Here is a 113769-nt window from a genome sequence, read left to right on the forward strand (position 1 = left end):
CACCGACCACTGCGCGCCGGCGAGCTCGATGCCGGCGCGCAGCGGTCGGTGGCGCCGGGCCGGGCCCGGGGCGGGACGGGACGGGACGGGACGGGACGGGACGGGCCCGGCCGAGGTCTTCCCTCGGAGACACGAGTCGCGCGACGGGCCCCCGGAAGAGAGACCCTAGACTCGCCGCATGATCTTCATCGTCGTCAAGTTCCAGGTCAGGCCCGAGCACACCGACTCCTGGACGTCCCACGTCGAGCCGTTCACCCGCGCGACCCGGGCCGAGCCCGGGAACCTGTGGTTCGAGTGGTCGCGCAGCGTGGAGGAGCCCGACACCTACGTGCTGGTCGAGGCGTTCCAGGACGGCGCCGGCGAGGCGCACGTGAACTCGGACCACTTCCGCGCCGCGATGGAGACCATGCGTCCGCTGGTCCAGCGGGCCCCGCAGATCGTCAGCACCACGATCGAGGGCGCCGACGGCTGGGGCCGGATGGGCGAGCTCGGCATCGAGTGAGCACCGGCGGACCATCCTGTCCCGTCTCGAACGATCTGGTCCGCGAGCGGGGTCGTGACCCGAAGCGGCGTCGTTCAGGGGACCTGTCCGGCTTGCTGCCTGGTCAGGTGGCGGACGTGACCGTGGCGCCCACGCGCCACCCGCCGGGAGGTCCGGCTCAGGAGGTCGCCGCGGGGACGAGGTGGTCGAGTCCCTGCGCGCTGCCCGTCGCGGCCTCGATCGAGCGCGGCAGCATGATGCTCTCGTAGGCGCGGACGGCGTCGTCGACGCTGGATTCGGTGACCAGGGCGTGGGCGAGGTCGGAGCCGTCGAGCATCGCGAGGTTGGCGCCCAGCCCGACCGGGGGCATCAGGTGCGCGGCGTCGCCGAGCAGCGTGACGCCGGGAACGTGCTCCCAGGTGTGCGGGGCGGGCAGGACGAACAGGGACCGGTTGACGAACCCGCTGTCGCCGTTGCGCAGGAGATAGCACAGGCTCTCGTCCCAGCCGTCGAACATCCTCAGCAGGTGCGTCCGCACGGCCCGCTGGTCGCCGAGGTCGATACCGGCGGCGAGGTGCCAGTCCTCCGGCGCGCGCAGCGCGATGTAGGCGCGGATGTGGCCGTTGCTGTTGCGCTGGGCGACCAGAGACCTGCCGGCGCCCTTCACCAGCATCGATCCGTTGCCGACCAGCCGCGCGAGGTCGGGATGGCGGGTGTCGCAGTGGTCGAATCCGGTCTCGACGAAGCTGACACCGGTGTAGCCGGGCACGGCGTCCGACAGGGCCGGGCGGACGCGCGACCAGGCGCCGTCGGCACCGACCACCAGGTCGAAGTCCTCGGCGGTGCCGTCACCGAAGAGCAGCCGGCAGGTGCCGTCCGCCAGTGGGGTGACCCCGCTGACGGCGCGGTCCCACCGCACCGCGCCCTCGGTGATCGAGTCCAGGAGCAGACCGCGCAGTTGGCCCCGGTCGATCTCCGGTCGGCCGCCGTCGGCGGAGGGCCCCTGATGGGCCAGAGGGGTGGCGGTGGCGAAGTCGAGCACGCGCCACTCGTCCCCCTCGGGGCGGGCGAGGGCGTGGAACCGGTCGAGCAGCCCCGCGGCCCGCAGGGCGGCCTGACCGGTGTCGGCGTGCAGGTCGAGGCTACCGCCCTGCGGGCGGGCGTCGGCGGCGGCCTCGCGTTCGAAAACGGTGACGGAGCAGCCGTGTTGCCGCAGGACTCGGGCGCAGGTGAGGCCGCCGAGGCCGGCGCCGACGATCGCGATGCGGGGAGCACGAGCAGTGTTCGCACGAGCGGAGTTCATGGGGTGTCCTTCGGGGGTGGGTGAGCCGTCGGAGGTCCGGCCTCCACCAAGAAAGCACACTCACCAAATAAGTGCAACGACTAAAGTTTTGCAGTTGATGCACCTTGGGGTACGGTGGGCGAGTGACCGAACCGACCGGGCGCCGCGAGCGCAAGAAGGCCCAGACCCGCCAGTCCCTGGCAGACGCCGCACTCGAACTCTTCCTGGACCGCGGCTACGACCAGGTCGGCGTCAAGGACGTCGCCGATGCCGCCGATGTCTCGGTGACCACCCTGTTCAAGCACTTCTCCGGCAAGGAGGCCCTGGTCTTCGACCAGGACGACGACCTGGAGGCGGCGCTCGTCGCCGCCGTGCGCGACCGCACCCCGGGCCGGTCGATCCCGCAGGCGCTGCGCGAGCACATCCTGCTGAATCAGACCCAGCTCGCCGTCCACGCCGCGGACCCGCGGTTCGCCGATTTCACGCGCCTGGTGGAGGAGACCCCCGCACTGCGCGACTACGCCCACCGCATGTGGACGCGCCACGAGACGGCCCTGGCGCGGGCCATCGCCGAGGCCGTCGGCGCGCCCGAGGACGACGTCAGCTGCGCCGCCCTGGCTCGTTTCGCCCTTGAGGCCCGCGGCCTCATCCTGCGGCACGCCCAGCCGCGCCGCGCCGCCGACGAGGCCTTCGCGTTGCTCGAACACGGCTGGGCGGCCTCCCACCCGGTCAGCTGACCCGTCCTCCGGACGACAGGAGGGGCTTCGAGCGGGTACTCGCCCGGTCTCAGCCGAGCCGGCGGGTTCTCGTGCTCGGCGACCGGGCCCGCCCGATCACGACGCCGCCCCGCGTCCGTCGCCCGCCCGGGGGTGGCGGCACCGCCGCATCCGCCCAGCAACAGGAAAATCCAGGTGCCCCGGCCGCCACGCGTCCCTACGCTTCCCGCCATGGACAGCACCGGGGCCGAGCGGCTCCTGAACGTCGTGGACGTCGAAGCCACCTGCTGGTCCGGCGGCCAACCGCCGGGCGCGGTCAGCGAGATCATCGAGATCGGGCTGACGGTGGTCGATCTGGCCACCGCCGAGCGCCGCGCCCGGCATCGGATCCTGGTACGTCCCGCCCGGTCCACGGTCAGCGAGTTCTGCACGGAGTTGACCGGCCTCACACAACACGAGGTGGACGGCGGGGTCGGCTTCGCCGAGGCGTGCCGGCTGCTGGCGGCCGAACACCACGCCGGGTCCCGCCCGTGGGCCAGTTGGGGCGACTACGACCGCAACCAGTTCACCCGGCAGTGCCAGGACACCCGGACGCCCTACCCTTTCGGCCGGCACCACACCAACGCCAAAGCGGCCTTCACCGAGGCGTACGGCCTGCGCAAACGCCCTGGCATGGCGCAGGCCCTGGAGATCACCGGGCAGCGGCTCGAAGGCCGTCACCACCGCGGCGAGGACGACGCCTGGAACATCGCCGCCCTCGTTCTCCACCTGTCCGAACGGGGTGTCTGGCCGGGTCCGCGCTGAGCACGCCGGGCACCCCCGCGCACGCGGAGGCCGGACAACCGGTGGTGGCGTGGACGCGCCCGCTGGGGCACGACCTGCCGGAGCCGGAGTGTGCGACCATGCCCGACGTGTCGATCGCCGTCTCGATCCCGTGCCCGACGTGCTCGGGATGCGCCCGATCCGCCTGGTCGGAGAGTCCCGCACCACCGTGGGCCGCGCTGGCCGGCACGGCGCGCGTGGAGTGGGCGGACGGCTCTCCCCCCGGCCTGCCGCTGGGAACGAGTGATCCGTTCCGCAGATCCGAGTCGCTGCCGCTGCTCGGCGAGGAGCGCGTGGTCAGGATCCGCGGGCCCTTCCGCACAGAGGGCCGAGTCCCGTTCCAGGCGCTCTTCGCACCCGCTCTCGCGGCGCTCAACGGGCTGGTCGAGCATCCGGACCTGATGCGGCACAGCGCGATGACCGCCTGCACACCCCTCGCCGTGCTCGCTCAGGGGGACGGGTACGCCTGGCTGCGCGTCAGGGTGGAGGAGGTCACGGAGCTGGTCGGGGCCGCCCACAGGTTCCCGCCCTCGACCGCCGGGTCACTGGAGGACCTGCTCCCGCCCCCTGGCATCAAGGTGACGTCCAGCCAGGCCACTTCGGGTGGCCTGCGCTACTACGACTGGTCGATCCAGAGCGACATCGGGCGCTGGGCCGTGTGCACCGACGACGAGCACGGCACCGCGATCCTGCTCCACGGGGAGTGGAGCTCCCATCAGGACGACGTCGCCCTCGGCCATCGCCCGCTCTCTCCGTCCGAGACCGCCCTGCTGCGGGCCGCCTGGCCCGACCCCGGCCGCAGCGGATGACCCACGACGCCACGGCCGTCGAACCCTCGGACAGCCCCCCCCCCCCCCCCCCCCCCCCCCCCAGATCTCCGTCCTCGGATCCGGGCCCGGTTGTTAGCCTGCGCGGATGGGACTGGACATCACCGTGGTCATGGCCGACTGGGAAGAGCTGGCCCGGATACCGGCGGGCGGGCGCCTGGAGGCGCTGACCGACGCCGTGCACCCGTACTTCTGCTGCGTGCCGTGCGAGGACGCCGACCACGCGGTGAGAGGCGGCTGGGTGTGGCCGCGGCAGTCGTCATGGTGCGCCGAGTACCGGTTCTTCGGGACCACGGGTTCCTACAGCTGGCACTTCCAGCTGGCCAACGCCTGGGATGACGTGAGGGCGTTGGCCGCGCCCGACCTGCGGGAGGCCCTCGACTGCTTCCTGGGCGGCCTGGTGTGGGAGGGTCCGGACGACGCCGCGGCGACCGGCGCGGGCGATGACCGTCCACCGGCGGGCGGCTTCCCCGACGACCCCGCGCCGTGGTGCCCACGCGTGCTCCTGCTCCGTGCGCCGGACGAGGTGCCGGCGCTCGTCCGCGCCTGGGAGGCGGCCGCACCGCGCCTGCGGGAGCTCCGCGAGCCCTTCGACACCGAGGCAGCCGGCTGGGCGGGCCGGCCCGGCAGCTTCGACGGCACCGTCGCGCTCATCCGCGAGTGGGGTGAGGTGGTCACGCGGGCCGGGGCACGGGGCTGGGGCCTGATCGGGCTCCCCTACTGATCTTGAGCCGCTGTCACTGGCGGCGGCCGCCGCGACCGCCGCGACCGCTGCGACCGCGGCGCCCGTCGGCCTGACTCCGTGCGCCCGGCAGGATCGAGCCGGCCGGCCCTGGGCGCCAACCGGCCGGCCCTGGGCGCTATCCGGCCGCTACGCCGAGGTCCAGCCGGTCGAGGAAGCTCCACAGCGTGGCGCGGCCGTCCGCGTCCACCGCGCCGCGGGTCGTCTCGACGACCGAGAGCTCGGCGGACATCGCGACCACCAGCCGGGCGGCCGAGGCGGCGTCCGGCCAGCCCATGGCGCGCAGGTCCGCCTCGGCCCGGACGGCGAAGACGGACGTCCGCGCGGTGACCTGGTCGGACACGCCCGGATCGCTGCGCGCCTCCAGCAGCATCGCCTTGACGCCGTTGTTGCGCAGGCAGAGGTCGAGGTAGGTCGCCATCCCGCCGCGCAGCCGCTCACGACCCGGCGCCAGCGGGGCCATCGCCGCGCCGACGGCGGCGGCCACCTCCTCGTGGAACCGCTCGTGCAGGGCGTTGAGGAAGGCCCCGCGATCAGGGAAGTGCACGTAGAACGTGCCCTTGGCGACGCCCGCCGCGCCCACCACGCGGTTGACGCTCATCGCGGCGAGGCCGTGCTCGCCCGCGATCCGCAGCCCTGCGGCCAGCAGGGCCTCTCGTGTGCGCTCGGCCGCGACGGCTCGGGAGGTCATGACCCCGGAGTCTATGGCCCCCCTGGCCGACGGCGGGCCGTCCCGCTAGAGTGACTGACCGGTCGGTCACTGACCGACCGGTCAGTCACTGAAATGGCTGACCGCCCGCCCGTGCCACCCGTGCCACCGATACCGCCGCCGGACCGGCCACCCCGCGGGGGCGCCGGCTCGACCGAAGGAGAGCACCATGCGTGCAGCGATCGTGAACCAGCTCGGCCGGCCCCCTCACCTCGGCGAGCGGCCGGACCCGGTCGAACGCCCCGGCCACACCCTGGTCCGGGTGACCGCGGCCGCGCTCAACCCGGTGGACCTGCACATCGCCGCCGGCAGCCACCCCGCCGGAGCGCCGACGGTCCCGTTCGTGCCAGGGGTCGAGGGCGCCGGCACCGTGGTGAGCGGCGGTTCGCTGCCCGCCGGCACCCGGGTGCGGGTCGCCGTCCCCGGCGGTCTCGTCGACGGCACCCTCGCGGAGCTGGTCTCCGTCCCGGACGGCGCCTGCCTGCCGCTACCGCCCGGACTGGACGACGACCTGGCCGCCGCCGTCGGCGTGGTCGGGGTGAGCGCACTGCTCGCCCTGCGCACGGAGGCCGGCCTGCGGCCCGGCGAGTCCGTGCTGGTCCTGGGGGCGACCGGCGGACTCGGCCAGGCCCTGGTGCACACGGCCCGCGCGCTGGGCGCCGGCCGGGTGGCCGCCGCCGGGCGCGACCCGCACCGGCTGGGGGCCCTGGGCGCCGCCGCGGACACCGTGCTGGTCCTGGACCCGGACTCGGCGGACGCCGACCCCGGCCGGCTCGCCGCCCAGGTCAGCGCGATCGGCGGACCGGTGGACGTGGTCGTCGACCTGCTGTGGGGCCCTCATGCCCGGCTCGCCCAGGCGGCGTTGCGGCCGGGCGGGCGCTGGGTCAACCTCGGCCAGACGGCGGGCGGGCGGGCCGAGCTGGACGCCGCCGTCCTGCGCCACGGGCACCTGCGGCTGCGGGGGTTCAGCGCCGCCGCACTGCCCCCGGAGCAGGTGGCCGCCGGCTACCGGGAGACGGCGGCGCTCGCCGCGAGCGGCGCCCTGCCGCTCGCCGTCACGACCCGCCCGCTGGCGGAGGTCGCCGAGGCCTGGGCCGCCCAGGCCGCCTCACCCGGCGCCAAGCTCGTGCTGCGTCCCTGAGACCGACCGGTCCGAGCTGCCGGGTGGGCGCGCCCCGGCAGCGCGGCGCCCGGACCGCCCGACCCCGGCAGCTCAAGCCAACCGGGCTAACCCGGGTGGCCCACGCACTGCGCCTCTTGGAGCATCGCTCTCATGGACGAGTACGAGATGCGTGCCGAACACGAGGGTGCGGATCCGCACGGCAGGATCCAGCACTGGCACATGGTCAGGGACCGGAGCAACCGGGCCATGTGCGGCCGGGAGATCGCGCCCGACGCCGCCTCGCAGTCCCCCGACACCTGGGGCACCCCGGCCGCACAGCCCTTCTGCCACTCCTGCGGCGCCGCCTACCTGCGGCAGGTGCCGCAGACCACCGGGCGCCCGCCGTGACAGGCCGGTCCCCGGTCCCCGCACCCCGGTGCACGCGGGCTCGGACACACACCCGCCGGCCGGGGCCGCGCCGCACACCGCGGCGCCCCCGCCGGCACCGCAGCCCCGCCGGCACCACCCGCGTCACCCGCGTCACCCGCGTCACCCGCGTCACCCGAACGAGGAGCGAGAGGTCACCCTCTCGCTCCTCGCGCGTGTTCCCCCACCGGTCAGCGGCCGCCGCCCGGGCCGGTGACGCCGGTGACGCCGCCGTCACTCCAGCAGCCGCGCTCGCGCAGCACGTCGCGCAGGACATCGATGCGGTCCGCCATGATGCCGTCGACGCCCAGGTCGAGCAGGGCCCGGATCCGTGCGGGATCGTCGACGGTCCAGACGTGCACCTGCAGGCCGAGCCGGTGCGCGGCGCGCACGAAGGCCCGGTCGACCACCGGGACACCCCGATGGCGCTCGGGCACCTGCGCGCACACCGCCGGCCACGGCGAGCCGCGCCCCGGCAGCAGCGGCCCGGCGAGCGAGCGCAGCCGCAGGCCGAGCACCTCGCGCGGGCCCAGCGAGGTGGCCAGCCGCGGTCCCGCCAGCGCGCGGACGGCGGCCAGCCGGCTGTCCGAGAAGCCGCCGACGCAGACCCGGTCCCAGGCCCCGGTGCGGCGGATCGCCTCGACCAGCGGCGCGACCGCGGGAGCCGCCTTGATGTCGATGTTGACGTGCGCCTGTGGGAAGGCGCCGAGCAGGTCCTCCAGGAGCGGGACGGGTTCGGTGCCCGCGATCCGGGCCCGGCCGACGACCTCCCAGGGCAGCTCGGCGACCGCGCCGGTGCGGTCGGTGACGCGGTCGAGGCGGGAGTCGTGGAAGGCCACCGGCACACCGTCCGAGGTGGCGTGCACGTCCGTCTCCAGGTACCGGTAGCCCAGGGCCAGCGCCGCCTCGAACGCGGCGAGCGAGTTCTCCGGCTTGCCGAGGGTGCCGCCCCGGTGCGCGAAGGCGAGCGGTCCCGGGTGGTCGAGGAAGGGGTGCATGAGGGGACTCCGGCAGGGCTGGCTGGTGGGGGCGGGCCGGATGATCCCGGGAACGCGCGTTACAGTATTACGCATCATGTCAAGCAGTAACGAGCCCCACGGTGGCGATTCACGCGGCAGCGGTTCACACGGCAGCGAGCCACGCGGCAACGAGCCACGCGGTGGCGATGAGCGGAGCGTGGACGACGCGATCCTGGACGCGGCGGCCGACCTGATCGTCCACCTCGGTCCGCGCCGCACGCAGCTGGCCGAGGTCGCCAGGCGGGCCGGCGTCAGCCGCCCCACCGTCTACCGGCGCTGGCCCGACCTGCGCGCGGTCGTGGGCGCGCTGCTGACCAGGGAGATCCTCGCGACCGTGGCGCAGCTGACCCTCGCCGGCGACGATCGCGAGTCCTTCGTGACCGCGGTCGTGGAGACCGCCGTGCGGCTGCGCGACCACCCGGTCCTCGGCACCCTGCTCCGCTCGGACCCGGACACGCTCCTGGAGTACGTCGTCGAACGGCTCGGCACCAGCCAGCAGGGCATGATCGAGGCCCTGCGCGCCGCGATCGAGCGCGGACAGGCCCACGGATCGATCCGCGCCGGCGAGCCCACCCAGCTGGCGGCGATGGTCCTGCTGATCACCCAGTCCACCGTGCAGTCCCACCGCATGGTCGCCCCGCTGCTGCCCGAACCGGCCTGGCGGCACGAACTGGCCACCGCCCTGAACGGATACCTCGGGCCCTGACGCTTCCGGGCCGCATATCCTTGCGCCTGTGACCGAGTACGAGACCTTTGACCTGGGCGATTTCACGCTTCAGCACGGTGGAACGCTGCCCGGAGCGGTGCTGGCGTACAAGACCTACGGCGAGCTGGCACCGGACGGATCGAACGCGATCGTCTTCCCGACGTGGTTCGCCGGCACGCATCTGGCCAACGAGTGGCTCATCGGCGCGGGGAGGGCGCTGGACACCGATCGCTACTTCGTCATCGTGCCCGGTCTGTTCGGCAACGGGCTCTCCAGCTCGCCGAGCAACACCGCCGTGCCGAACGACCGCGGGCGCTTCCCGAACGTGACGATGCACGACAACGTGTCCGCGCAGCACCGGCTGGTGACGGAGCGGTTCGGTATCGAGCGGCTCGTCCTGGTGACCGGCGCGTCGATGGGCGCGGGGCAGGCGTACCAGTGGGCGGTCAGCCACCCCGACATGGTCGAGCGCGTGGCCCCGATGGTCGGTTCCCCGCGCACCAGTCCGCACAACCAGGTGTTCCTGGAGGGCATCCGGGCCGCTCTGACCGCCGACTCCGCTTTCTCCGACGGTGACTACGACGACCAGCCGCGTGCCGGACTGCGGGCCTTCTCCCGGGTCTACGCGGGCTGGGGGCTGTCCCAGGCGTTCTACTGGGAGCGGCTCTACGAGCAGTTGGGATTCGCCACCCTTGAGGACTTCCTCGTCGGCTTCTGGGAGGCCAACTTCAGCGACTGGGACGCCAACGACCTGCTCGCCATGATCTGGACCTGGCAGCATGCCGATGTCGGCCTGACTCCCGGATTCGACGGCGACACCGTGGCCGCCCTCGCCTCCATCAAGGCGCGGGCGCTGGTGCTGCCCTCGGAGCGGGATCTCTACTTCCCGCCCCAGGACGAGGAGTGGAGCGTCCAGCACATGGCGGACGCCCGGCTCCGGGTCATCCCCGGCATCTGGGGGCACCTGGCGGGCGGTGGCGCCGACCCGGAGGCGGCCGTGTTCATCGACACGGCCCTACGAGAGCTGCTGGCTCAGCGCTGACCTCCTGGACCTCCTGGACCTCCTGGCCCTCCTGGCCCGCACACCTGCTGCGGTGCGAGCCGGCGCCCCGGCTACCGCTATCCTCCCTGCGGTTGATCGTCAACGGGAGGAGAGCCCCATGCGCCGCATACCCTTCGGCCTGGCGGCCGCGCTGTCGGCCGTCGCACTGACGGCGGGTTGCGCTTCGAGCAGCGCCACCGCCACGTCGCTGCCGGGCACCACCGCGGGGGTGCCCGCCACACCCCTCGCGGCCACGACTGCGACGGCGTCCGCACCCGCGTCCGCACCGCCGTCAGCGCCGCCGTCAGCCTCGCAGTCGGCTCCGGCTCCGGCCTCGCCGGCGGCAACGGCGTCGGCACCGGCGTCGGCACCGGCGTCGGCGTCGGCGTCGGCGTCGGCGTCGGCCCAGGAACTGCCGGACGGGTACGACGCCACCCGCGACGCGAGCGCCGACATCAAGGCCGCCCTCGCGGCGGCGGTGACGGAGCATCGGGAGGTCCTGGTCGACTTCGGCGCCAACTGGTGCCCGGACTGCAAAGCCCTGGACGTGATGTTCCGCTCGCCCCAGGTCCAACCGCTGCTGCAGCGGGACTACCTCGTGGTCGCCGTCGATGTGGGCCAGTTCGACCACAACATCGACCTCGCCGGCCAGTACCTCGACCTGCAGAGCAGCGGGATTCCCGCGCTGGTCGTGCTGAAGTCCGACGGCACGGTGCGCACCGCCACCTCCGACGGCTCGTTCTCCAACGCCCGCAGCATGGACCCGGAGCAGGTGAGCGCCTTCCTGACCCGCTGGGCACCCGGCGCGGGCCAGTGACCCTCCCGCGCCGGCGCGCTGCCGCGCTGGGCTCCACCACACCGGCCGTCGCCGCCCTGGCCGTCGCCGTGCTGGCCGTCGCCGCGCTCACCGGCTGCGCCACCCACCGGGCGTCCGACCCCGCCGGGCAGGCCACGGCCCAGGGGGTCACGGTCACCGTCACGCTGCTCCCGGGCTCGGGCAGCGACCGCCGGTTGCAGGCGACGTTCAGCCCGCAACGGCCCGGCTTCCACCTCTACAGCATCGACCTCCCCGCACAGGGCATCGACGGACTGGGCATCCCCACCCGGCTCTCCGTCCAGGGCGGCCTCACCGCGACCGGTACGCCGACGGCGAACCTCGCGACCCGCCTCCTGCGACCGGCCCACCTGTCGACCGAGCTGCCCGTCTATCCGGACGGCCCCGTCACGTTCGTCCTGCCCGTCCGGCGGACCGGCGCCCACCAGGCCGATGTGACGGTCAGTTACGGGGCCTGCAGCGAGAGCACCTGCCTGATGCCCGTCAGCAAGGAAGTGATCCCCCTCGGCCTCAACTGACAGCATCGACCGCACAGCCCGCACAGCTCACACCGACCGACCGCGCGGCAGGCGGTCGGTGCGGGCCGTCAGCCCAGGAACGCCGCGGTGGTCGCCACGAACCGGCCGGGGTCGTCGACCCAGGGGTAGTGGCCCGCCCCGGGCTGCACCAAGAACGTGGCGGCGGGGAGGAGCTCCGCGAACTCAGCGGTCGAGCACGGGGGGCTGTTCAGGTCGAACTCCCCGGTGAGCAGCAGGACCGGTGCCCCGTGGCGAGCGAGGGCCGCCCGCGTGCCGGCCGGTTCGAAGGCGCCCTCGGCCCCGAAGCCGGCGACCGCCGCCATGTTGACCGGCCGGCCAGCCTCGTACTGCTCGCGGGCCGCCTCGTCCCAGCGGCCGCAGAAGAAGGGGCCGATGGCCTCGAAGTCGCCGCCGGTGCCCGCGATGAGCGCCTCCAGCGCGGCGAACGCCGCCGGGAACCACGGCTCGCCGCTGCGCAGCAGAGCCAGTTCGCGCCGCTGCTGCCCGGTGATCTCGATGCCGACCGCCCGGGTGCCGGGACCGATCAGGGCGAGCTTGCCGATGCCGTCCGGATGCCGGGCCGCGTACTGCACCGCGATGTTCGCACCGGCGGAGTGGCCGAGCAGGTCCAGCCGGGGCAGCCCGAGGTGGCGGCGCAGCGCCTCGACGTCGTCGACCAGTCGATCGCACCGGTAGGAGGAGAGGTCCTCGGGGGCCGCGGACCGACCGGTGCCGCGCGGGTCCGGCATGATCAGCCGGCGGTGCGCGGAGAGGCCGCCGAGGCCGCCGAGGTAGTGGGAGTCCGTGGGCCCACCGGGGAGGCAGACGAGCGGAACGCCGCTCCCCTGGACGCGGTAGGCGAGCAGGGTTCCATCGGGCGCGGAGAATGTAGGCATGGCGTGGATCCTGCCAGCCATAACCAGGTTGTACAATCTGGTTATGGCTGGCATCGGCACAGGTGTATAACTCTGGCATGGCAGGCGAAGCGAGCACCGCGCACCAGGATCCCCCGGCACTGACCCAGGCACAGGCCGAGCGGCTGCTCGCCGGCCTGAACGAGGTCGTCCGCGCGGGCGAGGAGGCGCGGCAGCTCCGCGCCGAGATGATCAAACTGCTGGCCGGCCTCGGCTGGACCCAGGAGCGGATCGCCCGGCTCACCGACATGAGCCAGGCGGCCGTGTCCAAGCAGGTCTCCAAGGCCCGGACGGAGGACCCGCCGCCGCCCCCACCGCCGCTCTCCCTCGACCAGCCCGACACGCCCTGGCTGGAAGGACGGCTGTGGGGGCTCGCCGAGGAGATCTCCGAAGCCTGCGACGGGGACGCCCGCTGCACCCGCCACCTCAGCGCGATCGCCCGGGGCAGGCAGCGCTTCACGCCCCGGAGCGTCGACGAGCTCCGGCGCCTGGTCGAAGCGGATCTGACGCTGCGCCGGGACCTGCTGCCGAGCGGCTACCGAGCGGCGTACGACGAGATCAGCCGCCGCCTCGACACCCCCGCGAAAGCCATCGCCGGTGGGACCGGCACCGCCGACGGCCTGTCGGCCTCCGCGCGCCGCACCCTCGCCCACCAGATCCAGCGCGACCAGCTCCACCTCGACCGGACACCGTGACGGGACACCACGACCGGACACCGTGACCGAGCGTCCGCACCGGTATATCCGCTGTTCCGGGGTGGCCGGCCCGTCAGGCCCGGACCGCGCAGGGTAGGGCGGCCAGGGCGCCGCCGAGCAGGGCGGCGGGGTCGGCCGTCGCCTCCCGGGTACGCCACGCGATGTGGCCGTCCGGCCGGACCAGCAGGGCGCCGGTGCCGCCCAGGGCGGCGCGGGCGGCGATGTCGGGTCCCGGGTCGGCGTGGCGCAGCCCGTGGGCCGCGGCGGCCCGCTGCCAGCAGGCGGGTCCGAGCAGGATCCATCCACCGTCCGGCAGGTCGACCGTCGAGCGGCCGTCAGGGGCCCAGGAGTGGGGGACGCGGGTGCCGGGGCTCCCGTCGAGGTCCTCGGCACCGTGCTCGATCGGGTCCTCGGGACCGGCCAGCACGGCCGCCGAGCGGTAGCGCTCGCCCAGCCCCTGCGACTCCAGGGCCGCCCACCGTCCGGCCATCGCGGCGGCGCCGTCGGGGGTCAGGTCACGGGCGTTCGCACCGGAGGCCGCCACCGCGCGGACGGCGGCCGGGTGCCGCTCGTCGTGGTAGCTGTCGAGCAGGCGGTCGCCGGCCCGGCCGTCCAGCGCGGCGGCGAGCTTCCAGGCGAGGTTGTGGACGTCGGCGACACCGGTGCCGGCGCCGCGCGCCCCGGCCGGCGGCATCTGGTGCGCCGCGTCACCGACGAAGAAGACCCGACCGTCGCGCAGCCGGTCCAGGGTGCGTTCGCGGGCCTCCCACGGCAGCACGCTGAGCACCCGCAGGTCGGGGGCCGGCAGGCCGAGCGCCGAACGGACCAGGTCCGCGCACCGGGCGGCGGGGTAGTCCTCGGGGCGCTCCACCGCGGTGTCGTAGCGGATGTGGAGGGCCCAGCGGGAGTGGTTGTCGATCGAGGTGAGCATCCCGTGCAGGTCCGGGCGGCGGATCAGGACGATGCTGAACTCCCGTCGCTGGACGAATCGGTGGAGATCGGCCCGGAAGAGCACGTTGAGCTGGTGGCCGTGGCTCGCGCCCTGGGTGGAGGAGACGCCCAGCTGGTGGCGCAGGCCTCCCCCGGCTCCGTCCGCCGCGATCAGGTAGTCGGCGGTGGCCTCGCGGACGGCCCCGGTGCGGACCTCCTCCAGCCGCACCCGCAAGCCGGTGGCGTCCTGCTCCAGCAGGTGGCAGCGGGTGTGGAAGCGCAGTTCGCCCGGCCCCTTGCGGGCGGCCGCCAGCAGCACCGGCTCGACCACATCGAGGGTTGCCCGGACGCCGGTCGTCGGGCTCCAGCGGGCGACGGCCGCCGGTGCGAAGATGCTGGGCTGGGCGCCGGGGAGGGGCGGCGGTGACGCGCTGTCAGCTGACGATTCGTCAGAGTCCCTGCGCTGCAAGGGACCTATGGCTTCGGCGAGCGTGGCGCCGCAGTACAGGCCCTGGGCGGGCGCCAGCGCCGCGCCGGCCGCGCGGACGGCGTCGGCCACGCCGAGGTCACGGAACACCTCCATCGCCCGGGCGTTGACGCTGCGGGCCCGGGGGTGGGCGTGGGTGGAGGCGTGCGCCTCGACCAGGAGGGACGGCACGCCGAGCCGGGAGAGCGCCAGGGAGGCGGTCAGGCCGACGATGCCGCCGCCCACGACGATGACGGGGTGGTGGTCGTTCACGGGGGTGCTCCTCGGTGTGGTTGCGCTTGTTGTGCCGGTGCGCGGGAGGGCCGGTGTGGCTGCGGTCAGGACGGCCGGGCGGCGGTCAGGACTGCCGGGCGGCGGTCAGGACTGCCGGGCGGCGGCCCCGCGCAGGCGGAGCGAGGCCAGCGCGGCCAGCGCGCTGAAGGCCGCCGCCGCCAGCAGGGCCGCGTGGTAGCCGCCGAGTTGGGCGAGCGCCGGATCGCGGCGGCCCGCCCCGTGGCGGGTCGCCGCGTCGGTGAGGGACACCAGCAGCGCGAGGCCGAGTGCGCCGCCGAGCTGCCGGGACATGTTGAGCAGGCCGGAGGCCAGGCCCGCGTCCTGGGGCGGCACCCCGGCGGTGGCCGCGTTCGCGGCCGACATCAGCATCAGACCGAGGCCCAGCCCGGTCAGCACCACCGGCCCGAGCAGGTCGGCGCGGTAGTCGGCGGCGAGCGGCACCCGGCTCAGCCAGAGCAGGCCGGCGGCCCCGAGCAGGCCGCCGTAGCAGGGCAGCCGGCGGATGCCCGCGGCGAGCAGCCGGCGCGAGGCCAGGGCGGCGATCGCCAGGCAGGCGCCCATCGGCAGCATCGCCAGGCCGGCGCGCAGCGCGTCGTAGTCCAGGATCTGCTGCAGGACCTGTGAGACCAGGAAGAGCGAGGCGGTCAGGGTGGCGCCGAGCAGCAGCACGACCAGGTTGCCCGCGGGCAGGTTCGGCAGGCGGAACACCCCGAGCCGGACCAGCGGCCGGCTGCTCCGGGACTCGACGGCGACGAACAACGCGAGCAGCACGGCGGCCGCGGCCAGCGTCCCGAGGGTCATCGGTGAACCCCAACCGTCCTCCCCCGCGAGGGAGATGCCGTAGAGCAGGGCGCCGACCCCGGTGGTGACCGCGAGGGCACCGGGGATGTCCAGGCCGATCGGACCGGTGCGCGGCGGGGCCGGGCGCAGGCAGAACGAGACGGCGGCGATCAGCGCGATGCCCACGGGGACGTTGACGAACATCACCCACCGCCAGCCGGCCCGCTGGGTCAGCACGCCGCCGACCAGGACCCCGAGCGCCGCCGCCGACGAACTCGCCGCCGCCCAGAGCGAGAGCGCCCGCTGCCGGGCCCGGGCGTCGTGCTGGGTCGCCGCCATGATCACGCCGAGCGTGGACGTGGCCAGCGCGGAGCCGCCGACGCCCTGGACGGCCCGTGCGCAGAGCAGCGTCGCCCCGCTGTCCGCGAGGCCGCCGACCATGCTCGCCCCGGTGAACAGCACGAGGCCCAGCCGCAGCACGGCCCGCCGGCCGAACAGGTCGCCGGCCCGGGCCGCCAGCAGGATGAAACCGCCGAGGGTGAGCAGGTAGGCGTTGACCACCCACTGCTGACCGGTGGCGGACAGGCCCAGGTCGGCGCGGATCGCCGGCAGGGCGACGTTCACGATCGCGCCGTCCATGACGACCATGAAGGCCGCGGTGCAGCCGATCGCGACGACGACGCCGGGCGGCAGGTGCGGGCGGAGCAGCTGAGCACCGGTGACCGATACCGGGGTCGGCCTCGGCGAGGGTGGAGGCGGAGGCGGGGTTGGAGGCGGGGTTGGAGAGAATGACGGCATGGCGGACTCCCGACTTGAACACTGTTCTACTCGAACAGTGTTCAAGTTAGGTTCGCCTTCCTCGCCATGTCAAGAGCCGCGGGCCACCAGGAGAAGAAGATGCGACTGCACCGTCCGGACGTGCTCAACGGCGCGATGGCCCTGCTCGACGCCGAGGGCCTGGACGGGCTGACCATGCGGCGCTTGGCCACCGTGCTGGACGTACGCCCCAGCGCGCTGTACTGGCACTACCGCGACAAGCAGGCGCTGCTGGAGGCCATCGCCGAGCACCTCATGGCGGGCGTAGCGGAGATCGACACCGAGCAACCGGGCATCGACCAACTCGCCGAGCTGGCAAGGCGGTTGCGGGAAGCGCTGCTGTCCCACCGGGACGGCGCCCGGGTCGTCTCCGGCACCTTCGTCCGGCAGCCCGACACGCTGCGCACCGGGGAGGTCGCGATCCGGGCCGCGCTGGCCGCGGGCATCGCCCCCGAGCACGCGGCGCTGGCGTTCTTCACGCTCCAGGACTACGTGCTGGGCCACACCATCGAGGAGCAGAGCCGCGCCGACCTCATCGCCGAGCGGGGCCGCGAGGAGGCGCCGGGACCGCAGGAGACCGAGGACTTCCCCGCCATCGGCGCGGCCATCGGCCACTGGGCGGCCATCGAACCCGACGCCCGCTTCGAATACGGGCTGGGGCTCCTCCTGGACGGGCTGCGCGCCCGGCTCGACCGCGTGGCGGGCGGCGCGGGCCCGACCCGCTGAGGGCCGGCGGCGCCGGGGCACGGGGGCGCCGGAGCGCATCGCGCGGGTCCGACGGGGTACGGAAACCAGACGGGCGCGACCGCTAACGCGTCGCGCCCGTCGTAGGTGTCGTAGGTGTCGTGGGTGTCGTGGGTGTCGTGCCAGGGGATCCCGGGCCCCGGCGTCCTGCCGCGGGCTACCGGCGGCTACCGCGACGACCCTGGAATCAGCCCCGCCACCAGCTGTCCAGCGGGGTGACCGGAACGGTCCGCTTGTGCCGGGTCGCGAGGTAGACCGACTCCACCTTCGCCGCCACCTCCGGCGCGACCTCGGCACCTTCGAGGTAGTCGTCGAGCTGGGCGTAGGTCAGGCCCAGGGCCACCTCGTCGGGCAGCGCGGGCCGATCGTCCTCCAGATCGGCGGTCGGCACCTTCTCCCAGGTGCTCGGCGGCGCGCCCAACTCCTGCAGCAAGAGCGCGCCCTGACGCTTGGTCAGGCCGGTCAGCGGGGTCAGGTCGACACCGCCGTCGCCGAACTTGGTGAAGAAGCCGGTCACCGCCTCGGCCGCGTGATCGGTGCCCACCACGAGCAGGTTCAGCTGGCCGGCGATCGAGTACTGGATCACCATGCGCTCACGGGCCTTGATGTTGCCGCGCACGAAGTCCCGCAGTTTGGGCTCCTCGCCGAGCAGCTCCCGCAGGCCGAGCGCCGACTCGGCGGCGACGGCGTCCGCGCTCGGCTTGACGTTCACCGCGATCGACCGGTCGGGCCGGATGAACCCCAGCGCGATCTGCGCGTCGTGCTCGTCGGCCTGCACGCCGTAGGGCAGGCGTGCCGCGACGAACGTGGCCTCGTGCCCCTCGGCCCGCAGCTCCTCGGCGGCGAGCTGGCACAACCTACCGGTCAGCGTGCTGTCCTGGCCGCCACTGATCCCGAGCACGTAGCCCTTGGCCGGGGTCGACCGCAGGTAGTCCTTGAGGAAGTCGACCCGTTGCCGGATTTCGACCTTGGGCTCGATGACCGTCTTGACGCCGAGCTCGGCGAGGATCTGCTCCCGGAGGTTTGCCATTCACTCATTGTACTGGCCGTGATCAGCGGGCTCGGCTCGGCCCAGGGCCAGGCCCGCCAAGCCCGTCAAGCCCGCCAGGCCCGTCAGGCCCGGACACCGGCGACCAGCTCCGCCTCCTCGGCCGGGGAGAGCTCGAACGGCAGCGGCGGCTCGCCGCGCTCGCGGTCCCAGGCCAGCACGTCGGCGATGGTCACCGCCAGCGGGGTCGCGGGCAGGCCGGCGGCGCGGGCGCGTGCCGCGCTGCGCTGCTGGGTGGCCCAGAGCGACGCGGGGCGGATCAGCGGGAAGAACGGTGACACCGCGTCGGCCGGGACCGGAACGACCTCGACCCGGGTGCCCGCCACTCGCGCACAGGTGGCGATCAACTCCGCCATGGTGATCGGCTCGGCCGGGCCGACGGCGTGGAAGGCGCCGGGCCTGTCGTCCAGCAGCAGCCGCACCACCAGGCGCGCGGCGTCGCGCGAGTCGACCAGCTGGATCGGTTGCTCGGGGCTGCCCGGCAGGGCCACCCGGCCGCCGCGCGCGGCCCGGCGGACCCAGTACGTCAGCCCGTTCTGCACGTCGTGCGGCCCGGCGACCTTTCCCAGCCGCACGATCGTCGCCCGCGAGCCGTACCGGGCCACCACGTCGTCCTCGCAGGCCACCTTGCACGGCCCGTAGGTGTCCTCGTCGAGTTCCTCGGTGTCGCGCACCGGCGGCCGGCGCGGGGTGTCCTCGTCCGATCCCGGCTGCAGGCCCGTCCGGGCGTACACCGCGTGGCTGGAGATGAACAGGTACCGGCCGACCCGGTCGCCGAGCGCCGCCATCGCCTGCCCGACCTGGCGCGGGACGTACCCGCTGACGTCCACGACCGCGTCCCAACTGCCGTCGCGCAGAGCCGAGTAGTCCCCGGTGTCCCGGTCCCCGATCAGCCGGGGCACGCCGGGGAACAGCTCGGGTCCGGTCAGCCCCCGGCCGAACAGGGTCACCTCGGCACCCTGGCGCAGCGCGTCCGCCACGATCGCCCGGCCGACGAACGAGGTACCACCAAGCATCAGAAGTCGCATGGCACTTGACAGTAGCGGCGCACCCGCGCCGGCTCCACCGAGTTCCGGCACCGGCGAGGCGGGCGCGGGCAGGGCACGGCTGTGTGCGGCCGCGTGCGGCCGGGCAAGCCCTACCGACTGCTGAACGGGCCGTTCAGGGCCGCCCATTGGAGCAGGAGCACGGTCTTGGCATCGGCGATCCGCCCGTCGCGGATCATGTCCAGCGCCTCGGCGAAGGGCAGTTCCACGGTGGTGATGTCCTCGCCCTCGGCGGCCACCCCGCCGCCCGCGGCGGTGGCGGTCGCCGGGGTGTAGGGGGCGGCGAAGAAGTGCAGGCGCTCGGTGACCGAACCGGGGCTCATGTAGAGCTCGAAGACCCGCTCGACCGCGCCCACCTCGTGCCCGGTCTCCTCGGCCGCCTCCCGGCGGATGGCCTCCTCGGGGCTGTCGCCGTCCAGCAGCCCGGCCGCGGTTTCGAGGAGCATCCCGTCGGGGTGTCCGTTGACGTAGGCGGGGAGCCGGAACTGGCGGGTGAGCAGCACCGTGCGGCGGGCGGTGTCGTGGAGCAGCACGGTGGCCCCGTCGCCGCGGTCGTAGGTCTCGCGCTGCTCGCGGCTCCAGTGGCCGTCGCCGTGCTGGTAGTCGAAGGTGGTCCTGCGCAGCACGTACCAGTCGCAGGAGAGCACCTCCACGTCGCGCACCAGCACCCTTGGGTTGCCCGTCAGTTCGCGGCCGTGCCGGTCCAGGCCGGTGCGCCCGCGGCGGTCGGGGGTGTCGAGGCCGGCGGTCACCGGGCGGCCGGCACGTCGTCGAGCCCGGTGCAGACGAGCTTGTGCTGCGCGCGGGCCAGCGCGACCATCCGGTCCGCCCCCTGGGAGGGGCCGCCGATGCGCAGCACCGCGTCGCAGCGCGACAGCAGGAGTTCGGCGACGGGGTGGAAGATCTCCTCGAAGAGCGCGTCGCCCGGGGAGCTGCTGCCGGCGGTCTCCAGCAGCGGCAGGGCGAGCGCCTCGCCGGTGACCGGCAGGTGGCCGGCGCGGAACAGGGCCAGGGCGGCCTGGTTCATCGCCCGCACGTTCGCGTCGAGCTTGACGGGGTCGTCGCCCGTTCCGGACCGGTAGGGGCCGGCGACGAGGATCATCAGGGGGCGGGGGACAGCGGGCACGGTATCGCTCCTCAACAGGGCGGTGGCTGAGCGGGGTTCAGGCCAGCAGGGTGTCGACGCCCGCTTCGCGCAGGGCCTGCAGGGTCCGTGGGCCGGCCGGGTGGGTCGCGTCGTCGGCGGCGGCGGCATCGGTGACGAAGGTGTCCACCGCCCCGAGCTCGGCGACCTGGCTGAACGCGCGGACCCCGAGCTTGGTGGCGTCCGCCACCGCGACGGTGGCCGCGGCCTGGGCGAGGCCGGCCTGCTTGACCGCCGCGTCGTCCAGCGAGAACTCCGACCAGCCGTGCTCGGCGTGCACACCGCCGATGGACATCACGAAGCGGTCGAAGGCCAGGGATTCCAGCGTGCGCAGGGCCAGCGGGCCGACGAAGGAGTGCTCCCCCGGACGGGAGCGTCCCCCCACGATCAGGAGGTCGATCCCGGGCCGGTCCGCCAGGCGCGTCGCCGCCTGCAGGCTGAGCACGGCCACCGTCAGCGGCGCCCTGGCGGCCAGGTGCTCCGCGACGTGCACGGTGGTGGTCCCGGCGTCCAGCAGCACCCGCGAGCCGGGCTCCACCAGCGCGGCCACGGCCGCGCCGAGGCGGTCCTTCGTCGCGGCCTGCCAGGGCTCGCGGGCGGCGAAGCCCGAGCCCTCCTCGCGGGCGCGGGTGGCGACCGCGCCACCGTGCACCCGGCGGACCAGGCCCTGGCGCTCCAGCGCGTCCAGGTCCCGGCGCACGGTCATCTCGGAGACCCCCAGGCGCTGCGAGAGCTCCGACACGGAGATCCGGTCGGCGCCCTGCACCAGTCGCAGGGTCAGGTCCAGACGGTTGGCGACACCCATGGCACATTTCTACCAGAGGAGTGTTCGAAATGAACAATCCATGTGCGATCAGTCGCACGCGGCAGGCCGCGCCACGCCGGTCCGAGCCACCCCCAGCCGCATCAGGTGCGTCAGGTGCGCGTCAGGTGCTTCGGATGCGGGGGGCGGTCCCGGTGGGAAGCCGCTCCGTGTCGGTGCCGAAGGGCAGGAAGACAGTGCGGGTGGCGAGGTACCAGCGGCCGTCGACGGTGCGGAAGGTGTCCTCGTAGTGGCCCACGTTGGCCGGCAGGCGGGGCTCGATCATGCCGCCGACGTAGCCGTCGACCCGGTACGTCGTCAGGTACGACACCGCACGGGCGCTCGTCGCGGACTCGACCGTGACCAGGACGTTCGTCATCAGGCGGCGCGAGAGCCGGTCCGCGGGGCGCGACGCGAAGTAGGCCCGCAGAGCCTCACGGCCCTCGATGCGGCGGTCGCCGTGGGGCCAGTGCCAGCTGCCGTCGGGCGTGAACAGCTCGGCCACCGAGCCCGGCTCGCCGAGGTCGAGGCGGTGGATGAAGTCCACGATGATCCGCTCACAGGCGCGTTCCGCGAGCATCCGGTCGATCGGGGCAGTGATGTTGTCGTCCATCCCCTGTTCCTATCAGCTCGACCGCGGTGCCGAGCAGCGATTTTTCGGCGCTGCCCGGCACCGGTACGCGAGCGCGGTCAGATCAGCGAGGTCAGATCTGCGCGGTGATCTCGCCCGCCACCCGGACCCCGGAGGCCACCGCGGCGTTGAGGGTGGCGTTGTCGACGTCGGTGTGCTCGCCGGCGAAGTGGATCCGGCCCTCCTGGACCGCCTCGTAGCCGGCGAACGAGGTGTACTGGCCGGTCCGGTAGTAGTGGTAGGCGCCCAGGTGCCAGGGGTCGAGGGACCAGTGGTCCTCGTAGGCCCGGCCGTTGTAGGCGGCCGTGGTGCCGGGGAAGACCCGTTCGATCTGCGCCAGGAACGCGTTGACGTCGGCGGCCGGGGCCGGGCCGTGCGCCGCGCCCGTCAGGCCGGTGCGGGCGGCCTCGCCGCCGGGGAAGTTGACCAGCAGGGCCGGCGCGCCGGCCGCGCCGAGGTTGACCGAGCCGTCCCAGGCGGTCTGGTAGCCGAGCGGCCCGGTGTTGGAGATGCCGTTGTAGCCGAGCGCGGGCCAGGTCTTCTTCGTCAACTGGGTGACCAGCTTGGCGTTCTGGCCCATTCCCTGCTGCCCGATCGCGGTCAGCTTCAGCGCCGAGAGGCCGGCCCGGGAGAGGTCGACGTTGCGCAGCGTGCTGAACGGCAGCGCCAGCACCACGTGGTCGGCGGGGACCTGGACGGTGCTGCCGCCGTGGTCGAAGGTGCAGGTGTAGCTGCCGTCGCCGTTGCGCGCCAGGGCGATCAGCTGGTAGCCCTGCTGGACGGCACCGGCCGGCAGCTGCCCGACCATGCCGCTGACCAACTGGTCGTTGCCGCCGACCAGGTGGTACTTCTCGTCGAACCCGCTCCCGTCGTCGAAGGTGCTGGACGCCCCCAGGAAACTGATCATGTTCAGCGCGGAGGACTGCCCGGGCTCGCCACCCGACTGCAGCTGGATGGACTGGATCAGCTGGCCGAGCGCGGAGCCGGCCGGCAGGCCGATCTCGGCGAGGTAGTCCAGGCAGGAGAGCTGGTCGAGCCGCAGCGCCTCCGCGGTGTGGTTGTTGTAGCGCGGTGTGCCGATCGCCTGGTACGAGGCGCTGAAGGCGTTGAACGCCTCGGCGGTCCAGTCGCTCTGCTGCTGGTCGCTGTTGTAGAGCGCGCCGTTGATCCAGGCGGCGTAGTCGCCGGTGTCCAGCGCGCCGCCGTTCGCGTACTCGCGCTGCAGGCCCAGGCTGTTGGCCAGGCTGAGCACCGCCTTGTCGGTCGAGCTGATGAAGGACCCGCCGTGCTCGGCGACCTGGCCGCCGGCGAAGAAGCCGCGCAGCGACCAGCATCGGCCGCCCACGTGGGTGGTGTCCGCCTCGTAGACCGTGGCGGCGACCGGCTTGGCCCGGTTCCACAGCTGGTGGGCGCAGCGCAGGCCGGCCAGACCCGCTCCGACGACCACCACCCGGGGCGCGGCGGCGGTGGTTGCCGCGGCGGCCCGGGAGGGGGTGAGCAGGCCGGTGGGCACGGTGGCCGCGATCGCACCGGCGGCGCCCAGGACCTGACGGCGGCTCAGGTGGTGCGCCGCCCGCTCGGCCCGCTCGCCGGCGACCTCCGCGACGGGCATCCGGCGGCGGCGCGCCTCGCCGATGGCGGAGAAGACCGCGCGCAGCGGATCGGGCAGGCCCGCCCGGTTCCCGCCGCCGGGCGGCGTGGCGCCGGGCAGGGAGCGGTTCGAGCGCGGGCCGGTGGGTTCGCGGTGCATGTGGTGCCTCTTCTCGGGGGGACGGCTTCCCTGCGGCGGTGGGGGCCGGCAGGCGGCAGGTCGGAGAGGCTCGCGCGACGGCGTGGCGCCCGACGCGTTTTCGAGTTGCTGGGGAGTGAACCGCTAGCGCATCGCCGTTGTCAACAGCGTTGCGCAATCTTCCGCCGAACCCGCCCTCCCCCGACCGCCTCCCCGCCGCCCGACCCCCGCCGCCCGACCCCTCCCCCGGCGTTCGACCCCCGGCGACGCCCGACCAGGCCTCACGCCCCCCGAACGGCCTTGGCCCGCTGCTCGATCGCGGTGATCAGCGCCTCGACCCTGGCCTGGTAGACCTGGTCGTGGGTGACCTCGGCCAGTTCCTGGCCCAGCCGGGTGATGTTCGGGAAGCCGCGGGCGTCCACCAGCCGGTACTCGCGGCTCCATGACGACTCGTCGGCGGCCCGCACCTCCGGGTCGAAGAGCAGGTAGGCGGCCCGCTGGCCGACGTAGGCCAGCAGCGAGTCCCCGACCATCCGGTAGTGGACGGCCGCCTCCGCGCCGTCCAGCCCCGCCTCCATGACGGCGCCGAGGATGAGCTCGACGACGCGGAACTCGTTGGCGCGCCTGGTGGTCCGGCTGGCCATGATCGAGCTGACGGCGGGGTACTTGAGCGCGACCGCCAGCGAGCCGGCGGCCAGCGCCCGCAGCCGCCCCTTCCAGTCGAGCCCCTCGGGGATGCTGTCGAGCACCTCGCCCAGGGTCCGGTCGGCGACGGAGAGCAGCAGCTCGTCCTTGTCGCGGAAGTGCCGGTAGACCGCGGTCGGGTCGGCGCCCAGCTCCTCACCGAGGCGGCGGACCGTGAAGGCGTCGGCACTGCCCCGGGCGGCGATCCGCAGACTCGCCTCGATGATCGCCTCGGGCGTGAGCTGGGATCCCGTGCGCTTGCTGCGGGCGGGAGTTACAGGTGGTTTCTCCATGGTGACCTCAGTGTATCGATGTGGGGGCAATGCAGCGCAACAGTGTTGACAACAATGTTGCGCTGCCGTTCACTCCTCCTCAACAAACACGCCGAGCGGGCCAGGCCACCTGGCCCGCCGAGGGGGAGGTTCCCGTTGACGACCCAGCACAGCGCACCGCGGACCGGGCAGCGCGCCGACACCGTCTTCACGGGGGGCCGGATCTTCACGGCCACCGGGCCGGCACCGGTCGAGGCCGCGGTGGCGGTCGGCGCCGGCCGGATCATCGCGGTCGCCGACGAGGCGACGGTCCTGCTGCTGGCGGACCAGGACACCGAGGTGGTCGACCTCGCGGGCGGCCTGCTGGTCCCCGGGTTCCAGGACGCCCACGTCCACCCGGCGGTGGCCGGCGTGCAGATGCTGCGCTGCGACCTGTCCGGGGAGCGCTCGGTGGACGGCTACCTGACGGTGATCGCCGCCTACGCCGAGGCCAACCCCGACGCGCGGTGGATCTGCGGCGGCGGCTGGTCGATGGACGTCTTCCCCGGCGGCGTGCCGACCCGCGCGATGCTCGACGCGGTGGTGCCGGACCGGCCCGTGCTGCTCACCAACCGCGATGGCCACGGCGCCTGGGTCAACACCGCGGCGCTGCGACTGGCGGGCGTGGACCGCGACACCCCGGACCCCGCCGACGGCCGGATCGAACGGGAGGCGGACGGCAGCCCGCTCGGCACCCTGCAGGAGGGGGCGATGGACCTGGTCGCCGCCCATGTGCCCGTCGCGACACCGGAGGAGGCGCACGCCGGCCTGCTGGTGGCCCAGCAGCACCTGTTCTCGCTCGGGGTGACCAGCTGGCAGGACGCCATGATCGGCGCCTTCCCCGGCAATCCCGACAACTACCAGGTCTACCTGCGTGCCGCGGCGGACGGCTCCCTGCGGGCCCGGGTGGTGGGCGCGCTCTGGTGGGACCGCGAACGCGGCCTGGAGCAGCTGCCCGACCTGGAGGAGCGCCGCCGCGGCGGCCAGGTGGGCCGGTTCAACGCCACCACCGTGAAGATCATGCAGGACGGCATCGCGGAGAACTTCACCGCCAGCATGCTGGAGCCCTACCTGGACCGCTGCGGCTGCCCCACCCAGAACACCGGTCTGACCTTCGTCGGGCCGCAGTTGCTGACCGAGGCGGTCTGCGCGCTGGACCGGGCCGGCTTCCAGGTGCACTTCCACGCGCTCGGCGACCGCGCCGTGCGGCAGGCCCTGGACGCGCTGGCCGCGGCCCGGGCGGCCAACGGCGCGGGCGACAACCGCCACCACCTGGCACACCTTCAGGTGGTCCACCCCGACGACCTGGCACGCTTCGCCGAGCTGGGGGCGGCGGCCAACATCCAGGCCCTGTGGGCCGCGCACGAGCCGCAGATGGACGAGCTGACGATCCCCTTCCTCGGACCGGAACGCGCCGCCCTGCAGTACCCGTTCGGGGACCTGCAGCGGGCCGGCGCCCACCTGGCGGCCGGCAGCGACTGGTCGGTGAGCAGCCCCAACCCGCTCTGGGGCATCCACGTCGCGGTCAACCGGGCCGTGCCGGTGGACGCCCCCAACGCCTCGGCCGACCACCAGCCGCGCGAGCCCTTCTACCCGGAGCAGGCCCTGACGCTGGCCCAGGCGCTCACCGCGTACACCGCGGGCAGCGCCTGGGTGAACCACCTCGACGACGTCACCGGCACCGTCGAGATCGGCAAGTACGCGGACCTGGTGGTGCTGGACCGCGACCCGTTCGACCGCCCGGCCGAGGAGATCGGCCTCACCCGGGTGCTGCGCACCTACATCGAGGGACGCGCGGTCTTCACCGCCGCCCCTGACCAGCTCCCGCTGACCACCGCTCCCTGACCGGCACCCCCTGGCCAACTCCCCCTGACCAACTCCTCGCTGACCAACTCCTCGCTGAACACCGCCCGCTGACCAACTCCCCGCTGACCACCGCTCCCTGACCACCGCCCTCACGGAGGAACCCCCGGATGAGACCCAGTCCCCGCAGCCTGCTGGCCGCCGTCACCGCGGCCGCCGCGCTCACCACCAGCGCCTGCGCCGGCACCGCGCAGCAGACCGGCGCCGCCGCCTACAAGCTGACCAGCACCACACCCGCCGCCGCGGGCGACATCGACTCCTTCACCTGGTCGCTCTACGGGGAGCCGACCTCGATCGACTACGCCTACTCCTTCGACTTCCCGCCCAACCAGATCCTCGCCAACGTCTGCGAGAGCCTGCTGCGGTGGAACCCCGACCTCACCACCTCGCCGAGCCTGGCCACCTCGTACAGCAACCCGACGCCCACCACCTGGGTCTACCAGATCCGCCCCGGCGTGCACTTCCACGACGGCACGGTGCTCAGCGCGGACGACGTCGTCGCCTCGCTGCGCCGTAACCTCGACCCCGCGGTGGCCGGCGACTGGGCCTACCCGTTCCGCAACGTGCAGTCGATCGACAAGACCGGCGCGATGCAGGTGACCGTCACCCTCAAGACGCCCGACTCGACCTTCAACCAGTACATGGCCGCCAGCCCCGGCACGGTGGAGTCCGCCGCGACGCTGGCCAAGGACGGCAAGGACTACGGCAACCCCGCCGACGGGGTCAACTGCACCGGCCCGTTCGCCTTCTCCTCCTGGACCTCGGGCCAGTCGCTGGTCCTCAAGCGCTTCGACGACTACTGGGACCCGCAGCTCAAGGCCAAGGCCGGGCAGGTGAAGTTCGTCTTCCTCTCCGACCCGACCACCCGGGTCAACGCGTTCCGCACCGGTGAGGTGGACGGCGGCTGGATGGTCCCGGCCGGCGCGTACGACCAGTTGCGCGACACCCCGGCCGGCACGCTCTACTTCGGCCAGAACACCACCGTCGCCGACGAGGTGGTCAACAACCTGAAGGGCCCGCTCGGCGACGCCCGGGTGCGGCAGGCGCTGCTGATGGCGATCGACCGCAAGGGCATCGTCAAGGCCGGCGCCGCCGGGGTGGGCGAGGTGGCCGACTCGCTCGTGACGGCCAACAACTGGAACGGCGCGCCGCCTTCGACGGCGGCCGACGCGGCCAAGGCACTGCCCGCCTACCCCTACGACCCGGCCAAGGCCAAGGCGCTCGCCGCGCAGGCCGGGGTGAGCGGCCAGAAGGTGGTGATCGCCACCAGCCCGCTGGACTCCCAGACCACCATCATCACCCAGGCCGTCGCCCAGGCCGCCACGGCCATCGGCCTCAAGCCGGAGATCGACACCGTCTCCGCCGACAAGTACACCGCGCTCTTCACCGATCCGGCCGCCCGCCAGGGCGTCGACCTCTTCCTGACCTTCTGGTACACCTCGATCACCGACCCGCTGGACATGTACGGCTCGCTGCAGACCGGGGCGTTCAGCAACTACGGCAACTGGTCCGACCCGAAGTTCGACGCGGCCGTCGACCAGGCCGTGGGCGCCTACGACCCGGCCGCCCACGCCGCCGCCACCGAGGCCGCGCAGCAGATCGCCATGACGCAGCTGCCCTGGCTGCCGCTCTACACCGAGCCGGTCAGCGTCTTCCTCGGCAAGCGGATCACCGGCGTGCAGCCGTCCATCGCCTACCTGTACTACCCGTGGGCGGCGCAGATCGGGGCCAAGGGGTGAGCGCCTCGACCCTGTCGCGGAGCGCCCTGTCCCGGACGGCCATCGCCGCGGCGCGCAGGCTGCTGGGCATGGCGGTGACCCTGCTGGTCACCTCGTTCCTGGTCTTCTCCTCGCTCTACCTGGCGCCCGGCGACCCGGCGAGCTTCCTGGTCCGCGGGCGCAGCCCCGGCCCGCAGGAGCTCGCCGCGATCCGGCAGCAGTACGGCTTCGACGACCCGTTCCCGCTGCGCTACTGGCACTGGCTGGACGGCGTACTGCACGGCGACTTCGGCCGCTCCTACCTGTTCCACCAGAGCGTGGGCGAGGTGCTCTGGTCCCGGCTGCCCGCCACCCTGCTGCTGATCGGGGTGTCGGCGCTGATGATCGCCGTGGTGGGCGTCGGCGCCGGCATCGTCGGCGCGCTGCGGCGCGGCACCCGCACCGGCTCCGCCGTGCTGCTGCTGGTGACGGTCGGCGCCGCGGTGCCCTCCTTCGTGGCGGCGATCGTGCTGCGCTCGGTGCTCGGGGTGAACCTTGGCTGGTTCCCCACCATCGGCAACGGCACCGGCGTGCTGGACCGGCTGCACCACGTGGTGCTGCCCGCGATCGCCCTCTCGGTGACCTTCATGGCGCTGGTCACCCGGGTGACCAGCGCCGCCATGCTCGACGAGATGCGGCGCGAGCACGTGGAGGTCGCGCTCAGCCGCGGGCTGCCCCGGCGCACCGTGATCCGGCGCCACGTGCTGCGCAACGCGCTCGGCCCGATCGTCACCGTCGGCGGCCTGCTGGTCTCGGGGATGCTGGTCAGCACCGCGATCGTGGAGACCGCGTTCGGCATGTCCGGGATCGGCTCCCTGCTGATCCAGAGCGTGGACGAGCTGGACTTCCAGGTGGTCCAGGCGATCGTGCTGCTGGTGGTCGCCGCCTTCGTCGTCGTCAACGCCCTGGTGGACCTGGTCCATCCGCTGATCGACCCGCGCGTGCGCGCCGCAGGAGGAGCCCGATGAGCACGACGAGCCCAATGAGTCCGCTGGGCAGACCCGCCTCCCTGCTGGGCGGCCCGCTGCGCCGCCTGCGGCGCCTGGGCGGCGGAGTGCTGACCCGACTGAGCCTGCTGGTGCTGCTGCTCTTCGTCCTGGTCTCGCTGTTCGCGCCCTGGCTCGCCCCGCAGGACCCGACCTTCGGCGAGCTGGGCGACAGCTTCGCCGGCCCCGGAGCCGGCCACTGGCTGGGCACCGACGGGGGCGGGCACGACACCTTCTCCGCGCTGCTGGAGGGCACCCGCACCAGCCTGGTCGGTCCGCTCGCCGTGGTGCTCTGCTCCACCGTCGCCGGGATCGCGGTGGGCCTGTTCACCGCCTGGCGCGGCGGCTGGGTGGACACCGTGGTGGGCAGGGTGCTGGACATCGTCTTCGCCTTCCCCGCCCTGCTGCTGGCGATCCTCGCCGTGGCCCTGTTCGGCAAGGGGCTGACCGCGCCGGTGCTCGCCATGGGCGTCGCCTACCTGCCCTACACCGCTCGGCTGGTGCGCGGCCTCACCGCCCAGGAGAAGGTGCGGCCCTACATCGCCGCGTACCAGGTCCAGGGCCACTCGGCCGTGTTCGTCGCCCTGCGCCGGCTGCTGCCGGGCATCATGCCCACCGTCCTCGCCCAGTCGACGGTCAACTTCGGCTACGCCCTGCTCGACCTCGCCGCGCTCTCCTTCCTCGGGCTCGGCGTGCAACCGCCCACGCCCGACTGGGGCGCCATGATCAACCAGGGCCAGGCCGCCGTGCTGCAGGGGCAGCCGCTGTCCGCGATCGTGCCGGCCGTCGCGGTCGTGCTGGTCGTCGTCGCTTTCAACGTCGTCGGGGAGAGCCTCGGCGACCGGCTCGCCGGGAGGGAGTCCTGATGCCGCCGCTGGAGAACCCGTTGCTCCCGGACCCGCTGCTGCCGGACCCGCTGCTCGAAGACCCGCTGCTGGCGTACGACGCGCTGCGGATCGAACTGCCGGGGATGGCCCGCCCGGTGCTGGACGGCATCGACCTGGCCGTCGCCTCCGGCGAGGCCGTGGCCCTGGTCGGCGAATCCGGCTCGGGCAAGTCGGTGACCGCCCGCGCCGCCCTCGGCCTCTTCCCCGCCGGTGCGCGGATCGGCGGCCAGGTCCGCGTCGACGGCACCGAGCTGGTCGGTGCCCGGGCCGCGAGCCTGCGCGAAGTGCGCACCACCAAGGCCTCCATGGTCTTCCAGGACCCCCGGGCCGGGATCAATCCGGTGCGCCGCATCGGCGACTTCCTGACCGAGCAGCTGCGCCTGGTCGCCGGCCGGTCCGCCGACGAGGCCAAGGACCGCGCGCTGGAACTGCTCGCCGCCGTGGGCCTGCCCGACCCGCCCCGGCACCTGCGCCAGTACCCGCACCAGCTGTCCGGCGGCATGCTGCAGCGGGTGATGATCGCCGGCGCGCTCACCGCGGAGCCGCGCCTGCTGCTCTGCGACGAGCCCACCACGGCGCTCGACGTCACCACCCAGGCCGAGATCATGTCCATCCTGGGCCGGCTGCAGCGCGAGGGCGGCCTGGGCCTGCTGCTGATCACCCACGACCTCGACCTGGCCGCCGCCACCTGCGAGCGGATCTACGTGATGTACGCCGGGCGGATCGTGGAGAGGGCCACCAGCGCCGACCTCCTCGCCTCGCCCCGGCACCCGTACACCGCGGGCCTGCTGGGCTCCTCGCCGCCCCTGACCGGCGCGCTCACCCGACTCGAACCCATCCCCGGCACGCCGATGAGCCTGGCGCGGAGCGCGTCCGGCTGCGCCTTCTTCGACCGCTGCCGCTTCGCCCGGCCCGGACTCTGCGACCTGGCCCCGCCGCCGCTGGCCCCCGCCGGAGCATCGCTCGTCGCCTGCCACCGGGCGGCGGAGCTCGCCGACTCGCTGCGGCCGGCCGGGCCGCACGGGGCGGGCGCCGCACCCGAACACACCCTCTCGGTCCCTGAGGAGAAGCGTTGACCAGCGACCCCGGCATGCTGCTGCAGGCGAGCGGCCTGCGCAAGACCTACCCGGCCGGCGGGAAGACGGTCGTGGCGGTCGACGGCCTCTCCTTCGCGCTGCGCCCCGGCGGGGCGCTGGGCATCGTGGGCGAGTCCGGCTCCGGCAAGACCACCACCGCGCGGATGCTGGTCGGCCTGGAGCACCCCGACCAGGGGCAGATCCTGGTCCAGGGCACCCCGCTCGCCGCCCGGACCCGCGGCCGGGCGGCACGGCTGGCACGGGCCAAGGCCGTCCAGATCGTCTTCCAGGACCCCTACCTCTCGCTGGACGCCCGCCTCAGCATCGGCGCCACCCTGGACGGGGTGCTGCGGCTGCACGCCGCACCGTCCGGCGGCGATCGGGCGGCAGCGGCCGCCCAGCGGGCGGCACGGGTCCGGGAACTGCTGGCGCAGGTCGGGCTCGGCGACCGCGAGGCGGCCGCGCTGCCCCGCCAGCTCTCCGGCGGGCAGCGCCAACGCGCCGCCATCGCCCGGGCGCTGGCCGTGGAGCCCGCCGTCCTGGTGCTCGACGAGGCGGTCTCGGCGCTGGACGTCTCGGTGCAGGCCCAGGTCCTCAACCTGCTCCGCGACATCCGCCGCGACACCGGCATCGGGCTGGTCTTCGTCAGCCACGACCTGGCGGTCATCCGCTACGTCTGCGACGAGGCCCTGGTGATGTACCGCGGCCGGACGGTGGAGCAGCGCGGCGTCGCCGAGCTCCTCACCGCGCCCCGGCACCCGTACACCCGGCTGCTGCTGGCGTCCGTCCCGCACCCCGGCTGGGACCCGGCGGCCATCGGCGCGCGCCGCCGCGAGCTGGCCGAGAGCGAGCCGGCGGGGTGAGGCGGGCGGGGCGACGCGGGCGGGGCCGGCGGGGGTCCCGTGGCAGCTCCCGGGGTCACCCGCGTGCGCACTCCCGGTGGCGGGCCCGGCGGGTCGGACATTCCCTGAGCTGAGGAAGACAAGTCGATCATCATCGGCAGCCACCTCTTCCAGGACCGCCGACACAGGGAGTGTGCGATGCCCGCCGAGCCCGCCGAGCCGGACGAGCCGAATGCGCCGGACACACCGGGCGAGCCGGACGAGCTGGCCCGGCTGCGGCAGCGCCTGACCGCGCTGGAGGCCGCCTCGGCCGCACCGCCTCGGGGCCGGCACCGGCTGCGGACCTCGGGCTCGGCGGTGCTGATCGTCATCGCCTCGCTGCTGGCGCTGCTCTCGGTGATCGCGGTCTGGAGCCACTCGATCATCAGCGACACCGACCGGTACGTCGCCACCGTCGCGCCGCTGGCACGCAATCCGGACGTCCAGGCCGCGATCACCAACCGGGTCACCTCGGAGGTGCTGGCCCAGATCGACGTGAACGGCCTGGTGAACCAGCTCTCCCAGGCCGCCGTCGAGCAGGGTGCGCCGCCCGCGCTCGGCACCCTCTTCAACGGCCTGAGCGGGCCGATCAGCAGCGGACTCAGCCAGTTGGTCAGCAGCACCGTCAGCAAGGTCGTGACCAGCGACCAGTTCGCGGCCCTGTGGGACAACGCCAACCGGGCCATCCACTCCACGCTGGACAAGGCCCTGACGGGTGAGGGCGGTGGCGCTGTCTCCCTGCAGGACAACCAGGTCGCCATCGACATCGGCCCGTTCGTGGACAAGGTCAAGGACCAGCTGGTGAGCTCCGGGTTCGCCCCCGCCGCGAAGATCCCGACCGTGCACACCAACTTCGTGGTCTTCGAATCGAACGACATCGGCAAGGTCAAGGGCTACCTCCGGCTCCTGGAGATCATGGGCACCTGGCTCCCCGTCATCACCGTGCTGATCGCCGCCGCCGGGGTGTACACCGCCGTGAACCGGCGCCGCGGCCTGATCGGCGCGGCGCTCGGGGTGGCCGTCGCCATGCTCCTGCTGGGGGTCGTGCTGACGGTCTTCCGGGCGTTCTACCTGGACCACCTGCCGCCGGGAGTCTCCCAGCCCGCCGCCGGGGCGATCTACGACGCGCTGATCCGCTTCCTGCGCGCGAGCGTACGCGCCGTCGGCACGGCGGCCCTCGTCACGGCGGCCGGTGCCTTCCTGATCGGACCGTCCAGGGTCGCCGTGGTGACCCGCACCGCCTGCCGTTCGAGCATCGGCGCGCTGCGCGAGGTGGCCGCCGGCCACGGACTGCGCCTGGGACCGGTCGGCCGGTTCACGCACCGCTACAAGCGCTGGATCGGCGCGGTGATCCTGGCGGTGGCGGCCGTCGTCCTCGCGACCTGGAGCTACCCGACGGCGGCCGTGGTGCTCTGGATCGTGGTCGTGGTGCTGGCCGCGTTCGCCGTCCGGGAGTTCCTGGACGCGGAGCCGGAGGACTCCTCGCGGGAACAGGCGGCGGCACCCACCGCCCCGAGCGTGCCACCCACCGGCGGTTGAGGCATCGGGGACGGCGAGCACCGAAGTCACTCCCCCTGGCACACCCGTGGATCGAGATGCAGCCCCGCCGGAGTGTCCCTAAGGTCGAATCAGGGGTCGACGCAGGTGTCTCCTTCCCTCCCTCGACGCGTCGACGCCCACGCATCCAGGAGATGACTCCACCATGAGCACGTCATCCGAAACCCCCGTCCTCGACACGCTGGCCGCCATGACCCTCGACTCGGTCGAGCGGTGCGGGTTGCCGCCGGACACGCTGATCCTCACCAGGCTCGCCGCGCTCGCCGCGATGGACGCACCGGCGATGTCCTACCTCGCCCACATCGACCCGGCCATCAGGACCGACCTGACACCCGCCCAGGTGCAGGACGTGCTGGTCGCGATCGCCCCCATCGTGGGCACGGCCCGGGTCATGTCCGCGGCCACCCACATCACCGAGGCCCTCGGCATGGCCATCGCCGTGGCCGAATCCGGCTCCGCGGCTTGAAGCCCGCCGGACCGGGCGGCAACCGAGCGCAGGAACAGAGGTAGCAGGATGTCCGCACAGCCGAACGTTCGCGACCAGAGCACCAACACCGTGGCCGGCGGCCTGGTCGTCTTCGCCGCCGTCATGCTCCTGCTCGGCGGACTGCTGAGCGTCTTCCGCGGGATCATGGGCATCGCCAAGGACGATGTCTTCCTCAGAACCCCGAACTACGTCTTCAAGTTCGACCTGACCAGCTGGGGATGGATCCACCTGGTCCTCGGCGCGATCGCGATCGTGGTGGGTCTGGGCCTGTTCAGGCTCGCCGTGTGGGCCAGGATCCTGGGCGTCGCCGTTGCGTCGCTGCTGATCATCGCCAACTTCCTCTCCATCCCCTACTACCCGTTCTGGTCCATCACCGTCATCGCCATCTGCGCGTTCGTCATCTGGGGCCTCTGCGCGATCCGTCGCGACGACGCCCGGATGACCTGACCTGCTGACCTGCCGGACAACCGGGCCGGACGACCGGACCGGGCCGGCGGGTCCGGTGCCGCCCCCCGGCCTCAGGCCGGCAGGCCGCGGACGAACCCGGCGAGGAGCGCCGCCCCGCGCCCTACCTGCCGCGCCGCAGGGCCAGCCCGCTGGGCAGCAGGCCGGCCGCCAGGGCGAGCACCAGGCAGGCCGCGACGCTCACCCCGAGCGGTTCCCAGGGCAGTCGCAGGGCCACCGCCGTCTGCCCGGCCAGGATCCGGTGGTTGAGCAGTGCCGTGGTGCCGCCCTGGGTCAGCGCGGTGACCGCCAGCGCCAGCACCGCCGCCGTGGCCACGACGAGCACCGCCTCCAGCGCGACCATCGCCAGGACCTGGCGGCGCACCGAGCCCGCCAGTCGCAGGACGGCGAAGTCGCGGCGCCGGTCGGCGGCCGACATCACCATGGTGTTGACGATCGCGATCAGTGCGTAGAGCAGCGCCGGCCCGAGGATCGTGGTCGTCGCGATCCAGGCGTAGCGGGCACCGGGATCGGGGCCGGGCCGCTGGGCGTCGGTCAGGTCGCCGCCGAGCAGCGCCGGCGGCGCGGCGCTGAGGTAGACCGCGCCCGGGTGGGTGGCCGACAGATGGCCCGCGACGGCGCCACCGCTGAGCAGCACCTCGTCCAGGCCGAGCTGGGTGCGGTAGACGTAGGCGAGCCGCGGGGTGATCACGGTGTCGTCGGGCAGCCGCAGGTTGACCCGGTCGCCGAGGTGCCAGCCGTTGCCGCGGACCACGTCGGTGGAGGCCGCGAGGGTGTCGCCGCGCAGGTCGCCGGGCGCGCCCTGGGTGCCGGGCAGGGTCCAGGCGGTGGCGAGGTCGCCGTCGACGACCGTGGCGGCCGAGGGGGCGGAGGCGGCGGAGTCCTCCGAGCGGTCGGCGAACGAGGCGGTGTCCGCGCCCAGGCCGGTGATCACCAGTGAGGTGGTAGCGGTGGCCCGCAAGCCCGGCGCCGCGGCCGCCAGCCGCGCCGCCGCGTCCACCGGCAGCGGCCCGGCGCCCGGTCGCAGCACGTAGCGGGCCGCCGTGGCAGCTCGGCCCTGGGCGGTCATCGCGTCGGCGAAGGCCGCGGTGCTGCCCACCGCCGTGCCGGTCAGCGCGATCACCAGGAAGGCCGGGGTGGCGGTGGAGACGGTGCGGCGCACCGAGGTCAGCGCGTTCTGCCGGGCGAGCAGGGCGGCGGCGCTCACCGCCCCGCGCAGCGGCAGGGTGAAGACCCGCACCAGCACCGGGACCAGCACCGGGGCGAAGAGGCTCAGCGTGACGATCGCCATCAGGTCGGCGGCCATCACCCACTGCGAGGCCAGCTGCGGGTCGTCCGCCTGGCCGCCCGGAGTGGCCGGCAGGCTGGGGGCCACCAGGTAGAAGCCGACGGTCGCGAGCAGACCGCCGAGCTGCGTGATCGCGCAGACCCAGCGCAGCGGGGTCATCACCTTGCCGTCCACCGCCGCCTCGCGCAGCGCCTCCGCCGGTCGCACCCGGCCCGCGCGCAACGCGGCCGCGAGGGCGCCGAGCAGCGCGACCACCAGGCCGACGGCCCCCGCCAGCAGCATCGGGGCCACCGACGGGCGGGCGGTGAAGCCGGCGGGCGCGGCGCCGCGCTCGACCAGCCAGTGGGCCAGCACCGGCGCGGCGGGCAGCGCGAGCAGGCAGCCCGAGACCACGGCCGCCAGCGCGACCACCAGGGCCTCGCCCATGACCAGCAGCACCATCTGACGGGGGGTCGCGCCGACGGCGCGCAGCAGCGCGGTCTCCTGGCGGCGCTGGGCCACCGCGAAGGCGAAGGTGCCGGCGACCACGAAGACCGCGACGAAGGCGGCCATCCCGGCGGTGAAGGTCAGCACCTTGTGCAGCGAGGGCGCGCCGAGCGGGGAGTCGTCACCCATGGTGTCGTTCAGCAGCACGCCGGTGGTGGCGACCAGGGTGACGCCCAGGGTGAGCGCGAGGTAGGAGCCGGCGAAGGCGGTCCGGCGCCGCCGCAGGCTCGCGCCGGCGACCGGCAACAGGGTCAGCAGGTCACTCACGCGGCCGGCTCCGCTTCCAGCGAGGTCATCAGCTCGGCGACCCGCTGGGCGCTGGGCGCGGCGAGGTCGCCGACCACCTGGCCGTCGGCCAGGAAGAGCACGCGGTCCGCGTGCGCGGCGGCGACCGGGTCGTGGGTGACCATGACGGTGCTCTGGCCCTCCTCATCGACCAGCGAGCGCAGCAGGGCGAGCACCTCGCGGCTGCTGGAGCTGTCCAGCGCGCCGGTCGGCTCGTCGGCGAAGAGCACCTTCGGGCGGGCGATCAGCGCCCGGGCGATCGCCACCCGCTGCTGCTGGCCGCCGGAGAGCTGCGAGGGCAGGTGACCGGCCCGGTGGCCGAGCCCGACCTGGGCCAGCGCCTTGGCGACCTGGGTCCGGTCGGGCCGCTTCCCGGCCAGGCGCAGCGGCAGCCCGACGTTCTGCTCCGCGGTCAGCGAGGCGACCAGGTTGAACGCCTGGAAGACGAAGCCCAGCCGCTCCCGCCGCAGAATCGTCAGCTGGGTCTCCGTCAGTCGGCCGAGCTCCACCCCGTCCAGCACGACCCGCCCGTAGTCCGGCCGGTCGAGTCCGGCGGCGCACTGCAGCAGGGTGCTCTTCCCGGATCCCGAGGGCCCCATCACCGCGGTGAAGCTCCCGCGCGCGAAGCCGATGTCCACCCCCGCGAGGGCCCGGACCGCCTCCGGGCCGGTGCCGTAGGTGCGGTGCAGTTGTTCCAGCCGTAGAACGGCGTCATCCCCCATGATCGTCACAGGGGGTATGACTACCACACCGGATCTTCCCACGGCCATCCGTCATCAGCGTCCCGCTCCGCCCGGCCGGTCCGGCGAGCCCCGCGGCGCCCGAGCGACGGCGCGACGGCGCGACGGCGCGCGAGGCGGGAGGATGGTACCTGGGGGCGACCGACGCGGAGATGAGGTGTCCCGATGGCGACCGGTCCGGCAGCGCCGCACGACCCTGAGCACACGCGCCTGTGGCAACACTGGCAGCAGGCGGAGGAAGCGCACCTCTCCCCCACCAAGCGGTCACTGATCGTGACCTGGCTCGCCTTCGGCACCACCTTCGGCACCGCACGGCTGATCACCCACGGCATCAGGGGCGGCTGGCTCCCCTGGGGGAACATGTCCGCGGGCGGGCAGCACCTGCACCACTACAACCTCGGCATCGCGGCCCTGGCCGGGGTCGGACTGATCGCGGTCCGCGGGGACGAGAAGGCCGTCGGGCACCCGCTGGTCGCCGCGAGCTACGGCGCGGGCGCGGCGCTGATCGCCGACGAGTTCGCCCTGCTGCTCGACCTCCAGGACGTGTACTGGGCGAAGCAGGGCCGGGTGAGCGTGGACGTCGCCTTCGGCCTGCTGGCCGGGCTCGGCGCCTACCTGACCGCCGCGCCCTTCTGGCACGAGGTCATCCGGGCCGGCCGGCGGCACGCCGCCCGCCGCCTGCGCGAGGCCGCCCGGCCGCGCTGACCGCGCTGCACGCCGGGGCGGCGGGGCGGCGGGGCGGCGGGGCGGCGGCTTCAGAGCTGCCCCGGGCATAGCGCCGCAGGCGGTCGAGGTCCTCGGCGGGGTCCGCTGCGAGGTAGGGGTCCGCGGCGAGGGGGTCGGCGGCAAGGGAGCCGGGGCGGATCGGCACGGGGTGCTCGCGGACGACGCGGCCGGCCAGGGCCAGGGCGGCGTCGGCGTCGGCGTCCGGGGCCTGGACCACCACCGAGCCCAGGCGGTCGAAGCTGTGCAGCACCGCGGATCTGCGCCGCCCTGGCCGGGCGGTGAAGGTGATCTCCACGCACTGCCGCCGCACGGCCTCGTCGGTGACCTCGCTGTGGCGGGCAGGGCGGGCGGGGCGGGCCGGGCGGGGCGGGCCGGCTCAGGCCGGGGTGAAGGTCCGGCGCAGGTGGGCCGCCAGCGCCTCGGGCGTCGCCGGGCCCAGGCGCGCGCCGAGGTGGCCGTCGGGGCGGATGACGAACGCCTCGCCCTCGCGGGGCCGGTAGCCGGCCTCGAAGGCGCCGGCGGCGTCCCGGACGGCCGGCAGGAGCAAGCCGGGCGGGCCGGCGCCGTCGGCGAGCAGCACGTAGCTGTCGAGCAGGCCGTGCGCCGCCTGCCGGGCCGCGGCCGCGCAGGCGTGCAGGTGTTCGGCGCGGGCGTCGGGGCCGGCGTGGAGCAGCAGCGTGTGACGCGGACCGCGCAGCAGGTCGAACAGCCGCTGCGGGTAACCGGCCAGGTCGCGGGAGAGCCCGCCGCAGTCCGGTGCCCGGTCGCCTGGCGCCGGGCCACCGTCGGGCGCGCCCGCACCACCCGGCACGGGGTCGACCAGCGGGCTGCCGGGGTAGCCGACCAGCAGCTGGGCCTCGCGCAGCAGCATGGTCGTGAGGTCGTCGGGGTCGGCCGCCATGCCCTCCCTGGCGTGCCGCACGGTGCGCCCGACCACCTCCTCGCCCACCGGGTGGCGCTCGGCGTGGTAGCTGTCGAGCAGGTCGTCGGCACCGACGCCGCGCACCGCCAGCGCGAGCTTCCAGGCCAGGTTGAAGGCGTCCTGCACACCGGTGTTCATCCCCTGGGCGCCGGTGGGCGGGTGGATGTGGGCCGCGTCGCCCGCCACGAAGAGCCGGCCGGCGCGGTAGCGGTCGACCAGCCGGTGCGAGATCCGGAAGGTGGACGACCAGCGCAGCGCGGCGGCCCTCGTCGGCTGCGGCGCGAGCCGGTCCAGGACGGCCTGGATGTGCCGCAGCTCCGGCCCGCGGCCCTCCGCCAGGCCGTGCGTGACGCCGTCCGGCGCGCCCGCCCCACCCGAGCCGCCCGCACCGCCCGCACCGCCGTCCTGCCCCGCCGCGAGCTCCGGCGGGACCATCATCGACATCCGGTACCGGCCCCGGCCGGGCAGCGGGATGCAGACCAGCAGGTCGTCCACCGCGCCGTCCGCGTCCAGGTGCGTGGCGCGGACTCCGTAGCCTGTGGGCAGGTCCCAGTCGACCTCGACATCCCCGAGCATGTACTGCTCGGGGAAGGCGTCGCCCTCGAAGCTCAGGTGGGCCGCGCGGCGCACCCGGCTGTGCGCGCCGTCGCACCCCACCAGGTAGCGGGCGCGCACCCGCTCGGTCCCGGTGGGAGTGCTGAGCGTGGCCAGCACCCGCTCCTCGTCCGCCTCGACGTCCAGCAGCTCGGTGCCGCGCTCCACCACCGTGCCGTAGCCGGCCAGGTGCTCGGCCAGCAGCCGCTCCGTCGTGTACTGCGGCAGCGCGGCGAACGCGTAGGGCACCTCCGGCGGCAGGCTCAGCTCGATCCGCGGGCCGGGCTCGCCGTTGACGAAGAGCAGCTGGCCGCGCATCGGCACGGCCTCGTCCAGCGCCTCGCGGACCAGCCCCATCGCCTCCCACAGCTCCAGCGTGCGCGGCTGCACGCCGACCGCCTTGGCGTACGGCTGCGGAGCGGCGAGCCGGTCGATGATCCGGCAGTCGACCCCGTGGCGCCGCAGCTCGGCGGCGGCGGTCAGCCCGACCGGGCCCGCGCCCACCACCAGCACGTCGATCTCGCCCATGATCCGCCTCCCACGCCTCCGGCAGGGCCGGGCACCGCCACCACCTTCCAGGCTGCCCCCGCCCGCCGCGCCGCCGCCACCGCACCGCGGCTGCGGCGCGCGGCGCGACCCGCGGACCATGGCCCCGGAGCACCACCCCAGTCGCTGACGATGCGTCAGAACACCTCCCACCAGCGCCACCCGGGCGGACGCCCGGCCCCGGACGGCTCGGCGGCCGTCCGGGCGCAGCGTCCCCAAACTCGCGGGTCGAGGCGGCTACGCTCGGCGCATGGAGCACTCCGACGGGCGCGCGGAAGGCGCCGGACCCTTCACCACCAGAGTCACCTCGCGCCTGGCCGGCGGCGGTTCGGTGGTCTGGGAGTCGCGCCGGGCCCGCAAGCGCGGTGCGCTGAAGGTGCGTGCCGCGGGGGCCGCGCACGGCACGTCGCGCAGCGCCGACGCCGGGACCCTGGCCCGCCTGGGCAGGCTCAACCTGATCGCCTCCGGCGCGTTCACCCTCGGCGGGGCCCTGTTCGCGCTCGGCGCCGCCCTCGGCCAGCTCGGGGCGAGCGGGCCGACCGCGAGCGCCTCGATCTACTTCACCGGCGGCCTGTTCTTCACCACCGGCGGCTACGCCTCGCTGCTCCAGGCGATCAACGCCCCGCGCCGCGGCGGCGAGCCCGGTTCACTGGTCGCGGTGGGCTGGCGCTGGTGGAGCTACGAGCCGATGCGGATCGGCTGGCTGAGCACCTTCGTGCTCTTCACCGGCACGCTGGTGTTCGGGGTCAACCTGCTGGACTCCTTCCTCCAGGGGCTCACCGCCCAGCAGGTGAACCGGTTGATCTGGACCCCTGACCTGGTCGGCTGCCTGCTGTTCCTGGTCTCCGGGCACCTGGCGATCGCGGAGGTCTGCCACGGGCGGCCGCGGCTGAGCCCGCGCGGGCTCGACTGGTGGATCGTGGCGGTCAACCAGCTCGGCTCGGTGCTCTTCCTCATCGCCGCGCTGGCCGCCTTCACCCGCCCGGACACCGGCAGCCAGGTCAACGTCGACGTCGCCAACTGGGGCACCTTCGCGGGCGCGCTCTGCTTCTCGGTGGGCGGCGTCCTTCAGTCCTTCGAGCGACCCTGAGCTCCGGCCCCGAGGTCCCGAGCTCCGGCCCCGAGGTCCCGAGGGGCTGTCCGACAGGCCCCGGCCAGACCCCGGCGGCGCCACGGTGTTAGAAATGACGCATGGTCGAACAGGCCGACCGATCCCGGACGGTGTCGAAGCAGTCGCTGTTCGCGAAGAGTCCTCTCGGGAAGAGTCCGCGGAGCGTTGCCGGACAGGTATTCGCCCTGCAGGTCGTGGTCGTGCTGCTGCTCGTGCTGGGCGCGATCCTGGCGCTGGTCCTCGAATCGCAGAACGCCAGCGACACCGAGGCCCGCAACCGCTCGGTGGCGGTCGCCGAGACCTTCGCGCACTCCCCCGGCCTGGTCGACGTGCTGAACTCGCCCGATCCGTCGGCGGTGCTCCAGCCGATCACCGAGGCCGCGCGCAAGGAGGCCGGCGTCGACTTCATCGTGGTCATGAACACCCAGGGGATCCGCTACACGCACCCCATCCCGAGCCTGATCGGCAAGCACTTCGTGGGGACCATCGGCCCCTCCTTGGCCGGCCAGGTCTACACCGAGAGCGTGCACGGCCCGCTGGGCCACGAGATCCAGGCGATCGTGCCGGTCAAGGCCCCCGACGGTTCGGTGGTGGGCCTGGTGGCGGCCGGGCTCACGGTCAAGGACGTCACCACGGCCGGCGACCGGCAGCTGCCGGTGATCCTCGGCACCGGCGCCGCCGCGCTGGTGGTGGCCACCACCGGGACCGCCCTGGTGGCCAGGCGGCTGAAGCGCCAGACGCGCGGCCTGGGGCCGGTCGAGATGACCCGCATGTACGAGCACCACAACGCCGTCCTGCACGCGGTGCGCGAGGGCGTGGTGATCGTCGGGCAGGACGGGCGGCTGCTGCTGGCGAACGACGAGGCCAAGGAGTTGCTGGGGCTGCCGGCCGACGCGGAGGGTCGGCACCTGGGCGAGCTGCGGGGGCTGGACCCGGACACAGCGGAGCTGCTGCTGTCGGGCCGGACGGCCACCGACGAGGTGCACCGCTCGGGCAGCCGGCTGCTCGCGGTGAACCAGCGGCCGACGGACGGGCGCACCGGCGCGATGGGCACGGTCGCCACGATCCGCGACTCCACCGAGCTCCTGGCGCTCTCCGGCAAGGCCGAGGTGGCCGCCGGGCGCCTCGCCCTGCTCTACGAGGCCGGGGTGGGCATCGGCACCACCCTCGACGTCGTGCGCACCGCCGAGGAGCTGGCCCGGGTCGCGGTGCCCGGCTTCGCGGACTTCGTCACCGTCGACCTCGCCGACCCCGTGCTGCTGGGCGACGAACCCACCGGCACCGGGATGGACCTGCGCCGGGTCGTCGTCCACGGCATCCGCGAGGACCATCCCTTCTACCCGCCCGGCCGGCTGATCACCTTCATCCCCTCCTCCCCGCAGGCCCTCGGCTTCGACAGCGGCCGGTCGCAGGTGGTGCCCGACCTGGCGGACGCGCCCGGCTGGCAGGCGCAGGACGAGGGATGGACCAGGGGGATCCTCGACTACGGTGTCCACTCGCTCATCACCACCCCCCTGAAGGCACGGGGCATCATCCTGGGCGTCGCCAACTTCTGGCGGTCCCAGAAGCCCGAGCCCTTCGACGACGAGGACCGGTCGGTGGCCGAGGAACTGGTCGCGCGAGCGGCGGTCAGCATCGACAACGCGCGCCGCTACACCCGCGAGCACGCCATGGCGGTGACCCTGCAGCGCAGCCTGCTGCCGCGCGCGCTGCCGGAGCAGAGCGCGCTGGAGGTCGCGCACCGCTACCTGCCCGCGCAGTCCGGGGTCAGCGGCGACTGGTTCGACGTCATCCCGTTGCCCGGCAGCCGGGTCGCCCTGGTGGTGGGCGACGTGGTGGGCCACGGGCTGCACGCCGCGGCCACCATGGGCCGGCTGCGCACCGCCGTGCACAACTTCTCCGCGCTCGACGTCCCGCCGGACGAGTTGCTCGGCCACCTCGACGAGCTGGTGAACCGCATCGACCAGGAGGAGAGCGAGGGCGGCACCGGGACGGGCGTCACCGGAGCCACGTGCCTGTACGCGATCTACGACCCGGTCTCCCGGCTGTGCACCATCGCGCGGGCCGGACATCCCACGCCCGCCCTGGTGCGGCCCGACGGCAGCGTCGTCTTCCCGGAGCTGCCGATCGGGCCGCCGCTCGGCGCGGGCTCGCTGCCGTTCGAGACGGCGCAGGTGGAGCTGGCCGAGGGCACCCAGATCGTGCTGTACACCGACGGGCTGATCGAGGAGCGCACCCGGGACATCGACGTGGGCATGGAGCTGATGCGCGAGGTGCTCTCGCAGCGCGAGCGGGGGCCCGAGGAGAACTGCCGGGCCCTGCTCGCCGCCCTGCTCCCGGCCCGCCAGCAGGACGACGTGGCGCTGCTGATCGCGAGGACCCGGGTGCTCGGCGCGGACCGGGTGGCCGAGCGGGAGGTGCCCAGCGACCCGGCCGCCGTCGCCGAGGTCCGCGCGTGGGCGGTCTCGGTGCTGGACGGGTGGGGCCTGGCCGACCTGGCCTTCAGCACCGAGCTGGTGCTCAGCGAACTGGTCACCAACGCCATCCGCTACGGCTCGCCGCCGGTCCGGCTGCGGCTGCTGCGCGACCGGAGCCTGACCTGCGAGGTGGCCGACGGCAGCAGCACCTCCCCGCACCTGAAGTACGCGGCGACGACGGACGAGGGCGGGCGCGGGCTGTACCTGGTCGCCCAGCTCACCCGGCACTGGGGCACCAGGTACTCCCCGCAGGGCAAGATCATCTGGGCGGAGCAGCCGTTCCCCGGGCCGGCCTCCGCCCCGGACCCGTGAGACCCGGGCAGCCCGTGAAGCCCGGGCCGTCCCGTAAAGCCCGGGCAGCCCCGTGAAGCCCGGGCCGTCGTGCAAGACCCGCGCAGTCAGCCCGCGACGCCGGGCCCCGCACCCGGCAGGGCCGCCTCGGCGACAGCGAGGACCCAGTCACTGCTGCGCATCAGCGTCCCACTGCCCGACGGGTACTCGAAGTCGCACTCGCCGAGCAGGGTGAAGCCCAGGCGGCGGCAGAGCGCGTTGGAGGCGGCGTTCTCCACCGAGGGGAACGCGTGCAGGGTGCCGGGGGCACCGGGCCGGCGGGCCGCCTCCCGGACGACGGCGACCAGCGCGGCCCCGGCCGCGGCGGCGATGCCGCGGCCCTGGTGGGGCGGCAGGACGTTCCAGCCGGTCTCGAAGACCTGCTCGCCCTGCCAGGTGCGCTGGTGGTAGGCGATGCTGCCGACCATCTCGCCCTCCAGCAGGACGGCGAACATGCAGCCGCCCGCGGTCTCCGGCAGCGCGAGGTAGCGGCGGTGCCGGGCGAGCAGTTGCTCCTCCGGCTCCGGGCCGCCGACCCAGCGGCGCATCTGCGGGGTGTTGATCCGCCGCAGCAGGCCGAGCGCGGATTCCGACCAGGGTTCGAGGTGGACGTCCATGCCGCGCAGCATGCCAGCACCGGGCCTGACCAGGCATCTCATTTCTCCGGCGGCACCCCTCGCGGGCGCTCGGCGCGCGCCTGTCCGACCCGTGTGCCACGATCGCGCGGTGACCAGCAGACCCACCACCGCGCAGCACCTGCAGGACCTCGCGCGGCTGCGCCGCGTCCGCGACCGGATCGACCGGGAGTACGCGCAGCCACTGGACGTCGAGGCGCTCGCCCGCGGCGCGCACATGTCGGCCGGGCACCTCAGCCGCGAGTTCCGGCTCGCCTACGGCGAATCGCCCTACGGCTACCTGATGACGCGGCGCATCGAGCGGGCCATGGCGCTGCTGCGCCGCGGCGACCTCAGCGTCACCGACGTCTGCTTCGCGGTCGGCTGCTCGTCGCTGGGCACCTTCAGCACGCGCTTCACCGAACTGGTCGGCGTGCCGCCGAGCACCTACCGGCGCGACACGGCGCGCGGCACGGCGGGGCTGCCGCCGTGCGTGGCGAAGCAGGTGACCAGACCGATCAGGAATCGAGAAGCGCGGCCACCCGGGCGCGGTTAGCGTGACCGGCATGGACATCACGATTCACACCGTCTTCCTCTCGCACACCGACGCGGACGCGTCCCTGGCCTTCTACCGCGACGTCCTCGGCTTCGAGGTCCGCAACGACGTCGGCTACGGCGGGATGCGCTGGATCACCGTGGGCCCGGCCGAGCAGCCCGGCACCTGCATCGTGTTGGAGCCGCCGGCCGCCGACCCCGGCATCACCGACGAGGAGCGCCGCACCATCGTCGAGATGATGGCCAAGGGCAGCTACGCGCGGGTCATCCTGGCCACCGCCGACCTCGACAGCACCTTCGCCAAGCTGGTGGCAGCCGGCGCCGAGGTCGTCCAGGAGCCGACCCGGCAGCCGTACGGGGTGTTCGACTGCGCCTTCCGCGATCCGGCGGGCAACCTGATCCGGATCAACGAGGTGCGCTGAGCCGTCCGGCGACCGGGCCGCTCCCGCGCACCGTTCCCACGACCCGTTCCGCTGCCCCGTTCCGATGCCTCGTTCCGCTGCCCCGGCCGGGCGCACCGCGCGGCCGGGGCAGGCCTGAGCGGGCTCGATACCTTGGTGCCGACCCCGGTGCCCGATCCCGGCGCCCGCGACCCCGGTGCCCGCGACCCCGGTGCCCGCGCGGTGCCCGCCCCACAGATGGAGAGACGATGAGCCAGGCCAGGAGGACGGTCACGCGGCCGTCCGCGCCGCACCCCGCCGACAGCCACGAGCTGATCCGGGTGCACGGCGCGCGCGTGAACAACCTCAAGGACGTCAGCATCGAGATCCCGAAGCGCCGGTTGACGGTCTTCACCGGGGTCTCCGGCTCGGGCAAGAGCTCGCTGGTCTTCGGCACGGTCGCCGCCGAGTCGCAGCGGCTGATCAACGAGACCTACAGCGCCTTCGTGCAGGGCTTCATGCCCACGCTGGCACGGCCCGAGGTCGACGTGCTCGACGGACTGACCACCGCGATCGTCGTCGACCAGCAGCGCCTGGGCGGCGATCCGCGCTCCACGGTCGGCACCGCCACCGACGCCAACGCGATGCTGCGCATCCTCTTCAGCCGGCTCGGGAAGCCGCACATCGGGCCGCCCAGCGCCTACGCCTTCAACGTCCCCTCGGTCCGGGCGAGCGGCGCCATCACCGTCGAGCGCGGCGCCAAGAAGACGGTGAAGGCGACCTTCAACCGCACCGGCGGCATGTGCCCGCGCTGCGAGGGCCGGGGCACGGTCTCCGACATCGACCTCACCCAGCTCTACGACGACTCCAAGTCGCTCGCCGAGGGCGCGTTCACCATCCCCGGCTGGAAGTCGGACAGCTTCTGGACCGTGCGGGTCTACGCGGAGTCGGGCCTGCTCGACCCGAACAAGCCGATCCGCAAGTACACCAAGAAGGAGATGCACGACTTCCTCCACCGGGAGCCGACCAAGGTGAAGGTCGAAGGGGTGAACCTCACGTACGAGGGGCTGATCCCCAAGATCCAGAAGTCGATGCTCTCCAAGGACAAGGAGTCGCTGCAGCCGCACATCCGGGCGTTCGTGGAGCGGGCGGTCACCTTCACCACCTGCCCCGAGTGCGAGGGCACCCGCCTCAGCGAGGGGGCCAGGTCCTCGAAGATCAAGCGGATCAGCATCGCCGACGCCTGCGCGATGCAGATCAGCGACCTGGCCGCCTGGGTGCGCGGCCTCGACGAGCCCTCGGTGGCGCCGCTGCTCACCGCGCTGGGGCAGACCCTCGACTCGTTCGTGGAGATCGGCCTCGGCTACCTCTCGCTCGACCGGGCCTCGGGCACGCTGTCGGGCGGCGAGGCGCAGCGCGTCAAGATGATCCGCCACCTGGGCTCCTCCCTCACCGACACCACCTACGTCTTCGACGAGCCCACCACCGGCCTGCACCCCCACGACATCCAGCAGATGAACGACCTGCTGCTGCGGCTGCGGGACAAGGGCAACACGGTGCTGGTGGTGGAACACAAGCCGGAGGTGATCGCGATCGCCGACCACGTCGTCGACCTCGGCCCGGGCGCCGGCAGCGCGGGCGGCACCGTCTGCTTCGAGGGCACCGTCGAGGGGTTGCGGTCGAGCCGCACGACCACCGGCCGCCACCTCGACGACCGGGCCGCCCTCAAGGAGGCGGTGCGCACGCCCACCGGCGCGCTGGAGATCCGCGGCGCGAGCGCGAACAACCTGCGCGACGTCGACGTCGACATCCCGCTCGGGGTGCTCACCGTCATCACCGGCGTCGCCGGCTCCGGCAAGAGCTCGCTGGTGCACGGCTCGATCCACGCCGACGCGGGCGTGGTCTCGGTCGACCAGGGCGCCATCCGCGGTTCGCGGCGGAGCAACCCGGCGACCTACACCGGGCTGCTCGACGCGATCCGCAAGGCGTTCGCGAAGGCCAACGGCGTGAAGCCGGCGCTGTTCAGCGCCAACTCCGAGGGTGCCTGCCCCACCTGCAACGGCGCCGGCGTCATCTACACCGACCTGGCGATGATGGCCGCGGTCGCCAGTGTCTGCGAGGAGTGCGAGGGCAAGCGCTTCGACGCCTCGGTGCTGGTGCACCACCTCGGCGGGCGCGACATCAGCGAGGTGCTGGCGATGTCGGTGGCCGAGGCCGAGGAGTTCTTCGGCGACGGCGAGGCGCGCACACCGGCCGCGCACGCCGTGCTGCGCCGACTCGCCGACGTCGGCCTCGGCTACCTCACCCTCGGCCAGCCGCTCACCACGCTCTCCGGCGGCGAGCGGCAGCGGCTCAAGCTCGCCACGCACCTGGCCGACAAGGGCGGCGTCTACGTGCTGGACGAGCCGACCACCGGCCTGCACCTCGCCGATGTCGAGCAGTTGCTCGGTCTGCTCGACCGGATCGTCGACTCCGGCAAGTCGGTCATCGTCATCGAGCACCACCAGGCCGTCATGGCGCACGCCGACTGGATCATCGACCTGGGACCCGGCGCGGGCAACGACGGCGGCCGGATCGTCTTCGAGGGCACGCCGGCCGACCTGGTGGCCGCCCGCTCCACTCTGACCGGCGAGCACCTGGCGGCCTACACGGGCAGCTGACGGGAGGCCGGGTGGTCAGGCCCCGCCGTGGCGGCTACGGGAGCGGGGGCCACGGCGGCGGCTGAATCGCGTGACCGGGCCGCTCGCGACGAAGAGTACCGCGGCCGCGAGCACGGGCCCGAGCAGCAACCACCCGGCCCCGCCGATGCGGTCGATCAATCCGGTGAGCGACAGGACGGCGGCTCCGGCCAGCCATACGCCGCCGACCACTCCGGCCCAGCCCCCGAGGCGCGGGCGCTTGAACGCCTCCGGCTGCCAGCCGTTCAGCGTCCGCACCCCCAGCACCGCCAGGTTGAGACCCATCATCAGGCCGAACCACTCCCGCACCATGGCACCCCTCCCCCGGCGAGCGTACCGCCCGCTCATCCAGCGGTCGTCGGCACGGTAGCCCGGTCTCCCGGCGCTTGATCATCATCTAGTTGAATGCTAAATTAAATGCCGAGCCCGGGTCTCCGCCCGGACCATCGCCCGGCCGACACCTCTCCGCCGCCGACCGCAGGAGGACCCATGACCACCACCGTGACGGACAACCCGGACCGGTCGCGGTTCGAGATCACCGAGGACGGTGAGCTCGCGGGCTTCGCCGAGTACTACCGCTACGAGCGCGAACTCGCCTTCATCCACACCGAGATCGACCCCGCCTTCGCCGGTCGGGGCCTGGCCGGCACGCTGGCGCGCGCCGCCCTCGACGCCGCCCGCCAGCAGGGCGTGGACGCGCTCCCGTACTGCCCGTTCTTCCGGGGCTGGCTGGCCAAGCACCCGGACTACGTCGACCTGGTGCCCCAGGACCAGCGCACCCGGTTCGGGCTGTGAGCACCGCCCCGGCCGGGGGCGCCCCGGCCGCCGACGTCACCGCCGCGCCCATCCCCGCCCCGGGGTTCGTCCGGTCCGCCGCCGTCGTCGCCACCAGCACGGACGAGGATCACCGCGTCGACATCCGCTCCGGCCACCACCGCCTGGCCGCCGACGAGCCGGCCTCCAACGGGGGCGCCGACACCGCCACCACACCGGTGGGCCTGCTGCTCTCGGCCCTCGGCTCCTGCACCGCCATCACCCTGCGGATGTACGCGCAGCGCAAGCAGTGGCCGCTGCGGACCGTCCGGGTCCACCTCGGCTACGAGAAGGGCCCCGACCGCGCGGTGCGCATCACCCGGCGCATCGAGCTGCTCGGCGACCTGGACGAAGCGCAGCGCGCCCGCCTGCTGGACATCGCCGAGCGCACGCCGGTCACCCGCGCGGTGGCGGGCGGCACGCCGATCATCGCGGCCGGTCCGGCACTGCCGACCACACCGCCCGCGCCTCGCGCACCGAGCGCGGAGCCGACGGCAGCACCGACCGCAGCGCCTACCGCAGAGGAGTCACCAACCCATGCGTGAGCCCGATCGACAGGTTCCCACCCCGCACGGCGGACGCGAGCACGTACCGGCCGGCCCCGTGCGGGAGTTGCTGACGCCGCGCGAGACCGCGCTCGGCGGCAGCACGGTGGTGCGGCGGTTGCTGCCGAACCTGGGACGGCGGATGGTCGGCGCCTGGTGCTTCGTCGACCACTACGGCCCCGACGACATCGCCGACGAGCCCGGCATGCAGGTGCCCCCGCACCCGCACCTGGGCCTGCAGACCGTCAGCTGGCTCCACCAGGGCGAGGTCCTGCACCGCGACAGCCTCGGCAACCTGCAGACCGTACGCCCCCGCGAACTGGGCCTGATGACCTCAGGCCGCGCCATCTCCCACTCCGAGGAATCCCCGCGCGAACACGCCCGCCTGCTCCACGGCGCCCAACTCTGGGTAGCCCTCCCCGACACCCACCGCCACACCACCCCCACCTTCGAACACCACACCCACCTCCCCGAGATCACCGCCCCCGGCCTGCACGGCACCGTCATCCTCGGCACCGCCGACACCGCCACCTCACCCGGCACCACCCACACCCCCCTGGTCGGCATCGACCTCACCCTCACCGAAGGCAGCACCACCCGCCTCCCCCTCGAACCCGACTTCGAATACGCCGCCCTCACCATGTCCGGCCGCACCGAGGTCGACGGCGTCCGCCTGGAACCCGGCTCGATGCTCTACCTCGGCAGCGGCCGCCGCGAACTACCGCTGCGCGCACTGGCCGACGGCTCCCTGCTGCTGCTCGGGGGCGAGCCGTTCGAGGAGAAGATCGTCATGTGGTGGAACTTCATCGGCCGATCCAGTGAGGAGATCGTACAGGCACGATCTGACTGGATGGAAGGGTCCAGGTTCGGCGAGGTGCACGGCTACGACGGGCAGCGGCTGGCCGCGCCGACGCTGCCGTCGGTGCCCCTCAAGCCTCGGGGAAGGGCGCGCTGACCTGGCATTTTGTTCGGTGGGGCGGATGCGTCCGCCCGCTGTGTGGGTGCCGGCAGGCTCGATCGCGGCTGGCGGTGGAGGCCGCGCTCAGCTGGGTTCGGTGACGCCTATAGAGGCCCGTGAGCGCCGGAAGCGAGTCCCGTGTTTAGCTGCCTTTAGCAGCGTCTAGTAGTACTGATGCTGACCTTTTGCTGACCCCTGAGTGGGTTGAGGTCTAGACCATTTGGTCTAGACCTCACATGTAGCCGTCGTGCTCAGCTGAGGCCGACGATCAGGGAATCCCTCCCCCGAGCGCCGGCCCTGAACCTGATCCGGCCCCACTGTCGGGAACCTCTCGCGAGCGCGAGGCGGGGCATGGCTGTGCTGCCTGGCGGCTGGGGGAAAGCCCTCGCGAGCGCCAGGTCGACGCAACCCGGGAGACTGAACCCGGCGTATAGGTCGACTCGTCCGCTGCCTAGCCAGCACGAGGCCCCCTGAACTGCAAACTTGCAGTTCAGGGGGCCTCGTGCATGCCCTGGAGGCCGTAGTCGCTTGCTTGCTCCGTGTGTCTATTGCTGCCTACTTCTGGGTGGTCAGTGGAAATTTTGCGGGAGCGGGCAGTCTGTTGATCATCCTCACCGTCCGAGTCGAGTGACAGGACAAACCATGGCAGAACCTCCTTGGGCCGTGCCCGGCGTGCCGCTGCCGATAGCCTGCGATGTGTGCGCCATCCCCCGCAGCCCGTGCCGGCGGCACGACAGCTACGAAGGGCTCGGAATGCCGAACGAGAACCTTCCCGCAAGGGCCGTCTGGACCACGCGGATTTTTGCTGCGGCCCGGTCGCACGAGGCCGTCGCAAGGCTGGTGGCCAAGAACCCTGGAATTACCGGTCGAGAGCTCCTGGAGGCGCTGGCCGGCGAGGTCGCTAGCCTCAAGGCGTAGCGGCCCACGCTGGACCGCCCGCTCCCGATTCAAGACCTACCGCGATCGGAGCGTGCCGACTTGAAGCGCTAGGCCGCTGATCGGCGAGGGCGTCAACTCGGCGTAGCCGATCGCAGATATCCCGCCGGTGAGCGTGTCTGAGATGTCCCGCTTTGTCGTCACGATCAATGACGTTCGGGCCCCTATGGGCCTGCTCGCCCTCCCGAACGTGGGCGAATCCCACCCAACTGCTGACTCTGCCCTTCCCGAGCTCACGAAGTTGGCCCAGCATGGGCGGCGGAGTGAGAGCTTGTGTGGCTAGGTTGAACCGACACCTGCGGCATTGGAGCACCCATGGCCTTGAGCATTGCAGAGCAGCACCACGCAGCGGAAACCGCCGCCACCTGTACTCAGTTGCTAGAGCTGGACGTTGTCTGGACGACCGGTCTGGAGGGCGGCGTTCCGGAGGGGAAAACGGAGGCGTCCGGCGATCTCATCAACGTTGGTCTGAGTATGGCCACCGCGCTCGGGCAGATTCACGAGCGGGTGTCCTTTCTCGGCGGTTTCGCTGATCAGCTTGAGGGGCTCCTTCTGGAGCAGGGCGGTCAGATCGAGGGCTGGACCCTGGACCTGAGCCCCATGCATGTGCCTGGGCTGGTACGCGATGCGGTGAAGTACGTGGACAACCATGCGACCGAGGAGATCGCCGCTCTCCTCGCCAAGGTTGAGCGCCTGGAGGGTGGGCAGGCCGTGCAAGGCGATTTGCGGAGAAGAATGCGCGGCTACCTCTTCATCCTCGGTGCGGCCGTTTCACTGGCCCTGGGGACCCTTGCTGCGGCGGGTGGTGGCCCAGTTGGGGTCGCCCTCGGCGTGGCAGGTGTGGGAGTGGCGCAGGTGTTCTTGACGCAAGGACTCTCCGACGTACGCGCGTGACGCGTCTCGGTGCGCCTGGGTGCTGACCTGATTGCTGGTGGGCGCGTTGTGGCGCACGTTCCGCCTAAATTCCTGGACGCCGACGATGAGTCGGGCCTCTGAGTCGCCTGGTTCTCCGCGTCGCAGATTGTTCCGAATTCCACCACCCCAGGCCCCCGCTCCCCACGGAGCGGGGGCTTCGTCATACCCGGAGGGACCCATGAAGCACATCGGCCGGATCCGCCACGGCCGCTGGCAGTGCAACATTTGCCGGGCGGCCTGGGCCACGGTGGAGGGCGCCAAGAGAGCGAAGAAGCCGTGTCCGGAAATTCCGCTGCCCCACGGCCTGTACCGGCGCGAGCACATCGTCTACCCCACCTGGTCGAAGGAGGAGCCCGAAGAGGGGCGCGAGCCAGTTGACGCGCTGTGCGACGACGGTGGCTGCCCCTGTATGACGCACGCCTGCGACTGCGACGTCTGCACGGCGAAGATCGACGCGCCGGGGCTCAACGTCCTGCGTGACGACCATGAGTGCAGCGGTGGCGGCCTACTGACATACCTGGAACGCGGAGAGATAGTCAAGACTGTCCCGTGCTGAGGAGGTGGGTACGAGCCTGTACCCGGGCGAGGCAGGCGACAGGGATGAGATCCGTAGAGCCCAGTCCAGCGGGCCATTGCTCTGCTTGTCCCGCCAAGTCTCGGGTTCGAATCCCGAAGGCGGCTCCATCGTGTGCTCAGCGCCGGATCGCGAAGACCTCGACATCTGCGTTCATCGCCCGCAGCCGACGGGCCGACTGAAGGAGTGAGACCTGAGCGAACGCGAAGAGGGAGTCGACGGTGATGTCCTTCCCGTCCTTGAGGAGGATGGCGAGGACGACCTTCAGCGTGCCGAAGTCGCTCAGGAGACGGTGGTCGGGAGTACGGTCCGCAACCTGCCGGAGGAAGTCCTTGCGGATGGCTTCGTCACTGCGCAGGGTTTCGACGGCGGTCACGGCCTGGGCGAAGAGGTGGTTCAGTGGCGCGGTGCCAGCGCTGCTGCTGGCCTTCTTGACACAGATCAGCTGGTTGTCCGGGCCCAGGACATCGCAGATCTCCAGCCCGCCGCCGTTGAACTTGTCGGTGACGACGTTCTTCTTGTCGAAGAGAAGGTAGCCGTGTTGATCGGCTGCTCGCTTGTTGTACCAGTCCTCGTCGTGAGAGTCCTGCTGCTTGCTGTTCGGTGCGCCCTTTGGCCACGTCGGCAGTTGCACACTTGACGGCTTGTCGAGCAACTGCCGCAGCTCGTCCTCGAGCGTCTCAAGGAATCTGGCACCCACCTCGTACCACTTCCCATGGCCGTAGCGGAAGATTTCAAGTCCAGTGAGACGGTCGTGACGTTATGAGGTTTGTGGTGCGGGTTCCCTGCGCTTGGCGGGGTCGTTGATCCATGCCGTCTTCGGGATCTCGGGTGGTCTGGGACGGCGGCCGAAGCGTTCGGGGTGGCGCGCGTAGGCCTCGGCGAGGGTGACGGACCGCTGGTCGCGGATCTCCTCCGCCGTGCCGAAGTGGACGCTGGCGGGCGTGTGAAGTCCGATACCCGAGTGCCTGTGCTCGTGGTTGTAGTACGAGATGAAGGCGTCGAACCATTCGCGGGCATGGGCCAGGGAGTCGAACCGCTCGGGGTAGTCGGACATGTACTTGGTGGTCTTGAACTGGGCCTCGCTGTAAGGGTTGTCGTTGGAGACCTTCGGACGCGAGTGACTCCGGGTGACGCCGAGGTCGATCAGCAGCTGGGAGACCTTCTTGGAGGTCATCGAGGTGCCCCGGTCGGCGTGCACGGTCTCGGGGACGATGCCGTTGCGCGCGATGGTCTCGCGGATCAACTCCTCCGCCCGCTCGGCTGATTCGGCCAGTTCGACGGTGTGGCCGACGATGTAGCGGCTGAAGATGTCGATGATCACGTAGGCGTGGTACCAGATGCCCTTCCTGGGGCCGGCAGCTTTGGTGATGTCCCAGGTGAAGACTTGCGAGGGGCCGTCGGCGACCAGTTCGGGCACCGTTTTGGCCGGGTGGGTGGCCTGGCGGCGGCGCTCACCGGACTGCCCCCGCTCACGCAGGATCCGGTACATCGTGGAGACCGAGCAGTGGTAGCGCCCGGTGTCCAGCTCACGGGCCCAGATCTGCGCGGGCGCCAGTTCGGCGTACTCGGGGCTGTTCATCAACTCCAGTACCGCAGTGCGCTCTTCGGCTGTCAGGGCCGATGGCTGGACCTGGGGCGACCTGGGCTTGCGTGCGGGCGTCGGCTGAAGCCTGCGGTAGTGGGTGGCCCGGGAGCGGCCGGTCAGCCGGCATGCGGCCGTGGTGCCGAGCTCGTGTTCGACGGCGGTGAACGCCTCGTCCACGACGGGGTCCGCGGCGTGCTTCAGTCCGCGCTCTCGGAGATCATTTCCAAGAGCGCCGACGCTTTTCCCAGGACCTCCAACGCTGCCTTGTTCCGGGCGAGCTCCCTCTCCAGCCGTTCCACCTGCCGGCGCAGCTTCTCGTTCTCGACCTCGGTGGCGGACTTCTTCGGGCGGGCCGGGCTGGTGCGGTGGTCGACCAGGTTCTCCAGGGCCCCGGCATCGCGCGCGGCCCGCCACTCGGTGACGTGCGAGTGGTACAGGCGCTCGCGGCGCAGAACCGCACCCTTCTCGTTCTTGGGCGCGGCGTCGTACTCGGCGACGATCCGCAGCTTGTACTCGGGACTGAACGTGCGGCGCTTCGGCCTGGGAGCCGGGTCGGCAGCGGACGGATTGGTGCTGGTCATCAGGGATGGAACTCCTACTCGGGCCCTCTCAGGCTAACCCGACAAAGCGGGACGTCTCACCCAAGGCTGACAGAGAGGGTAGAAGTACCGCGTCGTTCCGACAGGGACGTCCGCGATGAGCCACTCCTTGCCGCTGGTCGCCGCGCCGGCTGGCGTCTTAAGGTCGTCGTCGCTGAACATGACGACGCGCACCTGGCTGAGCGCCTTCATGCGATCACCTTCGGCCTTGTCCGAGACGAACTGGAGGAGGACGGGGAGGTCGAGGTCGAAGACATCTTCGCTTCGGCTACCCAGGGTGATGCGGAATGCCTGCGCAGAGCCGAAGCCCTCTTGGCAGGCTTCGGGAACTCCCAAGGTCAGCCGGGGGTGGCTGGTATCAGCCAGCATGGCCTCCAGGGCGGTCCGAGCGTCCACCGCCTTGCGGCTTCGGTTGTCCAAGGTGTGCAGTCGGTCCACGAAGCGCAGTTCCGGTAGTGGGTCCGCTCGGGCGCACACCTCTTCGATCGCGCGTAAGTCGCTGAGGAACTCCTCTGGAGTGGTGGCCAGCGGCAGCTTGATGGTCGACTCCGAGCACTCGACCCGGACGTGCTTGGAGGTCCCGGAAGGCAGCGATGTCAACGCAATGCCGCTGACCGTTCCGCAGATGCGGCGGACGACCGCGCCGAATCGGTCGAGCCCGAAGCCGTCGATGCGCTCGCCACGGGCGACGGAGTACTCATCAACACGCCCTCGGCCGTCCATGATCTGATTGCGGACCTTGATGATGCCGTCCTCGTCCAGGCATCGGGTAGCGAACTCCAGCCCGAACTCGTCGTCCCGGTAATAGGGGTCGAGCATGTGCTGGCCGACGCCGTAGCTCAGGGCATACAGGCCGCGCTCGGTCCGCATCAGGACGAGGCCGGCGGCGGAGTGGTTGCGCTCCTTGACCTCCAGGCCGGTGATCCGTTCAACGGCCGGGCACCAGTCGGCCCGGTCCCGGGGGATCCCCCCGTTCACCAGTAGTCCGGTGACGCCCTCTCGGGAGAAATCGCGGACCTGGTAGCCCGGGCGGCTGAGGTAGCGGGGGCGCACGAGGGCCCGGAGGTCTACCGGCCGCCCATCGGGAACGGTGAGTCGGTGCAGGGTGGACTTCCGGGTTCCGGTGTTCTGCTGCTTGGCATCCACGTCGCGCTCCTTGTCTCTTGCCTTCGGCGGACATGAGCTGCACTGCCTCTTGCGCGCTGACCGGCCGAATGGCAGCAGCAGTGCGTCGATAATGAAGGTAGCCAAAGTCTGTTGGCGCTGTCAACAAGATGTAACTTCAAGAATGGCTGGCCATGGTGTACGGTGACGTCATGCTTGAAGACGACGTCCCCGACCCCACGGCCACCGCTGCGGAGATCGCACGGTTGGCCGGGGTGACGCGCGCCGCAGTCTCCAACTGGCGCAGGCGTCGCCCGGACTTCCCGGCGCCTGTCGGCGGCACGGCGGCCAGCCCGTTGTTCTCGCTCGTTGAGGTGCAGCGGTGGCTGGACGGACAGCGCGAAGGGCGGGAGGTCAACAGCGAGGTCCGGTTGTGGCAGGCGCTTCGCACCGCCTTCGGGGTCGACATGGTTGGAGCGCTGGCGGCCGTTGGCGAGCATCTCCTTGGGGAGGGCATCGGGCTGAAGGACGGCTCTGCGCGCGAGGCGATGGAGGGACTGCTCGCGGAGCGGACTCCTGCCGAGGCGATGGACGGACTTGTCGCCCGTCTGTTGGATTCCACCGCCCGCGCCGCGTTGGACGGATCTTCGACGCTGCAACTCGCCCGAGCTGTGGGGGAGCTTGCGGGCGAGACCACCGGCACCGTCTTCGATCCGGCGTGCGGTATCGGATCCCTCCTGGTCGCGGTGGGTGGCGGCAAGGTGCGCAGCAGGCTGGGCCAGGACATGCAAGCGGATGCGGTTCGTCTGGCCCGGGTGCGTGTGGGCCTGTCCGCCGCCTCGAGGGCGACACCACCTCGGTTGGCGGAGGGCGACTCGCTTCGGGCTGACGCCTTTCCGGACCTTCGCGCGGACCTGGTCGTGTGCGAGCCGCCAACTGCCGTGGCCGACTGGGGTCGCGAGCAGTTGCTCGTCGATCCGCGCTGGGAGGCTGGGGTGCCCTCGCGTGGAGAGAGTGAGCTCGCTTGGCTCCAGCACTGCTACCACCACACAGCCCCTGGGGGGAGGGCCGTGGTCGTTTTGCCGGCGTCGGTCGCCCACCGCCGATCCGGTCGGCGGATTCGCGCGGAACTGGTGCGTCGCGGTTGCGTCACCGCGGTGGTGGCTCTGCCGCCGGGCCTCGCGGCTAGCCATGCTCTCCCGCTGCACGTGTGGATGCTGAGCCGGCCTTCCGCCCCCGGAAACGGCGCGACGACGGTGCGAATGGTGGACCTCGGCGCCAGCAGCTCCGACGGACCGTGGCAGCCGAAGCCGCACCAGGAGGTCTGGGTGCCGCTGATCGATCTGCTCGACGATGACGTGGACCTCACACCCGGCCGCTATGTCCGCGAGCCAGAACCCGACTACGCGGCAGAGTACGTCGCGCTGCGAGGCGAACTCGATCTACAACTGCGCAGACTGCGGAACCTGCTACCGGAGCTGTCGGCCCGGAGCGATGCCGGCGACCTGGATGAGGGTGTACCAGTGGCGGTGAGCGACCTGTTGACCGCTGGTCTAGTCACTCTCGACGGCGAGCAACTCACCTCCACCAGTGACCAGCTGGACCCGGACTATGTGCGGGGCTTCGCAGCCAGTCCGGCGAACACCCGCCGCAGCACCTCGTCCTCGGGTACGTTCCGAGCGGACCTTCGCTCAGCGCGCTTGCCGCGTATGGACATTGAGGCGCAACAGCGCTACGGAAACGCCTTTCGCTTGTTGGGCACGTTCCAGCGCGAACTCACCGAACTTGCCAAGATAGGAGACCGAGCCGCGCGGCTCGCCTGCGACGGCCTCACCAGCGGCGCGCTCGACCCAGGGCCCGCGCTTGACTCGGGCGGCATCAGGCAGCAGATCACGACGACCGACGGAGACGACGCAGTGCGGCGGGAAGAGGGCAGGACGCTTTGAGTAAGAACCAGGAACTGGCTGACTTCATCTGGTCGGTGGCCGACCTGCTGCGGGGAGATTACAAGCGCTCCGAGTACGGCAAGGTCATCCTGCCGCTGACTGTGCTGCGCCGGCTGGACTGCGTCATGGAGCCGACCCGGCAGGCTGTGTGGGACCGGGCCGCCTCCTACACCGGAGAGAACAAGGACGGACTGCTGCTGGCTGCGTCCAAGCTCAAGTTCTACAACCTCTCCGAGCAGACCTTCGACACCATCAGCAGCGACGCGGCCAACGTGGCGAAGAACCTCAGGGACTACATCCGCGGCTTCTCAGTCGAGGCCACCGAGATCATCAACCGCTACGAGTTCCACCTCCAGATCGACCGGCTGGACAACGCTGACCTGCTCTACCAGGTGGTGCGGAAGTTCGCCGGCCTGGACCTGAGCTTCGAAGCCGTGGACAACCACGACATGGGCTACGTCTTCGAGGAGCTGATCCGAAAGTTCGCCGACGCCTCCAACGAGACTGCCGGTGAGCACTTCACCCCCCGCGAGGTCATCGAGCTGATGGTCGAACTGCTGCTCGCCCCAGACGACGACCGGCTGAACGGAGAGGGCCAGGTCGTCAACATCCTCGACCCGGCCTGCGGCACCGGAGGCATGCTCTCGGCGGCCGAGGAACACATCCGCAAGCTGAACCCGAGAGTGCGCGTCAACCTGTTCGGACAGGAGCTCAACGCCGAGTCGTACGCCATCTGCCGCTCCGACATGCTGCTAAAGGGCCACACCGCCAAGAACATCCGCTTCGGCAACTCCTTCAGCCAGGACGGCCACGAGGGCGAGACTTTCAACTACATGCTGGCCAACCCACCCTTCGGCGTGGAGTGGAAGAAGGTCGAGAAGGTCGTCCGTCAGGAGAACGAGGACCGGGGATACGACGGCCGCTTCGGCGCCGGCCTACCCCGGATCAACGACGGCTCGCTGCTGTTCCTGCAGCACATGATGAGCAAGATGCAGCCGCTGAAGAGGGACGCGGCCGGCGACGAGGTTGGCGGCACCCGGCTGGCCATCGTCTTCAACGGCTCCCCGCTCTTCACCGGTGGTGCGGGGTCCGGCGAGTCGGAGATCCGCAGGTGGATCATCGAGCACGACTACCTGGAGGCGATCGTCGCCCTCCCGGACCAGATCTTCTACAACACCGGCATCTCCACGTACTTCTGGATCGTCACCAACCGCAAGCCTACCGACCGCAAGGGCCACGTGATCTTGCTTGATGCCCGCGACCAGTGGTCCAAGATGCGCAAGTCGCTCGGCGAGAAGCGTAAGGAGATTACCCGTGCCCAGATCGGACACATCTGCGGCATCTACCGCGACGCGCTTAGCATCGTCAGTGACGAGGCCCATCCGGACCACAGGCGAGTGAAGGTCTTCGCCAACCGGGACTTCGGCTACCAGCGCATCACTGTCGACCGGCCGCTCAAGCTCCGCTTTGAGCTGACCGAGAACAGCCTCACCCAGCTCGGCGCGTCAGCTGCCGTGAAGAAGTCAGTCGGCGGCGAGGCGGTGGTCGAGATGCTGCTCGCCGCGCTTAAGCCGCTGCTCGGATCGCAGTGGTCCACCAAAGCTGAGGCATGGGACGCGCTGCGCACGGCCATGGTGGAAGAGGGCGTGCTGTGGCCCGCCGTCGCAACGTTCCAGAAGGCCATGCGGGACGCACTGGGCGTGACAGACCCCGAGGGTGAAGTCCAACTCATCAAGGGTAAACCCGAGGCTGACGCCGACCTGCGCGACAACGAGAACGTCCCGCTGAGCGAGGACATCGACGAATATTTTGCCCGCGAGGTGTTGCCTCATGTCCCGGACGCCTGGATCGCGGAGACCCGTAACCCGAAGACGAAGGAGGTGGAGCGGTTCAAGACGGGGTACGAGATCCCGTTCACCCGTCACTTCTACGTCTATACCCCGCCGAGGCCGCTGCCGGAGATCGACGCGGAACTCAAGTCGCTGGAGGCCGAGATTCAGGCGCTGCTCGGGGAGGTGACCGGCTGATGAACCCAGCTCAGACTAAGATTCGATACGCGCTGCGCCCCCGAGAGGTGACTGGCTGTACGCATCTGCAAGTCCTATCGGTCTACCGAGATCACGGAGTCATTCCGAAGAATTCGCGAGATGACAACAATAACAAGACTCCTCTAGATCTATCGCGATACCAAGAGGTCCGTCCCGGCGATCTTGTGATCAATAAGATGAAGGCTTGGCAGGGATCTCTTGGCGTTTCCCGGCATCATGGGATCGTGAGTCCAGACTACCTGGTTTGCACAATTGATCGATCCGTCCATCCCGGATTTCTTCACCACTTGCTGAGGTCTGCACTCCTCATTTCTGAGTTTGGTCGCCGGTCTAAGGGAATTAGGCCAGCGCAGTGGCGCCTCTATTGGGAGGATTTTGCCGAGATCTCCATTCCGCTGCCCTCGCTCGACGAGCAACGGCGCATCGCTGACTTCCTCGACGGAGAAACCTCTCTCATCGACAAACTGGTGGATCTCCGTTCTCGTCAGCGGGATGCGATCCGCACTCGGCAGGCCGTGTATGCCGAGAAGGCTCTCGGACAGTGTTCGTCAGGGGAATGGACTAAGGTCAAGTATCTCGTTCGGGCGCGACCGCGCTATGGAGTGCTTGTCCCTGTTTTCGAGGATGATGGAGTTCCTTTTATTCGCGTCAATGACCTGCTGGACCTTTCGGGGCGGGCAAGTGGATTGCTGCGAATCCCAGTAAGTCTCTCAAGTCAATACGCGAGAACAATCACCATGCCGGGCGACATTCTCCTTAGCGTGGTTGGAACCCTGGGTAGAGCGGCTATCGTGCCGGATGAACTTGCCGGCGCCAACGTTGCTAGGGCCGTTTGTTCGATTCGCTTGAAACCGAATGTCGATGCGAGTCTTTTCACCGCCTGGATTGCTACGGGTGAATTTGACCGTCAGGCAGTTCTTGCTACTGGGTCGGACTCTGCCCAGCCCACGCTTGGGATGGAAGATCTGTCGAATTTTTCTGTTCGGTGGCCCACGGATCCCAATGAGCAAGAGAGGGTCGCCGGTCAGGTGGAAGAGGGGCGGCAGGGCCATACGGAATTGGTCCGACGCACAGACCGTCAACTTGCGCTCCTCGCTGAGCGCCGCCAGGCACTGATTACCGCCGCCGTCACGGGACGGCTCGACGTCACCACTGCCGAGCGCTCTGCGCACGGTCACGCTCTCTGAGGGGGATTCAGATGAACGATGCGCGCGTCTACACCGAGAAGGCATTTGAGAACGCCGTCGAGGCGGCGCTGCTGCGCAGCGGTTGGCAGCGCGGGCTCGCGAACACCTACGACCGTGCGCTGGGGATCGACACCTCGGAGCTTGCCGTGTTCCTCGGGGCGTCGCAGAACGACGCTTGGCTGGCGCTCCAGGCCGCCTATGGCGAGGAGGAGGAGCAGGCCATCGGCCGGTTCGCGAAGCGGGTGGCGCGGGAGATCGATTCGCGAGGGCTGCTGGATGTCCTGCGGCGGGGCGTGAACGACCGGAACGTAAAGATCCAGCTCGCGTACTTCCGTCCCGCGCACACTCTCGCTAGCGATGCCTTGGACGAGTACGACGCCAACCAGCTCACGTTCGTGCGCCAGTTCCACTACTCGGCCTCGCGCCCGTCCGACACCCTCGACATGGCGTTCTTCCTCAACGGACTGCCGGTCGCCTCCGTGGAGTTGAAGAACGGGCTGACCGGCCAGACCGTCGAGGAGGCCAAGCGGCAGTACCGGCGGGACCGAGACCCGAAGGAGTTGTTCTTCGCGAAGCGCAGTCTGGTGCACTTCGCGGTCGATCCGACGCTGGCATTTCTGACGACCCGCCTGGCCGGGGACGCGACCCGCTTTCTGCCCTTCAACACCGGCTCCGGTGGCCCCGGTCAGATTGGCGGGGCGGGCAATGTCCCGGCACCTACAGACGGGTCGTATCCCACCTCTTACCTCTTCGACGGGGTATGGGCGCGGGACAACTGGCTGGAACTGCTGCAGCGCTTCCTGCACGTGGAGGACGCCGCAGCGAAGGCCGGCAGGGCGCCCTCGCACAAGCCCGGCAGTGCGCACACGCAACCGTTGATCTTCCCGCGGTTCCACCAGTGGGACGCAGTGCGCAAGCTCATCGCACACGCGGCCCGCCACGGCTCGGGGGAGAACTACCTGATCCAGCACTCCGCCGGTTCGGGCAAGTCCAACACCATCGCCTGGCTGGCGCACCACCTGTCGAGCTTGCACACCTCCCACGACCTTGGGCTGATCGCGCCGACCGCACTCGCCTCAGGCTTGGGGGCGAACAAGCTGGTCTTCGACAAGGTCATCGTGATCACTGACCGGCGGGTGCTGGACAAGCAGCTCCAGGACACCATCTACCAGTTCGACCACAAGGCCGGCGTGGTCGTACGGATCGACGAGAACTCCCAGCAGCTCGCGGACGCGCTGACCGGGCCGACGGCCCGGATCGTGATCACCACGGTGCAGAAGTTCCCCTTCGTCCTGGACAAGGTCGCGGGGCTGGGTGGACAGCGCTACGCGGTGATCATCGACGAGGCGCACTCCTCACAGGGCGGGGAGAGCGCAGCGGCGCTGAAGAAGGCGCTGGGCCGTCTTGGCTCCGACGCGGTGGATGAAGACGGTGACCCGCTGACGGCCGCGGCCCTGGCTCGCGGCAAGCAGCCGAACCTTTCCTTCTTCGCGTTCACTGCCACGCCCAAGGCCAAGACGATCGACCTGTTCGGCACCCCTTACCCCAACGCCGGCTCGGGGGAGCAGGAGAAGGGACCATTCCACGTCTACTCGATGCGGCAGGCCATCGAGGAGGGCTTCATCCTCGACGTGCTCGGCAACTACATCACCTACGCCACCTACTTCAAGCTGCAGGAGGCCGCCGCCGACGCGGCCGAGCAGCAGGTGGATCCGCGTAAGGCCCGCTCCAAGCTGGTGAGGGCTGCGCTGATGTCGGAAGCGTCGATGGCCTCCCGCGCGAAAATCATCGTTGACCACTTCCGCTTGCATTCGAGCCCGCGCCTCGGCGGTCGGGCCAAGGCGATGGTGGTCACCTCCGGCCGTGACCACGCCGTGCGGCTGTACCAGGCTATGCGCGCCTACATCGATCAGCGCGGCTTCACTGACTGCGGCACCCTTGTTGCGTTCTCCGGGGCACTGACCCTCGACGGGATCGAGTACACCGAACCCAAGCTCAACGGCTTCCCCGAACGTGAACTGCCCGCCCGATTCGGCTACACCCGCGCTGACGACCCGAACCCGCCCTCCGTCCCCAAGCCCGAACACCGGATCCTCGTCGTCGCCGAGAAGTACCAGACCGGCTTCGACCAGCCGCTGCTGACTACCATGTACGTGGACAAGATCCTGGTGAAGCTGGCCGCGGTGCAGACGCTGTCCCGACTCAACCGCACTCACCCCCTCAAGACCACCGAGGATCTGTTCATCCTCGACTTCGCCAACCGCCCCGAGGACATCCAACAGGCGTTCCAGCAGTACTACGAGGCGTCGATCAGCGAGCCCACCGACCCCAACCTGCTGTTCGACCGCGAACGCGAGGTCATGGCCTACCAGCTCCTGGTGCAAGCAGAGATGGACGCGTTCGTCACGGCGTACTTCGCCGCCTTCCAGGGCGGAACAGCGACCGACACGGCCATCATGAAGGCCCACGCCCGGCTCTACGGCTACCTCCAGCCGGCCCTGGACCGCTTCAACGCCCTCAACGCCACCGAGCCCGACACTGCGGCCGAGTTCCGCCGCGCCCTGGAGTCCTACACCAAGGCGTACGGCTGGCTCTCCCACGTGATCGGCTTCGAGAACCTGGAGCTGGAACGGCTCTACCAGTACGGGCGCTTCCTGCTGCGTCGTCTGCCCGCACCCGTGCGCAGTGCCGGCGCGGACATCGGTGCCGCAGTCCCGAGCCACATGCGCATCACGCAGACCGGTACCCCCGAACTGCGCCTGGAGGCAGCCGGCGCACAGCTCCTGCCAGGCTTGGTGCCCGAAGCCGGCGGAGCAGTGGCCGAGGCGGAGGAGATGTCGCTGGCCGAGGTGATTCAGTCCGTCAACGCGGAATACGGAACCGGGTTGTCCACCACCGACCAGATCCTGCTCGGCCAGCTGGTGGTCGCCGTCAGCGAAGACCCCGAACTGCGGGCCATCGCGCTGCACCAGGATCAGGACGTCTTCGGCGGGGAGCTCGAGAAGGACCTCGACCGGATCGTCATCGACCAGGCGGCCTCCAACGACGCGCTCATGGTCCGATACTTCGACGACGCCAACGTCAACCGCCTGTTCAAGCAGGTCGCGACCCAGCAGGCTTACCAGCTCATCCGTCGCCCGGTCCGGCGCGAAGCCGAGCGCCGGGCCACTGAACAGCGGGCCGCCGAACTGAAGTCCACCGGAAGCCGTCGCGCGGAGCCACCAACCGCATAGCCTTTACTTGACAATACGTCACGTAATAGGCCCGGTGGAGTGGTTGCGCTCCGCCCATGCAGAGAGGCACCGCGCATGGTGCACGGCACGCCGCCCTCCGAGCCAGGAGTACCGGCCCGCATCATCGCGGGCCGGTACCGGCTGCACTCCCCCATCGGTGCGGGCGGCATGGGTGAGGTCTGGCAGGCGTACGATGAACGCCTGGACCGCCGGGTGGCGGTGAAGATGATGCTGGCCGAAAGCCCGCTTCCGCCCGGATTCCAGGGCGCGGCCTTCGAAGAGACCCTGCAGACCCGCCGCGCCCGTTTCCTGCGCGAGGTCCAGATCACCGCCGGCATCGAACACCTTGGTGTTCCCGCTGTCTTCGACACAGGCACTGATGAGGCCAGCGGACGCCTGTTCGTGGTCATGCAGCTCCTCCAGGGCCGAGAACTGCAGACCTTCATCGACGAAACCGACTACGAACACGAGACGGTCCCCGTCTCCTGGGCCGCGGCCGTCGGCGCCCAGATCGCCTCCGTCCTCGACACCGTGCACCACCACGACGTCGTCCACCGCGACATCAAGCCCTCCAACCTGATGATCACCCCTGGAGGGGTAGTCAAGGTCCTCGACTTCGGCGTCGCCGCCCTGCGCGGAGTCGGCACCCTGCCCCGGCTCACCCAGGTCGGCATGACCGTGGGAACCCCGCCCTACATGTCACCCGAGCAGAGCCTAGCGAACGCCGTAGGCCCCGCCGCCGACGTCTACGCCCTCGCCTGCGTACTCCACGAACTCCTGACCGGGAAGCCACCCTTCACCCCCGACGACAGTCGCTCTCACATGTGGCACCACGTCCACACCCCAGCCCCGCCGATCCGCACCCTGCGCCCGGACGTGCCGGTCGACATCGAGGCTCTGCTCTTGGCGATGCTCACCAAGGAATCCGAGCAGCGCATGGGCGCGATGGAGGTCTATGACGCTCTCTTGCCCCTCGTTCATGTCAACGCCCAAACCCTCGCTGCGACCGGCGATGGTGTCCTCGACCCTCGACTGCCGTTCCTCCGCCCCTTTGGTGGTCGGCCGCGCACTGCCGGCGTCGTTGCCTCCTACACGCCCACCGTGGTTGTTCCCTCGCCACTCGCGGTTCCTGCCGCAGCGGTGCAGGAAGGCGCCGTCGCATTGGCCGAGCAAGAGGCAGACGCGATTTCGGACCGTGCGGCTCGGCTGGCTCAGGAAGGCCAGTTCACCCAGGCCGTCGACGTTCTGGATAGCGCCATCGCAAGGGCCACGGATCCAGAGCTCAGGGAAGGCATGCAGTTCAGCCTCGCCCAAGTGAAGTTCCTGGCCGGAAGCCACCGCGAGGCCCTCGCCCTGTTCGAGCCCCTCGCCCACGAATACACGAACCGCTATGACGGTGACGACGAGCAAGCACAGCTGTGTTGGTACTACACCGCGCAGTGCCGGATGGAACTTGGTGAAGCGAGCGCCGCCATTCGGGCCTTCGACCATGTCGCGGAGAACACGCCTGCTTCCGACGACGAGGACGCCGTCAACCGCCACCTGGATACCCTCGCCCGGCTCATGAGTCTGTATGCAGCGACGGAAAACCTCCCCCAGGCACTGGACATCGGCGACCGACTCCGAACGGAGACCTCCCACCTGCGGGGAAGCGATTGGCCAGGGCTAGCGCAGATCGACGCCTATCTCCACCGCCTTCGCCGAGACCTGGGCTAATTGCTAGGAGAGGAGCTATGCAACAGGTTCGCTGATCGGTGCTAGACGGGTACACCGGGGGCGTGGAAGCCAGTGCGGAGGCTGCCCCGGTCTCATCATCGTCGCTTGAAGACCCGTGCGCGTCGGGCCGGGTCTGAAGAGATCAGAGATGGACGAGGACCATGCCGGCGAGGCGCTCAGCCCCGACGGGTGGCCCGGCTCCGTTCATGACGGGCTCGACGTACTTAGGAAGCCTCCGCCGGAGGCCGCATAGGACGTCGGCGTAGTACGGCGCGGAGAAATATGCACGGTCCGCAGGCACGGTGCGGAAGACCGCATCCCGGTTCAGGATCATAGGTAGCTCGCGTTCCATGACCTGATCGAAGACCCCGCTCCCCATTTTCGAGACGATATCGAAGATGGCCTTGGCGATCTCTCGAGGGCCGTATTGCCGGTCCTCCAAGAACTTTCGGAGCTCGCCTCGGAGTTGGTACAGGTTCGAGTCCTTGATCTCGGGGGTGAAGACGTTCCGGTCGATGGCGTCTTCAAGTGGGAGCCCGATAGAGAAAGCCTTCAGACCCGCTTGACGTGGGGCGCACACAGCCAGCTGCTGGGCCGCTAGGGCGGGAAGCAGAAGGATGCTGGCGCGCTCGCAACGTAGGCAGGATGGGTCGACCTGAGGAACCCCCTCCTGCCGGGAGGCGCAGGCCGGGCAGTGGCGGGCCCCGCCCCGGTATGTCAGATCGCCGCAGTAGAGAGCGTAGACGGCTGGCACATTGAAGCGGTCGGCGGTCCTGAGGAGATCAGCCATCTGCTTGCTCGTGTTGTCGGGGTGCTTGAAATCGACGGTGAATCCCGTTTTGATGGGCTTCAGCTTCTTGGCTTGGACGAGAAGGCCGAAGCATTCGCCAGTCAGGTCGACGAACCACCAAAGCCAGTCCGCACCGACCTGACCTTCGTGTGTCCGCGCGAATTCAACATAGCGGACCTCTGGGTGTGCCTTCATCAGTAGCTGAACGGTGGTTTCTTCCTCGCCCCACTCGCGGTCCTGCAGGGCGCTTTCCCGGACATGGTCCTCGACGGCCAGGCGGCCCCGGGTGAAAGCGGCGAGGACGTCGGCATGGCTCGGCACGGGGATGGTGATCCTTCCGGTGGCAGCTGAGCCGGCCGTGCGGGGCGACGGCGTGACAGGCTTGAAGTGAGGGTAGGTCAGTTGTCCACCACTAGAGTAGGCATTCCTCCGTGGCTGAGGGTAGTGTCCCCTGAAATGGTGGAGCGGTCCGTGCCAATAGTCGTGCGGTGGGGAGTAGTTCGTGCTGGCTCGGTAGGACACCGGTAATGAGCCGCCACAGGCACCACCTGGACAGGCCAGCCCCAGAACCGGACGATTGACCTGCGTCGGTCGTTACGGCCGACGACGGCTATCGGCAGCGAGTGTGGGCCACAGGATGGCGGGAAGGGTCTGGGCGAAGTAGTCGCCTTAGAGCGTTGTGGTGAACCGCTCTGTAGCTCGATGAGCTGCGGTTTCCTCAGCACGGTGGTGTGTGGATGGCTTCTTCAGGGCAGCCAGCTGACGGTTGGTTGGGTCGGTGGTGGAGGTGTCGTTCGTGCCGTCGGTGATTGCGTTGCTGGAGCGTCGTGAGGCGCGGGCCCGGGAAGAGTTGGATGCCTGGCAGGAGCTGCTGCGCGAGGCCCAGGAGCAGGTGGCTGTCCATCAGGAGCGGTTGGAGTGTGCGCGGATCGGCCGGGAGGAGGTGCTGCGTGCGCTGGCGGAGGAGGCCGAGGCCGTGATGGTGCAGCCGCTGACTGCGGTGACGCCCACCGCTCGCGCGCTGGCGCCGGTGACGGCACCGCAAGTGCCGCCGCAGCCGCCGCACGAGGCGGGGGACGGCGTGCCGGAGCCGGCAGTGCCCGCGGTGCCTTCGGTCCTGCGGACGGGTTACGATCCGCGGCCGCCTGCGTGGCAGCCGGGCCTGGGCGTGGAGGTGCTGGCCGGGGCCTATCGGCAGGTCTTCGATGTGGTCGCGGGTGCGGGTGCCCCGGTGGCGGTCAAGGCGTTGACTGTCGCGCTGGGGCGGGACGCAGAGCGGCTGAAGGAGATCGAGAAGGTCCGTCACCGGGCCTATGCGCTGCAGGCCAGGGGCTGGCTGGGGCGGGTGCCGGGCGGGTTGTTCATCCCCGCGCCGGGCCCGGCGCGGGGAGCCGGTGCGGGCGGAACTCGGGCCAGTGCAGGCGCTGGCGGGCCATCCGCCGGCCGAGGGTGATCGAGGCGGCCCACCACACCATCTGCACGTGGTGGTCGTCGCGGCGCTCGTGGTCGCGGTTCAGGCGCCGCGAGCGCGAGAGCCAGCCGAGCGTGCGCTCCACCACCCACCTGCGCGCCAGTACCCTGAACCCCTTGGTTCCGTCGGTGCGCTTGACCACCTCCACTCTCACCCCGTGCGCGGCGAAGGCGTCGGCCAGTTCCTGGCCCTGGTAGGCGGAGTCCGTCCACACGAGTTCGAGCAGCCGTCCGGGCTCGGCCATGAATGCCTCGAGCAACTCCGGGGCGGCCTTGGAGTCGTGCACGTTGGCCGCGGTGACGGTGACCTCCAGCAGCAGTCCGCCGGTGTCGGTCAGGACGTGGCGCTTGCGCCCGTCGCGCAGCTTGCCGCCGTCGAAGCCGCGTGAGGTGGCCGGACAGGTCTCCGAGCCGTCCACGGACTGAGAGTCGATGATGCCCGCGCTCGGCTCCGTCGCCTTGCCCTGCTTCTTGCGCTCGGTGCGGCGCAAGCGCTGGTAGAGCTCGCGGATGTAGCCGTGGCGGCGCCAGCGGCGGAAGAAGTCGTACACCGCCCGCCAGAAGGGGTAGTCCGCAGGCAGATTGCGCCACTTGACGCCATTGTCGACCAGATAGCGCACCGCGTCGATCACCCCCCGGTGGCAGTGCGCCTCAGGGCGTCCGCCCTTCCCCTCCAGCCAGGCGGGCATCGGCATCGCGCCGCGGATCACCGCCCATTCGGCGTCCGTCATGTCGCTGTCGTAGCGCGGCGCGCGGTGCCCCTCCCCGATCGCCCCGTACAGGTGCACGTAGCAGTCACACCCCGGAGTGAGCGCAGTGGACTCGCCGGCACCGGGAGTGCTGAACTGGTTGGGCAACGGGCCTCCTCGGGCGAAAGCGGTCTCGACAACCAGCTCTCTACCAAGGGGCCCGTTGCTTCACGCCCAAGCGGTCACGGGCACCTGCGTGCGAACGCTCACCCTCCCCACCTGCAAACCTCGAACGCCGCACGGTTCACCACAACGCTCTTACTGAGGGCGGTCGGGTGGCGGGAACTCCAGCAGGCAGCCGTCGAGGCGCACCAACATGCGCTGGACTGAGCCGTCGGGCAGGTGGACGTGGCGGTACAGGAACGGGTGTTGGGCGCCGTGCAGTGTGACCACTCCGTCCTCGAAAACGGCCCGACCGCTCGCTATCGCCCGCAGACTGAGGTCGGTGCCCGCCGAGTGGGCGTCCCTGTCCCGGCTGCTTGGGCGCCGGTGCCGCCCAGCCACGGGTCAGGCTCCGACCAGGGCGCGGGGGTCGGCGTCGGCGTCCCAACCGTGCGTGGAGAAGCCGCGCCCTCCGTGCAGGTAGGCGACGAGCGCCTTGTGCGAGGTGGGGAACATCGGGGTGGGCAGAGCATCGACCGGTGCCCACGCGACGGACACGTGCTTGTCCGGCTCGGTGTTCGTCAGCTCGCCCTGCCAGGTCGTCGTGGCGAAGACGGACAGCAGGAACGGGCCCCGGCCGTCCCACCCTGCCTTGACCTGGATCGTGTGCACCAGGCTCAGCTTCTGCGGATCAACAATCAGACCGGTCTCCTCCAGGACCTCGCGTGCCGCCGCCTCATCCAGCCGTTCACCCTCCTCCGCCTTTCCTCCCGGGATCGTGAACGCTGGCGTCTTGGCCCAACTGTCGTTCGCGTAGTGGATGACGGCGACCCGTCCGGTGGCCTGGTCGTGAACGATGGTGCTGACGGCCTGACGAAGAGTCATCACGATGGTGTTCCCAACTTCCTTGGTGGAGATCAGAACTGGACGGACTGCTCGTACAACAGGGCAAACGGTAGGGGCGGTTGCGGATCCCTTCGTGTCGGCTTTCGAGATGACGATCCTGGCAGTCGAGGGCCTGGGCGGTAGCAAGTCGGCTCGGGAGTCACCCGATCGTGGCAACATCAGTTCGAGGCCGGCCTGCGGCCGAGCGGCGGGCCGAGGCCGTCGGTGCGGCGCCAGTCGGTCAGATGAGCCGGAGAGCACAGGTGATGAAGTCGCGTGCGGCGGGCGCTCCCTGAGCGCTGTCACGCAGCAGGTCGAAAGCGCGCTGGAAGAGGGTGACGCCGTCCGGGCCGGTGATCGTGTGCGGGCCGGCGTAGCCCTCGGTCTCGACCCGGCTCCCGTCGTAGATCGTGAATCCGCCGCCCGGGTAGACGCGCAGTCGGGCGCGAGCGGGGATGACGGTGACGGTCAGACCAGGGCGGTCGAGCACCTCGAGCAGGTGCCGCAGCTGGGCACGCATCACCGCGGGCTCGATGGCGGTCAGCAGCGCCTGCTCCCCCAGCAGGACGTCGTGAGTGCGGTATGCCTCACCCAGGTACCGGGCGCGGGCGAGGCGGGCGTCGAGGCCGGCCTCGATGTCATCGGGCAGCTGGTGCAAGTCGGCGACGCTGCGCAGGACCGCGCGGGCGTACTCGGGGATCTGGCAGGCGCCCCAGATAAGGTCGGGACAGTAGACGGCCTGGTGCCTGGCTCCGCTGGTCAGGTCTAGGTACGCCTGCTGGGTGGGGCCGGTACCGCGTTGCAGCAGATGATCCTTGCTGGCCGGGGCGAGGGGCGGTTCAGGGCACACGGGTGGCTCCCGTTGATGGTGGGCGCTGGGGACTCAGCTGTCGGGCAGAGTTGGGCCGGAGTCGGGTCGATCTCAGGGACGGGCACCGGGCCGAACCGTGTCGCAAGCACGACGGCATGGCAGCAGCGCTCGGCACCGAGCGTCTGAAAGATCGCGCGAGTATGGGACTTCAACTACAGGTCGCGAGGGACGGGGGCATCGGGCGCGGCGAGGGCGAACAGCAGCCGGGGGCCGAGCCCCACAGTGTGGCCGCTGCCCATAAGCAGGACGGTGTCGCGGGGGCCAGCGAGTTTGGCGAGCAGGTGCTCGACGCCGGCTGCGGGGAGGTCTTCGCCGGGCAGGTCGGGGGTGTGGAGGTGGTTGTCCAGGCCGCCGATGGTGGCAGCGCGCGCGATGGCGCCGGTTCCGGTGGGCAGGTCGGGGTTGTCGGCCCGGCGCCGGTCGTACAGCGGCAGCAGCACCAGTTCGTCGACGGCGGCGAGCTCGGCGCCGATGTCCTTGGCCTGGGCGAGCGTGCGCGACCAATGGGAGGGTTCGAAGACGGCGACGAGCCGGCCCGTCGTCAGGGAGCGGGCGGCCTTGAGGTCGTCAGCGATCTCGACCGGGTGCCGGGCGAGGGAGTCCATCACGGTGACGCCCTCTTGGCGCCCCAGGACGGTCAGGGACCGCTCGATGCCGCGGTACTGCTCCAGGCCACGCCCCAGGTCGCCGGGGTCGGCGTCGAGGGCGAGGGCGGCAGCCATCGCCAACGCTGCGGCCGTGGCCGCGTGGCGCCCGGGCAGCGGCAGGCGCAGCGCGTGTGTCCTGCCCTCCCAGTCGCTCAGCGTCAGGGTGCTACCAGCGCCGTCCGTGGTGAGCTTGGTGATCCGCAGATCGCTGCCGCGGACCTGACCGACGCTCACCACCCGCGGGCCCGGCTGGTGCTCGGCCAGGCGCTGGGCGAGTTGGGCGCAGCCGCTGTCCCAGGTCGGCAGCACCACGATCTGGCTGCGGCGGGCCAGTGCCTCCAGTTCCTCCAGCGCGGCGTCGTGGTTGTCGAAGTGGGGTGGGTTCGCCGTGACGGCGGTGATCACGGTCAGCGTGGGTGCGCAGCATCCGCCGAGGTCGGCGTCGGGGCCGAGCTCGGTGATCAGCAGGTCGCCGCCGCTGTGGTGCCCGGCAGGCTGTCCGACAGGCGGGGCGAGCAGCGTCCAGGCCGGATTGCGTAGTGCAGGGCGGCGGTGAGTGCCCCGGCGGTGAGCGTGGTGCTGTGGCTGCCGGCCACCACGATCGAGGTCGGGGCGGCGGCGATCAGCAGGCCCAGCGCGTCCGCGTGGTCCAGGACCGGCAGGCCCATGTCCTGGGCGCGCGTCGTTTCGGCGCCGCGGGCCAGCGAGTTCGCCCCCGAGGCGACGAGGGCGGACATGTCGGCGCGCACGTGGCCGCGATCGTGTCCGGGCAGGACACCGATCCCGAGAGCGGCCAGATGGTCGGGGACGTCCTGGGGGTGGGCGCAGCCGGTGGGGCGGGCGCCGCGCTCGGCCAGCACTTGAGCCAGGCCCGGCATACCCGGATCTGCGATCCCGATCAGGTGCGGGGCTGCCAGCAGTGCGGGACCGGTGTAGTCGAGGGGGTCCATGGTCAGCTCCTTTGCTGCGGGAACGCGATGGCTTCTGCGCTGGCAGCGGTTGCGTGGGCGTGTTGGACGAGGGCGGTCAGGGAGCTCATCGCGGTGCCGTGCTGCGTTATGTCGGCCGTGATGAGGGGGATGCGCGGGTCGTTCAGGTGCAGGGCCCGGCGGACGGTTGCCTTGGTGCCGGGCCACGCGGGGCCGGGCTCGTTGATGACCGCGGCCAGTGGGATGCGGCGCCGGTGGAGGTATTCGGTCGTGGCCAGGGAGGAGGCCGGATTGTGGGGGTCGGCGACGACGAGTGCGGCGTCGGCGGCGCACAGCAGCTCTTCCCAGCGGAACCACAGCCGCTCCTCGTCAGGGACGGCGAAGAGCGTCACAGCTGCCCGCTCCAGGGCGATGCGGCCCAGGCTGAGCGTCACCGTGGCATCGGGGTCCTCGCTCAGGCCGCTGCCGGGGGCGGTGACGCTCAGCAGCTCCGTGACCGGTCGCAGCGGGTTATCGCTCAGGGCGGTGGCCAAGGTGTGCGCGGTGCCGGGCGGGCCGGCCACGAGGACCGCCAGGGACGGGCGCGGGTCGAGCAGCAGGCACTCGCCGCTGGGTGGGGACGGGTGGAGGGATGGCACCGGGTGTCTTCCTGAGTCGTCGGTCGGAAAGGGGGTGACAGCGCCAGGTCGTCATGCCTGGTCGAAGCCGCGCTGAACTTCCAGGTCGCTGACGTGCTGCTCGTGGAAGCGAAGCTCGGCGTCGGCGGCCAGCGCGTAGTGGGCGATGACCTTCTCGCCGAACAGCTCGACGGCCAGGGCGCTGTGTTCGAACGCGTCAACGGCTTCACCGAGCGACAGCGGCACGCACGGGGCGGCGGTCTGCCGGTAGGCGTCACCGGACACCGGCGCCGGCGGCGCCAGGTGCTCCTCGATCCCCCAGCGGGCGGCTGCCGCGGCCGCGGCCACCAGCAGGTAGGGGTTGGCGTCCGCGCCGGGCAGCCGCACCTCCAGGTGAAGGCCCGGGCCGTGCCCGACCACCCGCACCGCACACGTGCGGTTGTCGCGGCCCCAGGCGAACCTCGTCGGCGCGAACGAGTACGGCCGGTAGCGCTTGTAGGAGTTGACGTACGGCGCGAGGAGAGGCATCAGATCCGGGAACGCGCCGAGCAGGCCGGCCACCACGTGCTGACCGAGCGGCGACAGCTCCTCGGGGCGGTCCGGGTGGGCGAGCACCGGCCGGTCCTCCCGCCACAGCGACAGGTGCAGATGGAGCCCGGCACCTGTCGAGTCGTCGGGCGCAGCCATGAACGTCGCGGCCATGTGCTGCCGGGCGGCGAGCGCGCGAGCGGCCTCCTTGAACAGCACGTGCTGCTCGCACGCCGCCGTCGCATCCCCGTACGGGAAGGTGACCTCCAGCTGGCCAGGGGCGCCTTCGGCCTTGACGGCCTCCACCGGCAGCCCGGCGCCTTCCAGCGCGGAGGTCAGACGCGCGAGGTACTGGGCCACCTTCTCCGGCAGGTCGAAGGCGTAGTCCCGCCCCGGGCCGGTCACTGGCAGCAGGGTGCGCACCCTCGCACCCTGCTGCGCCGCCTGGTCCTCGTCCGAGGCGTGGTAGACGACGAACTCGCTCTCCAATCCGACCCTGATCTCCAGGCCCTGGCCGGCCAGCGCCGCGAGCTGCTCGCGCAGCACCGTGCCCGGCGCGACCGGCAGGCGCTGCCCGGTGGCATCCAGTGGATCGGCGAGCACCAGCGCGGTGTGCGGCACCCATGGCACTACCCGCGCCGTGCGGGCGTCAGGGGCCAGACGCACATCCGGGTAGCCGTCGCGCCACCAGCTCTCGGCCGCCACCATGCCCAGGTCAGTGGCCAGCAGGTACCCGCAGCCTTCCATGTGCATCGTGTCGTCCAGCAGCCGCTCCACGACGCCCGCCGTCGGGAAGGTCTTGCCGCGCAGCCGGCCCTGCAGGTCGATGGTCGCGATCCGTACCTGCCGGACCTCGTCGATCCGCACCGCCTCACGGAACTGGGTCGGCGTCAGCAGGCCGCGAAACTGGGCACCCGTGCCCAGCGTGGGCATCGGTGCGGTGGTCATCATACGACCTCGGCTTCAAGCTCGGCCATCGCCCGGTCGGCGACCGGGATGCTGTAGCGCGGGCCAGCCACCCGGTAGCTGACCTCCGCGCCGACCAGAACCACCACCAAGGCGATGCCGGCGTAGTTGAAGGAGTCGACGGTCACCGGGGATACCTGCGGCAGGCAGAACAGCAGCGTCACGCAGGCGACCCACACCACGGCCACGACACCGATCGGCTTGCTCCAGCGGCCCAGGCTCCACGGACCGGGCCGAAAGCGCCGCCCCGCACGCAGACGCAGGAACACCGGGATCGCGATCGCCGGCGTGATCCCGACGACGTTGATCGAGGTGACCGCCGCGTAGGCGGACGGCGAGTACAGCACCGGCAGGGTGAGCACCAGAGCCACGCCTACCGAGAGCCAGACCGCGGCCACCGGCGTCGCGGTCCTCGGCGAGACCTTGCGCCACCAGGCGGAACCCGGCAGCGCCCCGTCGCGCGAGAAGGCGAACGCCATCCTGCTGGCAGCGGCGACCTCGGCGGCGCCGCAGAACAGCTGGGCGCCGATCACGATCAGCAGCAGGAGCTTGGCGCCGGTCGAGCCGACCGCGTCCAGGAAGATCTGCGCGGGCGGCACCCCGGTCTCGGTGCCGACGGTCCCGGCGTAGTCCTGGATGGCGAAGGTCAGGCCGGCCAGCAGGACCAGGCCCGCGATCCAGGACACCCAGATCGAGCGGACGATCCCGCGGGGAGCTGCCACCGACGCCCCGGTGGTCTCCTCCGACAGGTGCGCGCTCGCGTCGTAGCCGGAGAACGTGTACTGCGCCATCAGAAGACCGACGGCCGCGACGTACATCGAGCTGTGCCAGCCGGTGCCGTTGGCGAAGTGGGTGAAGACGAAGGCGGCGGACTGGTGGTGGGCCGGTACCAGGGCCAGGACGGCCACGATCACCGCCACCCCCGCCAGGTGCCAGATGACCGAGACGCCGTTCAGGACGCTGACTAGCCGCACCCCGCGCAGGTTCACCAGTGCGTGCACCAGCAAGATCAGCGCGAAAATGACGAACAGCTTCCCGGGCGTCGGGGTGAACGAGAACTGCATCTGGAGCAGGGCGCCTGTGAACTGGGCCGCACCGTAGTCGATTCCGGCGATCGCACCGAGCAACCCGAGGAGGTTGAGCCAGCCGGTGTACCAGCCCCACTTGGGCCCGCCGAGCGTGTGTGCCTGGTAGTAGAGGGCGCCCGATGTCGGGTAGGCCGAGGTGACTTCGGCGAATGCCAGGCCCAGGAGCAGCACCATGAAGCCGACCCCGACCCAGCCCCACAGCATCACCGCCGGGCCGCCGGTGGTCAGGCCGAAGCCGTAGAGCGTCATGCAGCCGGACAGGATCGAGATCACCGAGAAGGACACCGCGAAGTTCCCGAAGGCGCCCATGCGGCGCACCAGGACCGGGGTGTACCCGAGGGACTGCAGATGGGAGTCGTCATCGCCGGCGCCGGGCGGAGCAGCGCGGTGTGTGCGGGACACAATTCCTCCAACGAGGTTTCAGGAAAAGGGAATCGGGCGGTGCGGTACTTCGGGCGCTTGGGGTTCAGGTGCGGGAGACGGCCCTGGCGGCCTGGCCGCGGGCGTCCAGGAGAAGGGCGTGACCACCTCTGGGGTTCGCCACGCTCTCCCAGGGCTGCCGGGAGCCCAGCGGCCCCAGGACCTCGAACACCCGGGCTGCCTGTGGCTTCTTGTTGCCGGCCCACAGCGCGTGGGCGAGGTGGCTCAGGTCCGGCACCGACCGTGCCTCGCTCGCCCGGCCGAGGAACCAGTGCTCCCACACCGACTCGGTGTCCCGGATGCCCGCCTCCTGCATCCACGGATTGACCAGAGCCTCCCGTCTCGGGGCGGTGCGGTACCGCTCCACGCGCAGGTAGAGCGGCAGGAGCCGCAGGGGCGAGCCCGCCGGGGCGTGGCCCAGCAGCCAGTGGACGAAGTCCTGTCCGTACCCGCGACCGCCGCAGTGCAGCCACCAGCGCAGCATCCGGTGATGGCCCTCACGGCTGTACGGGTCGCGTCGCTGGAGCTGCGCGAGTAACCACCACGGGCCGGCGGGCAGTAGCGCATCCGGAGGGTCGCCGCCGTGCTCCTTGAGCAACTGGCCCGGGTCGAGGACGGCCAGCTCCAGCATCGCCACCCACGGAACCGGATCGGCCGGGGCGATCCGTGCCGCCTGCCAGCACGCCTCACGGGCTGTGCCGTGCATCGCGCCGGCCTCGGGGCGGCCCGCTTGTGCTGCGGCTAGCGCCCGCAGCACCGCCACCCGCGCCCGCAGCACCACTAGGTCGGTGTTGTCCGGGTCCTCGCGCGCCCAGTGCTCCAGCACGTCCGATCGTGCCGCCGCGCTGGCCAGCACCTGGCTGCGCGCGGTCCGCAGCGGCCAGTCGGTACCGGTGCGGGCCAGCAGCTCGCGGGTGAACATCCACCGCCCCGCCTGAAGGTCTGTCACCGCGCCACGTAACTCGGCGTCCAGGCCGGCCGGGTGGAAGATCACCTCATCGTCCATTCGCACCGCCATCACGCCACCCCGCCCGCACCCGCAGCCGGCACGCTGAGCCGGGCGATCGCCCCATACCGCGACACGGCGGCGTCGCCCAGCTCGGCGAGCGCTCGCTCATCCAGGTACCACTGGTTGACTGCCACCAGGCCGGGGGCCGCGAGTAGCATGCGGTCCATGAAGGCCGCAATCTGCTCCAGTGACCGGGGGTAGATCTTGATTCCGTGGGAGCGGTAGATCTCGGTGATCGTCTGCCAGGACGACGGCGCGAAGTCCGCTGTGGCGTGGAGGAGCACCAGCCACGAGCCGCGCGGAAGTCCCTTCATCAGCTCGGCGACCAGAAGTCGCGGGTCCTCCTCGTCCGAGATGAACTCCAACGCGGACTCGAGCACCAGCGCCACCGGCTGCCCGGCCGCCAGCAGCGAGCGCACCGCACCGGAGTCCAGGAGCTGCTGCGGATCGCGAAGGTGTCCACGGACCACCGCCAGACGGCCTGGCAGCTGGCAGGTCAGCTTGGCCCGCAGGTGGCTCAGCACGATCGGGTCGTGATCCACGTACACCACCCGCCCTCGCGGGTCCTCCGCCTGGACCACCTCGTGCAGATGAGGCAGAGACGGCAGCCCGGCTCCCAGGACCAGCACCTCCCGAATATGCTCTTCCCGCACCAGGCGGCACAACGCGCGTTCCACGAACCGCCGACGAGCCCGCACACTCTCCGCGAACCCGGGTACCGCGGCGCTCAGTTGCTCCGCCGCGGTGCGGTCACCGCGAAGGCCGTCCTTCCCACCGAGCAGCTGGTGGTCGATCCGGCCCGGCAGCGCCCGGTCCAGCGGGGCGCCGGGCTCCCAGTCGTGCAGGTAGGCCGGCGCCAGAACGGCGGTGTGAGCAGCATCGGTGGTGACCAGCCGCCGTCTGGCCTGAGGTGGTGACTGCGGTTCCTGGAGGGTGGCCATGGTGTCCTCGGCGATATCTGGGGGCTGCGGGGTTACTGATTGGTGCACCCGCACGCCGCGAAGGGGGTAACGCGGCGTGCGGGTGGTAGAGGGTGGGCCGCGCCGGTGGGACGACGAGCGCGGCCCGTTCTTCCCTGCTGTGGCGCCGAGTTGGTGGGACGCAACCGCAGCAGCGAAGAGCTTGGGGCCGTCCAACGACATCGGGTCAATGCTGTCGGCCGGACGATGGACGGGGTCACTACGGAGAGGGACGATTGGGGGACGTCCCGGGACGTTCGGCTTCGCAATTGGCTGGCCCGGCATGGCAGCCGACCGCGGCCGTCCGGCTCGTCGGCCACCTACTGTCCTGTTTCCTGCCGTATCGCCACCACTTCGCGCGCCGATCATCTGCTGAACTGTCAAGGCCGTCGGGTATCACTGCCATGTCATTTGGCTGATAACGGCTACACAGAACCGATGTGAGGCTGTATCAGTGAAGAGATGGACTGGCTCTCTTCTCTGAACAAGCCATCGGATCCCAGGGCGTCGCACGAATGGAAGGTGTCACTGAATGACAGCCACCAGGACGCTGCTGTGGGTTCTCGCAGAGCAACGCCACTGGAGCTACTCGGACTTCGACCGGGCGTTCTCGGCTGCGGCCAAGCAACTGGGGAGGCGGCTGGCGGACTCGAAGTTCGACAGCCTCACGGTCTCGGAGCCGACCTATCGCCGGTGGACGGGTGGCCGGGTCGAGAAGCCGAGCGGCCACTCGGCTCAGGTGTTGGAGCACATGTTCCAGGTCCCGGTGGCCGATCTGCTAGCTCCGGCGGCCGACGGCAGCCTCACCTCACCACCCGTGTACGACCTCGAAAGCGATCTCACGATGACGTCACGCGACGCCTCCGACCACGCCTTCTCCCTTGCCTCCCAATCACTGCCTGGTATGTCGCTGGACCAGCTCCGTGACGACCTCGTCACCCTGGCGCGAACGTACGACCAGAAGCCTCCCTTCGACGCGTTCCGCGATCTCAAGGTGCTGCGGGAAAGCGCAGCGAGCATGCTGGACCGAACCCAGATCCCCACCCAGCGCCAGGAGCTGCTGATCATCGCCGGCCAGGTATCGGCGCTGTTGGCGATGTCCGCCTTCGACCTCGGCTCCCTGGGGGCTGCGACGCGGCTCGCTCGCTCGGCGGCAACGTACGGCGAAGCCGCCCGCTACGGGCCGCTCAGGGCATTCGCCGACGGGACGCTGGCTATCCTCGCCTACTGGGACGGCCGCCCTGCCGAGGCCCTGCAACACGTCAGGCAGGCGCAGTTGCACCCAGGGCTCGGGGCAGCGGCCCGGGCACGGCTCTTCGCGATCGAGGCGCGAGCCTACGGTCATCTCGGGGACTCCGCCCGCGCGGCCCGAGCGATTCGCGCAAGCTTCGACGACTGCAACGACGACAGGGATGACCTCCACGACGGCATCGGCGGCGAGTTCCACCACGACGCCGCCCGTCTCGCTCGATCGCACGGAACCACGTGCCTTCTCCTGCGCGACGGCGTCGGCGCCGAGGAGCACACCGCTCGTGTGCTGGATCTGCAGGCCGCGCTCCCGCCGGGAAGACGGACTCCCCGGATCGAGGCCGAGGCCCGAACGGACCGCGCAGCGGCTCTGCTCATCGCCGGCGACCTGGAGGGCGCGCGGGAGATGATCATGCCGATCGCGCAGCTGCCGCCGGATCGCCGGATCGCCGGATTGGTCGAACGCGTTCACCAAGTCCGAAATCTGCTCACCACCGAGCCCCTTCGTACCGCCACCGCTGCCGTCGCGCTCGGAGAGGACCTGGAGGAGTACGTCAGGGCATCCGTGCCCAAGCAGGTCGGCCCGGGTGCGAACCGTCTCACGCTCGGGGGCTGATGTCGGGCTGGAGGGCGCTCGTCCGGTAGAGCCGAGCGGGCGCCCTCACCTCACGGTCGAGGCGAAATGGCCGACAGGATCGCCGCCTCCTTCACAGGGTCGATGCCGTGGGCAGCGGCCCGCGGGTGCGGCACCGGAAGGTGCCCCGATTGAAGCCAGGCCCAGGTGTCGGTGACCGTCTCGGCCAAGGGCCGGCAGACCAACCCGGCCTCGTAGGCGCTCCCCGAGTCAATCAGCCACACCCCTTCGTGGGTGCGCCACAGCGGGAGTTCTGTCCACTGCTCCACGCCGTGGTCCAGTAGGACTTCATCGCCAACCCATTCGAGCTGCCCGCTGCTCGCAGTGACGTCGAGGCATGTCTGCAGGAGCTGGCCCATGGTGTCCCGGCCGATCGGGCCGGTCGCGTTGTGCACTCCGCCTCCGGGGCGATTCGCGAGGTCGAGGGCGAACTCGGCCACGTCGCGAACGTCGACCGGTTGGATGCCCTTGGTCGGCTTGCCGGGCGCCAGGATCCGGCCACCGCGTTCAGCTCGGTTCAGCCACCAGGGAAGTCGGCCGACGTACTCGCCCGGCCCGAGAATGACCCCGGGCCTCACGATCCAGCTTCGGTGCTCGCCGAAGGCGGCGAGCACCGCGCGCTCGGCTCCGGCCTTCTGCCGGCCGTAGTGGAGGTTCGGGCCCAGCCACCCCGGGGGGTTGCGGCCGTAGTCCTCGTCAGCGTCCGGTGGCCCGTCCAGGAGCTCGTCCCCGACGCTCAGAGGGTGGTCCGGCCAGCCGGCGTACACCGACGCCGTCGAGATGTAGGCATACCGCTCAGCCACAGGCTCCAACGTCTGCGCGCCGGCCAGCACGGTGCGGGGCGGCTGTTCGCCCGCTGATGTGTCGATGACCGCGTCCCAGGGCCCATGGGACGCCAACCGAGCCAGGTCTCCTGGATCGGTTCGATCACCGTGGATTGCCTCCACGCCAGGAAGATCCCGGCCTGACCGGCCGCGGTTGAACGTTGTGACTGCCCAGCCGCGGTCGAGGGCGCCCCGTACGACCGCTCTGCCGAGGAACCACGTCCCGCCAATGATCAGAATCTTCATGGCCCAGATCTTGCCGAATCCGGCAGCGGTGTCGCTACTCATGACGGACATTCAGGGCGGGAATCACTGCAGGTGCCCCAGGCGCGGGGGCGCAAACGAGGGCCGGTGACACTGCGCCGATACGTAGATGATCGGGCGACCGAGAACGTGAGTGGTCGCTGATCTGGCGGCGATATCTCGTCACCCGAGATCCTAAGGGACCGAACGAGTGGTGACGCTGAGAGATCACTCGGTCGCTCTCGAAGGTCAGAATCGTTCGCCTTCTGAGACCGGATCGTCCCGGGACGTCTCCGGGACGTCCCAAGACGAGGTCGTGCCGTCCCGGCAGCGAGCGCCAGCATCAACGGACCGTCAGGTGACGGTTACTGATCAGAATCTCCATCAGGGCCCAGCGCCAGCCGGACCTGTTCTGAACCGAGCTGGCCGCCGGCAGCTGGACGCGCGCTCACTCAAGACTTCCCGCTGGAACCCCGGCGGGAGTACCCGATGTGGAAGGAGCACAACAGTGCCCGAGAATCCGCCGACCCCGGCCAGGCGCGGCCTTCTGGTCGCCGTAGAAGTGCTGGCCAGCGTCCACGACCGGCACGACGGCGACCGATCCGACCCCGGGACGGGCAGTTCGGGTGACGGCCCCTGGCCCGACGGCGATGGCCTGAATAACCCCGCCTAACAGGCTGGCGCTCTGGGGCGGAGGACCCGGCAGACCCAACTCGCTGGGCTCCTCCGCCCACTCTCGCACTACTAACCCGAAGGAGAGGGACCGTGAAGCACCGTCTGGTGAGTGCAGTTGAGGAAGCTCTGGGGTGGGAGGGCCCCGGGCTGCTCGGGAAGCAGTTTGCTCGGGGCGGCCTCGGCGACATCGAACTGGTGGGGCGGATGCTGACCCCCCAGGGGCTTCTCGACATGGTGATGCGCCGCAGCCTGGCGAACCCTCAGTTCCGCTGCTTCCGCGGCGGCGAGGAGCTGCACCCCAAGACCTACCTCAGTCCGCAGATCTCGCTCAGGGGCCAGAGCATTCCGATGGCGGACATGCGGCGGCTGGGCAGCCTCCTGCGCGAGGGCGCGACGATCGTCCTGGACCAGGCGAACGTCTTCGACCCGACGATGGAGGTGGCGTGTCGAGCCATGCAGTGGTGGTCCCGGGAGAACGTCCAGGTCAATATCTACCTAACCACCAACGACGCCGCAGGCTTCGACCTGCACTGGGATGACCACGATGTCCTGATCATCCAATTGGCCGGCGAGAAGGACTGGGAGGTGCGCGGAGCCTCACGCCAAGTTCCGCTGTACCGCGACGCCGACCGGAACAACACGCCCAGCGATGAGGTCGTCTGGGCCGGCACGATGAAGACCGGCGACGTCATGCACATTCCGCGCGGCTACTGGCACCAGGCGTCCCGTGTCGGCCGCGGCCAAGGCCAGAGCATGCACATGACGCTCGGCTTCGCGAAGAGGACCGGAGTGAACTGGCTTTCCTGGATGGCTGATTGGTCCCGCGAGTCCGAACTCTTCCGTCGTGACCTCGACCGGTGGGGCACCCTCGAAGAACGAGAGGGCCAGCAGCGGGAACTTGCCGCTGCTGCCGCCCGCATCGTCGCCTCGCGGAGTCCAGAAGACTACCTGGCTGCCCGCGAACGGGAGGCCATCGCACCCCGGCACGTGCCGCTCCTGGAGGTCTTCGGGCCGTTGGAAGCCGCGGTGTGCATCACCGACTTCCCGCCCGCGATCGAGGAGAACGGCAAGACGGTCGACGTTCGCGCGGCCGGGAAGAAGCTGACCTTCGCCGCCAAGGCCCTGCCTGCTCTGCGCGTGCTTCTCAGTGGGCAGCCCGTGAGGCTGGACGAGGCAGCACGCCTCGTGGGCAACGAAGTTGAGGACGTGGCGAAGATCCTTACGGAGGAAGAACTGTGCGCGAGCCTCACCCCCGAGTTGTTCTCGGGCTACACCGGTCTCGTTACGAACGCCAGCTGCTGACGAGCGCCCTGGAACTGGGCATCACAGCGATCGATACGAGCTTCAACTACCGCGATTTCGGGGCGCACAGGAGGCTAACGGAGATCGGCGGCGACCTCCTCCCGCACCTCACGTTGTCGACCAAGGTCGGATTCTTCCCGGGGACCGGCAGAGCAGAGCACTCTCTCGACCCCGGCCGACTACGGCTCGCCCTGGAGCAGACGAATCGGGACCTTCGGCGAGTTCCGGACCTCGTCTTCCTGCACAACCCGGAACGCTCACTACGGGAAGCCCCGGACGGCCGAGACATGCTGGCCCAGGCATGTGCCACCCTCGATGACGCCACGGCTCAGGGGTTGTGCAGATCTTGGGGCATCTCGTCCTGGGATCCGTCCTCGCTTCCCAATCTGATCGACCCGACGGCCCCGAAGCCGTCTGTCCTCATGGTCCGTGCTGGCCTGCTGGTCGGGATCAGGACGCTGGATACCGCCGACGACCTCGCCACCCGGTGGGGCTTGCCGGCCGATTCGATGTGGGGCATGAGCCCCTTTGGGGGCGACGCCACAGACCCCGTCTGGGAGAAGCTCGATCCTCGTGTCTTCCTCCGGAACCCTCGGAGTTCACTGTCCCGTCCGCAGGCAGCGTTCCGGGCCGCCTACCACCTCCCCCGCGTCGGCAGTGTGGCCGTCGGCTCGGACGATTCCGATCATCTTCGGGAGCTGCTCGCCGCCCTGGACTGCCCGGTGGATGACCAGGTGGTGTCCGAGTATCGGGACCTCCTGCTCGGCCGGGCGAGCCGTCAACCGGCTTGAAGTTCCTCCACGATTCGGGCGGCCTCGCGCCGAGCCGGCTCTACCCGAGGATCCTCCGGATGGGCGTCAGGTCCGATGATCTTCGAGCAGACGAACAGCGTCATCAGCTTGCCGTCCCGACTCTCCAGCTCGTGGCGACGCTCTCGGCGTACACGGTCGGCCAGTGCCGGGACAGCGAGCGAACTGGCCCACAGAGAGGCCGAGTCCAGCCCTCGCGGTGCGTTCCCCCAGTCCTCCCAGTCGAACAAGCAGAAACGCGGGCCGGTGACGTTCGCCCAGTTCAGGTCCGCATGGGCAGGCACCCACTGCGTGACGGCGGTCTCGATTGCCCCGGGGAAGGCGGCGAGGATGGCCTCGGTGACGACGGCCTGGGTGATGGTCACGGTGTCCGGGGTGGCAACGCGCGTCGTGCGCTGCCCAGCCAGCGCATCCAGCGAGGAGTTCAGTGCTTGCCACCAGGAATCAGGAAGCTCAGGGTCGGCGGCAACTACGCTGCTGCCGACCGGTTTTCCCGGTAGGAGGCTGGTCTCGTCGGCCCGCCACACCGCCGCGTGGGACTCATCCCACCAGGCCATTCCCGCGCACCAGATGGGCTTGGCGATTCCCGTCAACGCCTGCGCACATTCGGTGCCGTTCCAGCCCTGGCCGTCGATCCTGTCGAGTCGGCGCCGTTCGATCCGGACCCACGTGTCGCGATGCGTCCGCGCCCCGACAGAGCGACGCTTCCGCACCACCGTTCCCCGCTCCAGGCGCGCCTGAAGAGCCTGCTCAACACGGTCAAGAACTTCGTCAACCGGCTCAACCCGCAAGTCGACAGAGGCGGAGGACATCGGGAGCGTCATGCGAGCGACCGTAGCACTGGAGCCGGAGGTGACGCCGTCCGCGAAGGGGCCGTCCGCTGCAGCATCGAAGACCCGCCTGGAGGGCGAGCTGGAGACCGATCTCCTCCCGTGGGGCAAGGAGATCCGGTTCAGTCTCCACTCCGCTGCCGAGGGCGAAGGCACCTCTGAGGAGTCGTTGGTGATGGCCATGACAGCCAGCTGATCAGTCTGTCGAACAATGGTCCGAGTGTCATGGTGTGGGCCAGCAGAACGAGAGTTGACGGTCACTCAGAGGTTCTAGACTTGCGGGCTCCCCGGCCCCGCCTCACCCGCCGGTCCCAGGGGCTGGAGCCGCGGTCACGTGAGCTCCAGACGGTGATGCCCAACCATGTGGAGGTTGTTCCGATGCCAGAGAAGGTCACCAAGGAGAAGGTGCTCGTCTACGTCGTGCGCGACGGGCGGCTGCTGGTGTTCCGGCACACCGATTACAGCTACGAGGAGGTCGGCATCCAGGTCCCGGCCGGCAGTATCCGCCCCGGGGAGGCCCCGGAGGCCGCCGCGCTGCGAGAGGCCCGGGAGGAGACCGGCCTGAACGACTTCAAGATCGTGCGCAAGCTCGGCGAGACCGAGTACGACATCAGCCCGTACCGCTTCGAGATCCAGCACCGGCACGTCTTCCACCTGGAGCTCACCGAGCCCACCCCGGAGCGGTGGATGAGCCAGGAGGACCACGACGGCGAGCAGGAGCCCACCCGCTTCGAGTGCTTCTGGATTCCGCTGGAGGCCGCGCACATCCTCCAGTCCGGCCAGGGCGCCCTGCTGGGACGCCTGTCCGACTAACAGCCTGTTCACGGCAGCAAGGAAGGCAGCCGATGCACCGCACCACCGAACAGCACCATCCGATCGACCAGCTCTACCGGAGCCTGGAGTCCGAGGACACCCGCACGGCGGTTTCGGTGATCGTCAAGCTGCGCGGGGAGACCTGTGACATCGACTGCCCCCACTGCTACGAGAAGCGCAAGGAGGTGCCCGGCGGAGCCCGGATCAGCCCCGACCAGATCGGACAGCTGGCCCGGCTCTTCCGGCACCGTCCCCTCGCCGTCGAGCTCCATGGTGGGGAGCCGCTGACCGCCGGCCGCGAGGTGATCGCCGAGATCCTGCGCGAACTCGCCGCTCAGCCGCAGGTCGTGCGGGTGTCGATGCAGACCAACGGCGTCCAGCTCGACGGGCAGTGGCTCGACCTGTTCGACGAGCTCTGCCCCGGCCTTCAGATCGGCGTCTCCCTCGACGGCGACGCCCAGGGCAACTCCTGGCGCCTCGGCTACGACGGCGAGCCCGTTTACCCGCGCGTCGCGGCGGCCCTGGAGCTGCTGGCCGAGCGGGGCCGCAAGGTCGGCGTCATCACCACCGTGACCCCGGCCGTGCTGGGCCGGGCCGAGGAGGTCCTGGACCACCTCGCCGCGTTCGCGGCGGTCAACGCGGTCAGCTTCGTGCCCTGTTTCGACACCACCATCCGCCGCTCCACCGCGATCAGGGCCCGGCGCGTCCCGGCCAGCCGCCTGCTCCAGCAGGCCGCCCTCGCGGGCGACGAGGGCCCGGCGTGGGCGATCCACCCCGACGAGTACGCCGAGTTCGTGCTGGCCGCCACCGCCCACTGGATCAGCGCCGGACACTTCACCCGCCTCAAGCTGGAGCCGGCCGTCTCCGCGATCCGGCGCCTGCGCGGCTTAGGCAGCGGCTTCTGCCACTTTTCCGACCTCAAGTGCGACCACGTCTTCACCCTCTACCCCGATAACCGGTTCGGCAGCTGCGACGAACTGCCTTGGCCCCAGGCCCGCCTGACCCAGCTCGACGAGATCACCGGCCAGCACGAGCTGGCCAGCCTTCAGCAGGGCTCCCTCCTGCTGAACCAGGGCAAGTCACTGATGGCCAAGTGCGCGAGCTGCGACTACCGCAGCACCTGCGGCGGCGGCTGCATCGCCACCCGCTGGCGCCAGGACCCGGCTGCGGACGGCGACGCCTACTGCGACTACCGGATGCGCATGATCGACGGCATCGCCGCCCTCCTTGCCCAGCCCGCCCACGCCGAAGGCGCCTGGTGCCAGACCCTTCGCTGGCACCCCCGTACCCCGAACAGCATGCGCGATGTGAACGCCTTCACCACCCGCTGGGACAACCCCGCAGCCACCCGCGCCGAGGTCAGGCTGCACGCCAGCGAGCACGGCAACATCAACACCGTCGGCCTGCCCGGCGTCCACGAGGCCGACGACCTCGACCCCGCCCACTCGAAGTGGTGCGAGGCGATCGAACCCCGGGTCTGGCCCCTGGTCGACGCCCTTACCACCGGCTGGGGCCTGATCACCTACGACAGCTGCCAGGGCCACCCCTACAGCGGCCTGGACCTGACCCCCGCCGAACTGCGGGTCGGCCTTCTGTTGCGCGACCGCGAAGAGTACGCTCGCGCCGCCGCGGCCCTGTGCCGCGCGGCCACCGCCACCGTGCTGCCCGACGGCATCGAGGTCCGCGTCGCCCGCTCCGAGCTGACCTGCGAAAGCACCCACGCCACCACCCCGGTCCTCGACCTCAGCCTCCACCCGGACCACCAGCAGGACTGGAACGCCTACTTCGCCCACCTGGACACCGCCGCCCGCGCTTTGGCCGACGCGCTGACCGCCGAGCACCCGATGGGCACCAGGTGCTCCTGCCCGCTACCGGCCCCGGCTGCCAAGGACCGGGCGGTGGCAGGGTGATGCCCGGCGACGAGGTGACCGTCCACCAACTGCTCGGACGGATCTCCTACTTCCACGCCCTGTTCATCGAACCCGCCCTCGCCGTGGCCCCGGCCGACACCAGCAGTCAGCCGTGCTGCAACCACCGCACCCCGCCGGGGGCCGTACGACCGGACGCGGACGGGCTGCTGGCCGGCACCGCGTGGGCGGTCCTCCACGAGATCGCCACCGCCCTCGGCGCCCACACCGGACAGTGCCCGTCGCACGGGCCGGACTGCTGTGCGACGTGCCGCGTCGCAGGCTCCGCCGCCGCCATCGCCGAAGCGTGGCTGGCCACCGAACACCGCGCCTACCGGCGGCCCGAGCCCAACGGCCGCACCCGGCAGGCGTGCCGCGAGGCCGCCGCCACCCGTCTGACCCGCATCTTCGTCCACCAGCACCACGCACCCTGCCCCGCGGCCCAGGGGGGCGAGACGGCGGGCGCCTGGCTGCTGCCCGCCGCGGACGAGCTGCCGCTGACCGGCGAACTGCTCGCCCTGTGGCGCGACCCGCTGGCCGGTGGCGGCAGCCCGGTCGTCAGCTGGCTCAACCACTGCACCGACCTTGACGACATCCGCCGCGTCCTCGAAGCAAGGAGGCCCACCCCGTGATCCACATAGCCGAGACCGTCGGCGTCGCCAGCATCGAGAACTTCCTCGCCCCCTCCGAGCGGCTCCACCTCGCCACCCTGATGCACGACCTCCTGGCCGGCGATGACGCCACCTGCTTCGGCGACGAGCGCCAGACCTCCATCCACGAGATCCCCGGCCACAGCCACGAGCAGGCGATGGCCGTCTACGAGCCCGCCGGACGCGTCGAGATCCCCGGCATCCCCGCCGCTGCGGAGAAGGTCCTCCAGGACGCCTTCGAGCGCGCCCGCCCGGCCCTGGCCCGGGTCATGCCCTCCATCACCGTGTGCCGCCCGTGGACGTACGTCGAGTACGGGCCGGGCCAGCACATCACCAGCCACCTCGACGGCATCGCCCCTGACCCGTTCGCCTGGCCCCGCCAGATCGCCGGCATCAGCGTCGTCATCACCCAGGCCGACGCCGGAGGCGACTTCTACGTCGAGACCGCCTCCAGCGACCGGCTCTGGTACCGCCAAGCCCCCGACGCGGCGGTGAATGGCTACATGGAGGGCATGTGGCTGGCCCACGACGGCGCGGACAACTCCGCGACCTGGTTCCAGCAGATGCCCCGCACCCGCTGGTCGGTCGATCCCGCTCCGGGCACCGCGCTGCTGTACGGCTCTCAGCTCGCCCACGGCACCCTCCCGGTCGCCGCCGGGCGGTGCGCGAAGTTCATCAGCTGGCTCGCCGCCGAGGACCCAAGGAGCTGACACCCGTGCTCATGGCCCTGGAAGGACTACCCGGCGCCGGAAAGAGCACCCTGCGAGACCGCCTCCTTGCCGACGCCGGAACCCAAGGCATCCCGCTCGACCACACCGGCCAGTTCTCCTGGCTCTCCCTCGCCGCCACCCGCACCCTGGTGCGGCTGCGGGCCGGAGCGCCGGCCGACGACCCCGAAGAAGCCGTCGAAGCGGCCTGCTGGGACCTCACCCTCCACGCCCGGTTCAACCTCACCCCCGCTCTCTCCCAGGGCCCGGTCCTCGCCGACCGGCTCAGTCTCTCCACGGCCTGTCTGCTCGCACTGGTCCACCAGCGCCCGGTCGCCGAGTACGTCAAGCGCCTCGCGGAGCAACAGCGGGCCCGCCCGGAGCTGACCGTCCTGCTGACCACCGACCCCGCGCTGTGCCAGGCCCGGCTCGCCGGCCGCGAGACCGCCCCGCGCTTCACCGACCGCCCCGAGGCCACCACCCGCCTCGCCGACCTCTACCCGCAGGCCGCCACCGCCTGGACCCGCTGCACCGGCCTCGAGGTCTGGCAGCGGCCCTGCACCACCAAGGCCGACCTCGACCAGCTGGCCGCCGACAGCCTCGCCCACCTGAACGGCTCCACCCGCCCATCCGCGACCTGAGGAAGCGAGCTGATGAACCTTCACCCCCTCCACCCCGCCGCCTGGGTCCTCGACCAGCTCAGCACGGACGGCTGGCAGGTGAGCGACCTGCTCGCGTTCACCCGCGCCAGCACCCTGGTCACCGCCCACCGCCCCGGCCAGCAGCCCGTCGTGCTGAAGGCCGGCTTCGGCAGCAACCACGTCCTGGCCGAACTCCCCGCCGACCAGCGGCCCGCCGCCTACGGCTTCTACTGGTACGCGCAGATGACCGACGCCGAACGGGCCCTGGCCCGGGAGGACTTCCGCCACGAGGCCGACCTCACCCGGGCCGCCGTCGGCGCCGACCACGTCGTCCCCCTGCTCGACCAGGGCCGCGGCGAGCGGTTCGACTGGTACACCATGCCGCTCTGCGACGGCGGGAACTTCCGCACCTTCATGGCCTCCTGCAAGGACACCGACGAGGGCCTGGACATCCTCGCCGACGTCGCCGACGGCCTGCTCACCCTGCACAAGCGCGGCATCGTCCACCGGGACGTCTACCAGGAAAACATCCTCATCCACCAGGGCCGCGGGCTAATCACCGACCTCGGCGCCGCCCGCCGCCTGGCCACCGAGCGCGGACCCGAGCACCGGAGCCCCGAGGTCCACTGGCCGCCCGAGTACATCACCGGCTACCACCAAGCCACCGCCGCCGCCGACGTGTTCAGCCTCGCCGTCCTGATCTACCGCTACCTGTGCGCGGACATCCCCCGCCTCGGCGGCCACGCCAACCTCACCCTCATCCCCGCGGTGCTGCGGACCCTGGTCGTCGCCGCGCTCGCCGACCAGCCCGGCGACCGCCCCGGCATGAGCGACCTCGCTTCCGCACTCCGCGCCGCCGCCCGCACCACCCAGCACTGACCGGGGAGGCCACCGTGCCCAGGGCGAGATCACCGCCCGGTGCCCGAGAACCGACGCGAAGGGCATCACGCACAACCATCCGGACCAACCAGAAGGGAACCACCGCCATGGACCGCATCTCCGAGTTCCTGGACGCCGTCGAGGACCTGCGAGGCGAGGACGAGGACGTCCGCACCACCGCCCACACCTCCAGCGTCTCCGCCGAGGGCTGGCCGACCGCCGAGCCCGCCACCGCCTGAACACCCGTAACCGTCCGGCGCGCTGAACGCCGACGGTAACGACCCGGGGCCGGACCCGACCGCGGCGGGCCCGGCCCCGGGCCACCCCTCACCCGAACAGGAGCCCACACGTGGACAACCCCGGCCTCTTCGACTTCCCGCCGACCACCCGCCTGCACCGCGAGCGCACCCGCAAGATCCACACGATCCTCAGCCCCGACACCCAGCCCCCGCCCTCGGCCGTGGGCTCCGCCGCCGACTACTGCCTCGCCCACCACACTCTCGAAGGCGCCGAGAGCGCCGCCCGCTCCGGCGAGCGGGCCACCTTCGACTGGTACACCGCCAACCCGCGCGCCGACATCGCCACCCCCACCACCATCGGCCCACGCGTCGTCGTCGCCCCCGACCTCACCGACCTGCCCCGCTCCCCGATCTCCGAGACCCCGTACTACGTGCTCGGCCCAGGCACCGAACCCGCACCGCTCGGCCTTCGGACCCTGGCGGCCGACGCGTTCGCCACCGCCGCCGACACCGGCTTCGGCACCCTGCTGACCGCCCACGCCGTCGTGGTGGTCCTGCTACGGACCAAGCAGCTCGACGACACCCTCGACAGCTGGACCATCACCCGCCTGCCCGGCACCGTCTTCCTCGACCACGTCGGCGACCCCGTCGTCCTGGCCCGCGACCTCATCCACGAAGCCGGCCACAACTGGCTGAACGACGCCCTCACTGCCACCGGCTGCAAGATCGACGACCAGGTGGCCTTCCACTCCCCGTGGAAGCAGAGCATGCGGCCCGCCTTCGGGTTCCTCCACGCCTGCTGGGCCTTCCCCCTCACCATGCTCTACACCGCCCGCGTCCTGGAGCACACCGAAGGCGACGTGCAGCGCTTCCTGACCGCCTACCTCGACCAGCAGCGCGGTCACCTCGCCACCACCGCCGCCGACCACCCGCGCGCGCTCGAACTGGTCGGCGACGAGGCCCTGCGCGAGCGGCTGGCCGCCGTCCACCGCCAGGCGCTCACCCTGTGAGCGCCGAACGCCCGAGCGCCCCGGGCCTCACCCTGCTTGTCCACCTCCCTGGCCAGGAACCCGCCTGCTGGCACACCGGTCTGGCCAGCGTCGAGCACCACGTCCCGATCGGGCCCGGCACCGCCTTCAACACCGGCTCCGTCGCCAAGCAGATCACCGCCCACCTGGTCCTACTCGCGACCCGCGACAACCTGGTCCAACTCCACCAGCCGGCCGCCGACCTGCTGCCCCGCCTGAAGCTCACCGACGTGACCATCGCCGACCTGATCACCCACACCTCCGGCCTGCGCGACGCCGAATCCCTGCTCTCCCTCGCCGGACTGCGCGACCTCGACCACTACACCGCCGACGACCTGCGAACCCTCGCCTACCGCCAACGCGAACGCGCCGTCCCCGAAGGACAGTTCCTCTACAGCAACACCAACTACCTCCTGCTCGCCGAACTCCTCGCAACCGTCCACTGCACCACGCTGGCCGACCTCGCCCGCCATCGGATCTTTGACCCGCTCGGCATGCACGCCACCCTCTTCAGAGCCGACCCCCGCCAAGTCGTCCCCGGCGCCGCAGCCGCCTACCGGCCCACCCGGGACGGCTGGCAGCACACCCAGACCCCCGTCGCCCTGCCCGGCCCCGGCACCCTCTTCACCACCACTGGTGACCTCGACCGCTGGCTCGGCCACCTCCACCAGATGTGGCAGCACGACAACAACCCGCTGCCCTGGGAGGAAGTGCTCGGCTACCGGACAGCCGACCACCAGCCGTACCTGTACGGGCCCGGCCTCTACGCCGACCCTCGCCCCGGACACACCGCCGTCTTCCACTACGGCCATGAGCACGGCTTCTCCGCCGCCACCCATCTCACCCGCGACGGGCTGCGGATCGTCTGCCTGGCCAACACCACCGACCTGGCCGCCGACCACGCCACCACCGCCGTGCTCCGCGAACTCGCCGAGCACCCCGGCCAGGACCTGGAAGAGCTGATACCCCTGGCGGCCGGGCACACGCGACGGCTGGCCAAAACCGCCGCCGACGGCCGCGAGGACGACGACGGACGGCTCCGCCGCGAACTCGGCCACTTCACTTGTGACCAGGTGCCGGGAGCCCTGCGGCTCACCCGCACCGGCGACACGCTCCACCTGTGGCGCCGCGGTACGCAGGACCGCCTGGCCCAGGCCGGGTCCACCACCTGGGCGGGCAACGGCTACACCCTCACCCTGACCGGCGACACGGATGACATCGACGGCTTCACCCTCGACCTCGACCGGGCGCCCGGTCTGGCCTACGTCCGCCTGCGGCCGCCCTGACGACGACGCAGCCCGCAGCCGATCGCCCCGGCCACGGGCCGCAGCGAGATCCCCGCCGTGTCCACACCCCGACCACCACTGTGTGGTCACCGACCGGAGAACCTCCAAGTGCTCGACGTAGACGTGCTCGTGATCCCTGGCATCGCCGAGTTCGCCCAGGGCGGCCTTCCCACGCCCGCGCAACCCGACGACGGAAACCCCTGGGTCGACGGGGTCTGTTGGCTATATTGCGGTCAGCAGTGGACCCGCGTCCTGTGGATCGGTCCGGCCACCGTTACGGGAATGCACGCGCCGATGTTCGCCTGCGGCCCGTGCATCGCCGGACTCCAGGAGCGGGTCTGGAAGTCCGTGTTCCTCGGCGACGAACTGGCCGAGCCTATCCCGGAGGCCGGGCAAGCCAGTGCCGAACCGGCGCCGGCCGCGGAGACCGATCAACCGCGCCGGGGCAGGCACCGCCGCCCCGGGTTTCTTCGGCGGGCGTGAGTGCTCTGCAGGCGGTGTCGGCCGTCGTCAGAGGGCTGCCGCTTCGCCGCGGGGACGTCCTCGATGAGGTTCCACAGCAGTCCGGAACCGGCTGCCCAGGTCTCCCACAACTCGCGGTCGAGGAGGTGGCTCTTGTGGCCCTGAACGGCGGTTGCGCCGAACAAATCGCTCAGGCTAGCGTGCACAACCCGAAGGCCACCTCGCTCAGGGTGACGTGCGAACCTCGCTGTCTGGCTCCTTCGACGTAGTCCTCGATCTGTGCACCAGCTTCGGGTATCTCGAGCCGCCCCGTCCCGCACCACGGCATGAATCGTCCGCCAGGTCCGGCTACATCGACCGCGCCATACGCCTCGACTGAAAGGTCATGATCGTGAGCATGCTTGTGCCCGGGTGGGCGGAACGGATCGCGGAACAGGAACTGGCGGCGAGCCTGCCCCGGCGGTGGGCGCATTCCCAGGGGGTGGCTCGGCAGGCTGAGCGCCTTGCCCCGGCTCTCGGGCCGGACGCCGCACTTCTGGCCGGGGCGGCGGTGCTGCACGATGTCGGTTACGCGCCTCGGCTCGCCACCACGGGCTTCCACCCGTTGGACGGTGCCCGGTTCCTGCGCGACTCCCACGGCGTGGACGACCGTCTGACCCGGCTGGTCGCCAACCACTCGTTCGCGCTGCTGGAGGCCGAGGAGCGCGGGCTGCGGCCTCTCCTGGAGCTGGAGTTCCCGTTGTCCGAGGACCAGGTGCTGGTGGACTCGCTGGTCTACTGCGACATGACCACGACGCCCGACGGCTCGCCGACCACCTCGCGGCAGCGTGTCGCGGAGATCGTCGGCCGCTACGGCGGTGACAGCATCGTGGGGCGGTTCATCCGCCGGGCCGAGCCGCTGATCCGCGCTGCCGTGGCCCGTACGGAGGAGCGTGCGGCCGCTGCGGGGGTTCAGCCGAGGTAGGGGTACTGGCCGCGGAGGTAGTGGCCGATCTGCTGGCGCATGCTCGGGTGGATGTCGTAGTCGTCCAGGTCGCCCGGCCGCACCCAGAGCACGCCGTCGGCCTCGTCGTTGATCGTGGGCGTGCCACCGACCGGTCGGCCGATATAGACGACTTCGAACTGCTGGCGGGCTTCGCCGTTGCTGCTGTAGACGACGATGTGTGCGGGGTTGGAGTACACCCCGAGGAAGCCGGTGATCTCCGCCTTGATTCCGGTCTCCTCCTGGCACTCCCGCACGGCGCAGTCGGCGGCGGACTCGCCGATGTCCTGCTTGCCGCCTGGCAGTGCCCACTGCCCGGTGTCGCGCCGGCGCTGCAGAAGGATCGCGCCGTCCTCGTTTTGAACGAGCAGGTTGCTCGCGGGTACCAACGAGTTGGCCGCCGGTGCCGCCGGATCGCCGTAGTACTCAGTCCTGCCGGGCATGCGACTGGGCCCCCTCTGCGTCGTCGGTCCACGGCCGGGCGGAGTCCCAGACCGCGTCGAAGCTCGAAGCGTAGCCGTCGAACCAGCCCAACCCGCTGTCCTTCTGAAGGTGCAGCAGCGGGTTGGCGGACGCCGGCTGCCCCCAGACGTGCGGGTTGACCAGCAGGTCGTTGTCGTAGCGGAACAGCGAGTTGTACAGGGTGGTGTCGTGCAGGCGGATCTCGCAGCCGGGCGTGCCCAGAAGGGGCCGGTAGTAGGTGAGCGAGGCGCGGACCTTCGCGGCAAGCGCGTCCCCGATGCCCTCCTCCCGTCCGCGGATCGCCACGGCGCGGCCCTGCGGGTCACCGAAGCACAGCCGGACCTTCACCCCGGCCGCCGCGCGCTGGGCAAGCATCGTCGCGATCCGCGGGTTCGACTGGGCGAAGAACGTCCCCGAGAACACCAGCACGTCGATCTGCGTCACGCTCTCCAGGAGAAGGGAGAGCCAAATCTCCCGTGGGACGCTGGCCCGGTCGGGGTATGTGGCTACGAGGCCAGCCCCATTCCCAGGTGATTGCCCCACTACGTGCCGGGTCTCCGGCCAGATAAAGGACTCGTCCACCTTCAGGTGGTGCGCGACGCTCCACCGGTGACGCGCATGGGGCACTCGACCGCCTAACCAGCGGGTCACAGTCTTGGGGTCCACCTCGCAGACCGTCGCGAGTTCCTCAGGAGGGACACCGCGCTGGGCAAGTGCGGAGCGCAATCGCTCGTTCACAGTGGTTCCCTGTCAAGTCAATGTGTTCAGATTCCGCGGCGGCTCAACGGGGTTGATTGGCTCGAAGCCGCTCCGACGACGATCACGGATTGCTAGTCTCCGACTACAGACCAGGGTGTCTGGTACATCGGAACTGACTAGGAGACAGCAATGTCGTCGCCGCAGGCCTCCAGGAACTCGAACGATGCGATCTCCCTTGCCCAGACCACCGAGGGCGCCCTGAAAGAGGTCACCAACAACCTTCAGAGGATCCGATCGGCCAACGTGCAGTCCTGGGTCGGCACGGGAACCAACGATCCGCTTACGTCCCCTGAGGTCGTCACGATCCTCGGTGATGACACACTCGCCGACGTCGCCGAGAAGACCGGGGCCGACAGCGGAGCGCTCGCGGACTACCTGGCCGAGCAACTGCCGGTGCTGATCGACCAGATCTCCCCGGACGGCCAGGTCACCACGGACCCCGAGGTCCTCGACCAGGCGCTTACTAAGTTCGAGAGCAACGCCCCATTCACGGTGCCCACCGCCCGGATCGGGATGGCCGCCGTGCGACCCGCCGAATTCATCATCCTGCAGTTCACGCAGGAAGTGGCCCAGGGCTAGCAGCCAGCTGCATCCCGCGCTGGTGCCACCCCACCGGTCGTTGTGAGTGGCCTGGGACGAGAGCTTCAAGGGCGCGGTCAGCGATCTTGCTCAGCGAGCGGCGGCCGGCGACCTGTTGATGCGCCGGGCACGGCTGGCGGACGGCCCAGCCTGTTCGATCTGCTGCGACAGGTGGAGTTCACCTACCCAGAGGTCGCCAGTGGAGCTTGCTGGATATCTCGCGCACACGGCGCGCTGGAGGTAGTCGCGGCACTTCGGCCCCGCCTGCGGGCGGGCCTGGCTCAGCGCCTTCGAGTCCGGGCGGCACCGTACAGGAACCCGGAACCGGGCGGGGTTGTGGCGGCAGTACCGGGAGCAGCCACAGGACGGGGGGCGGGGGCGGCCGACGGCGGCCGCCCCCGCGGTGTGTCTCAGCCTCGGTAGAGGCAGTACAGGCGGTTGGGGGTTCCTGTGTTGAACTGCTCGGCCAAGGCCGGGGCGTCGGCGCTGGTGACGTCGGGGATCTCGGTGAACGCGCTCCATGTTGTGGAGCCGTTGGGGCGTGTGGACCAGTAGAGCTTCTCGGAGGCGCCTGAGGCGCGGACGACGCAGACCGTTTGCGACCCGTACGTGCCCAGGGCCGGCGCGGCGGTGGTGGTGCCGGGGAGTTGGACCGGTTCCTTCCAGATGGTCCTGAAGGAGTCGTAGTCGGCCGACCGGATCTGGTTGCTGCCCCTGACGCGGTACACGCAGACCAAGCCCTTGGTCTCTTTGACCAGAGCGGGATCGGCTGCGGCGGTCGAGGCGCCCAGTGCTCCCACGCCCACCCACGTGGTTCCTTGGAGCAGTCCCGTGTAGAGGGTGTCGTTGCGGCCCAGGACCACACAGGCCAGGTCGGGGCCGTCGGCGGCAAGGGCGGGTGCTCCGAATGCGCTGCCCGCGGCCAGGCCCGCCCAGGTGACCGGCTGGGGGGTGGTCCACGTCCCGTCGACGAGCCTGCTGTGGTGCAGGGTGTTGTTCTGGTTGAAGACGCAGTGCAGGACGCCGCCGCGGGCGACAGCCAGGGCCGGCCGGTGGAGGGTGGTACCGGCGGGGCCCGGCGTGAACGGGCTCTAGGTCGCGCCGGTCAGGCGGGCGTACCACAGACTGCCGCTGCCGCCGAAACCGTTAACCATGCAGTGCAGCATGTCGCCGGGGCCGGCTGCCAGGGCCGGGCCGCCGGACAGGGAGCCACTGGGGAGCGTGGCCGGCGGCCCCCACAGGGGCGCGCCCGTGCCGACGGGCGCGCTCATCACGCGGGGCCGGGAGTTGATGGCGCTGACACACTGGGCGTTGAGGGTGTAGTAACCCTCCTTGCCGCCGTCGAACGAGAACCTCCAGATGGGGTCACGGTCGTTGGCCCACGTCCCCAACGCGGGGCGGTCAAAGACCATGGTGTGCTCGCACACCTTGTCGTCGTGGTTGGTGAACAACTTGATCAGCCCGGCAAAGGCCAGGATGATCATGTTGGCGATCTCGAGGTAGTCCATCATGTCGTGGTAGTCCGGCAAGGGCAGATAGCCCGCGACGTCCTTCATCGTCTGGGACAGGTACTGCAGGAACCCCGAGATATCCTGCAGGACCTCTTTCATCTTCTCGTACCAGGCGTCAGGACTGTGGTCCTGCTCCCAGCAGGTGATGTCGACGCTGAGGAACCTGTCGACCATGCCGTTGAACAACACGGTGCCGGCGTCCATCGTCACCGTCTGGTCCCGCTTGACGTTCTCGTAGACGCGGGTGATGTCGTGCCTCTTGTTGCCCAGATCCGCGGCGGCGGCCGTGCTCCAGTAGATCTCGTCGGAGGCGCTCCACTCGTCGGACAGCTGGTTGCACCTGAACGACTTCAACTCAACCAGGACGTTCTCCGGTTGGGGAGCGGCCGCCCGTTCCCGGGCCGCGGCCGTGGAGTCCGTCACCAGGGTGAGGCCGTAGCCGTACGCCGCGGCGGCAGCAGCGAACTCCCGGCTGCTCACCTCGGCCTCCCGGTCGAAGGAGGCCAGGTCGACGACGTTGACGTTGGGCTGGTCCGGCATGTCGGCGCGCAGGCCAGGCAGGTCCTTCGCCAGGTCCGCCAACGCGTAGCCCTGGTCGATGCCGCGCGTGGTCAACGTGTCGGGGAACAGCGCCGAGGCGTGCTCGACCGATTCCGGCTCCCGCCAGACACGGCCGAACTCGCGGACCTCGTCCTCGGAGAGCACCACGCGTAGGAACGCGAGCATCCGCTCCTCGAGGTCGGTCAACGGCAGTCCCGCATCCAGACGGGCCGCGCCGCGCAGCATCACCCCGTACAACAGGTTCGCCGCACGCGGCGGCGCGGGCCGCGCCTGCGCACGGGCGGACCCGAACGGGCGACCCTGCAACTGCGCACGCAACCGCTCCAGACTCTCGCTCCGCGAAACCTCGACGATGTCGGACATCGGCCCTCCAACGGCTCACAGGGAAACACCACGCCGGACGGCGCGCCCCCATCCTCCCCGCCGGACACCGACGGCAACAGATCATTTACAGTCAGTATCAGAAGCCCTGGACAGCCTCCTGCCGGACAGCAGGACAAGGGGGTGGTGATCAAGGGTGAGCACCGGGCGGTTGGATACCGGTCCGCCCTGTTACCCAGCCAGAAGCGAGCGTTCTGCACCGGCCATTGACGTTTACATGACAGATGAATCCGGTAGGACCTGACGGGCAGTCACCCTGCCTTCCCCTCTGACGAAGGAGCCGCAATGCCCCCGATCTCGACTCGTCGCCGAATGGCCGTGCTGCTGGCGAGCACCGCCCTGAGCGCGGCCGCGGCCACCGGATCCAGCGCCGCGGCCACCGTCCACACCGCCGTGCCGCGCATCGCCGCTGCCGACGGGTGCGACGGCCACAGCCACGGTGACCTGTACCCGGACGAGTCCGATGCCGGAGCGTTCTACCAGTGCTCCTGGGGAAACGCCTATCACTTCAAGTGTCCGTCGATCCTGCACTTCAACGACACGATCAAGGTCTGTGACTGGCCCGAGAACGCTGGCAATCCCTATCCGATCGCCGACCAGTTCTCCGACACTGCCGGGCCCGCCGCCTCCGGCGCGGCCCCCAACACCGTCCGCGCCACCCGCACCACCCGCCCGGCTGCCGGTATCGACCTGGGCGGGCAGATCAACTACAGCATCGCGATCACCAGCCCGCAGCCGCACACCGCTGCCCACATCCAGTTCAGCTACCCGGCCGGCCTGTCCTGGGTCGGCGGGCAGGACTGCTTCCACTACACGCCCGGCCAGGTGGACTGCATGGTCTACCCAGCCGCGAACGGCTTCCCCGCCTCCACCTTCACCCTCCAGGCCGGCCTGCTGGACCTCGGCTCGCAGACCGTGACCGCCCACGTCGTGGCCACCGACCCGCCCGCCGCCACCCCGATCCCCGACACCAGCCTGACGTGCACCGCCGTGACCGGCAGCGTCGTCATCTGCTGACCCCCGATCACCGACGCCGCCGGCTCGCAGACCGCACCGCGGTAGAGCCGGCGGTATAGGTGGCACGCCACCCGGACAGACGGAGCGTCGGTCGAGCGAGGGGTCAGACCCCCGTCCGGTGCCACCTACATCCTCACCGTCAGGCGGAGGCCGCGGCGAGGAGCCAGTTCCTCGGGCAGTCGATCGGGGAGTTGAAGAAGGTGAAGGCCGCGATGTGAAGATCGTCGAGGGTGATGGATCCGTCGCGGTCGCGGTCGAGCCATGCGAACTCGTCCGCGGCGGGGGTGTTGCGAGCCTTCAGGTACTGCTCGAACTCGGCCTTGCTGACCGTGCCAGTCCTGTCAGCGTCCATGAGCGTGAAGGCCCCGGCCGTGAATTTGCGGAGGTACTCGGGGAGCGTGTCCGGGCTCCGCCCGACCATCGCCCTCTCCACGTGGTTGAGCATCTCCTCCCTGGACACCTTGCCGTCCTTGTTCGCGTCGGCGGCCTCGATGATCCCCGTGATCAACACGCTCCGCCCCGCGGCAGCGCCCGTCAGGTCACTGGCGTTGATGTAGCCACTTCTGTCGACGTCGAGCCGGTCGAACAGTTCGAGGGTCCTAACCTTGTAATCGCTCATGGTCGTCAGCCTTCTGTGCAGACAGTGCGGTCGCTTTCGCCGGGGAATCTATGCCCGTGACCGTCGACGAGCCCGCACTTCTTGTCATGTTCACCCGATCGGGTGAACGGTGCGCGCGCTGCACGGGCCGGGACGCGGTGGACGAAGACGCCGAGCCCGGTGACCGGTAGCCCTGGCCCGCCGAGGAGGCAGTACCCCTTCTCCGCGTTGAACCACTTCGATGTGGCGCGCCGCGAGGAGTTCGTCCAGCTCCAAGACCACAACGATGCTCATCGCCTCAGGGCGCGACCGCTGGTAGGTGGGCGCACCCCGGAATCCTGGCGGTCAGTGAAGGCCGGGGCGGCGGTCAGCAAGGGCTACCGCGAGCGCGACGTCCAGCAGGCCCTTGCCCGGGTCATGGACCCGTGGTGGGCCGGTCTGCGGTAGGGCTCGCCGGTGGCCAGGAGCAGGCCCACGTCGTAGCGGTTCGCAGGGCGACGGTTCTTCGAGCCGGGTGGGCGGCTCGGAGGCTCCTGTGTGTTGTGGGACGGGCGTTCAGCGAGGCTGCACGAAGTCTTCGCAGGCGCCGCCCCGGCAGCGGGCCATAAAGGCTCTTGACGAGGCGTCAGGCCGATCCACGCCCGCTCGGAAGTTCTTCGTGCGGGGCCGCGGCGAGGCCTCAACGGTGGGGCGGGCGCATGGGGACCAGGTTGGTGGGCGACGTGCTGTGTGCGTTGCGGGCCTCCTCGGTGAGGGCGGCGCTGGCAAGGGTGAGGTGGGTGACCAGGGCCCGGAGGTCCCGGATGTCCTTGTTCTGTTCCGTGATCGTCTTCTTCAGCTCAGTGACGGTTTTACGCAGGCGCTTCTCGGTCTCAGGTGTCTGGTGGCGTTCGTTGCGGACGCGTTCGTAGAACTCGTTCTTCAGGTCGGCGTGGCGCTTCAGCCGTGCCATGCGGTTGACGTCGGCCTCGACGGCGAGGGACACGACGGTCAGTGCGCCATCGGACCGGATGGGCCTCTCATCCAGCAGTCGGTCGATGGCGGCGCGGATGCGGTTCCGCTCGTCGCCGGACTGGCTGGTCACGTGTCACTCCCGGGGGTGAAGGCGTTGTGGTCGTGGGTGTCCGCGGCGGCGCGCAGCCGCTCGGCGGTGCGGTGCAGGCGGTCGCGCACGCCGGGCGGGGCGTGGGCGGCGACCTGGTCGATGCTGCGGGCTCGCTCCCGTAGGCCGTATGCGTGGGTGTCGGTGCGGACGGCGTTGCTGCAGCCCGGCACGCAGGCGTTGAGGGTGGGGGCGGTGTCGCGGGGGGTGCGCGCACACAGTGCCGTGTCGCGCCGGTAGACGCAGATCAGGTAGGCGTCGGGGTTGTCGTGGAGCACGGCGCCGTCGCGGGCCAGGAACCGGGCGGCGAATGTGGGTTTGACCAGGCGTCCCTCGAAGTGCGGGGTGTCGTGGGCGGCCAGAAGTGCCTGTCGGGCGGCCACCCCGGAGATCCTCTCGCCGGCGAGGATGCGGTCCCGCAGCCCGGCGGCCGTCTCGGCGGCACTCAGCGCGGTCTCGATGTCCAGGACGCTGTGCAGGCCGTTGCGTGAACGCGAGCCATATCCGTTAGCGGTGCGGGTGTCGAGCATCGTGCGTAGGTGGCCGTACTGGATGGCGAGAGCGACCAGGCCGCCGGGGCGGCGGGCGATGTGCCAGGCCAGGGTGCGGCGCAGGCGGGCCGGGGCCACCGCGCCGTGCGGATCGGCGGGGATGGCCTGGTCGGTCAGGCCGTGCGCGGCGGCGGTCAGGTTCGCCCACGCGGTGAAGTCCTCGATCCGCCGGCGCAGCGAGGTGGGTTTGAGGGAGCCGGTGTAGGAGCGGGATCCCGCGAAGTCGTGGGTGCGTGCGTCGAACAGCAGCGCGCCGTTGGGGACGATGCGTTCCAGGACGCGGATGGCTCGCACGACTGGGGTGATGGCCACCCAAGGCAGGTCGCGCTCGGCGCCGCCGGAGACGTGGTAGCCGTCCTGGTCGACGACGGTCTTGTAGTGCCGGCTGCGGATCAGGTGCCGGCCGGTGCGGCCGTCGGCGTCGGGCTGTGGATCGGGGCAGCATCCCGAGCGCATGCCCAGGGCCTCCTCGACGCGCATGCCGGTCAGGTACAGGCAGGTGAGCGCGGCGGCGGTGCCCAGGTGCCGCATCAGCGCGGCGGCCTGGTGGAAGTCCAGGTGCTCGCACCAGGGACGGCCCGCGATTCGGCCGGTCACCGCGGTGCCCAGCACGCACGGCCCCGGACGCTCGGCGGCCAGGCGAGGCAGGTCGTAGCGGGCGGCGGCCCGGTGCACCTGCTGCACGCTCGCGCCGGTCGTGGCCGCTACGAACGAGGCGGCGAAGCGGGTGGCGCCGCAGTTGCGGGTCGCGGGCACCGGGGCTCCGTCGCGCACCAGCGCCAGCAGGTACCGCTCCAGAGCGGCCTTGCCCTGCGCGTTCGCGCGGCCAGCCGCGGCCGCGGCTGACAGGCGGCGGGCCTCGGCCCAGGCGTTGAGGATGTCCTCGGACAGGTCCTCGACCATCCGGATCGCCCAGACCAGCAACGGCCCCATGACCTCGGCGGTGACCGGTTCGCGGCTGTTCTCCCCGCCTGATCCCGCGCCGCCGGCCGCGGGCAGGAAGTCATCGGCTCCCTCCGCGTCCCAGGGGGGCCGCGCGATCCCGCACGGGTGCGCGCTGAGCTGGTCGAACGCCCACAGGCTGGTCAGCTGGACCAGCAACGTCTCCACGCGGGCACGGGACCGGCCCGCGGCCAGCAGCGTGGCGCCGTACTCGCGCCACAGGTCCGCCGTGCAGTGGCCCAGGTCGGTGATGCCGCGCTCGCGAAGCCACCGGGCCAGCCTCATCCACAGGCGTGCGGTGGCCAGCATCCGCCCCGGGGAGACCCGGCCCCGCGCCGCCCGTGCCCGGTTGCGCAGGTGGGTTGGCCGCAGCTCGCCGTTGATCATCGTCCAGGCGATCAGGCGCAGCTGGTCCTGGAACTCCTGCGGGCAGTTCTTCCAGTGCAGGCCCTCGATCGATTTGCTGGGGTTGTCAATGAGCGGACCCAGGCTCCAGCGGGGGTCGCGGTAGGCCGAGGCGGGGTGGGTGTTGCCGGCGGAGATCCAGCGGGCCAGGACGACCGGGCTGTCCGGGCGCGGCATGGGCAACAGGTAGGGATCCACCTCCAGGGCTGTGGTCACGGGTTCAGGTCGCCTTTCAGCAGGAGGTCGACCAAGACGCGGTCGGTGTCGTTGGCGCGTGCCGCGGCGGCCTGCCAGATCGCGGGGCCGACTTTGTCGCGCAGGTGTTCCAGGCGCTGCTGGTGCTGGTCCCAGGTGCTGTGCCAGACGTCATCGGGCAGGACGGAGCGCAGACTGCTCAACTGCTGGTGCAGGTGGGCCAGGCGGGCGTGGTGGCCCGGGTGGACGTGGGCGTTCTCGTTCCCTGTCAAGTCAACGTGTTGAGATCTGAGGTGACCTTGGGGGACGGATTGGCTAGAAGTGCCCCGGGCGAAGATCACGCGTTGCTAGTCTCCGACTACAGATCCGGCGTGGCCGGTCAGACTGACTAGGAGACATTTATGTCGGAGCAGGCATCTAGGAATTCGATCGACGCGCTCTCCCCGAGCCGAGAAATCGACGGGATCTCCCTGAGCATGGTCACCGAGGGCGCGCTGAAGGAGTCCACCAGGATGCTGCAGGAGATGCACAGGCTTGACCTCCCGGGGATTCGATCGGCCAACGTGCAGTCCTGGGTTGGGACGGAGGCCAACGAGCCGCTCACGTCCTCCGAGGTCATCACGATCCTCGGCCAGGACACCCTTGCTGAGGTTGCCGAGAAGACCGGGGCCGACACCGGAGAACTCGCGGACTATGTGGCCGAGCAGCTGCCGGTGCTGATCGACCAGATCTCCCCCGACGGGCAGATCACGAGCGACCCTGAGGTGTTCAACCAGGCGTTCACCGAGTTCGAGAACAACGCCCCGTTCGCGGTGCCCACCGCCCGGATCGGGATGGCCGCGGTGCGACCCGCCGAGTTCATCATCCTGCAGTTCACGCAGGAAGTGGGCCAGGGCTAGAAGCCCTCAGCGTCTCGCTCCAGGTTCCCCTGAGTCGCCCGGATGGGATGTTGTTGGCAATCTCGCTGATCGGCTGTGTTGCCATCCGCCGACTGGGCATGATCGTCCTGGTTCGGTCACTCAGGGCCGGGCCGTGGACACCAGCGAGGGGCAGCACGTGTCGGACAAGAAGACGGGTCTGGTCAAGTGGTTCGACGCAGGGAAGGGCTTCGGCTTCATCTCGCCAGCTGACGGGAGCAAGGACGTGTTCGTCCACTTCTCAGCGATCCAAGGCAACGACTACAAGACCCTGGAGGAGGGCCAGAAAGTCGAGTTCTCGGTCGAGCAGGGCCAGAAGGGACCGAGCGCCGTAAACGTCGTCGCCATCTGAGTTCCACTCGTCCAAGTCCAGCCGGGCGAAGGATCACGTCCGCGAGTCAGCACCGCTCTCACCCCCTGGCGCCGCGAGCCGCAGGTCGCGGAGTCCTCACTGGACCCGCAAGGAGCTCGGCATCGCGGCCTGACATGGTTGTCCCGGCAGCTTTGCAGCAGGGACAACCATGTCAGCGGTCCGGTCGGGACCGCAGGGGGAGCTTGCGGCCGTGCGAGCGCCGGGGTAGGGCACCTTCGGGCTCTAGCTGTACTGACCACGGAGGTTGGTGACAGGGCTCACGGCTGGCAGATCTTGAAATGAGTGAGGGCCTTCTGGCCAGGTGTGGATTGCGACATCTACCCCAGCGCCAGAAAGGCCCTCATGCCACACCGTAACGCACCCCTGACTGAGAGCGTTGTGGTGAACCGTGCGGCGTTCGAGGTTTGCAGGTGGGGAGGGTGAGCGTTCGCACGCAGGTGCCCGTGACCGCTTGGGCGTGAAGCAACGGGCCCCTTGGTAGAGAGCTGGTTGTCGAGACCGCTTTCGCCCGAGGAGGCCCGTTGCCCAACCAGTTCAGCACTCCCGGTGCCGGCGAGTCCACTGCGCTCACTCCGGGGTGTGACTGCTACGTGCACCTGTACGGGGCGATCGGGGAGGGGCACCGCGCGCCGCGCTACGACAGCGACATGACGGACGCCGAATGGGCGGTGATCCGCGGCGCGATGCCGATGCCCGCCTGGCTGGAGGGGAAGGGCGGACGCCCTGAGGCGCACTGCCACCGGGGGGTGATCGACGCGGTGCGCTATCTGGTCGACAATGGCGTCAAGTGGCGCAATCTGCCTGCGGACTACCCCTTCTGGCGGGCGGTGTACGACTTCTTCCGCCGCTGGCGCCGCCACGGCTACATCCGCGAGCTCTACCAGCGCTTGCGCCGCACCGAGCGCAAGAAGCAGGGCAAGGCGACGGAGCCGAGCGCGGGCATCATCGACTCTCAGTCCGTGGACGGCTCGGAGACCTGTCCGGCCACCTCACGCGGCTTCGACGGCGGCAAGCTGCGCGACGGGCGCAAGCGCCACGTCCTGACCGACACCGGCGGACTGCTGCTGGAGGTCACCGTCACCGCGGCCAACGTGCACGACTCCAAGGCCGCCCCGGAGTTGCTCGAGGCATTCATGGCCGAGCCCGGACGGCTGCTCGAACTCGTGTGGACGGACTCCGCCTACCAGGGCCAGGAACTGGCCGACGCCTTCGCCGCGCACGGGGTGAGAGTGGAGGTGGTCAAGCGCACCGACGGAACCAAGGGGTTCAGGGTACTGGCGCGCAGGTGGGTGGTGGAGCGCACGCTCGGCTGGCTCTCGCGCTCGCGGCGCCTGAACCGCGACCACGAGCGCCGCGACGACCACCACGTGCAGATGGTGTGGTGGGCCGCCTCGATCACCCTCGGCCGGCGGATGGCCCGCCAGCGCCTGCACTGGCCCGAGTTCCGCCCGCACCGGCTCCCCGCGCCGGGCCCGGCGCGGGGATGAACAACCCGCCCGGCACCCGCCCCAGCCAGCCCCTGGCCTGCAGCGCATAGGCCCGGTGACGGACCTTCTCGATCTCCTTCAGCCGCTCTGCGTCCCGCCCCAGCGCGACAGTCAACGCCTTGACCGCCACCGGGGCACCCGCACCCGCGACCACATCGAAGACCTGCCGATAGGCCCCGGCCAGCACCTCCACGCCCAGGCCCGGCTGCCACGCAGGCGGCCGCGGATCGTAACCCGTCCGCAGGACCGAAGGCACCGCGGGCACTGCCGGCTCCGGCACGCCGTCCCCCGCCTCGTGCGGCGGCTGCGGCGGCACTTGCGGTGCCGTCACCGGCGCCAGCGCGCGAGCGGTGGGCGTCACCGCAGTCAGCGGCTGCACCATCACGGCCTCGGCCTCCTCCGCCAGCGCACGCAGCACCTCCTCCCGGCCGATCCGCGCACACTCCAACCGCTCCTGATGGACAGCCACCTGCTCCTGGGCCTCGCGCAGCAGCTCCTGCCAGGCATCCAACTCTTCCCGGGCCCGCGCCTCACGACGCTCCAGCAACGCAATCACCGACGGCACGAACGACACCTCCACCACCGACCCAACCAACCGTCAGCTGGCTGCCCTGAAGAAGCCATCCACACACCACCGTGCTGAGGAAACCGCAGCTCATCGAGCTACAGAGCGGTTCACCACAACGCTCTGAGACCGGACGCCTGCGCCTGGCCCGATGCGTGGTCGAGGACGGCTGGCCGCTGCGCCGGGCCGCCGAACGCTTCCAGGTCTCGCCCACCACGGCCAAGCGCTGGGCGGACCGCTACCGGGCCCTGGGCGAGGCCGGCATGGACGACCGGTCCAGCCGCCCGCACCACAGCCCGCGCCGCACCCCGACCCGCACCGAGCGCCGGATCATCAAGGTCCGCGTCCTGCGCCGCTGGGGACCGGCCCGCATCGCCTACCTGCTGGGGCTCAACCCCGCCACCGTCCACCGGGTCCTGACCCGCTACCGCCTCGCCCGCCTCACCCACCTCGACCGCGCCACCGGCCGCGCCATCCGCCGCTACGAACACGACGCACCAGGCGATTTGGTCCACGTCGACATCAAAAAGCTCGGCAACATCCCCGACGGCGGCGGCCACCAGGTGCTCGGCCGCCAGGCCGGCCGCAAGACCCGCTCCGGCACCGGCTACAGCTACCTCCACAACGCCGTCGACGACCACTCCCGCCTCGCCTACAGCGAGATCCTGACCGACGAGCGCAAGGAGACCGCCGCCGCGTTCTGGACCCGAGCCCAGGACTTCTTCGCCCAGGCCGGGATCACCGTCCAGCGCGTGCTGACCGACAACGGCTCCTGCTACAAGTCCCACCCCTGGCGGGACGTCCTGGCCGCCGCCGGGATCACCCACAAACGAACCCGGCCCTACCGGCCACAGACCAACGGCAAGGTCGAACGCTTCAACCGCACCCTGCTCGACGAATGGGCCTACGCCAGGCCCTACCGCACCGAGCAGGAACGACGCGACGCCTACCCCGCCTGGCTCCACACCTACAATCACCACCGCGGACACACCGCGCTCAAGGGCCAATCACCCGCCAGCCGCGTCCCCAACCTCACGGGTCAGAACATCTAGCACGCTTCACGCATCAGCTCCTCGGCGTCCTCGAGATCGGGTTCCCGTTCATCTCGCTAGGGCATGATCGAGATCGGAATCCTCGACGGCTCACAGGGCCGAGTCGAGGCGCCGCGAACCGTACCTAAGACCCGGGAGACATGATGGACAACGCAGAGTTTCGCCAGTTGGCTGACCAGTTGATACTGCACGTTGAACAGAAGCTGGACAGTATCGAGGGCGACGCCGATATCGACTGCGAGAACGACGGCTCCACCATGACGCTGACCTTCAAAAGCGACAAGCAGAACAAGATCGTGATCACCCGTCACGAAGACACACGGCAGATCGGGTTGGCGACGAAGACGAACTCCTACCACTTCGACTACACGAACGGCAGCTGGATCGATGCCCGATCCAAGAAGAGCTTCCTCACGCTGCTCTCGGAGGCGGCCACCGTCCAAGCAGGCCAGGAGATCAACTTCAACTGAGTACGGCTTGACGTCCTAATTCTTCGACAGCCCTGACTCTTGACAGGGGTGGCCGCCGCGGTAATCGACGACCTCGGATGCGGCTGCTACCCCTGCCAAGGCGGCCCGGGCGTCACCCAGGACGGCGTCCGCAACGCCACCACGGCCGCAGGCTCGATCGCTGGCGCAGTGCCGCTTCGGCGGTTCCGGCTTCCGGGTCCGGCCAGCAGCCGGAACGCAGGCCGAGAATCTCCTGGGAGCGGGCGCCGGCGTGCCAGCTGGGGGTCAAGGGTGCCCAGGCGGAGCCCCTGGTGTGGATTCGCATACGGAGTCGCGGAACTGCCCGCTCTGAGCGGGAAGAGGGCGGAGCAAAGCTGGATGCTCTGCCCTCTGCTGGCGTAGGAGCTGGTTCTCGGCGGTGGCCTGGTGCAGGGCACGGACCAGAGCTTCGACATCTGCTTTGAGCTGGGTGATCTCCTCAACATCGGCCGTCCGGAGTTCCTTGAGTCGTCGGATCTGCTTGCGGAGTCGCTGTTCGTTATCCGGGGTGGTGCCGCGGACGCGGACCCTAGAACACTCAGGTGCCCCCGAGCTGTCCGCCCGGACGGCTCGGGGGCACCCGTGTGTCGTGTGGTCGGGCGGTCAGCGAGAACGAGGGACCACCATTCAGCGGTTCGGTCCGGGCCGCAGGGGAATGACGTTCGCGTTGCCGCCGCTGAGGACGTCGCGCAGTTCCTGGTTCTCCAGGGTGAGGCGGGTGTTCTCGGCGAGGAAGCCATCGACGTCGGCCTTGAGCTGGGTGATCTCCTCGTTCTTGTTCGCGATGGTCGTCTTGAGGTCGACGATCTTCTTGCGCAGGCGGGTCTCGACGTCGGAGGTGCCGCCGCGGGCCTGGACGGCTTGGTAGAAGTCGTTCTTCAGGTCGGTGTGACGTTGGGTCAGGGCGTTTCGGGGGACGTCGGCCTCGATGGCCAGGGCGACGATGGTCAGGGCTCCGTTGGAGCGTTCAGGTGTGCCGGCCAGGATGCGGTCCGTCGCGGCGCGGATCCGGTCGCGTTCGTCGGGGGCGGGGCTCACGTGGGACTCTCCCGGAGGGTGAAGCGGGTGCGGTCGTGTTCGTCGGCCAGTTCGCGCAGGCGTGTGGCGGTGGCGTGTCGGCGTTCGGCCAGGGGACCGGGGACGTGGGCGGCTTTGCGGTCGAGGTCGTCGGCGCGCCGGCGGAGCCAGGTGGCGTGCTGGTCGGTGCGGACGGTGTTGCCGCAGCCCGGGACGCACTGGTCGAGGCTGGGCGCGTCGTTGTGCTGGTCGTCCTTCGCGCAGAGGGCCCGGTCGCGTTTGTAGAGGCAGAGCAGCAGTGCGTGGGGGTTGTCGTAGAGGACAGTGCCGTCCTGGGCCAGGTGCCGGCGGGCAGCGGCGTGCTTGCGGACGAAGTCGAGTCCGACCAGGCCGCCCTGGAACACCGGGCCGTTCGCCGCGGCCAGGATCGCCCGGCGGGCGGCGGGCCCGGAGATAGCCTCGCCGTCCTGCATGCGCTCGTGGAGGTCGGCGGCGGTGTCGGCGGTGGCCAGGGCGGTCTCGACGTCGACGTAGGCGTGGATCCCGCTGCGGCTGCGGCTGCCGTAGCGGCCGGACTCGTCGGTGTTCAGGACGGTCCGCATGTGGCCGTACTGGATCGCCAGGGCGACCAGACCGCCGGGCCGGCGCGCGATATGCCAGGCCAACGTCCTCCTGAAACGCGCGGTCCCGATCCGCCCGTGTGGGTCGGGAACGATGGTCTCACCCGGCAGGTCGCGGGTCTTGGCCTCGTTGTTTACCCAGGTCACGAAGTCCTCGATCCGCACGGCGATCGCGTAGTTCCCCAGGGATCCGGTGCGGTGACGGGCGTGGGAAGGATCATGGATGGCCGCGTCGAACAGCAGCTCGTCGTCGGGGACGAAGCGCTCCAGCACGCGGATGGCGTTGACGACGGGAGTGATGGCGACCCAGGGAACCGCACGCTCAGCGCCGCCGGGCAGGTAGTGGCCGGTGTCGGGATCGGTGGCGCTCTTGTAGTGGTGACTGCGGATCAGCAGGTGCGGCTCCTCGTCGTCCTCCTCGTCCGGGCCGGGCGCGACGTCCTCGGGGTGGACACGGAGAACGTGACGGCCCGACTGGCCGTCAGGCCCGGGTTCCGGATCGGGACAGCAGCCCGCGCGCAGGCCGAGAACCTCCTGGGGACGGGCGCCTGTCAAGTACGAGCAGACGATGAAGACGGCCGTGACCAGGTGCTTGAGCAGGGTGTCGGCCTCGGTGTAGTCGATAGTCTCGCGCCAGGGGCGCCCGTTGATCCGGCCGGTGACCGGTACGTCGAGCGGACACAAGCCTGGGCTGGCCGTCACAATCGCTGACAGATCCAGCCTGTTGCAGGCGTGAGCGACCTGCCGGAGAGAGGCACCGGTCACGGCCGCGACGTAGGCGCGGGGCAGGGTGGGCTTGCCGTTGTGGAAGGTGGCGGGCAACGGGTCGCCGCCAGCGACCCGCTGGGTCAGGTAGGCGTTGAGAGCGAGCCGACCGGCAGGGGTCGACTGCTGGGTGTGGGCGGCCTGGTGCAGGCGACGGGCTTCGGCGTGGGCGGCGAGGATGTCGTCGGCCAGGTCCTCGACGAAGCGGATCGCCCAGATCAGCAGCGGGCCCATGGTCTCCTCGGCCAGCACCTCCCGCGCGTTCTCCCCGCCGGTCGAGGTCTCGGCGGGCAGATAATCGTCCACTCCGTCCTCATCCCACGGGGGGCGTGGAATCCCGGCGGGCCGGGCGGTGAGCTGGTCGAACGCCCACAACCGCGTCACCGCCAGCAGCTGCTTGCGCACGTTGGCGCGGCCGCTGCCGGCGTCGCGCAGGTGCAGCCCGTACTCGTGCAGGACCGCCCGGTCGCAGGCGGCCAGCGTGACGATGCCCCGCTTCTCCAGCCAGTGCGCCATCAGCATCCATGCCCGCACGGTTCTCTGTGCCGAATCGGGGGCGATGCGAGTCCGCATTCTGGCCGCGCGCTCGCGCACGAAGCTGTTGCGAAGTTCCCCGTTCAGGAACGTCCATGCGATCAGCCGCAGCGGCTCGCGAAAGCACTCCACGCAGGACTCCCAGTCGATCTTGAACAGATACGTGCTGGGGTTGTCGATGAGCGGGGCCAGCGACCACACCATGTCGCCGAAACAGCTGCTGAGGTGCGCGTGGCGGGCGATGACCAGGTGGGCGGGGATGACCGGGGTGTCTAGTTCGGGCAGCGGCAGGAGATAGGGATCGGCCTCGGGAGCGAGGATGGCGGTCACGGGTTGAGGTCTCCACTCAGCAGGTCGTCGACAATCTCCCGGTCGGCGGCGGCGATCCGGCCCCGAGCCTTGTCCCAGGCCCCGGCGCCGATCTTGCCTCTCAGATCCTCCAAGCGGGCGTGGGCGTCACTCCAGTCCCGGTCCCAGACGGGCGCGGGTAGGACCGAGCGGGCGTTCGCCAGCGCCTGGTGCAAATGGACCAGACGCGGGTGGTGATCAGCATGAATTCGCGCGCTTTCGCAGCCTAGACATGTGAGATAGGACGCTCCGCAGCCCCCGTCCGGTAGCGGCGCGGGGCCTTGCTCGGTGCTGGAGCAGTCGGCGGTGGCGGTCTCCTGGTATCCGGGGCCGCGCTCCTGGCTGAGCTGGGCGGCCAGGCTGACCGTCTTTCGGGCGTGCTCCAGCGCGGCTGCCGCACCGGCGGCGACGACGGGGGCGGCCTGCCGTTGGACGCGCTGGTCGGGCAGCACGTATCGGCGTTCGTGGGTGTCGAGGGTGTGCTGGGACGGTTCCCCGCGGTCCACCACGACCGTGCGCCGTCCGCGCTGGAACGGCGAGCCCGTGCCCGTCCGCTTCTTCCACCCGGCCGCATCCTCGTCGTTGAGACCCAGGCGGATGGGACCGACGGCAGTGCGGCGTGCCGGGTTCTCGATCACCCGCTGGGGACAGTGGGCGCGCCAGGCCAGGAGACGGTCGGTGCCGGGGGCAAGGTTGTGAGCCAAGGCGCGGGCGAAGCGGGTGGCCTGCAGGGCCTGGGTAATCAGACGGCCTGGGGAGTCGGCACCGGCATCAGTGGCACTCTCGGTCTCGGAGCGGCCGCCCTTGTGCTTGCGGACCGGGATCCGGTAAGTGGGCCGGCCGTCGGGGCCGGCGTCGGGGGCGGCCTTCGGTGTGGGCATCACGTTGATCACCGAGAGATTCCAGCCGAACTCGGTCATCAGCAGCACCCCCAGGGCGGTTGCCTCCATCCGGTCCAGGAATAGCCGCTTCCACGTCACCTCGGCGGAGCGTCCGCCCACCGCGCGGCGGTAGCGAATCTTCACTTCCCCGCGCTTGTAGCGGGGGATGTCGCCGGTACGGGCGATCAGGTCCAGGGCCTCACCCAGGGCCCAGTCCTCGGTGCCGGGCGCGAAGGCACCGCGGTGCCAGGAATCCAGGTGGTCGGAGTGCTGCTCGATCCGCAGCAGCGCGGCTCGGAACACGCGCCGGGCCTCCAGCCGGATCCGGTCGAACTCCGCGGGCGCGTAGGACTCCACCTTGCTCGGCAGGTCCGGGACGCGGCGGGCGAGTTCCTCGAAAACCGGACCCGCCTGCAGGCGGGGATCATCGCGCAGCAGACTGGCGACGCTCCGGAATACCTCGCGCCCGCCGGACGTGTGCTTCTGCTGTTCCCACCAGGCTTTCACCGCGGCGGCGGTGAGCTCGTCCAGGTCCTCCGGTGGCCGGGCGCGCTGGGAGGCGAACGTCGCGAACGCATGCAGGTACCGGAAGCTCCCCTTGGAGGTTTCGTGGGAGCCCCAGCCGTGGGTGCGGGCGGCGAACAGGACAGCCAGGGACCGCTGCAACGGTGCGGGCGCCGGCAGCGTGGCAAAGTCGTAGTCCCGTGTATGGCCGTCGCGGTCGCGGTGGCGCACCATCAGGCCGGTCAGCGGATCCAGGACTGGCGGGGCGGTGTAATCGGTCGGCGGCAGGACCGCCTTCCTGCCCCTGCCGCGGCCTTCGCTATGGCCGTTCCTCTCCTCGGTGTCCATCGTGGTCACGACGCGACCCCCGCCTGGCGGGGCGTCAGACGATCCTCGATGTCCTGGATGCCATCCCCTTCCCGAGCCACCCTCGTGAACAGCCCGTCCAGATCCGGCAACGGCGCCGACAAGGGCTCATCGGCCTCCGCCAGCAGGGCTTCCAGCTGCAGGTGCCGCACCGGCGCGAGATACGTCTCGACCGTGACCTGCCGGGTCGCATGGCCCAACAGCCCCTGCACCAGGTGCCACGGATCGCCGTAGAGAAGGGCGAAATCCCGGCGTTCCTTCGGACTCAGCCCAAAGCGCCTGTCCAGCAGCGAGTTCAGCACCACCAGCATGAACAGAGCCATGCTGTGACGCGCTCCGTGCACGGTGGCGTAGGGCGAGTAGACCCTGTGCGGGTCGCGCCGTTGATCGGCCAGCGGTTCCAACGCCGCCCGGCAGCGCTGGTTCGCAGTGCGGAACACCGCCTCCCACGAGTGCGGCTGGAACGGCAGCCCAGCCTCGTTCAGC

General features: G+C 70.9%; 112 protein-coding genes and 1 tRNA gene (1 of these 113 only partly in view). 62 read left to right on the top strand and 51 right to left on the bottom strand.

Features of this window, described 5'->3' with window-relative positions; translation table 11 throughout:
• The first annotated feature begins 178 nt into the window (after positions 1-178).
• Positions 179-502, top strand: coding sequence for a putative quinol monooxygenase (locus OG455_RS37270; protein WP_266301195.1), 324 nt, complete (start codon positions 179-181; stop codon positions 500-502).
• A 157-nt stretch (positions 503-659) separates the two neighbouring features.
• Here the strand turns inward: OG455_RS37270 and OG455_RS37275 are convergent, their stop codons facing one another.
• Entirely contained in the window at positions 660-1784 is a 1125-nt protein-coding gene (locus tag OG455_RS37275; protein ID WP_266301196.1) for an NAD(P)/FAD-dependent oxidoreductase, read from the bottom strand.
• A gap of 122 nt (positions 1785-1906) precedes the next feature.
• Here OG455_RS37275 and OG455_RS37280 point away from each other — a divergent pair, with 122 nt between their 5' ends.
• The 4 genes from OG455_RS37280 to OG455_RS37295 all read left to right on the top strand — a co-directional run bounded on the left by OG455_RS37280 (position 1907) and on the right by OG455_RS37295 (position 4852).
• Positions 1907-2500, top strand: a complete 594-nt coding sequence (locus OG455_RS37280; RefSeq protein ID WP_266301197.1) for a TetR/AcrR family transcriptional regulator — start codon at positions 1907-1909, stop codon at positions 2498-2500.
• Between the two features lie 210 nt (positions 2501-2710).
• Positions 2711-3283, top strand: coding sequence for a 3'-5' exonuclease (locus tag OG455_RS37285; RefSeq protein WP_266301198.1), 573 nt, complete (start codon positions 2711-2713; stop codon positions 3281-3283).
• Positions 3284-3381: 98 nt separating this feature from the next.
• Positions 3382-4110, top strand: coding sequence for a hypothetical protein (locus tag OG455_RS37290; protein WP_266301199.1), 729 nt, complete (start codon positions 3382-3384; stop codon positions 4108-4110).
• Between the two features lie 106 nt (positions 4111-4216).
• Positions 4217-4852 carry a hypothetical protein gene (locus tag OG455_RS37295; RefSeq protein WP_266301200.1) on the top strand — a complete coding sequence of 212 codons (636 nt, stop codon included), beginning with the start codon at positions 4217-4219 and terminating at the stop codon, positions 4850-4852.
• Between the two features lie 136 nt (positions 4853-4988).
• Here the strand turns inward: OG455_RS37295 and OG455_RS37300 are convergent, their stop codons facing one another.
• Positions 4989-5561, bottom strand: a complete 573-nt coding sequence (locus OG455_RS37300; protein ID WP_266301201.1) for a TetR/AcrR family transcriptional regulator — start codon at positions 5559-5561, stop codon at positions 4989-4991.
• 187 nt (positions 5562-5748) lie between these two features.
• Here OG455_RS37300 and OG455_RS37305 point away from each other — a divergent pair, with 187 nt between their 5' ends.
• Together OG455_RS37305 and OG455_RS37310 are read left to right on the top strand one after the other, a co-directional pair.
• Positions 5749-6720, top strand: a complete 972-nt coding sequence (locus OG455_RS37305) for a zinc-binding alcohol dehydrogenase family protein (RefSeq protein WP_266301202.1) — start codon at positions 5749-5751, stop codon at positions 6718-6720.
• 132 nt (positions 6721-6852) lie between these two features.
• Positions 6853-7089 carry a hypothetical protein gene (locus OG455_RS37310; RefSeq protein ID WP_266301203.1) on the top strand — a complete coding sequence of 79 codons (237 nt, stop codon included), beginning with the start codon at positions 6853-6855 and terminating at the stop codon, positions 7087-7089.
• A 209-nt stretch (positions 7090-7298) separates the two neighbouring features.
• Here OG455_RS37310 and OG455_RS37315 read toward each other — a convergent pair whose 3' ends face one another.
• Positions 7299-8105, bottom strand: coding sequence for a glycerophosphodiester phosphodiesterase (locus OG455_RS37315; RefSeq protein WP_266301204.1), 807 nt, complete (start codon positions 8103-8105; stop codon positions 7299-7301).
• 178 nt (positions 8106-8283) lie between these two features.
• Between OG455_RS37315 and OG455_RS37320 the strand changes: the two genes are divergently transcribed.
• Both OG455_RS37320 and OG455_RS37325 read left to right on the top strand, forming a co-directional pair.
• Positions 8284-8832: a TetR/AcrR family transcriptional regulator gene (locus OG455_RS37320; protein WP_266301205.1), complete on the top strand. Its 549-nt coding sequence runs from the start codon at positions 8284-8286 to the stop codon at positions 8830-8832.
• Between the two features lie 28 nt (positions 8833-8860).
• A complete protein-coding gene (locus tag OG455_RS37325) occupies positions 8861-9874 on the top strand; it encodes an alpha/beta fold hydrolase (protein WP_266301206.1) in 1014 nt (337 codons plus the stop codon).
• Between the two features lie 99 nt (positions 9875-9973).
• Here OG455_RS37325 and OG455_RS37330 read toward each other — a convergent pair whose 3' ends face one another.
• Positions 9974-10330 (bottom strand): hypothetical protein, encoded by a 357-nt coding sequence (locus tag OG455_RS37330; RefSeq protein ID WP_266301207.1) that lies wholly within the window; start codon positions 10328-10330, stop codon positions 9974-9976.
• A 22-nt stretch (positions 10331-10352) separates the two neighbouring features.
• Here OG455_RS37330 and OG455_RS37335 point away from each other — a divergent pair, with 22 nt between their 5' ends.
• Positions 10353-10691, top strand: coding sequence for a thioredoxin family protein (locus OG455_RS37335; protein ID WP_266301208.1), 339 nt, complete (start codon positions 10353-10355; stop codon positions 10689-10691).
• On the top strand, positions 10688-11227 hold the full coding sequence (locus OG455_RS37340) for a hypothetical protein (protein ID WP_266301209.1): 540 nt from the start codon (positions 10688-10690) through the stop codon (positions 11225-11227). The genes OG455_RS37335 and OG455_RS37340 overlap by 4 nt, the downstream gene beginning before the upstream one ends.
• A gap of 68 nt (positions 11228-11295) precedes the next feature.
• Here the strand turns inward: OG455_RS37340 and OG455_RS37345 are convergent, their stop codons facing one another.
• Positions 11296-12123 (bottom strand): alpha/beta fold hydrolase, encoded by an 828-nt coding sequence (locus OG455_RS37345; RefSeq protein WP_266301210.1) that lies wholly within the window; start codon positions 12121-12123, stop codon positions 11296-11298.
• Between the two features lie 77 nt (positions 12124-12200).
• Here OG455_RS37345 and OG455_RS37350 point away from each other — a divergent pair, with 77 nt between their 5' ends.
• Positions 12201-12836, top strand: a complete 636-nt coding sequence (locus OG455_RS37350) for a sigma-70 family RNA polymerase sigma factor (RefSeq protein WP_266301211.1) — start codon at positions 12201-12203, stop codon at positions 12834-12836.
• A gap of 73 nt (positions 12837-12909) precedes the next feature.
• Here the strand turns inward: OG455_RS37350 and OG455_RS37355 are convergent, their stop codons facing one another.
• Positions 12910-14505 (bottom strand): FAD-dependent monooxygenase, encoded by a 1596-nt coding sequence (locus OG455_RS37355; RefSeq protein ID WP_266301212.1) that lies wholly within the window; start codon positions 14503-14505, stop codon positions 12910-12912.
• Positions 14506-14610: 105 nt separating this feature from the next.
• Positions 14611-16104 (bottom strand): MFS transporter, encoded by a 1494-nt coding sequence (locus OG455_RS37360; RefSeq protein WP_323185663.1) that lies wholly within the window; start codon positions 16102-16104, stop codon positions 14611-14613.
• A gap of 99 nt (positions 16105-16203) precedes the next feature.
• Here OG455_RS37360 and OG455_RS37365 point away from each other — a divergent pair, with 99 nt between their 5' ends.
• On the top strand, positions 16204-16848 hold the full coding sequence (locus tag OG455_RS37365; protein WP_266301214.1) for a TetR/AcrR family transcriptional regulator C-terminal domain-containing protein: 645 nt from the start codon (positions 16204-16206) through the stop codon (positions 16846-16848).
• A 205-nt stretch (positions 16849-17053) separates the two neighbouring features.
• Here OG455_RS37365 and nadE read toward each other — a convergent pair whose 3' ends face one another.
• The 8 genes from nadE to OG455_RS37405 form a co-directional block, all read right to left on the bottom strand.
• A complete protein-coding gene (gene nadE, locus OG455_RS37370) occupies positions 17054-17896 on the bottom strand; it encodes an ammonia-dependent NAD(+) synthetase (RefSeq protein ID WP_266301215.1) in 843 nt (280 codons plus the stop codon).
• A gap of 83 nt (positions 17897-17979) precedes the next feature.
• Positions 17980-18942: an NAD-dependent epimerase/dehydratase family protein gene (locus OG455_RS37375; protein ID WP_266301216.1), complete on the bottom strand. Its 963-nt coding sequence runs from the start codon at positions 18940-18942 to the stop codon at positions 17980-17982.
• A 110-nt stretch (positions 18943-19052) separates the two neighbouring features.
• Positions 19053-19712, bottom strand: a complete 660-nt coding sequence (locus OG455_RS37380; protein WP_266301217.1) for an NUDIX domain-containing protein — start codon at positions 19710-19712, stop codon at positions 19053-19055.
• The gene (locus OG455_RS37385) at positions 19709-20086 is read right to left on the bottom strand and encodes a DUF4406 domain-containing protein (RefSeq protein ID WP_266301218.1); all 378 of its coding nucleotides are present in this window, start codon (positions 20084-20086) and stop codon (positions 19709-19711) included. The genes OG455_RS37380 and OG455_RS37385 overlap by 4 nt, the downstream gene beginning before the upstream one ends.
• 37 nt (positions 20087-20123) lie before the next feature.
• Positions 20124-20909, bottom strand: a complete 786-nt coding sequence (locus OG455_RS37390) for a DeoR/GlpR family DNA-binding transcription regulator (protein ID WP_266301219.1) — start codon at positions 20907-20909, stop codon at positions 20124-20126.
• A 121-nt stretch (positions 20910-21030) separates the two neighbouring features.
• Positions 21031-21519 carry a nuclear transport factor 2 family protein gene (locus tag OG455_RS37395; RefSeq protein WP_266301220.1) on the bottom strand — a complete coding sequence of 163 codons (489 nt, stop codon included), beginning with the start codon at positions 21517-21519 and terminating at the stop codon, positions 21031-21033.
• A gap of 91 nt (positions 21520-21610) precedes the next feature.
• Positions 21611-23287 (bottom strand): NAD(P)/FAD-dependent oxidoreductase, encoded by a 1677-nt coding sequence (locus OG455_RS37400; RefSeq protein ID WP_266301221.1) that lies wholly within the window; start codon positions 23285-23287, stop codon positions 21611-21613.
• A 260-nt stretch (positions 23288-23547) separates the two neighbouring features.
• Complete coding sequence (locus tag OG455_RS37405; RefSeq protein ID WP_266301222.1) at positions 23548-24243, bottom strand: TetR/AcrR family transcriptional regulator; 696 nt, start codon at positions 24241-24243, stop codon at positions 23548-23550.
• A gap of 135 nt (positions 24244-24378) precedes the next feature.
• Here OG455_RS37405 and OG455_RS37410 point away from each other — a divergent pair, with 135 nt between their 5' ends.
• The 9 genes from OG455_RS37410 to OG455_RS37450 all read left to right on the top strand — a co-directional run bounded on the left by OG455_RS37410 (position 24379) and on the right by OG455_RS37450 (position 34202).
• Complete coding sequence (locus tag OG455_RS37410; protein WP_266301223.1) at positions 24379-26106, top strand: amidohydrolase; 1728 nt, start codon at positions 24379-24381, stop codon at positions 26104-26106.
• Between the two features lie 128 nt (positions 26107-26234).
• Entirely contained in the window at positions 26235-27863 is a 1629-nt protein-coding gene (locus tag OG455_RS37415) for an ABC transporter substrate-binding protein (RefSeq protein WP_266301224.1), read from the top strand.
• Positions 27860-28849 carry an ABC transporter permease gene (locus tag OG455_RS37420; protein WP_266301225.1) on the top strand — a complete coding sequence of 330 codons (990 nt, stop codon included), beginning with the start codon at positions 27860-27862 and terminating at the stop codon, positions 28847-28849. The genes OG455_RS37415 and OG455_RS37420 overlap by 4 nt, the downstream gene beginning before the upstream one ends.
• A complete protein-coding gene (locus tag OG455_RS37425; protein WP_266301226.1) occupies positions 28846-29733 on the top strand; it encodes an ABC transporter permease in 888 nt (295 codons plus the stop codon). Before OG455_RS37420 ends, OG455_RS37425 begins: the two co-directional genes overlap by 4 nt.
• Positions 29733-30830 (top strand): ABC transporter ATP-binding protein, encoded by a 1098-nt coding sequence (locus OG455_RS37430; protein WP_266301227.1) that lies wholly within the window; start codon positions 29733-29735, stop codon positions 30828-30830. The genes OG455_RS37425 and OG455_RS37430 overlap by 1 nt, the downstream gene beginning before the upstream one ends.
• A 14-nt stretch (positions 30831-30844) precedes the next feature.
• The gene (locus OG455_RS37435; RefSeq protein ID WP_266301823.1) at positions 30845-31693 is read left to right on the top strand and encodes an ABC transporter ATP-binding protein; all 849 of its coding nucleotides are present in this window, start codon (positions 30845-30847) and stop codon (positions 31691-31693) included.
• A 177-nt stretch (positions 31694-31870) separates the two neighbouring features.
• A complete protein-coding gene (locus tag OG455_RS37440) occupies positions 31871-33250 on the top strand; it encodes a hypothetical protein (protein ID WP_266301228.1) in 1380 nt (459 codons plus the stop codon).
• A 163-nt stretch (positions 33251-33413) separates the two neighbouring features.
• Complete coding sequence (locus OG455_RS37445) at positions 33414-33734, top strand: carboxymuconolactone decarboxylase family protein (RefSeq protein WP_266301229.1); 321 nt, start codon at positions 33414-33416, stop codon at positions 33732-33734.
• A 48-nt stretch (positions 33735-33782) separates the two neighbouring features.
• A complete protein-coding gene (locus OG455_RS37450; RefSeq protein WP_266301230.1) occupies positions 33783-34202 on the top strand; it encodes a hypothetical protein in 420 nt (139 codons plus the stop codon).
• A gap of 121 nt (positions 34203-34323) precedes the next feature.
• Here OG455_RS37450 and OG455_RS37455 read toward each other — a convergent pair whose 3' ends face one another.
• Both OG455_RS37455 and OG455_RS37460 read right to left on the bottom strand, forming a co-directional pair.
• The gene (locus tag OG455_RS37455; protein ID WP_266301231.1) at positions 34324-36261 is read right to left on the bottom strand and encodes an FtsX-like permease family protein; all 1938 of its coding nucleotides are present in this window, start codon (positions 36259-36261) and stop codon (positions 34324-34326) included.
• Positions 36258-37001, bottom strand: a complete 744-nt coding sequence (locus OG455_RS37460) for an ABC transporter ATP-binding protein (protein ID WP_266301232.1) — start codon at positions 36999-37001, stop codon at positions 36258-36260. Before OG455_RS37460 ends, OG455_RS37455 begins: the two co-directional genes overlap by 4 nt.
• A gap of 183 nt (positions 37002-37184) precedes the next feature.
• On the opposite strand from OG455_RS37460, the gene OG455_RS37465 reads away from it, so the two are divergent.
• Positions 37185-37724, top strand: a complete 540-nt coding sequence (locus OG455_RS37465; RefSeq protein ID WP_266301233.1) for a hypothetical protein — start codon at positions 37185-37187, stop codon at positions 37722-37724.
• On the opposite strand, the gene OG455_RS37470 is transcribed toward OG455_RS37465, so the two are convergent.
• Together OG455_RS37470 and OG455_RS37475 are read right to left on the bottom strand one after the other, a co-directional pair.
• The gene (locus OG455_RS37470; protein ID WP_266301234.1) at positions 37663-38040 is read right to left on the bottom strand and encodes a hypothetical protein; all 378 of its coding nucleotides are present in this window, start codon (positions 38038-38040) and stop codon (positions 37663-37665) included. The genes OG455_RS37465 and OG455_RS37470 overlap by 62 nt on opposite strands.
• A gap of 81 nt (positions 38041-38121) precedes the next feature.
• Entirely contained in the window at positions 38122-39789 is a 1668-nt protein-coding gene (locus tag OG455_RS37475) for an FAD-dependent monooxygenase (RefSeq protein WP_266301235.1), read from the bottom strand.
• 268 nt (positions 39790-40057) lie between these two features.
• On the opposite strand from OG455_RS37475, the gene OG455_RS37480 reads away from it, so the two are divergent.
• Together OG455_RS37480 and OG455_RS37485 are read left to right on the top strand one after the other, a co-directional pair.
• Positions 40058-40897, top strand: coding sequence for a hypothetical protein (locus tag OG455_RS37480; RefSeq protein WP_266301236.1), 840 nt, complete (start codon positions 40058-40060; stop codon positions 40895-40897).
• Between the two features lie 101 nt (positions 40898-40998).
• Entirely contained in the window at positions 40999-43707 is a 2709-nt protein-coding gene (locus OG455_RS37485; protein WP_266301237.1) for a SpoIIE family protein phosphatase/ATP-binding protein, read from the top strand.
• 86 nt (positions 43708-43793) lie between these two features.
• Here OG455_RS37485 and OG455_RS37490 read toward each other — a convergent pair whose 3' ends face one another.
• Positions 43794-44342, bottom strand: coding sequence for a GNAT family N-acetyltransferase (locus OG455_RS37490; protein ID WP_266301238.1), 549 nt, complete (start codon positions 44340-44342; stop codon positions 43794-43796).
• Between the two features lie 109 nt (positions 44343-44451).
• Between OG455_RS37490 and OG455_RS37495 the strand changes: the two genes are divergently transcribed.
• From OG455_RS37495 to OG455_RS37505, 3 genes are all read left to right on the top strand, one after another.
• Entirely contained in the window at positions 44452-44895 is a 444-nt protein-coding gene (locus OG455_RS37495; RefSeq protein ID WP_266301239.1) for a helix-turn-helix transcriptional regulator, read from the top strand.
• Positions 44896-44905: 10 nt separating this feature from the next.
• Positions 44906-45316, top strand: a complete 411-nt coding sequence (locus tag OG455_RS37500) for a VOC family protein (protein WP_266301240.1) — start codon at positions 44906-44908, stop codon at positions 45314-45316.
• Positions 45317-45543: 227 nt separating this feature from the next.
• Positions 45544-47934, top strand: a complete 2391-nt coding sequence (locus tag OG455_RS37505; RefSeq protein ID WP_266301241.1) for an excinuclease ABC subunit UvrA — start codon at positions 45544-45546, stop codon at positions 47932-47934.
• A gap of 15 nt (positions 47935-47949) precedes the next feature.
• Here the strand turns inward: OG455_RS37505 and OG455_RS37510 are convergent, their stop codons facing one another.
• Positions 47950-48264 carry a hypothetical protein gene (locus OG455_RS37510; protein ID WP_266301242.1) on the bottom strand — a complete coding sequence of 105 codons (315 nt, stop codon included), beginning with the start codon at positions 48262-48264 and terminating at the stop codon, positions 47950-47952.
• Between the two features lie 177 nt (positions 48265-48441).
• Between OG455_RS37510 and OG455_RS37515 the strand changes: the two genes are divergently transcribed.
• From OG455_RS37515 to OG455_RS37540, 6 genes are all read left to right on the top strand, one after another.
• Positions 48442-48747: a GNAT family N-acetyltransferase gene (locus tag OG455_RS37515; protein ID WP_266301243.1), complete on the top strand. Its 306-nt coding sequence runs from the start codon at positions 48442-48444 to the stop codon at positions 48745-48747.
• On the top strand, positions 48744-49310 hold the full coding sequence (locus OG455_RS37520; RefSeq protein ID WP_266301244.1) for an OsmC family protein: 567 nt from the start codon (positions 48744-48746) through the stop codon (positions 49308-49310). The genes OG455_RS37515 and OG455_RS37520 overlap by 4 nt, the downstream gene beginning before the upstream one ends.
• Positions 49303-50265 (top strand): pirin family protein, encoded by a 963-nt coding sequence (locus OG455_RS37525; RefSeq protein WP_266301245.1) that lies wholly within the window; start codon positions 49303-49305, stop codon positions 50263-50265. Before OG455_RS37520 ends, OG455_RS37525 begins: the two co-directional genes overlap by 8 nt.
• Before the next feature lie 1254 nt (positions 50266-51519).
• Positions 51520-52098 (top strand): hypothetical protein, encoded by a 579-nt coding sequence (locus tag OG455_RS37530; RefSeq protein ID WP_266301246.1) that lies wholly within the window; start codon positions 51520-51522, stop codon positions 52096-52098.
• A 199-nt stretch (positions 52099-52297) separates the two neighbouring features.
• Positions 52298-52675 (top strand): hypothetical protein, encoded by a 378-nt coding sequence (locus OG455_RS37535; protein ID WP_266301247.1) that lies wholly within the window; start codon positions 52298-52300, stop codon positions 52673-52675.
• Positions 52676-52733: 58 nt separating this feature from the next.
• A tRNA-Asp gene (locus OG455_RS37540) sits at positions 52734-52803 on the top strand.
• An 8-nt stretch (positions 52804-52811) separates the two neighbouring features.
• On the opposite strand, the gene OG455_RS37545 is transcribed toward OG455_RS37540, so the two are convergent.
• The 4 genes from OG455_RS37545 to OG455_RS37560 are packed head-to-tail and all read right to left on the bottom strand — an operon-like array spanning position 52812 to position 56026.
• Positions 52812-53426: a DUF6119 family protein gene (locus OG455_RS37545; protein ID WP_266301824.1), complete on the bottom strand. Its 615-nt coding sequence runs from the start codon at positions 53424-53426 to the stop codon at positions 52812-52814.
• Positions 53427-53453: 27 nt separating this feature from the next.
• Positions 53454-54458 (bottom strand): IS3 family transposase, encoded by a 1005-nt coding sequence (locus OG455_RS37550; protein WP_266288800.1) that lies wholly within the window; start codon positions 54456-54458, stop codon positions 53454-53456.
• A 20-nt stretch (positions 54459-54478) separates the two neighbouring features.
• Positions 54479-54862: a hypothetical protein gene (locus OG455_RS37555; protein WP_266288802.1), complete on the bottom strand. Its 384-nt coding sequence runs from the start codon at positions 54860-54862 to the stop codon at positions 54479-54481.
• Between the two features lie 33 nt (positions 54863-54895).
• Positions 54896-56026 (bottom strand): DUF6119 family protein, encoded by a 1131-nt coding sequence (locus OG455_RS37560; protein WP_266301248.1) that lies wholly within the window; start codon positions 56024-56026, stop codon positions 54896-54898.
• 170 nt (positions 56027-56196) lie between these two features.
• Between OG455_RS37560 and OG455_RS37565 the strand changes: the two genes are divergently transcribed.
• The 5 genes from OG455_RS37565 to OG455_RS37585 all read left to right on the top strand — a co-directional run bounded on the left by OG455_RS37565 (position 56197) and on the right by OG455_RS37585 (position 66114).
• Positions 56197-57930 carry an N-6 DNA methylase gene (locus OG455_RS37565; protein WP_266301249.1) on the top strand — a complete coding sequence of 578 codons (1734 nt, stop codon included), beginning with the start codon at positions 56197-56199 and terminating at the stop codon, positions 57928-57930.
• Entirely contained in the window at positions 57927-59957 is a 2031-nt protein-coding gene (locus tag OG455_RS37570; RefSeq protein ID WP_266301250.1) for a class I SAM-dependent DNA methyltransferase, read from the top strand. The genes OG455_RS37565 and OG455_RS37570 overlap by 4 nt, the downstream gene beginning before the upstream one ends.
• A gap of 245 nt (positions 59958-60202) precedes the next feature.
• Positions 60203-61165, top strand: coding sequence for a restriction endonuclease subunit S (locus OG455_RS37575; protein WP_266301251.1), 963 nt, complete (start codon positions 60203-60205; stop codon positions 61163-61165).
• Between the two features lie 11 nt (positions 61166-61176).
• Entirely contained in the window at positions 61177-64398 is a 3222-nt protein-coding gene (locus tag OG455_RS37580) for a type I restriction endonuclease subunit R (protein ID WP_266301252.1), read from the top strand.
• Positions 64399-64473: 75 nt separating this feature from the next.
• The gene (locus tag OG455_RS37585; RefSeq protein ID WP_266301253.1) at positions 64474-66114 is read left to right on the top strand and encodes a protein kinase; all 1641 of its coding nucleotides are present in this window, start codon (positions 64474-64476) and stop codon (positions 66112-66114) included.
• 142 nt (positions 66115-66256) lie between these two features.
• Here the strand turns inward: OG455_RS37585 and OG455_RS37590 are convergent, their stop codons facing one another.
• The gene (locus OG455_RS37590; protein ID WP_266301254.1) at positions 66257-67225 is read right to left on the bottom strand and encodes a hypothetical protein; all 969 of its coding nucleotides are present in this window, start codon (positions 67223-67225) and stop codon (positions 66257-66259) included.
• A 475-nt stretch (positions 67226-67700) separates the two neighbouring features.
• Here OG455_RS37590 and OG455_RS37595 point away from each other — a divergent pair, with 475 nt between their 5' ends.
• Positions 67701-68357 carry a hypothetical protein gene (locus OG455_RS37595; RefSeq protein WP_266290265.1) on the top strand — a complete coding sequence of 219 codons (657 nt, stop codon included), beginning with the start codon at positions 67701-67703 and terminating at the stop codon, positions 68355-68357.
• Here the strand turns inward: OG455_RS37595 and OG455_RS37600 are convergent.
• The 10 genes from OG455_RS37600 to OG455_RS37645 all read right to left on the bottom strand — a co-directional run bounded on the left by OG455_RS37600 (position 68266) and on the right by OG455_RS37645 (position 78126).
• Positions 68266-69231, bottom strand: a complete 966-nt coding sequence (locus tag OG455_RS37600) for an IS5 family transposase (RefSeq protein ID WP_266290267.1) — start codon at positions 69229-69231, stop codon at positions 68266-68268. The genes OG455_RS37595 and OG455_RS37600 overlap by 92 nt on opposite strands.
• A gap of 399 nt (positions 69232-69630) precedes the next feature.
• Positions 69631-70110, bottom strand: coding sequence for an NUDIX domain-containing protein (locus tag OG455_RS37605; RefSeq protein ID WP_266301255.1), 480 nt, complete (start codon positions 70108-70110; stop codon positions 69631-69633).
• 241 nt (positions 70111-70351) lie between these two features.
• Entirely contained in the window at positions 70352-70960 is a 609-nt protein-coding gene (locus tag OG455_RS37610) for a DUF5753 domain-containing protein (protein WP_266301256.1), read from the bottom strand.
• A gap of 173 nt (positions 70961-71133) precedes the next feature.
• A complete protein-coding gene (locus tag OG455_RS37615; RefSeq protein WP_266301257.1) occupies positions 71134-72033 on the bottom strand; it encodes a cyanophycin synthetase in 900 nt (299 codons plus the stop codon).
• 56 nt (positions 72034-72089) lie between these two features.
• Positions 72090-72578 (bottom strand): Mur ligase domain-containing protein, encoded by a 489-nt coding sequence (locus OG455_RS37620; RefSeq protein WP_266301258.1) that lies wholly within the window; start codon positions 72576-72578, stop codon positions 72090-72092.
• Positions 72579-72580: 2 nt separating this feature from the next.
• On the bottom strand, positions 72581-73195 hold the full coding sequence (locus OG455_RS37625) for a hypothetical protein (RefSeq protein ID WP_266301259.1): 615 nt from the start codon (positions 73193-73195) through the stop codon (positions 72581-72583).
• Between the two features lie 51 nt (positions 73196-73246).
• On the bottom strand, positions 73247-74650 hold the full coding sequence (locus tag OG455_RS37630; protein ID WP_266301260.1) for a glutamine synthetase family protein: 1404 nt from the start codon (positions 74648-74650) through the stop codon (positions 73247-73249).
• Positions 74650-76158, bottom strand: a complete 1509-nt coding sequence (locus OG455_RS37635; RefSeq protein ID WP_266301261.1) for an amino acid permease — start codon at positions 76156-76158, stop codon at positions 74650-74652. The genes OG455_RS37630 and OG455_RS37635 overlap by 1 nt, the downstream gene beginning before the upstream one ends.
• 64 nt (positions 76159-76222) lie before the next feature.
• Entirely contained in the window at positions 76223-77182 is a 960-nt protein-coding gene (locus OG455_RS37640) for a hypothetical protein (protein ID WP_266301262.1), read from the bottom strand.
• A gap of 11 nt (positions 77183-77193) precedes the next feature.
• Entirely contained in the window at positions 77194-78126 is a 933-nt protein-coding gene (locus OG455_RS37645; RefSeq protein ID WP_266301263.1) for an SAM-dependent methyltransferase, read from the bottom strand.
• A 550-nt stretch (positions 78127-78676) separates the two neighbouring features.
• Here OG455_RS37645 and OG455_RS37650 point away from each other — a divergent pair.
• On the top strand, positions 78677-80008 hold the full coding sequence (locus OG455_RS37650; protein WP_266301264.1) for a DNA-binding protein: 1332 nt from the start codon (positions 78677-78679) through the stop codon (positions 80006-80008).
• A gap of 50 nt (positions 80009-80058) precedes the next feature.
• Here the strand turns inward: OG455_RS37650 and OG455_RS37655 are convergent, their stop codons facing one another.
• Positions 80059-81138 carry an NAD-dependent epimerase/dehydratase family protein gene (locus tag OG455_RS37655; RefSeq protein ID WP_266301265.1) on the bottom strand — a complete coding sequence of 360 codons (1080 nt, stop codon included), beginning with the start codon at positions 81136-81138 and terminating at the stop codon, positions 80059-80061.
• 720 nt (positions 81139-81858) lie between these two features.
• Between OG455_RS37655 and OG455_RS37660 the strand changes: the two genes are divergently transcribed.
• The gene (locus tag OG455_RS37660) at positions 81859-83070 is read left to right on the top strand and encodes a cupin domain-containing protein (RefSeq protein WP_266301266.1); all 1212 of its coding nucleotides are present in this window, start codon (positions 81859-81861) and stop codon (positions 83068-83070) included.
• Positions 83004-83861, top strand: a complete 858-nt coding sequence (locus OG455_RS37665; RefSeq protein ID WP_266301267.1) for an aldo/keto reductase — start codon at positions 83004-83006, stop codon at positions 83859-83861. Before OG455_RS37660 ends, OG455_RS37665 begins: the two co-directional genes overlap by 67 nt.
• Here OG455_RS37665 and OG455_RS37670 read toward each other — a convergent pair.
• Entirely contained in the window at positions 83849-84703 is an 855-nt protein-coding gene (locus OG455_RS37670) for a hypothetical protein (protein ID WP_266301268.1), read from the bottom strand. The two genes, OG455_RS37665 and OG455_RS37670, sit on opposite strands and share 13 nt — an antisense overlap.
• Here OG455_RS37670 and OG455_RS37675 point away from each other — a divergent pair.
• From OG455_RS37675 to OG455_RS37730, 12 genes are all read left to right on the top strand, one after another.
• Entirely contained in the window at positions 84702-84905 is a 204-nt protein-coding gene (locus OG455_RS37675) for a hypothetical protein (RefSeq protein ID WP_266301269.1), read from the top strand. The genes OG455_RS37670 and OG455_RS37675 overlap by 2 nt on opposite strands.
• Before the next feature lie 182 nt (positions 84906-85087).
• Positions 85088-85522 (top strand): NUDIX domain-containing protein, encoded by a 435-nt coding sequence (locus OG455_RS37680; RefSeq protein WP_266301270.1) that lies wholly within the window; start codon positions 85088-85090, stop codon positions 85520-85522.
• Between the two features lie 32 nt (positions 85523-85554).
• A complete protein-coding gene (locus OG455_RS37685; RefSeq protein WP_266301271.1) occupies positions 85555-87432 on the top strand; it encodes a radical SAM protein in 1878 nt (625 codons plus the stop codon).
• Positions 87432-88061, top strand: coding sequence for a hypothetical protein (locus OG455_RS37690; protein WP_266301272.1), 630 nt, complete (start codon positions 87432-87434; stop codon positions 88059-88061). The genes OG455_RS37685 and OG455_RS37690 overlap by 1 nt, the downstream gene beginning before the upstream one ends.
• Positions 88058-88789, top strand: a complete 732-nt coding sequence (locus tag OG455_RS37695) for a hypothetical protein (protein WP_266301273.1) — start codon at positions 88058-88060, stop codon at positions 88787-88789. Before OG455_RS37690 ends, OG455_RS37695 begins: the two co-directional genes overlap by 4 nt.
• A 5-nt stretch (positions 88790-88794) precedes the next feature.
• The gene (locus OG455_RS37700; RefSeq protein WP_323185664.1) at positions 88795-89427 is read left to right on the top strand and encodes an AAA family ATPase; all 633 of its coding nucleotides are present in this window, start codon (positions 88795-88797) and stop codon (positions 89425-89427) included.
• 12 nt (positions 89428-89439) lie between these two features.
• The gene (locus OG455_RS37705; protein WP_266301274.1) at positions 89440-90306 is read left to right on the top strand and encodes a protein kinase; all 867 of its coding nucleotides are present in this window, start codon (positions 89440-89442) and stop codon (positions 90304-90306) included.
• A gap of 107 nt (positions 90307-90413) precedes the next feature.
• Positions 90414-90545 (top strand): hypothetical protein, encoded by a 132-nt coding sequence (locus tag OG455_RS37710; RefSeq protein ID WP_266301275.1) that lies wholly within the window; start codon positions 90414-90416, stop codon positions 90543-90545.
• Positions 90546-90655: 110 nt separating this feature from the next.
• The gene (locus OG455_RS37715) at positions 90656-91555 is read left to right on the top strand and encodes an HEXXH motif-containing putative peptide modification protein (protein ID WP_266301276.1); all 900 of its coding nucleotides are present in this window, start codon (positions 90656-90658) and stop codon (positions 91553-91555) included.
• Positions 91552-92859: a serine hydrolase gene (locus OG455_RS37720; protein WP_266301277.1), complete on the top strand. Its 1308-nt coding sequence runs from the start codon at positions 91552-91554 to the stop codon at positions 92857-92859. The genes OG455_RS37715 and OG455_RS37720 overlap by 4 nt, the downstream gene beginning before the upstream one ends.
• A gap of 108 nt (positions 92860-92967) precedes the next feature.
• Complete coding sequence (locus OG455_RS37725; RefSeq protein ID WP_266301278.1) at positions 92968-93342, top strand: hypothetical protein; 375 nt, start codon at positions 92968-92970, stop codon at positions 93340-93342.
• Positions 93343-93718: 376 nt separating this feature from the next.
• Positions 93719-94285 carry an HD domain-containing protein gene (locus OG455_RS37730; RefSeq protein ID WP_266301279.1) on the top strand — a complete coding sequence of 189 codons (567 nt, stop codon included), beginning with the start codon at positions 93719-93721 and terminating at the stop codon, positions 94283-94285.
• Here OG455_RS37730 and OG455_RS37735 read toward each other — a convergent pair.
• Together OG455_RS37735 and OG455_RS37740 are read right to left on the bottom strand one after the other, a co-directional pair.
• Positions 94273-94746, bottom strand: coding sequence for an NUDIX hydrolase (locus OG455_RS37735; RefSeq protein WP_266301280.1), 474 nt, complete (start codon positions 94744-94746; stop codon positions 94273-94275). The two genes, OG455_RS37730 and OG455_RS37735, sit on opposite strands and share 13 nt — an antisense overlap.
• Positions 94730-95503: an XRE family transcriptional regulator gene (locus tag OG455_RS37740; protein WP_266301281.1), complete on the bottom strand. Its 774-nt coding sequence runs from the start codon at positions 95501-95503 to the stop codon at positions 94730-94732. The genes OG455_RS37735 and OG455_RS37740 overlap by 17 nt, the downstream gene beginning before the upstream one ends.
• 150 nt (positions 95504-95653) lie before the next feature.
• Between OG455_RS37740 and OG455_RS37745 the strand changes: the two genes are divergently transcribed.
• Positions 95654-96103: a YidB family protein gene (locus OG455_RS37745; protein WP_323185665.1), complete on the top strand. Its 450-nt coding sequence runs from the start codon at positions 95654-95656 to the stop codon at positions 96101-96103.
• Between the two features lie 410 nt (positions 96104-96513).
• On the opposite strand, the gene OG455_RS37750 is transcribed toward OG455_RS37745, so the two are convergent.
• Both OG455_RS37750 and OG455_RS37755 read right to left on the bottom strand, forming a co-directional pair.
• A complete protein-coding gene (locus OG455_RS37750) occupies positions 96514-96909 on the bottom strand; it encodes a hypothetical protein (protein ID WP_266301282.1) in 396 nt (131 codons plus the stop codon).
• 285 nt (positions 96910-97194) lie between these two features.
• Positions 97195-98538 carry a hypothetical protein gene (locus tag OG455_RS37755; protein ID WP_266301283.1) on the bottom strand — a complete coding sequence of 448 codons (1344 nt, stop codon included), beginning with the start codon at positions 98536-98538 and terminating at the stop codon, positions 97195-97197.
• A 303-nt stretch (positions 98539-98841) separates the two neighbouring features.
• Here OG455_RS37755 and OG455_RS37760 point away from each other — a divergent pair, with 303 nt between their 5' ends.
• On the top strand, positions 98842-99573 hold the full coding sequence (locus OG455_RS37760; protein ID WP_266301284.1) for a chitin binding peritrophin-A domain-containing protein: 732 nt from the start codon (positions 98842-98844) through the stop codon (positions 99571-99573).
• A 139-nt stretch (positions 99574-99712) separates the two neighbouring features.
• Here the strand turns inward: OG455_RS37760 and OG455_RS37765 are convergent, their stop codons facing one another.
• The 4 genes from OG455_RS37765 to OG455_RS37780 form a co-directional block, all read right to left on the bottom strand.
• Positions 99713-100192 (bottom strand): EF-hand domain-containing protein, encoded by a 480-nt coding sequence (locus tag OG455_RS37765; protein WP_266301285.1) that lies wholly within the window; start codon positions 100190-100192, stop codon positions 99713-99715.
• A 658-nt stretch (positions 100193-100850) separates the two neighbouring features.
• Positions 100851-101255 (bottom strand): hypothetical protein, encoded by a 405-nt coding sequence (locus OG455_RS37770; protein ID WP_266301286.1) that lies wholly within the window; start codon positions 101253-101255, stop codon positions 100851-100853.
• On the bottom strand, positions 101252-103387 hold the full coding sequence (locus tag OG455_RS37775; protein WP_323185666.1) for an integrase: 2136 nt from the start codon (positions 103385-103387) through the stop codon (positions 101252-101254). Before OG455_RS37775 ends, OG455_RS37770 begins: the two co-directional genes overlap by 4 nt.
• On the bottom strand, positions 103384-103638 hold the full coding sequence (locus OG455_RS37780) for a hypothetical protein (protein ID WP_266301287.1): 255 nt from the start codon (positions 103636-103638) through the stop codon (positions 103384-103386). Before OG455_RS37780 ends, OG455_RS37775 begins: the two co-directional genes overlap by 4 nt.
• Before the next feature lie 129 nt (positions 103639-103767).
• Between OG455_RS37780 and OG455_RS37785 the strand changes: the two genes are divergently transcribed.
• From OG455_RS37785 to OG455_RS37795, 3 genes are all read left to right on the top strand, one after another.
• Complete coding sequence (locus tag OG455_RS37785) at positions 103768-104265, top strand: YidB family protein (protein WP_266301288.1); 498 nt, start codon at positions 103768-103770, stop codon at positions 104263-104265.
• Between the two features lie 157 nt (positions 104266-104422).
• Positions 104423-104635 carry a cold shock domain-containing protein gene (locus tag OG455_RS37790; protein ID WP_266301827.1) on the top strand — a complete coding sequence of 71 codons (213 nt, stop codon included), beginning with the start codon at positions 104423-104425 and terminating at the stop codon, positions 104633-104635.
• A 542-nt stretch (positions 104636-105177) separates the two neighbouring features.
• Positions 105178-106143, top strand: coding sequence for an IS5 family transposase (locus OG455_RS37795; protein ID WP_266290267.1), 966 nt, complete (start codon positions 105178-105180; stop codon positions 106141-106143).
• Here the strand turns inward: OG455_RS37795 and OG455_RS37800 are convergent.
• Entirely contained in the window at positions 106052-106708 is a 657-nt protein-coding gene (locus tag OG455_RS37800; protein WP_266290265.1) for a hypothetical protein, read from the bottom strand. The genes OG455_RS37795 and OG455_RS37800 overlap by 92 nt on opposite strands.
• Before the next feature lie 92 nt (positions 106709-106800).
• On the opposite strand from OG455_RS37800, the gene OG455_RS37805 reads away from it, so the two are divergent.
• Positions 106801-107760, top strand: a complete 960-nt coding sequence (locus OG455_RS37805; protein WP_266301828.1) for an IS481 family transposase — start codon at positions 106801-106803, stop codon at positions 107758-107760.
• 143 nt (positions 107761-107903) lie between these two features.
• Positions 107904-108230: an iron donor protein CyaY gene (cyaY, locus tag OG455_RS37810; RefSeq protein ID WP_266301289.1), complete on the top strand. Its 327-nt coding sequence runs from the start codon at positions 107904-107906 to the stop codon at positions 108228-108230.
• A 645-nt stretch (positions 108231-108875) separates the two neighbouring features.
• Here the strand turns inward: cyaY and OG455_RS37815 are convergent.
• The 4 genes in view from OG455_RS37815 to OG455_RS37830 are tightly spaced (each overlapping or abutting the next) and all read right to left on the bottom strand, a layout consistent with a single transcriptional unit that may run on beyond the window.
• On the bottom strand, positions 108876-109286 hold the full coding sequence (locus OG455_RS37815; RefSeq protein WP_266301290.1) for a hypothetical protein: 411 nt from the start codon (positions 109284-109286) through the stop codon (positions 108876-108878).
• Positions 109283-111514: an integrase gene (locus OG455_RS37820; RefSeq protein ID WP_266301291.1), complete on the bottom strand. Its 2232-nt coding sequence runs from the start codon at positions 111512-111514 to the stop codon at positions 109283-109285. The genes OG455_RS37815 and OG455_RS37820 overlap by 4 nt, the downstream gene beginning before the upstream one ends.
• Positions 111511-113274: a hypothetical protein gene (locus OG455_RS37825; protein WP_266301292.1), complete on the bottom strand. Its 1764-nt coding sequence runs from the start codon at positions 113272-113274 to the stop codon at positions 111511-111513. Before OG455_RS37825 ends, OG455_RS37820 begins: the two co-directional genes overlap by 4 nt.
• A protein-coding gene (locus OG455_RS37830; protein WP_266301293.1) for a site-specific integrase crosses the window boundary here: on the bottom strand, positions 113271-113769 show its final stretch. Its footprint extends 956 nt past the window's final position; the window shows 499 of its 1455 coding nt (coding positions 957-1455); its start codon lies off the right edge, out of view; it ends in the stop codon at positions 113271-113273. Before OG455_RS37830 ends, OG455_RS37825 begins: the two co-directional genes overlap by 4 nt.

Source organism: Kitasatospora sp. NBC_01287, from assembly GCF_026340565.1.
Classification (GTDB): domain Bacteria; phylum Actinomycetota; class Actinomycetes; order Streptomycetales; family Streptomycetaceae; genus Kitasatospora.

Bases quoted from the DNA above. Each gene is read 5' to 3' on its own strand.
- OG455_RS37270 (WP_266301195.1), top strand. From the start codon at position 179: ATGATCTTCATCGTCGTCAAGTTCCAGGTCAGGCCCGAGCACACCGAC.
- OG455_RS37275 (WP_266301196.1), bottom strand. From the start codon at position 1,784: ATGAACTCCGCTCGTGCGAACACTGCTCGTGCTCCCCGCATCGCGATC.
- OG455_RS37285 (WP_266301198.1), top strand. From the start codon at position 2,711: ATGGACAGCACCGGGGCCGAGCGGCTCCTGAACGTCGTGGACGTCGAA.
- OG455_RS37290 (WP_266301199.1), top strand. From the start codon at position 3,382: ATGCCCGACGTGTCGATCGCCGTCTCGATCCCGTGCCCGACGTGCTCG.
- OG455_RS37295 (WP_266301200.1), top strand. From the start codon at position 4,217: ATGGGACTGGACATCACCGTGGTCATGGCCGACTGGGAAGAGCTGGCC.
- OG455_RS37300 (WP_266301201.1), bottom strand. From the start codon at position 5,561: ATGACCTCCCGAGCCGTCGCGGCCGAGCGCACACGAGAGGCCCTGCTG.
- OG455_RS37305 (WP_266301202.1), top strand. From the start codon at position 5,749: ATGCGTGCAGCGATCGTGAACCAGCTCGGCCGGCCCCCTCACCTCGGC.
- OG455_RS37310 (WP_266301203.1), top strand. From the start codon at position 6,853: ATGGACGAGTACGAGATGCGTGCCGAACACGAGGGTGCGGATCCGCAC.
- OG455_RS37315 (WP_266301204.1), bottom strand. From the start codon at position 8,105: ATGCACCCCTTCCTCGACCACCCGGGACCGCTCGCCTTCGCGCACCGG.
- OG455_RS37330 (WP_266301207.1), bottom strand. From the start codon at position 10,330: ATGTCGGCGCTCGCGTCGCGGGTGGCGTCGTACCCGTCCGGCAGTTCC.
- OG455_RS37345 (WP_266301210.1), bottom strand. From the start codon at position 12,123: ATGCCTACATTCTCCGCGCCCGATGGAACCCTGCTCGCCTACCGCGTC.
- OG455_RS37350 (WP_266301211.1), top strand. From the start codon at position 12,201: ATGGCAGGCGAAGCGAGCACCGCGCACCAGGATCCCCCGGCACTGACC.
- OG455_RS37360 (WP_323185663.1), bottom strand. From the start codon at position 16,104: ATGCCGTCATTCTCTCCAACCCCGCCTCCAACCCCGCCTCCGCCTCCA.
- OG455_RS37365 (WP_266301214.1), top strand. From the start codon at position 16,204: ATGCGACTGCACCGTCCGGACGTGCTCAACGGCGCGATGGCCCTGCTC.
- nadE (WP_266301215.1), bottom strand. From the start codon at position 17,896: ATGGCAAACCTCCGGGAGCAGATCCTCGCCGAGCTCGGCGTCAAGACG.
- OG455_RS37375 (WP_266301216.1), bottom strand. From the start codon at position 18,942: ATGCGACTTCTGATGCTTGGTGGTACCTCGTTCGTCGGCCGGGCGATC.
- OG455_RS37390 (WP_266301219.1), bottom strand. From the start codon at position 20,909: ATGGGTGTCGCCAACCGTCTGGACCTGACCCTGCGACTGGTGCAGGGC.
- OG455_RS37395 (WP_266301220.1), bottom strand. From the start codon at position 21,519: ATGGACGACAACATCACTGCCCCGATCGACCGGATGCTCGCGGAACGC.
- OG455_RS37400 (WP_266301221.1), bottom strand. From the start codon at position 23,287: ATGCACCGCGAACCCACCGGCCCGCGCTCGAACCGCTCCCTGCCCGGC.
- OG455_RS37405 (WP_266301222.1), bottom strand. From the start codon at position 24,243: ATGGAGAAACCACCTGTAACTCCCGCCCGCAGCAAGCGCACGGGATCC.
- OG455_RS37415 (WP_266301224.1), top strand. From the start codon at position 26,235: ATGAGACCCAGTCCCCGCAGCCTGCTGGCCGCCGTCACCGCGGCCGCC.
- OG455_RS37425 (WP_266301226.1), top strand. From the start codon at position 28,846: ATGAGCACGACGAGCCCAATGAGTCCGCTGGGCAGACCCGCCTCCCTG.
- OG455_RS37430 (WP_266301227.1), top strand. From the start codon at position 29,733: ATGCCGCCGCTGGAGAACCCGTTGCTCCCGGACCCGCTGCTGCCGGAC.
- OG455_RS37435 (WP_266301823.1), top strand. From the start codon at position 30,845: ATGCTGCTGCAGGCGAGCGGCCTGCGCAAGACCTACCCGGCCGGCGGG.
- OG455_RS37440 (WP_266301228.1), top strand. From the start codon at position 31,871: ATGCCCGCCGAGCCCGCCGAGCCGGACGAGCCGAATGCGCCGGACACA.
- OG455_RS37445 (WP_266301229.1), top strand. From the start codon at position 33,414: ATGAGCACGTCATCCGAAACCCCCGTCCTCGACACGCTGGCCGCCATG.
- OG455_RS37450 (WP_266301230.1), top strand. From the start codon at position 33,783: ATGTCCGCACAGCCGAACGTTCGCGACCAGAGCACCAACACCGTGGCC.
- OG455_RS37460 (WP_266301232.1), bottom strand. From the start codon at position 37,001: ATGGGGGATGACGCCGTTCTACGGCTGGAACAACTGCACCGCACCTAC.
- OG455_RS37465 (WP_266301233.1), top strand. From the start codon at position 37,185: ATGGCGACCGGTCCGGCAGCGCCGCACGACCCTGAGCACACGCGCCTG.
- OG455_RS37475 (WP_266301235.1), bottom strand. From the start codon at position 39,789: ATGGGCGAGATCGACGTGCTGGTGGTGGGCGCGGGCCCGGTCGGGCTG.
- OG455_RS37480 (WP_266301236.1), top strand. From the start codon at position 40,058: ATGGAGCACTCCGACGGGCGCGCGGAAGGCGCCGGACCCTTCACCACC.
- OG455_RS37485 (WP_266301237.1), top strand. From the start codon at position 40,999: ATGGTCGAACAGGCCGACCGATCCCGGACGGTGTCGAAGCAGTCGCTG.
- OG455_RS37490 (WP_266301238.1), bottom strand. From the start codon at position 44,342: ATGGACGTCCACCTCGAACCCTGGTCGGAATCCGCGCTCGGCCTGCTG.
- OG455_RS37500 (WP_266301240.1), top strand. From the start codon at position 44,906: ATGGACATCACGATTCACACCGTCTTCCTCTCGCACACCGACGCGGAC.
- OG455_RS37505 (WP_266301241.1), top strand. From the start codon at position 45,544: ATGAGCCAGGCCAGGAGGACGGTCACGCGGCCGTCCGCGCCGCACCCC.
- OG455_RS37510 (WP_266301242.1), bottom strand. From the start codon at position 48,264: ATGGTGCGGGAGTGGTTCGGCCTGATGATGGGTCTCAACCTGGCGGTG.
- OG455_RS37515 (WP_266301243.1), top strand. From the start codon at position 48,442: ATGACCACCACCGTGACGGACAACCCGGACCGGTCGCGGTTCGAGATC.
- OG455_RS37525 (WP_266301245.1), top strand. From the start codon at position 49,303: ATGCGTGAGCCCGATCGACAGGTTCCCACCCCGCACGGCGGACGCGAG.
- OG455_RS37530 (WP_266301246.1), top strand. From the start codon at position 51,520: ATGGCCTTGAGCATTGCAGAGCAGCACCACGCAGCGGAAACCGCCGCC.
- OG455_RS37535 (WP_266301247.1), top strand. From the start codon at position 52,298: ATGAAGCACATCGGCCGGATCCGCCACGGCCGCTGGCAGTGCAACATT.
- OG455_RS37555 (WP_266288802.1), bottom strand. From the start codon at position 54,862: ATGACCAGCACCAATCCGTCCGCTGCCGACCCGGCTCCCAGGCCGAAG.
- OG455_RS37565 (WP_266301249.1), top strand. From the start codon at position 56,197: ATGCTTGAAGACGACGTCCCCGACCCCACGGCCACCGCTGCGGAGATC.
- OG455_RS37580 (WP_266301252.1), top strand. From the start codon at position 61,177: ATGAACGATGCGCGCGTCTACACCGAGAAGGCATTTGAGAACGCCGTC.
- OG455_RS37585 (WP_266301253.1), top strand. From the start codon at position 64,474: ATGGTGCACGGCACGCCGCCCTCCGAGCCAGGAGTACCGGCCCGCATC.
- OG455_RS37605 (WP_266301255.1), bottom strand. From the start codon at position 70,110: ATGACTCTTCGTCAGGCCGTCAGCACCATCGTTCACGACCAGGCCACC.
- OG455_RS37620 (WP_266301258.1), bottom strand. From the start codon at position 72,578: ATGGACCCCCTCGACTACACCGGTCCCGCACTGCTGGCAGCCCCGCAC.
- OG455_RS37630 (WP_266301260.1), bottom strand. From the start codon at position 74,650: ATGACCACCGCACCGATGCCCACGCTGGGCACGGGTGCCCAGTTTCGC.
- OG455_RS37640 (WP_266301262.1), bottom strand. From the start codon at position 77,182: ATGGACGATGAGGTGATCTTCCACCCGGCCGGCCTGGACGCCGAGTTA.
- OG455_RS37645 (WP_266301263.1), bottom strand. From the start codon at position 78,126: ATGGCCACCCTCCAGGAACCGCAGTCACCACCTCAGGCCAGACGGCGG.
- OG455_RS37650 (WP_266301264.1), top strand. From the start codon at position 78,677: ATGACAGCCACCAGGACGCTGCTGTGGGTTCTCGCAGAGCAACGCCAC.
- OG455_RS37655 (WP_266301265.1), bottom strand. From the start codon at position 81,138: ATGAGTAGCGACACCGCTGCCGGATTCGGCAAGATCTGGGCCATGAAG.
- OG455_RS37675 (WP_266301269.1), top strand. From the start codon at position 84,702: ATGCGAGCGACCGTAGCACTGGAGCCGGAGGTGACGCCGTCCGCGAAG.
- OG455_RS37670 (WP_266301268.1), bottom strand. From the start codon at position 84,703: ATGACGCTCCCGATGTCCTCCGCCTCTGTCGACTTGCGGGTTGAGCCG.
- OG455_RS37680 (WP_266301270.1), top strand. From the start codon at position 85,088: ATGCCAGAGAAGGTCACCAAGGAGAAGGTGCTCGTCTACGTCGTGCGC.
- OG455_RS37685 (WP_266301271.1), top strand. From the start codon at position 85,555: ATGCACCGCACCACCGAACAGCACCATCCGATCGACCAGCTCTACCGG.
- OG455_RS37690 (WP_266301272.1), top strand. From the start codon at position 87,432: ATGCCCGGCGACGAGGTGACCGTCCACCAACTGCTCGGACGGATCTCC.
- OG455_RS37705 (WP_266301274.1), top strand. From the start codon at position 89,440: ATGAACCTTCACCCCCTCCACCCCGCCGCCTGGGTCCTCGACCAGCTC.
- OG455_RS37710 (WP_266301275.1), top strand. From the start codon at position 90,414: ATGGACCGCATCTCCGAGTTCCTGGACGCCGTCGAGGACCTGCGAGGC.
- OG455_RS37730 (WP_266301279.1), top strand. From the start codon at position 93,719: ATGCTTGTGCCCGGGTGGGCGGAACGGATCGCGGAACAGGAACTGGCG.
- OG455_RS37735 (WP_266301280.1), bottom strand. From the start codon at position 94,746: ATGCCCGGCAGGACTGAGTACTACGGCGATCCGGCGGCACCGGCGGCC.
- OG455_RS37745 (WP_323185665.1), top strand. From the start codon at position 95,654: ATGTCGTCGCCGCAGGCCTCCAGGAACTCGAACGATGCGATCTCCCTT.
- OG455_RS37755 (WP_266301283.1), bottom strand. From the start codon at position 98,538: ATGTCCGACATCGTCGAGGTTTCGCGGAGCGAGAGTCTGGAGCGGTTG.
- OG455_RS37760 (WP_266301284.1), top strand. From the start codon at position 98,842: ATGCCCCCGATCTCGACTCGTCGCCGAATGGCCGTGCTGCTGGCGAGC.
- OG455_RS37765 (WP_266301285.1), bottom strand. From the start codon at position 100,192: ATGAGCGATTACAAGGTTAGGACCCTCGAACTGTTCGACCGGCTCGAC.
- OG455_RS37785 (WP_266301288.1), top strand. From the start codon at position 103,768: ATGTCGGAGCAGGCATCTAGGAATTCGATCGACGCGCTCTCCCCGAGC.
- cyaY (WP_266301289.1), top strand. From the start codon at position 107,904: ATGGACAACGCAGAGTTTCGCCAGTTGGCTGACCAGTTGATACTGCAC.